The organism is Rubrobacter aplysinae, from assembly GCF_001029505.1.
GTDB classification, from domain to species: Bacteria; Actinomycetota; Rubrobacteria; order Rubrobacterales; family Rubrobacteraceae; genus Rubrobacter_A; species Rubrobacter_A aplysinae.
In genome coordinates this window covers 1-115343 of sequence record NZ_LEKH01000002.1, presented here as the reverse complement: position 1 = coordinate 115343, position 115343 = coordinate 1, and the positions used below count along the sequence as shown (strand labels likewise).

108 protein-coding genes, 2 tRNA genes and 3 pseudogenes (1 of these 113 running past the window's edge) are annotated in these 115343 nt (G+C 65.6%); 76 read left to right on the top strand and 37 right to left on the bottom strand.

Features of this window, described 5'->3' with window-relative positions:
* Positions 1-239, top strand: partial view of an ArgE/DapE family deacylase gene (locus ABD53_RS02945; protein ID WP_053057607.1) — the 3' portion only. The gene continues 1093 nt to the left of window position 1, outside the view; 239 of the gene's 1332 nt are visible here — the last part of the coding sequence; its start codon lies beyond the left edge, outside the window; it ends in the stop codon at positions 237-239.
* Between the two features lie 253 nt (positions 240-492).
* Here ABD53_RS02945 and ABD53_RS17880 read toward each other — a convergent pair.
* A pseudogene (locus tag ABD53_RS17880) lies at positions 493-846 on the bottom strand (3-hydroxyacyl-CoA dehydrogenase NAD-binding domain-containing protein); the annotation flags it as partial.
* Positions 847-856: 10 nt separating this feature from the next.
* Entirely contained in the window at positions 857-1873 is a 1017-nt protein-coding gene (locus tag ABD53_RS02935) for a 1-aminocyclopropane-1-carboxylate deaminase (RefSeq protein ID WP_047864265.1), read from the bottom strand.
* A 253-nt stretch (positions 1874-2126) separates the two neighbouring features.
* Here ABD53_RS02935 and ABD53_RS02930 point away from each other — a divergent pair, with 253 nt between their 5' ends.
* From ABD53_RS02930 to ABD53_RS02875, 12 genes are all read left to right on the top strand, one after another.
* The gene (locus ABD53_RS02930; protein ID WP_047864264.1) at positions 2127-2393 is read left to right on the top strand and encodes a transposase; all 267 of its coding nucleotides are present in this window, start codon (positions 2127-2129) and stop codon (positions 2391-2393) included.
* 684 nt (positions 2394-3077) lie between these two features.
* Positions 3078-4976, top strand: coding sequence for a 2-oxo-4-hydroxy-4-carboxy-5-ureidoimidazoline decarboxylase (gene uraD / locus ABD53_RS02925; protein WP_047864263.1), 1899 nt, complete (start codon positions 3078-3080; stop codon positions 4974-4976).
* A 56-nt stretch (positions 4977-5032) separates the two neighbouring features.
* Positions 5033-5590, top strand: coding sequence for a 2-oxo-4-hydroxy-4-carboxy-5-ureidoimidazoline decarboxylase (uraD, locus tag ABD53_RS02920; protein WP_047864262.1), 558 nt, complete (start codon positions 5033-5035; stop codon positions 5588-5590).
* The gene (gene pucL / locus ABD53_RS02915; protein WP_047864261.1) at positions 5587-6453 is read left to right on the top strand and encodes a factor-independent urate hydroxylase; all 867 of its coding nucleotides are present in this window, start codon (positions 5587-5589) and stop codon (positions 6451-6453) included. Before uraD (ABD53_RS02920) ends, pucL begins: the two co-directional genes overlap by 4 nt.
* The gene (uraH, locus tag ABD53_RS02910; RefSeq protein WP_047864260.1) at positions 6450-6824 is read left to right on the top strand and encodes a hydroxyisourate hydrolase; all 375 of its coding nucleotides are present in this window, start codon (positions 6450-6452) and stop codon (positions 6822-6824) included. Before pucL ends, uraH begins: the two co-directional genes overlap by 4 nt.
* Positions 6825-6828: 4 nt before the next feature.
* Positions 6829-7287, top strand: coding sequence for a peroxiredoxin (locus ABD53_RS02905; RefSeq protein ID WP_053057604.1), 459 nt, complete (start codon positions 6829-6831; stop codon positions 7285-7287).
* A 114-nt stretch (positions 7288-7401) separates the two neighbouring features.
* A complete protein-coding gene (locus tag ABD53_RS02900; protein ID WP_047864259.1) occupies positions 7402-8817 on the top strand; it encodes a YfcC family protein in 1416 nt (471 codons plus the stop codon).
* Positions 8818-8900: 83 nt separating this feature from the next.
* Positions 8901-10169, top strand: a complete 1269-nt coding sequence (locus ABD53_RS02895; protein WP_047864258.1) for an allantoate amidohydrolase — start codon at positions 8901-8903, stop codon at positions 10167-10169.
* 42 nt (positions 10170-10211) lie between these two features.
* A complete protein-coding gene (gene allB, locus ABD53_RS02890; RefSeq protein ID WP_047864257.1) occupies positions 10212-11591 on the top strand; it encodes an allantoinase AllB in 1380 nt (459 codons plus the stop codon).
* Positions 11592-11674: 83 nt separating this feature from the next.
* Positions 11675-12088 (top strand): DUF3830 family protein, encoded by a 414-nt coding sequence (locus ABD53_RS02885; protein ID WP_047864256.1) that lies wholly within the window; start codon positions 11675-11677, stop codon positions 12086-12088.
* Between the two features lie 136 nt (positions 12089-12224).
* The gene (locus tag ABD53_RS02880) at positions 12225-13022 is read left to right on the top strand and encodes an IclR family transcriptional regulator (RefSeq protein WP_047864255.1); all 798 of its coding nucleotides are present in this window, start codon (positions 12225-12227) and stop codon (positions 13020-13022) included.
* A 196-nt stretch (positions 13023-13218) separates the two neighbouring features.
* On the top strand, positions 13219-14016 hold the full coding sequence (locus ABD53_RS02875; RefSeq protein WP_084709224.1) for an ankyrin repeat domain-containing protein: 798 nt from the start codon (positions 13219-13221) through the stop codon (positions 14014-14016).
* Positions 14017-14036: 20 nt separating this feature from the next.
* Here the strand turns inward: ABD53_RS02875 and ABD53_RS02870 are convergent, their stop codons facing one another.
* Positions 14037-15176 (bottom strand): 5-(carboxyamino)imidazole ribonucleotide synthase, encoded by a 1140-nt coding sequence (locus ABD53_RS02870; RefSeq protein ID WP_047864253.1) that lies wholly within the window; start codon positions 15174-15176, stop codon positions 14037-14039.
* Positions 15173-15631: a 5-(carboxyamino)imidazole ribonucleotide mutase gene (purE, locus tag ABD53_RS02865; RefSeq protein ID WP_047864431.1), complete on the bottom strand. Its 459-nt coding sequence runs from the start codon at positions 15629-15631 to the stop codon at positions 15173-15175. Before purE ends, ABD53_RS02870 begins: the two co-directional genes overlap by 4 nt.
* 318 nt (positions 15632-15949) lie before the next feature.
* On the opposite strand from purE, the gene ABD53_RS02860 reads away from it, so the two are divergent.
* The 4 genes from ABD53_RS02860 to rocF all read left to right on the top strand — a co-directional run bounded on the left by ABD53_RS02860 (position 15950) and on the right by rocF (position 20628).
* Complete coding sequence (locus ABD53_RS02860) at positions 15950-16762, top strand: hydroxypyruvate isomerase family protein (protein WP_047864252.1); 813 nt, start codon at positions 15950-15952, stop codon at positions 16760-16762.
* 45 nt (positions 16763-16807) lie between these two features.
* Entirely contained in the window at positions 16808-17695 is an 888-nt protein-coding gene (locus ABD53_RS02855; RefSeq protein WP_047864251.1) for a 2-hydroxy-3-oxopropionate reductase, read from the top strand.
* Between the two features lie 42 nt (positions 17696-17737).
* Positions 17738-19507, top strand: a complete 1770-nt coding sequence (gene gcl / locus ABD53_RS02850) for a glyoxylate carboligase (protein WP_047864250.1) — start codon at positions 17738-17740, stop codon at positions 19505-19507.
* A 170-nt stretch (positions 19508-19677) separates the two neighbouring features.
* Positions 19678-20628: an arginase gene (gene rocF / locus ABD53_RS02845; protein ID WP_235401268.1), complete on the top strand. Its 951-nt coding sequence runs from the start codon at positions 19678-19680 to the stop codon at positions 20626-20628.
* A gap of 33 nt (positions 20629-20661) precedes the next feature.
* On the opposite strand, the gene gabT is transcribed toward rocF, so the two are convergent.
* From gabT to ABD53_RS02830, 3 genes are all read right to left on the bottom strand, one after another.
* Entirely contained in the window at positions 20662-22044 is a 1383-nt protein-coding gene (gene gabT, locus ABD53_RS02840; RefSeq protein ID WP_047864249.1) for a 4-aminobutyrate--2-oxoglutarate transaminase, read from the bottom strand.
* 52 nt (positions 22045-22096) lie between these two features.
* On the bottom strand, positions 22097-23827 hold the full coding sequence (gene metG / locus ABD53_RS02835) for a methionine--tRNA ligase (RefSeq protein WP_084709222.1): 1731 nt from the start codon (positions 23825-23827) through the stop codon (positions 22097-22099).
* 490 nt (positions 23828-24317) lie between these two features.
* Positions 24318-24527: a hypothetical protein gene (locus ABD53_RS02830; RefSeq protein WP_152670544.1), complete on the bottom strand. Its 210-nt coding sequence runs from the start codon at positions 24525-24527 to the stop codon at positions 24318-24320.
* Positions 24528-24676: 149 nt separating this feature from the next.
* Between ABD53_RS02830 and dut the strand changes: the two genes are divergently transcribed.
* From dut to ABD53_RS02815, 3 genes are read left to right on the top strand one after another with little or no spacing between them, the layout of a single operon-like run.
* The gene (gene dut, locus ABD53_RS02825) at positions 24677-25126 is read left to right on the top strand and encodes a dUTP diphosphatase (RefSeq protein ID WP_047864247.1); all 450 of its coding nucleotides are present in this window, start codon (positions 24677-24679) and stop codon (positions 25124-25126) included.
* Positions 25123-25614, top strand: coding sequence for a DUF5615 family PIN-like protein (locus tag ABD53_RS02820; RefSeq protein ID WP_047864246.1), 492 nt, complete (start codon positions 25123-25125; stop codon positions 25612-25614). The genes dut and ABD53_RS02820 overlap by 4 nt, the downstream gene beginning before the upstream one ends.
* Positions 25530-26243 carry a metal-dependent hydrolase gene (locus tag ABD53_RS02815; RefSeq protein ID WP_200900255.1) on the top strand — a complete coding sequence of 238 codons (714 nt, stop codon included), beginning with the start codon at positions 25530-25532 and terminating at the stop codon, positions 26241-26243. Before ABD53_RS02820 ends, ABD53_RS02815 begins: the two co-directional genes overlap by 85 nt.
* Here ABD53_RS02815 and yqeK read toward each other — a convergent pair.
* A complete protein-coding gene (yqeK, locus tag ABD53_RS02810; protein WP_047864245.1) occupies positions 26227-26838 on the bottom strand; it encodes a bis(5'-nucleosyl)-tetraphosphatase (symmetrical) YqeK in 612 nt (203 codons plus the stop codon). The two genes, ABD53_RS02815 and yqeK, sit on opposite strands and share 17 nt — an antisense overlap.
* A gap of 59 nt (positions 26839-26897) precedes the next feature.
* Here yqeK and ABD53_RS02805 point away from each other — a divergent pair, with 59 nt between their 5' ends.
* Together ABD53_RS02805 and ABD53_RS02800 are read left to right on the top strand one after the other, a co-directional pair.
* On the top strand, positions 26898-28148 hold the full coding sequence (locus ABD53_RS02805) for a competence/damage-inducible protein A (protein WP_047864244.1): 1251 nt from the start codon (positions 26898-26900) through the stop codon (positions 28146-28148).
* A 369-nt stretch (positions 28149-28517) separates the two neighbouring features.
* Positions 28518-28916 (top strand): tautomerase family protein, encoded by a 399-nt coding sequence (locus tag ABD53_RS02800; protein ID WP_047864243.1) that lies wholly within the window; start codon positions 28518-28520, stop codon positions 28914-28916.
* Positions 28917-28957: 41 nt separating this feature from the next.
* Here ABD53_RS02800 and ABD53_RS02795 read toward each other — a convergent pair whose 3' ends face one another.
* The 8 genes from ABD53_RS02795 to ABD53_RS02760 form a co-directional block, all read right to left on the bottom strand.
* A complete protein-coding gene (locus ABD53_RS02795; protein WP_047864242.1) occupies positions 28958-29722 on the bottom strand; it encodes a CPBP family intramembrane glutamic endopeptidase in 765 nt (254 codons plus the stop codon).
* Positions 29715-30233: an NUDIX domain-containing protein gene (locus ABD53_RS15600; RefSeq protein WP_053057600.1), complete on the bottom strand. Its 519-nt coding sequence runs from the start codon at positions 30231-30233 to the stop codon at positions 29715-29717. Before ABD53_RS15600 ends, ABD53_RS02795 begins: the two co-directional genes overlap by 8 nt.
* Positions 30234-30467: 234 nt before the next feature.
* Positions 30468-30905: a molybdenum cofactor biosynthesis protein MoaE gene (locus ABD53_RS02785; RefSeq protein ID WP_047864241.1), complete on the bottom strand. Its 438-nt coding sequence runs from the start codon at positions 30903-30905 to the stop codon at positions 30468-30470.
* A complete protein-coding gene (gene moaD, locus ABD53_RS02780) occupies positions 30906-31175 on the bottom strand; it encodes a molybdopterin converting factor subunit 1 (RefSeq protein ID WP_047864240.1) in 270 nt (89 codons plus the stop codon).
* Between the two features lie 29 nt (positions 31176-31204).
* Positions 31205-32134 (bottom strand): hypothetical protein, encoded by a 930-nt coding sequence (locus tag ABD53_RS02775; protein ID WP_047864239.1) that lies wholly within the window; start codon positions 32132-32134, stop codon positions 31205-31207.
* A 242-nt stretch (positions 32135-32376) separates the two neighbouring features.
* Positions 32377-33273: a diacylglycerol/lipid kinase family protein gene (locus ABD53_RS02770; RefSeq protein WP_160309606.1), complete on the bottom strand. Its 897-nt coding sequence runs from the start codon at positions 33271-33273 to the stop codon at positions 32377-32379.
* Positions 33274-33416: 143 nt separating this feature from the next.
* Complete coding sequence (locus tag ABD53_RS02765; RefSeq protein ID WP_047864237.1) at positions 33417-33647, bottom strand: putative signal transducing protein; 231 nt, start codon at positions 33645-33647, stop codon at positions 33417-33419.
* A gap of 49 nt (positions 33648-33696) precedes the next feature.
* A complete protein-coding gene (locus ABD53_RS02760; RefSeq protein WP_152670543.1) occupies positions 33697-34326 on the bottom strand; it encodes a hypothetical protein in 630 nt (209 codons plus the stop codon).
* A gap of 167 nt (positions 34327-34493) precedes the next feature.
* On the opposite strand from ABD53_RS02760, the gene ABD53_RS02755 reads away from it, so the two are divergent.
* From ABD53_RS02755 to ABD53_RS02720, 8 genes and pseudogenes are all read left to right on the top strand, one after another.
* Entirely contained in the window at positions 34494-35264 is a 771-nt protein-coding gene (locus ABD53_RS02755; protein ID WP_047864235.1) for a TenA family transcriptional regulator, read from the top strand.
* 8 nt (positions 35265-35272) lie between these two features.
* Positions 35273-36145 (top strand): bifunctional DNA-formamidopyrimidine glycosylase/DNA-(apurinic or apyrimidinic site) lyase, encoded by an 873-nt coding sequence (gene mutM, locus ABD53_RS02750; RefSeq protein ID WP_047864234.1) that lies wholly within the window; start codon positions 35273-35275, stop codon positions 36143-36145.
* Between the two features lie 60 nt (positions 36146-36205).
* On the top strand, positions 36206-37690 hold the full coding sequence (locus ABD53_RS02745) for a dihydrolipoyl dehydrogenase (protein WP_047864233.1): 1485 nt from the start codon (positions 36206-36208) through the stop codon (positions 37688-37690).
* 213 nt (positions 37691-37903) lie between these two features.
* A pseudogene (locus ABD53_RS16755) lies at positions 37904-38848 on the top strand (PIN domain-containing protein); the annotation flags it as partial.
* Positions 38849-38984: 136 nt separating this feature from the next.
* Positions 38985-40148, top strand: coding sequence for a DUF3179 domain-containing protein (locus ABD53_RS02735; RefSeq protein WP_047864231.1), 1164 nt, complete (start codon positions 38985-38987; stop codon positions 40146-40148).
* A 49-nt stretch (positions 40149-40197) separates the two neighbouring features.
* Positions 40198-40587, top strand: a complete 390-nt coding sequence (locus ABD53_RS02730) for a hypothetical protein (RefSeq protein ID WP_047864230.1) — start codon at positions 40198-40200, stop codon at positions 40585-40587.
* 9 nt (positions 40588-40596) lie between these two features.
* The gene (locus ABD53_RS02725) at positions 40597-40896 is read left to right on the top strand and encodes a TlpA family protein disulfide reductase (RefSeq protein ID WP_047864229.1); all 300 of its coding nucleotides are present in this window, start codon (positions 40597-40599) and stop codon (positions 40894-40896) included.
* On the top strand, positions 40893-41657 hold the full coding sequence (locus tag ABD53_RS02720) for a cytochrome c biogenesis CcdA family protein (protein ID WP_053057599.1): 765 nt from the start codon (positions 40893-40895) through the stop codon (positions 41655-41657). Before ABD53_RS02725 ends, ABD53_RS02720 begins: the two co-directional genes overlap by 4 nt.
* Positions 41658-41706: 49 nt before the next feature.
* Here the strand turns inward: ABD53_RS02720 and ABD53_RS02715 are convergent, their stop codons facing one another.
* Positions 41707-44076: an FUSC family protein gene (locus ABD53_RS02715; protein ID WP_152670541.1), complete on the bottom strand. Its 2370-nt coding sequence runs from the start codon at positions 44074-44076 to the stop codon at positions 41707-41709.
* A gap of 257 nt (positions 44077-44333) precedes the next feature.
* Between ABD53_RS02715 and lipA the strand changes: the two genes are divergently transcribed.
* The 3 genes from lipA (at position 44334) to ABD53_RS02700 (ending at position 46363) form a co-directional block, all read left to right on the top strand.
* Positions 44334-45230, top strand: coding sequence for a lipoyl synthase (gene lipA / locus ABD53_RS02710; RefSeq protein WP_047864425.1), 897 nt, complete (start codon positions 44334-44336; stop codon positions 45228-45230).
* 8 nt (positions 45231-45238) lie between these two features.
* Complete coding sequence (lipB, locus tag ABD53_RS02705; protein WP_047864227.1) at positions 45239-45922, top strand: lipoyl(octanoyl) transferase LipB; 684 nt, start codon at positions 45239-45241, stop codon at positions 45920-45922.
* 84 nt (positions 45923-46006) lie between these two features.
* Positions 46007-46363 (top strand): VOC family protein, encoded by a 357-nt coding sequence (locus tag ABD53_RS02700; protein ID WP_047864226.1) that lies wholly within the window; start codon positions 46007-46009, stop codon positions 46361-46363.
* A gap of 127 nt (positions 46364-46490) precedes the next feature.
* Here the strand turns inward: ABD53_RS02700 and ABD53_RS02695 are convergent, their stop codons facing one another.
* Positions 46491-46748 carry a GlsB/YeaQ/YmgE family stress response membrane protein gene (locus ABD53_RS02695; protein ID WP_047864225.1) on the bottom strand — a complete coding sequence of 86 codons (258 nt, stop codon included), beginning with the start codon at positions 46746-46748 and terminating at the stop codon, positions 46491-46493.
* A 242-nt stretch (positions 46749-46990) separates the two neighbouring features.
* Here ABD53_RS02695 and ABD53_RS02690 point away from each other — a divergent pair, with 242 nt between their 5' ends.
* From ABD53_RS02690 to ABD53_RS02675, 4 genes are all read left to right on the top strand, one after another.
* Entirely contained in the window at positions 46991-49990 is a 3000-nt protein-coding gene (locus ABD53_RS02690; protein ID WP_152670540.1) for an ABC transporter permease, read from the top strand.
* A 44-nt stretch (positions 49991-50034) separates the two neighbouring features.
* Positions 50035-50775, top strand: coding sequence for an ABC transporter ATP-binding protein (locus tag ABD53_RS02685; RefSeq protein WP_047864223.1), 741 nt, complete (start codon positions 50035-50037; stop codon positions 50773-50775).
* A 171-nt stretch (positions 50776-50946) separates the two neighbouring features.
* Complete coding sequence (locus ABD53_RS02680) at positions 50947-51639, top strand: AzlC family ABC transporter permease (RefSeq protein ID WP_047864424.1); 693 nt, start codon at positions 50947-50949, stop codon at positions 51637-51639.
* Positions 51636-51968 carry an AzlD domain-containing protein gene (locus tag ABD53_RS02675; RefSeq protein ID WP_047864222.1) on the top strand — a complete coding sequence of 111 codons (333 nt, stop codon included), beginning with the start codon at positions 51636-51638 and terminating at the stop codon, positions 51966-51968. The genes ABD53_RS02680 and ABD53_RS02675 overlap by 4 nt, the downstream gene beginning before the upstream one ends.
* A 13-nt stretch (positions 51969-51981) precedes the next feature.
* On the opposite strand, the gene ABD53_RS02670 is transcribed toward ABD53_RS02675, so the two are convergent.
* On the bottom strand, positions 51982-52878 hold the full coding sequence (locus ABD53_RS02670; protein ID WP_047864221.1) for a DMT family transporter: 897 nt from the start codon (positions 52876-52878) through the stop codon (positions 51982-51984).
* A 111-nt stretch (positions 52879-52989) separates the two neighbouring features.
* The gene (locus ABD53_RS02665; RefSeq protein WP_047864220.1) at positions 52990-55734 is read right to left on the bottom strand and encodes a bifunctional acetate--CoA ligase family protein/GNAT family N-acetyltransferase; all 2745 of its coding nucleotides are present in this window, start codon (positions 55732-55734) and stop codon (positions 52990-52992) included.
* Between the two features lie 486 nt (positions 55735-56220).
* On the opposite strand from ABD53_RS02665, the gene ABD53_RS02660 reads away from it, so the two are divergent.
* Together ABD53_RS02660 and ABD53_RS02655 are read left to right on the top strand one after the other, a co-directional pair.
* Positions 56221-57507: a VanW family protein gene (locus ABD53_RS02660; RefSeq protein ID WP_047864219.1), complete on the top strand. Its 1287-nt coding sequence runs from the start codon at positions 56221-56223 to the stop codon at positions 57505-57507.
* 45 nt (positions 57508-57552) lie between these two features.
* Positions 57553-58485 (top strand): nucleoside hydrolase, encoded by a 933-nt coding sequence (locus tag ABD53_RS02655; protein WP_047864218.1) that lies wholly within the window; start codon positions 57553-57555, stop codon positions 58483-58485.
* 35 nt (positions 58486-58520) lie between these two features.
* Here the strand turns inward: ABD53_RS02655 and ABD53_RS02650 are convergent, their stop codons facing one another.
* The 3 genes from ABD53_RS02650 to ABD53_RS02640 are packed head-to-tail and all read right to left on the bottom strand — an operon-like array spanning position 58521 to position 60348.
* Positions 58521-59354, bottom strand: a complete 834-nt coding sequence (locus ABD53_RS02650; protein WP_047864217.1) for a mechanosensitive ion channel family protein — start codon at positions 59352-59354, stop codon at positions 58521-58523.
* Between the two features lie 53 nt (positions 59355-59407).
* A complete protein-coding gene (locus ABD53_RS02645) occupies positions 59408-59737 on the bottom strand; it encodes an anti-sigma factor (protein ID WP_047864216.1) in 330 nt (109 codons plus the stop codon).
* Positions 59734-60348: an RNA polymerase sigma factor gene (locus tag ABD53_RS02640; protein ID WP_047864215.1), complete on the bottom strand. Its 615-nt coding sequence runs from the start codon at positions 60346-60348 to the stop codon at positions 59734-59736. The genes ABD53_RS02645 and ABD53_RS02640 overlap by 4 nt, the downstream gene beginning before the upstream one ends.
* A 297-nt stretch (positions 60349-60645) precedes the next feature.
* On the opposite strand from ABD53_RS02640, the gene ABD53_RS02635 reads away from it, so the two are divergent.
* A complete protein-coding gene (locus ABD53_RS02635; RefSeq protein ID WP_160309605.1) occupies positions 60646-60972 on the top strand; it encodes an STAS domain-containing protein in 327 nt (108 codons plus the stop codon).
* A gap of 117 nt (positions 60973-61089) precedes the next feature.
* Here the strand turns inward: ABD53_RS02635 and ABD53_RS02630 are convergent, their stop codons facing one another.
* A complete protein-coding gene (locus ABD53_RS02630; RefSeq protein WP_047864213.1) occupies positions 61090-62133 on the bottom strand; it encodes a class I fructose-bisphosphate aldolase in 1044 nt (347 codons plus the stop codon).
* A 162-nt stretch (positions 62134-62295) separates the two neighbouring features.
* Positions 62296-62664 (bottom strand): hypothetical protein, encoded by a 369-nt coding sequence (locus tag ABD53_RS02625; RefSeq protein ID WP_047864212.1) that lies wholly within the window; start codon positions 62662-62664, stop codon positions 62296-62298.
* Between the two features lie 223 nt (positions 62665-62887).
* On the opposite strand from ABD53_RS02625, the gene ABD53_RS02620 reads away from it, so the two are divergent.
* The 3 genes from ABD53_RS02620 to ABD53_RS02610 all read left to right on the top strand — a co-directional run bounded on the left by ABD53_RS02620 (position 62888) and on the right by ABD53_RS02610 (position 67013).
* Entirely contained in the window at positions 62888-64942 is a 2055-nt protein-coding gene (locus ABD53_RS02620) for a thioredoxin domain-containing protein (RefSeq protein ID WP_047864211.1), read from the top strand.
* 65 nt (positions 64943-65007) lie between these two features.
* Positions 65008-65877: a class I SAM-dependent methyltransferase gene (locus tag ABD53_RS15595; RefSeq protein ID WP_053057598.1), complete on the top strand. Its 870-nt coding sequence runs from the start codon at positions 65008-65010 to the stop codon at positions 65875-65877.
* Positions 65878-66122: 245 nt separating this feature from the next.
* Positions 66123-67013: a YihY/virulence factor BrkB family protein gene (locus ABD53_RS02610; RefSeq protein ID WP_084709215.1), complete on the top strand. Its 891-nt coding sequence runs from the start codon at positions 66123-66125 to the stop codon at positions 67011-67013.
* Positions 67014-67074: 61 nt separating this feature from the next.
* Here ABD53_RS02610 and ABD53_RS15590 read toward each other — a convergent pair whose 3' ends face one another.
* On the bottom strand, positions 67075-68169 hold the full coding sequence (locus tag ABD53_RS15590; RefSeq protein WP_053057597.1) for an NfeD family protein: 1095 nt from the start codon (positions 68167-68169) through the stop codon (positions 67075-67077).
* An 88-nt stretch (positions 68170-68257) separates the two neighbouring features.
* On the bottom strand, positions 68258-69496 hold the full coding sequence (locus ABD53_RS02600; RefSeq protein WP_053057596.1) for a trans-sulfuration enzyme family protein: 1239 nt from the start codon (positions 69494-69496) through the stop codon (positions 68258-68260).
* A gap of 507 nt (positions 69497-70003) precedes the next feature.
* Here ABD53_RS02600 and ABD53_RS02595 point away from each other — a divergent pair.
* From ABD53_RS02595 to ABD53_RS02575, 5 genes are all read left to right on the top strand, one after another.
* Positions 70004-72886 carry a 2-oxoglutarate dehydrogenase E1 component gene (locus tag ABD53_RS02595; RefSeq protein WP_152670538.1) on the top strand — a complete coding sequence of 961 codons (2883 nt, stop codon included), beginning with the start codon at positions 70004-70006 and terminating at the stop codon, positions 72884-72886.
* Between the two features lie 94 nt (positions 72887-72980).
* The gene (gene odhB, locus ABD53_RS02590) at positions 72981-74366 is read left to right on the top strand and encodes a 2-oxoglutarate dehydrogenase complex dihydrolipoyllysine-residue succinyltransferase (protein WP_047864210.1); all 1386 of its coding nucleotides are present in this window, start codon (positions 72981-72983) and stop codon (positions 74364-74366) included.
* A 464-nt stretch (positions 74367-74830) separates the two neighbouring features.
* Positions 74831-75172 carry a hypothetical protein gene (locus ABD53_RS02585; protein WP_047864209.1) on the top strand — a complete coding sequence of 114 codons (342 nt, stop codon included), beginning with the start codon at positions 74831-74833 and terminating at the stop codon, positions 75170-75172.
* A 140-nt stretch (positions 75173-75312) separates the two neighbouring features.
* Positions 75313-76587, top strand: a complete 1275-nt coding sequence (locus tag ABD53_RS02580; RefSeq protein WP_047864208.1) for an NAD(P)/FAD-dependent oxidoreductase — start codon at positions 75313-75315, stop codon at positions 76585-76587.
* A gap of 93 nt (positions 76588-76680) precedes the next feature.
* On the top strand, positions 76681-77733 hold the full coding sequence (locus ABD53_RS02575; protein WP_053057595.1) for an FUSC family protein: 1053 nt from the start codon (positions 76681-76683) through the stop codon (positions 77731-77733).
* A 144-nt stretch (positions 77734-77877) separates the two neighbouring features.
* Here the strand turns inward: ABD53_RS02575 and ABD53_RS02570 are convergent, their stop codons facing one another.
* Complete coding sequence (locus ABD53_RS02570; protein WP_047864207.1) at positions 77878-78492, bottom strand: trimeric intracellular cation channel family protein; 615 nt, start codon at positions 78490-78492, stop codon at positions 77878-77880.
* A gap of 142 nt (positions 78493-78634) precedes the next feature.
* Between ABD53_RS02570 and ABD53_RS02565 the strand changes: the two are divergent.
* A pseudogene (locus tag ABD53_RS02565) lies at positions 78635-79059 on the top strand (phosphosulfolactate synthase).
* Positions 79060-79408: 349 nt separating this feature from the next.
* On the opposite strand, the gene ABD53_RS02560 reads toward ABD53_RS02565, so the two are convergent.
* Positions 79409-79729 (bottom strand): hypothetical protein, encoded by a 321-nt coding sequence (locus tag ABD53_RS02560; protein ID WP_047864205.1) that lies wholly within the window; start codon positions 79727-79729, stop codon positions 79409-79411.
* A 116-nt stretch (positions 79730-79845) separates the two neighbouring features.
* Between ABD53_RS02560 and ABD53_RS02555 the strand changes: the two genes are divergently transcribed.
* From ABD53_RS02555 to ABD53_RS17150, 5 genes are all read left to right on the top strand, one after another.
* Entirely contained in the window at positions 79846-81420 is a 1575-nt protein-coding gene (locus ABD53_RS02555) for an acyl-CoA carboxylase subunit beta (RefSeq protein ID WP_047864204.1), read from the top strand.
* Between the two features lie 6 nt (positions 81421-81426).
* Complete coding sequence (locus tag ABD53_RS02550; RefSeq protein ID WP_047864203.1) at positions 81427-81654, top strand: hypothetical protein; 228 nt, start codon at positions 81427-81429, stop codon at positions 81652-81654.
* 40 nt (positions 81655-81694) lie between these two features.
* Positions 81695-83467, top strand: a complete 1773-nt coding sequence (locus ABD53_RS02545; protein WP_047864202.1) for an acetyl/propionyl/methylcrotonyl-CoA carboxylase subunit alpha — start codon at positions 81695-81697, stop codon at positions 83465-83467.
* Positions 83468-83476: 9 nt separating this feature from the next.
* Positions 83477-84574 (top strand): RtcB family protein, encoded by a 1098-nt coding sequence (locus tag ABD53_RS02540; RefSeq protein WP_047864201.1) that lies wholly within the window; start codon positions 83477-83479, stop codon positions 84572-84574.
* 76 nt (positions 84575-84650) lie between these two features.
* Positions 84651-84800, top strand: a complete 150-nt coding sequence (locus ABD53_RS17150; protein ID WP_160309604.1) for a hypothetical protein — start codon at positions 84651-84653, stop codon at positions 84798-84800.
* Positions 84801-84827: 27 nt separating this feature from the next.
* Here ABD53_RS17150 and ABD53_RS02535 read toward each other — a convergent pair whose 3' ends face one another.
* A complete protein-coding gene (locus tag ABD53_RS02535; protein WP_084709213.1) occupies positions 84828-85337 on the bottom strand; it encodes a bifunctional nuclease family protein in 510 nt (169 codons plus the stop codon).
* A 198-nt stretch (positions 85338-85535) separates the two neighbouring features.
* Between ABD53_RS02535 and ABD53_RS02530 the strand changes: the two genes are divergently transcribed.
* Positions 85536-85610, top strand: a tRNA-Ile gene (locus ABD53_RS02530).
* 30 nt (positions 85611-85640) lie between these two features.
* Here the strand turns inward: ABD53_RS02530 and ABD53_RS02525 are convergent.
* Together ABD53_RS02525 and ABD53_RS02520 are read right to left on the bottom strand one after the other, a co-directional pair.
* Positions 85641-86021 (bottom strand): DUF309 domain-containing protein, encoded by a 381-nt coding sequence (locus tag ABD53_RS02525; protein WP_047864200.1) that lies wholly within the window; start codon positions 86019-86021, stop codon positions 85641-85643.
* A 58-nt stretch (positions 86022-86079) separates the two neighbouring features.
* A complete protein-coding gene (locus ABD53_RS02520; RefSeq protein ID WP_053057594.1) occupies positions 86080-86322 on the bottom strand; it encodes an FmdB family zinc ribbon protein in 243 nt (80 codons plus the stop codon).
* 145 nt (positions 86323-86467) lie between these two features.
* Here ABD53_RS02520 and ABD53_RS02510 point away from each other — a divergent pair.
* The 18 genes from ABD53_RS02510 to ABD53_RS02425 all read left to right on the top strand — a co-directional run bounded on the left by ABD53_RS02510 (position 86468) and on the right by ABD53_RS02425 (position 104523).
* Positions 86468-86540: transfer RNA gene (locus ABD53_RS02510), tRNA-Ala, on the top strand.
* 716 nt (positions 86541-87256) lie between these two features.
* A complete protein-coding gene (locus ABD53_RS02505; RefSeq protein ID WP_047864199.1) occupies positions 87257-88276 on the top strand; it encodes a LacI family DNA-binding transcriptional regulator in 1020 nt (339 codons plus the stop codon).
* Complete coding sequence (locus tag ABD53_RS02500; protein ID WP_047864198.1) at positions 88273-89769, top strand: sugar ABC transporter ATP-binding protein; 1497 nt, start codon at positions 88273-88275, stop codon at positions 89767-89769. Before ABD53_RS02505 ends, ABD53_RS02500 begins: the two co-directional genes overlap by 4 nt.
* Entirely contained in the window at positions 89762-90709 is a 948-nt protein-coding gene (locus ABD53_RS02495; RefSeq protein ID WP_047864197.1) for an ABC transporter permease, read from the top strand. Before ABD53_RS02500 ends, ABD53_RS02495 begins: the two co-directional genes overlap by 8 nt.
* A gap of 52 nt (positions 90710-90761) precedes the next feature.
* Positions 90762-91745 carry a D-ribose ABC transporter substrate-binding protein gene (locus ABD53_RS02490; RefSeq protein WP_235401261.1) on the top strand — a complete coding sequence of 328 codons (984 nt, stop codon included), beginning with the start codon at positions 90762-90764 and terminating at the stop codon, positions 91743-91745.
* Positions 91746-91749: 4 nt separating this feature from the next.
* Positions 91750-92124: a PfkB family carbohydrate kinase gene (locus ABD53_RS02485; protein WP_053057593.1), complete on the top strand. Its 375-nt coding sequence runs from the start codon at positions 91750-91752 to the stop codon at positions 92122-92124.
* Positions 92121-92510 carry a D-ribose pyranase gene (gene rbsD / locus ABD53_RS02480; RefSeq protein WP_047864196.1) on the top strand — a complete coding sequence of 130 codons (390 nt, stop codon included), beginning with the start codon at positions 92121-92123 and terminating at the stop codon, positions 92508-92510. The genes ABD53_RS02485 and rbsD overlap by 4 nt, the downstream gene beginning before the upstream one ends.
* A gap of 101 nt (positions 92511-92611) precedes the next feature.
* Positions 92612-93358 carry a GntR family transcriptional regulator gene (locus tag ABD53_RS15585; RefSeq protein ID WP_053057592.1) on the top strand — a complete coding sequence of 249 codons (747 nt, stop codon included), beginning with the start codon at positions 92612-92614 and terminating at the stop codon, positions 93356-93358.
* A gap of 299 nt (positions 93359-93657) precedes the next feature.
* Entirely contained in the window at positions 93658-94497 is an 840-nt protein-coding gene (locus tag ABD53_RS02470) for a BtpA/SgcQ family protein (protein WP_047864195.1), read from the top strand.
* A complete protein-coding gene (locus tag ABD53_RS02465) occupies positions 94494-95396 on the top strand; it encodes a carbohydrate kinase family protein (protein ID WP_047864194.1) in 903 nt (300 codons plus the stop codon). Before ABD53_RS02470 ends, ABD53_RS02465 begins: the two co-directional genes overlap by 4 nt.
* Before the next feature lie 37 nt (positions 95397-95433).
* Entirely contained in the window at positions 95434-96456 is a 1023-nt protein-coding gene (locus ABD53_RS02460) for a substrate-binding domain-containing protein (RefSeq protein WP_053057591.1), read from the top strand.
* 2 nt (positions 96457-96458) lie between these two features.
* Positions 96459-97226, top strand: a complete 768-nt coding sequence (locus tag ABD53_RS02455) for an ATP-binding cassette domain-containing protein (protein ID WP_047864193.1) — start codon at positions 96459-96461, stop codon at positions 97224-97226.
* Positions 97223-98218 carry an ABC transporter permease gene (locus ABD53_RS02450; RefSeq protein ID WP_047864192.1) on the top strand — a complete coding sequence of 332 codons (996 nt, stop codon included), beginning with the start codon at positions 97223-97225 and terminating at the stop codon, positions 98216-98218. Before ABD53_RS02455 ends, ABD53_RS02450 begins: the two co-directional genes overlap by 4 nt.
* 12 nt (positions 98219-98230) lie before the next feature.
* Positions 98231-99268, top strand: a complete 1038-nt coding sequence (locus ABD53_RS02445) for a phosphotriesterase family protein (RefSeq protein WP_047864191.1) — start codon at positions 98231-98233, stop codon at positions 99266-99268.
* Positions 99269-99270: 2 nt separating this feature from the next.
* Entirely contained in the window at positions 99271-100014 is a 744-nt protein-coding gene (locus ABD53_RS02440; RefSeq protein WP_047864190.1) for a glutamine amidotransferase, read from the top strand.
* Positions 100015-100134: 120 nt separating this feature from the next.
* Positions 100135-101565, top strand: a complete 1431-nt coding sequence (locus ABD53_RS02435; protein WP_200900254.1) for an APC family permease — start codon at positions 100135-100137, stop codon at positions 101563-101565.
* A gap of 202 nt (positions 101566-101767) precedes the next feature.
* Positions 101768-102835, top strand: a complete 1068-nt coding sequence (locus ABD53_RS02430; protein ID WP_152670537.1) for a M42 family metallopeptidase — start codon at positions 101768-101770, stop codon at positions 102833-102835.
* Complete coding sequence (locus ABD53_RS02425; RefSeq protein WP_047864188.1) at positions 102832-104523, top strand: sodium:solute symporter family protein; 1692 nt, start codon at positions 102832-102834, stop codon at positions 104521-104523. Before ABD53_RS02430 ends, ABD53_RS02425 begins: the two co-directional genes overlap by 4 nt.
* A 389-nt stretch (positions 104524-104912) precedes the next feature.
* Here ABD53_RS02425 and ABD53_RS02420 read toward each other — a convergent pair whose 3' ends face one another.
* On the bottom strand, positions 104913-106901 hold the full coding sequence (locus tag ABD53_RS02420; RefSeq protein WP_047864187.1) for an aconitate hydratase: 1989 nt from the start codon (positions 106899-106901) through the stop codon (positions 104913-104915).
* Between the two features lie 571 nt (positions 106902-107472).
* Here ABD53_RS02420 and ABD53_RS02415 point away from each other — a divergent pair.
* Together ABD53_RS02415 and mutM (ABD53_RS02410) are read left to right on the top strand one after the other, a co-directional pair.
* A complete protein-coding gene (locus tag ABD53_RS02415; RefSeq protein ID WP_047864186.1) occupies positions 107473-108300 on the top strand; it encodes a Cof-type HAD-IIB family hydrolase in 828 nt (275 codons plus the stop codon).
* Positions 108300-109142 (top strand): bifunctional DNA-formamidopyrimidine glycosylase/DNA-(apurinic or apyrimidinic site) lyase, encoded by an 843-nt coding sequence (gene mutM / locus ABD53_RS02410; RefSeq protein WP_047864185.1) that lies wholly within the window; start codon positions 108300-108302, stop codon positions 109140-109142. The genes ABD53_RS02415 and mutM (ABD53_RS02410) overlap by 1 nt, the downstream gene beginning before the upstream one ends.
* Here mutM (ABD53_RS02410) and ABD53_RS02405 read toward each other — a convergent pair.
* On the bottom strand, positions 109139-109735 hold the full coding sequence (locus ABD53_RS02405) for a hypothetical protein (RefSeq protein WP_047864184.1): 597 nt from the start codon (positions 109733-109735) through the stop codon (positions 109139-109141). The two genes, mutM (ABD53_RS02410) and ABD53_RS02405, sit on opposite strands and share 4 nt — an antisense overlap.
* Positions 109736-109769: 34 nt before the next feature.
* Here ABD53_RS02405 and ABD53_RS02400 point away from each other — a divergent pair, with 34 nt between their 5' ends.
* Positions 109770-110375 (top strand): hypothetical protein, encoded by a 606-nt coding sequence (locus tag ABD53_RS02400; protein ID WP_152670536.1) that lies wholly within the window; start codon positions 109770-109772, stop codon positions 110373-110375.
* Here ABD53_RS02400 and ABD53_RS02395 read toward each other — a convergent pair.
* The 3 genes from ABD53_RS02395 to ABD53_RS02385 all read right to left on the bottom strand — a co-directional run.
* Positions 110368-110862, bottom strand: a complete 495-nt coding sequence (locus ABD53_RS02395; protein ID WP_047864182.1) for a hypothetical protein — start codon at positions 110860-110862, stop codon at positions 110368-110370. The two genes, ABD53_RS02400 and ABD53_RS02395, sit on opposite strands and share 8 nt — an antisense overlap.
* 183 nt (positions 110863-111045) lie before the next feature.
* Positions 111046-114219: an isoleucine--tRNA ligase gene (gene ileS, locus ABD53_RS02390; RefSeq protein ID WP_047864181.1), complete on the bottom strand. Its 3174-nt coding sequence runs from the start codon at positions 114217-114219 to the stop codon at positions 111046-111048.
* 400 nt (positions 114220-114619) lie between these two features.
* Positions 114620-115343 (bottom strand): LysR substrate-binding domain-containing protein (locus ABD53_RS02385; RefSeq protein WP_053057588.1); only part of this gene is annotated, 724 nt, incomplete at its 5' end.

The window sequence follows — 115343 nt, the reverse complement described above, 5'->3', positions numbered from 1 at the left end:
GCTCGCTGGGCCTGACTCCGAAGCTCCTGATCTCCGCCGGCAGCGACGATCAGCGGTTCGTAGTCCACAATGCCGGTATTACCAACAGCATTATCTACGGGCCGGGGCGCACCGGAGAGTCGCACACCTCGGATGAGAGCATCGACGTGGAAGAGCTAGTCACCACGGTCAAGGGCCTGGCGCTAACGCTGGCCGCCACGCTGACGCCGGATGCCGGCGCCGACCGGCCACAAGGGTAGACGAGGCGGCACCGGGATCATCCCGGATATATTATCTCGCGGGTGCCGGCGCACGGACTTTTGGCGTAATCTACCTGATGCCTATAGAGCTTCCGGCCCGTTCGGGTATGCTGAGTGCCTCGTGCGCCCGGCGTAGCAACTTTAGCCGCTCGTGCACCTCTCCCGCGAACGGGCCGGACCCCGGCCCGGAGGCGTCCGCGTTCATCAGCATGTACTCGCCGGTAGAGAGCAGCCGTTCATTATCCGCGTCGTACATGCCCTCCTCGCCTCCGGCCATGTGGAAGGTGAGGTTTACGCCCATCAGCGCCCACCTAAGGCCCGGACCGTAGACTATGGCGTTGTCTAGCTCCTCGGTGGTCGCCACGCTCTCCGCGGCCAGATGCAGGTTCTCGCGCCAGAGGGCCTCTTGCAGCCTGTCGGAGAGATAGCCTTCGATCTCCTGTTTTACGTGAAGCGGCCGCATGCCGATTCGCCGGTAGAAGCCGAGCGCCCGCTCGATAGCCTCTGTTGAGGTCCTTTCGCCGCCCACCACCTCGACCAGCGGTAGCAGGTAGACCGGGTTGAAGTGGTGCCCGCTCACGTGCCGCCCAAACTGCCTTGTCGAGGCTGTCCCCGCCTCAGGAGAACAGCGTACTATAGCCGTTCAGAGCCGGTTGTCCTCCAAGATGGGCGTACAGAACGTTGGAGTCGGAGGATATCTCGCCGCGGCTGACCAGGTCGATCATTGCCGCCATGGACTTCCCTTCGTATACGGGGTCCGTGATCATGCCCTCCGTGCGGGCCGCGAGGCGCATCGCCTCCACCGTCGTCTCGTCTGGTATGCCGTAGGTGCCCGCATGGTACCTGTCGTCGAGGATGACCTCGTCCGTCCCGGGCTCGTGCTCGACCCCGATCTTTCGGGCGGTATTCGCGGCGATGCGGGTTATCTGCTCCTTTGTCTGCAGGGGCTTTGCAGAGCCGTCGATGCCTATCACCCGGCGGCTGCGGCCTCCCGCCTCTCGTAGAGCGGCGAACCCGGCGACCATGCCCGCCTGCGTGCTGCCGGTCACCGAGCACACGATTATGGTGTCGAAGAAGACGCCCAGCTCCTCCTGAGCTTCGAGTTCGTAGGCCCAGTTGGCGAACCCCAGCCCGCCGAGCTCGTGATCCGAGGCCCCCGCCGGTATTGGGTAGGGCTTTCCGCCCGAGGCCTCGACCTCTGCCAGGGCCGCCTCCCAGCTCTCCTTGAACCCGATGCCGAACTCCGCCTTGATCAGCCGCACGTCGGCGCCGACCATCCGGCTGAGCAGGATGTTGCCAACCTTGTCGTAGACGGCGTCGGGCCACTCTACCCAGCTCTCCTGCACCAGCACGCAGTGCAGCCCCAATCGCGCCGCCACTGCGGCCACCTGGCGGGTGTGGTTGGACTGCACACCGCCGATGGAGACGAGCGTGTCACAGCCGCTGGAGAGTGCGTCGGCGGCCAGATACTCGAGCTTGCGCGTCTTGTTGCCGCCGTAAGCCAGCCCCGAGTTGCAGTCCTCGCGCTTCGCCCAGAGCCGGGCACCTCCAAGGTGGCCGGTTAGCCGCTCCAGAGGGTGTACGGGCGACGGTCCAAACAGAAGCGGGTAACGCTCAAACTCCTCGATGCTCACCGGATCTCCTCTACATTCGATGCACCACTACCTGGGCAGTAGACGCCACCGCGTACAGGATGGCTCGCCCACCGCAACGATACCAACGTAGCAGATGACCCGGCCAGAATAAGGCAAGCGCCCTGTCACCCTGGTACGCCCCCGCCGGCGGAGGTTCCCCAACCCTTTACGGGTAGTCTAGATAGCATGGGAGTCCAGACGCCCACAATAAGCGAAAGGGCTCCATACGGGAAAGGACCACAGCCCGCGTAAGATCATCCGACATTTACGGGAAGCGGAAGGCAAGTTGACCTCCGGATCGACCGTCCCGGAGGTGACCCGCCAGCTCGGCGTCTTCGAGACCGCTTTCCACTGCTGGAAAAGGCAGTACGGTGGCATGAGCCCCGAGGAAGCAAAGAGAATCAGAGAGCACGAAAAGGGCAACGCCCGCCCGAAGAAGATGCCCGCCGAGCAGGCGTTTGAACCACTAGATGTAGGCACGTTCAAGGAGATGAGCCAGGGAAACGGGCTTCACCCCTAATCCCGGCTCGGAGAAGGAAAGCTGCGGGACACTTGCTGAGCAGAAAGTGGTCCGGTTAACAAAACTCCGCCGGAGCCGCTTTAACGATGCAGAGAGATGGGTTATCTTCTACTCATAGCCCGGCGACTTCTCCTTTCCCTTTCCCCACCTATCATCCCAAAGGTTCGCCGGGCTCCCTTCCCCGCTTTCCCTACTGATCAGCGAAGAGTTGCCCGTGAAGCGCGTAGAAGTGTAGGGAAGTATGGTTTGGACTGAATCCAGCACCTTGGACGGAGCAGAGGGGTCGCCACTCACCGAAAACACGCACTCGTGCTTGTCCGCTCTGCTATCGCTTCACGCTGTACGGCACGGTGGCGGAAGGTAAGCCGCACTCGCTGCGCGGCCCCGCCAAAATAGACGAGTGTGAGCCCCCAGGGTTAGACTTATATGGCCCTTGGCGAGGCTCCTACGTGGCTGCTGCCCATACCCCAACCCCGCAAACCCGCCGAACTTTTCTCCTGGCGGCCTGTTGACATTGTCTTCTGCATTGTAGTACGTTGATGTCGCTTCGTGAAATATAGGTGGAATATGGGTGGCCCGAGGCGCTAAGGTGGAGCGGTTTTGGGGGAGCTCCGGCGATTACGTGGCCTATGTCCGGGAGAGTCGGGTGAAGGGCCGCACGAGGGTTAAGGGGAAAGGAGTGAGATGGCGGAGTCGGTAAACGAGGAGACACGCAACGACCAGAGGACGCATCCCGTAGACGAGGTGTTGCCCGCGGGGAAGATGGCGGCCTACGGGCTGCAGCACGTGCTGGCGATGTACGCGGGGATCGTCGCGGTGCCGCTCATCGTGGCGACGGCTCTGGATCTTCCGCAGGAGTCGCTCGTCTACATCATCAACATAAGCTTCTTCATGTGCGGGGTCGCGACCTTCATCCAGGCCATCGGCTTCTGGAAGTTCGGGGTCAGGCTCCCGATAGTGCAGGGGACGACCTTCGCCTCCGTGACGCCAATGATCCTCATTGGTCAAACGTACGGGCTGCAGGCGGTGTTCGGCTCGATCATCGTGGCCGGGCTCTTGACCGTTCTGGCCGCTCCGTTCTTCAGTCAGCTCCGCAGGCTCTTCCCGCCGGTGGTGAACGGCGCCGTTATAACGATTATCGGGGCCTCGCTGCTGCCCGTGGCCATAAACTGGGCCGGCGGCGGAGACCCCGAGGCGGATAGCTTCGGCAGCCTCTCGAACGTCGCGATCGCGTTCGGGGTGCTGATCCTGATACTCGCCATCACCCGTCTCTCAAGCGGCTACCTGGGCCGGATAGCGATCCTGATCGGGCTCGTTGCCGGGTTGGTAGTCACCGCCGTGCTCGGGGTGGCAAGCTTCGGCGGTGTGGCCGACTCGGCGTGGGTCGGGATACCCATCCCCTTCAACTTCGGGTTCCCGGAGTTCCGGCTGGTGCCTATAATTACGATGACGCTGGTTATGGTGACCGTAATGGTCGAGACAACCGCGGACATCCTGGCAATCGGTGAGATCACGGAACGGGAGACCGAGCCCGAGGACGTGGCGCGCGGGCTGAGGGCGGACGGGATCTCGTCGGCCGTCGCCGGGGTGTTCGGCGTCTTCCCCTTCAGTGCTTTCGCGCAGAACGTCGGTCTTGTAAGGTTCACCGGCGTCAAGAGCCGGTTCGTGGTCGCCGCGGGTGGCGGTATTCTCATACTGCTCGGGCTCCTGCCCAAGCTGGGCGCCATCGTGGCCTCCATCCCGCTGCCCGTGCTCGGCGGCGCCGGCATCGTGCTGTTCGGGACCGTCGCGGCGGCCGGTATCCAGACGCTCGGCAGGGTGGATCTCGCCGAGACCCGGAACCTGATCATCGTCGCCGTTAGCATCGCCTTCGGGCTCATACCCGCCGTCTCTCCGGAGTTCTACAGCGGCTTCCCCGAGCGGGCCAGGGTGTTCCTCGACAGCGGCATCATCGCTGCGAGCCTCGCCGCCATACTGCTAAACGTGGTGTTCAACCTCCTGGGCCGGCAGAGCCAGGACATGGGAGATTACGGCGAGAACTTCGCGGACTTTGAGGAGAGTCTGACGGTGATGGACGCCAACGGGCTCGACCGGGAGCAGTTCGCCGACAGGTTCGCCCCGCTATTCCAGGGCGTGCGCTGGGTCCCCGAAGGAGCCTACGACGAGGATCATCCCTTCTCAAACATCCACGACCTGCGCCACGCCTTCCAGATATCCGTGTACGGGGCCTCGGAAGAGGATCAGGTCGAGCTGCTGCGCTCCTACACGCCGCTCGGTGGCGATGAAGGCGGGCTGTCGAGCCTCTCGGTCCAGGAACGCCGCTGGGTCGGCCTGACCTCCATGACCGAGGAGGAGGAAGAGGAGTTCCGGAAGGCGAACGCGGCATACGAGGAGAAGTTCGGCTTCCCGCTCGTGGTAGCCATCCGGGACCACACCAAGGAGACCCTGCTCGACGACGCAAAGTCCAGGCTCAAGCACAGCAGGGGGCAGGAGATCACGATCTCCATAGTCGAGGTGATGGAGATAGCAGCCTACCGGCTGCAGGATATGATCACCGACCTCCGGATCGGATCGCGGAGCTAGCGAGACCAGGAGGGGCCTAGAAGCTAAAAAGAAGTCGGAAGTCGGACGGGAGCAGGATGGCGAAGATTACGCTAGACGAGGTAAACGGGATGGGCCGGGAGGAGTTCGTGGCGAGGTTCGGCTCTCTGTACGAGCACTCGCCCTGGGTCGCCGAGGCCGCCGCAGAGGAGCGGCCCTTCGGTAGCGCGGACGGGATGCACGAGGCATTCGAGAGCGCCGTCCAGAGTGCTCCGCAGGAGAGCCGGGTCGAGCTAATAAAAGCCCATCCGGATCTCGCCGGGAAGGCCGCGATGGCCGGGGGGCTTACGCCCGAGTCCGCCAGCGAGCAGTCCTCGGCCGGCCTGGACCGGCTAACGCCTGAGGAGTACGCGACGTTCAAGCAAATGAACGACGCATACCGGGAGAAGTTCGGGCTCCCGATGGTCGTCTTCGTCAGGGCGCACACGAAAGATTCGATCCTCGAAAGCGCCCGGTCGCGGCTGGATAACACTAAAGAAGAAGAGGTGGAGAGTGCGCTGCGAGAGATAGCCAAGATAACCCGGTTCAGGCTGGATAACGCGGTAGAGGACTCGATGGTTAAGGCGGAAGAGCCAGAGAAGGGAGAAGAGCAATGACTCAGGCAACCGGCACGAGGATAGTCCTCGGGCAGAACAACTACGGCAAGTCCGACGTGCGGCTCGTGAAGGTCAACCGAGATAACGAGCGGCACGAGATGTCCGAGGTCCGGGTAGACGTCGCGCTCTCGGGCGATTTCGACGCCGCCCACGTCGAAGGCAACAACACCGACCTCCTCTCGACCGACACGATGCGAAACACCGTGTACGCCCTCTCCAAAGACAGGTTCAAGGGTGAGATCGAGGAGTTCGGACTCGCGCTAATAGACCATTTCCTCGAAGCCGGTCCGAAGGTGACCGGGGTCCGGATAGACTTCACCGAGCACCTATGGGAGCGCATCAAGGTGGACGGCCGGGAGCACGATCACTCCTTCGTCCGGGCCGCCGGGGTCCGCACCGCGACCGTCGAGGGCGACGAGAGCGGCGCACGCCGCGTCAAGGCCGGAATAGACGACGTGGTGGTCTTAAAGACCACGCAGTCCGGCTGGGAAGGCTACCTGCACGAGCAGTTCACCACGCTCCCCGAGACCGACGACCGCATCCTCTCGACCGTCGTAACCGCAGAGTGGGAGTACAACACCACCAGCGCGAGCTTCGGGGATACCTGGAGCGGGGTCAAGGAGCAGATCCTCTCGACCTTCACCGACCACTACAGCCCCTCGATGCAGGGCACGCTCTACCTGATGGGCAAGGCCGTGCTGGAGAGGTTTCCGGAGATACAGCGCATCCACTTCTCGTTCCCGAACCGCCACCATCTCCTCTACAACCTGGAAAGGTTCGGGATCGAGAACGACAAGGAGGTCTTCCACGCCGACGCCGAGCCCTACGGCCTCATAGAAGGCTGGGTGGAGCGGGAGTCTTGAGCGGATTTCTGACCACCCACGTCCTCGACACGGCGAACGGTCTCCCCGCCGCCGCCCTGGAGATAGAGCTCGCCAGGCTGACGGAGAGTGGAGAGCGGAGCGTTATCAAGACGGTTCGCACCAACGGCGACGGCCGCACGGACGAGCCTCTCCTCTCCCAGACCGAGTTCGAGACCGGCGTGTACGAGATCGTGTTCTCCGTCGGCGGGTACTTCGCGGGGATTTCGGGCTCATCTGGGACCCCCGACCTCCCCGAGCCCCCCTTCCTGGACCGGGTACCGGTACGATTCGGCATCGCCGACGCGGAGGCTCACTACCACGTGCCACTCCTCGCCTCGCCATACTCCTACAGTACCTACAGGGGGAGCTGATCCCATGCCCGAGCTACCACAGAACCTGCCAAAAGAGGGACAGAAGCTACCCGATCTCCGGTTCACCACCGAGGACGACGGCGAGCTCGCCATCACCGATCTAGCCGGGACGACCGTCCTCTACTTCTATCCCAAGGACGACTCGCCCGGCTGCACCAAGGAGGCCTGCGCCTTCCGGGACCGGATGGAGGATTACCGGGGGCGGGGGATACAGGTCTACGGCGTCTCCACGGACTCGCCAGAGTCGCACCGGGAGTTCCGCGACAAGCACGGCCTGAACTTCCCGCTCCTGACCGACGAGAACGGCGAGGCCGCGGTGGAGCTCGGCGTGCTCAAGGAGGGTGGCGTCGCCCGACGCGTAACCTTCCTGCTCGGCGGAGCGAAGGTGGAGAAAGTCTACCCGGAGGTCTCGCCCGAGACGCACGCGGACGAGATCCTGGTGAATGTGAGCAGTCCTTATTAGACGAATTTACCGACAATGCCAGCGCAACATCTACCGAGAGAGCTAGCACAGTAGGGACAGAAGTGTATGTGCAGTAAATCAACTGCGTAAACCTACTGGGAGGATTAAACGAGTATGACAGAGGAAAGACGCGCAGAAAGAAGAAACTGGCAACTGCCGCACATCTACGTCATCTTATTCCTCCTGATGACGGTGGCTGCCATAGCCACCTACTTCGTGCCCGCCGGTACCTACGACAGGGTCCCTGGCCCAGAAGGCCGGGAAACCGTCGACCCGGAGTCCTACCAACGAGTCGAACAGAACCCTACTGGCATCCAGGATTACATACTTGCCATCCCTGAAGGCTTAATAGACGCTGCCGAGGTCGTTTTCTTCACCTTCATCATCGGCGGCATGTTTATGGTGCTCAGGAGGACGGGGATAATAGAGCTCGGCGTCGAGAAGCTGACCCGGGTATTCGCCGACAGGAGCATCATCCTGATCCCGGTCCTGGTAACCGTGTTCGCGGTAATAGCGACCCTCATAGGCACGCCGGAGTTGAGCCTCGTATACATCCCGGTACTACTGCCCCTGCTGATTGCCCTGGGGTACGATTCGATCACCGCGGCTGCCATAGCCCTTATAGGTACCGCCACCGGCTTTACCGCCGGGGTGCTGAACCCGATCAACACGGGACTGGCGCAGCAAATCTCCGGGCTCCCACTGTGGTCCGGGCTGTGGTTCCGGGCTATCGTATTCGTGGTTATCGTCTCTGCTGGATTTCTGTACATCATGCGCTACGCGAGAAGGCTCCAAGAAGATCCCGAAAACAGCCTCGTGTACGAAGAGGACCGGGAGAAAAGAGAGCTCTATCGGGGGTTGGATCAGGTCGGAGAAAGCCGGGCGACCACCCGGCAAAAGCTCGCCGCGCTAGCCACGCTCGCGTTCTTCGTAGTACTGGTATATGGTGTTCTCGGCCTCGGCTGGTTCTTTCTGGAGATGTCCGGCCTATTCATCATAATGGGAGCCGTGGTCGGCCTGATCGCCGGGCTAACTCTTACACAAATCTGCGACGGGTTTAACCAGGGGTTCCGGGACGTGCTCATGGGGGCGATCATCGTGGGCGTGGCGAGGTCAGTCGCCGTGGTGATGGAGGAAGGGCAGATCTTGGACACTGTCGTTAACGGCCTCGGGGCTGCCGTCGGCCTGCTCCCGGGGATACTAGGTATCGTCGGCATGTACTTCGCCCAGCTCGCCTTCAACCTGATCGTCCCTTCTGGAAGCGGTCAGGCCGTCGTTATAATGCCGATCATGGCGCCTCTATCCGACATTATCGGTGTCACCCGGCAATCGGCCATCCTAGCCTACCAACTGGGAGATGGGCTGTCGAACATCATCTACCCGACCTCTGGATACTTTATGGCCGCTCTGGTGATAGCCGGTGTCTCCTGGGAGAAATGGGTCCGGTTCTTCTGGCCGCTAATGCTGATTTGGATAGGTGTCTCTATCGTGCTGGTCGTCCTGGCTCAGGCCATACGACTCACGGGCTAACCACACCGGGGAGCCTCTACCCTGTACGTTAGAGCGCGTGACCCTGGCCGCTATGTCCTCAAGAACGGGGAGGGTGTAAAAGTATGAAAGACACGGCAACCACCGTCATGGAGCGTTGCGACCTGCTCGCGAACATCAGCGAGGAAGACGACGCCCTGACCCGGCCGTTCGGCTCGCAGTCCATGCGGGAGGTGAACAAGATCGTCTCCGGCTGGATGGAGGACGCCGGGATGAGCGTCCGCCAGGACGCCATCCGCAACCTCGTCGGTCGCTACGAGGGCGAGGGAGAGGGGACCCTGCTGCTCGGCTCCCACCTCGACACCGTGCGCGACGCCGGCAAGTACGACGGCCAGCTCGGCGTCCTGACCGCGATAGCCTGCGTCCAGCAGCTCCACAACCGCGGCGAGCGGCTGCCGTTCGCCATAGAGATACCGGCCTTCGCCGACGAGGAAGGGCTGCGCTTCGGGACCACGTTTCTCGGCAGTTCCGTCTACGCCGGAGCCTTCGACCGTCAGCGGCTGAAGCTGGAGGATCACGCCGGCACCAATCTCTGGGACGCCGTACGGGACTTCGGCGGCGAGCCGGAGTCGCTGGACAAGGATGGCCGGAGCACCGAGGACCTGCTCGGCTACTGCGAGCTCCACATAGAGCAGGGGCCGGTGCTGGAGCAGGAAGATCTGCCGGTCGGCGTGGTCACCGGGATACAGGGGCAGAGCCGCATCCGGGTCAGCTTCGCCGGGGAGGCCGGTCACGCCGGAACGGTCCCGATGTCGACGCGCCGGGACGCCCTGTGCGCGGCGGCAGAGTTCGTGCTGGAGGTCGAGACCGCCTGCAAGGTGCAGCCCGGAGCCGTCGCCACGGTCGGTGAGATCTCGGCTCTGCCCGGAGCGGTGAACGTCATACCGGGCGAGGCGGAGCTTTCGGTGGACCTGCGCCATGCCGACGACGCCGTGCGCGAGAGCCTGCGGGATCACTTCGAGCACCGGGCCGGGGAGATAGCCCGCTCACGGGGCTGCGACTTCGGCTGGCAGGTGCGCCAGGAGACCCCGGCGGTTCCGGCGGACCCGGAGCTGACCGACCTCCTCGGAAAGGCCGTCGAGCAGACGGGAGTCGCTGTGCGCTCGCTCCCGAGCGGGGCGGGACACGACGCGGCCCAGATGGCTACGATCACGCCGATCACCATGCTCTTTATCCAGTGCAAGGAGGGTATAAGCCACAACCCCGCGGAGTCCGTGAGAAAGAGGGACGTCGGCGTGGCCATAGAGGTTCTCGGCCGCTTCCTGAAGCTGATGGGCGAGCACCGCGCCGATGCTCACTCTAATGGTGTCCCGGCTGGAGCGGGGACCGAGTAGTGCGTCGTAAGAGATCAGTCTCGACAGGCGGGGGACGATAGCATGAGCAGCTATGACCTGATCATCCGCGGCGGCACCGCGGTAGAGCCCGGCGGAGAAAGGGCCGCCGACCTCGCCGTCGCCGACGGCAAGATAGCCGCCGTAGAGCCCGATATAGCGGACACGGCCTCCGAGGAGGTGGACGCCCGGGGCCTTCACGTCCTCCCGGGAGTCATAGACGCCCACGTCCACTTCAACGAGCCGGGGCGCACGGAGTGGGAGGGGCTAGAAACGGGGTCCAGCGCCCTGGCCGCCGGAGGCATGACCTCCTTTGTAGAGATGCCGCTAAACGCCTATCCGCCCACCAACGACGCGGAGGCTTTTGAGGAGAAGGTCGCGCTGGCGCGGGCATCCGCCGTTACGGACTTCGCCTTCTACGGCGGACTCATGCCCGGCAGCCTGGGAAATATGGAGGAGCTTGCGGAGAGAGGCGTGGCTGGATTCAAGGCCTTTATGTCGACCTCGGGTACGCTGGACTTCCAGACGGCCGACGATGTTACGCTATACGAGGGCATGCAGAAGGCCGCCGCGCTCGGGCTGCCGGTGCTCGTCCACGCGGAGAGCAAGCAGATCACGGACGAGCTCTCGGCGAGACGGGTCTCGACGCTCCGTACCACGATGCGCGACTACCTAGACTCCCGGCCCGTGGTCGCCGAGCTGGAGGCGATACAGCGCGCCATCCTCTTCGCCGGGGAGACGGGGTGCGCGCTGCACGTGGTCCACGTGAGCACCGGCCGCGGCGTGGCCCTGGTCGCGGAGGCCCGCGAGCGCGGGGTGGACGTAACCTGCGAGACCTGCGCCCACTACCTGGTCCTGACGGAGGAGGACGCCGAGGCGCTCGGGGCGGTCACGAAGTGCGCCCCGCCGCTGCGCCCGCAGGAGGAGGTGGAGTCTCTGTGGGTCCAGATCTCCGCCGGGAACGTCGAGTTCGTGACCTCGGATCACTCCCCGTGCCCGCCGCACATGAAGGCCGGGGACGACATGTTCCGGGCCTGGGGCGGCATCTCCGGCTGCCAGTCCCTGATGAACGTCATGCTCGATGAGGGTCACCACGGGCGCGGCGTCTCGCTACAGAAGATCTCCGGGCTGCTCTCCGGCGGGGTGGCGTCCCGGCTCGGGTTCCCGGAGAAAGGGGCGCTGGAGGCCGGCCTCGACGCCGACCTCGCTCTCGTGGATCTCGACGGGATCTCGACGCTGCATAAAGAGGACCTCTTGTACCGTCACAAGATGAGCCCGTACGTCGGGCGGGCCTTTACCGGAGAAGTGGTGCGCACGCTGGTGCGCGGCAACACGGTCTACAGGGAAGGGAGGGTGGTGTCGGATGCGATCGGTGAGCTAGTCAAGCCGGAGCGCCGTACAGCCAGAGCCGTCTCCGGCGAGTAGAGTTCGCGGAGAGATCCGAACGGAGAAGGCCGGAACCGGACAGGAACGAACAAGGCGAAAGAAAGTGAAAGGAGCCTAGCCGAATGAGCGACGTAAAGATTACCGCCGGACCGTACGAGTTTTTGGCCCGCTGGGAGCGGGAGAGATCACCCAAGACCTGCGAGGCGTTCGAGAAGCTGTTTCCCTACCGCCAGAAGCTGATCCATGTCCGCTGGAGCGGAGAGTCTTGCTGGATACCCCTGGGAGACTACGACCTCGGGGTTGGCGTGGAAGACGCGACCAGCGCGCCGCAGGCGGGTGAGATCCTGTTCTACCCCGGCGGTGTCTCCGAGACCGAGATCCTGTTCCCCTACTACGGCACCATCTTCGAGAGCAAGGCGGGACGCCTCGCGGGCAACCACCTGCTGACGCTCACCGAGGGCCACGAGAACCTGTACGCCCTCGGCCAGATGACGCTCTGGGAAGGGGCCCAGGATATAGTCTTCGACCACGCCTGAGCGCCGGGGAGTCTGGAGCGTAGCGCGGGCCGGGGAGGCTTTCTTACCTTTTATACGAGATCCCGGTTATAATCCCTCTCGCATATTCCGAGGTACGGAAGTGTGGTTCTAGAGTATCCAGGGAGAAAGGCTTAACTTGTCGGAGTCCACGGATAACGGCCTGTCCGAGCAGCGTCCGGGCGGGGTTCAGTCGCTGGAGCGGGCGCTGGACATACTGGAGGTTCTTGGCCGCTCGGACGAGGAGCTTGGTGTTAGCGAGATCGGCGAGGAGGCGGGGCTCGCCAACGGCACCGTACACAGGCTGTTGGCGACGCTCACCTACCGGGGATACGCCCGCCAGAACCCCCGGGGCCGCAAGTACACCCTGGGGGTGAAGACCCTGATCCTCGCCTCCTCGGCCCGCGAGCGGCTGGGGCCTTTCTCGCAGCCGTTCCTGAGAGAGCTCATGGAGGCGAGCGGCGAGTCCTCGAACCTCGCCACCCTGGACAAGACGAGCGTGATCTACCTCGAACAGGCGCCCTCCCCGCGCATGGTTCGGATGTTTACCGAGCCGGGCAACCGGGTCTCGCCCCACTCATCCGGCACCGGAAAGGTGCTCCTCGCCTACCAGCCCCCGCACGTGGTGGACTCGATCCTGCGCCAGACCGAGCTGCCGAGGTTTACCCGGTACACGATCACCGATCCCGCCACCCTCAAGGAAGAGCTGCACCTCATCCGGGAGCAGGGCTACGCCCTCGACTCCGAGGAGATGGAGGAGGGCGTGCGCTGCCTGGCCGCCCCAATCTTCGGCCCCGACGGCAGCATAGTCGCCGGCATAAGCCTCTCCGGCCCCGTCGGGCGTCTCGGCGACACCAGGCTAGAAGAGCTGATTCCGCTCATAAAGCGCATAGCCCGCGAGTTCTCCGAAAGTCTGAGCCAGACCCTGTCCACCTAGCCGCCCGGTCCCGTGGAAAGCTCTCCAGAAGACTCATGTCGGATGGTCCGCACGCCTTTGTATCGCGGCCCCGAGCCGCCGCCACGGACCGGAGCCGGACGTTTGGCGGCCGGAGCTGCGTAACCGGGGTAACCGCGGGGCGGGGCCCGAAAGCCCCCGCAGTGACACCGGGAGGGAGCCGCTCCGGGCGAAGCTGATGGTGGCCGTGGCTGTCGTGGCGGGGCTCGTGTTGTTGATCTCCGGTTGTGGCCCCGGCTCCACGGCGGGAGGTACGGGCGCGGACGGCACGACGGCTCCCGCTGCGGAGAGCCCGGAGGGTAGCGCCCGCACGGCCGGAGGCGGCGCGGGAGGAGCCGCGCCCGCCAGAGCGCCGGACAGTACTAGAGCGAGTGAGGAGTCTGATATGGATTTGATCTCCGCTGCGGGTAGCGGCGAGGGCCGCGAGGTACGGACCCTTCTGGAGGGTGGCGCGGACGTACACGCCCGTGACGAGAGCGGCGCAACCCCCCTCATAGCCGCCGCCTACGGAAACCACGTCGAGGTGGCAGAGATCCTAATAGACGCCGGTGCGGACGTGAACGTCAAGGACGAGACCCGTCAGAGCGCCTACCTCATCTCCACCTCCGAGGTCGGCGACGATCCCCGCTTGCTGGAGCTGACGCTGGCGAATGGCGCGGACGTACACAGCCTCGACAGCTACGACGGGACGGGTCTGATCCGCGCCGCCGAGCGCGGGTACACCGGGATCATCGAGCGGCTGCTAGAGACGGATACCAGGGTGGATCACGTCAACAACCTCGGCTGGACCGCCCTCCTCGAAGCCATAATCCTCGGGGACTGCGGACCGGCCCACATCGAGGTCGTGCGGCTCCTGATCGGGGCCGGAGCCGACGTGAGCCTCGCCGACGGCAACGGCGTTACCCCGCTACAGCACGCCGAGCAGCGAGATTGCGACGCCATCGCCGGGCTCCTGCGGGAGGCCGGCGTGCGGTAGGCTCTCTGCCGATCCCTGTGCTACGCGGAGGCGGTTAGCCTCTCGCGCGCCTCCCGGACCATATTCTCGGCCGCCTCCGCCGTGTCCGCGACGGCGGTGAGATGGCCCATCTTGCGTACCGGACGGGCCTCCGCCTTCCCGTACAGGTGCAGCTTCACCTCCGGCAGGGAGCACACGGCCTCCCAGTCCGGCTCGCCGCCGGACCAGAGGTCCCCGATCAGGTTCGCCATCGCTGCGGGCCGCGCCTGCCCAGTGCCCCCGAGCGGCAGCCCGCAGACCGCCCGGAGCTGCTGCTCGAACTGTGAGGTCACCGCGCCCTCGATGGTCCAGTGTCCCGAGTTGTGGGGGCGGGGCGCGATCTCGTTCACGAGCAGCTTCCCGCCGGGAGCCAGGAAGAACTCCACGCAAGCCGTCCCGACGAGATCCAACGCCTCGAAGATGCTCCGCGTTATCCCGACTGCCTCCCGCTCTACCTCCGGCGGCACGTCCGCCGGGGCGACGGTGACGTCCAGGATGTGCCGGTCGTGCGCGTTCTCCACCGCCCCGTGGTGGGCGAACGAGCCGTCCACCCCGCGAGCCGCGACCACCGAGATCTCCCGCTCGAAGTCCACCCGGGACTCCAGGATCGCCTCTCCCCCCACGGCCTCCCAGGCCTCATCCGCGTCCTCCGCGGCGTCGAGCCTCGCCTGCCCCTTGCCGTCGTAGCCGAACCCCGCCGTCTTGAGCACCGCCGGAGCCCCGATCTCCCGCAGCGCCCCTTCTAGCGCCGACCTCTCTGAAACCTCCCGGAAAGGTGCCGTAGGGTATCCACCGGCGTGCAGAAAGGTCTTCTCCCGCAGCCGGTTCTGCGCCGTGCGGAGCGCCTTCTGGCCGGGCCTCACCGGCACGGCGGACGAGACCTCCTCCACGGTCGCCGCCGGGACGTTCTCGAACTCCAGCGTCACCACGTCCACGCCACGGGCGAAAGTCGCCACGGAGCTCCGGTCGTCGTAGTCGGCGTTCCACTCCCGATCCGCCACCTGCCCCGCCGGGCTGTCCGAGCCCGGCGCGTACACGTGTACCCGGTAGCCCATCCGCCGGGCGACGAGCGCCAGCATGCGTCCGAGCTGACCGCTCCCGAGCACCCCTACCGTCGCGCCGGGCAACACTGGCCCGCTCACGAGAGCTCCGATTGCAGGGTTTCCCGCGCCTGCTCTTCCCGGAACTCCCGTAGCCTTTCGCGCAGCTCCGGGCGGCTGTTGGCGAGGATGGCGACGGCGAGCAGGGCGGCGTTGGTGGCCCCGGAGCGCCCGATGGCGAGCGTGCCTACCGGAACGCCGGCTGGCATCTGCACGATGGACAGGAGCGAGTCCTCGCCCGAGAGCGCCCGGCTTTCGACCGGCACGCCGAGCACGGGCACGGTAGTGTGGGCGGCGACCATGCCCGGCAGGTGGGCCGCACCCCCGGCACCGGCGATGATCGCCTCCAGCCCACGCCCCTCGGCCTCCTTTGCGTAGGACGCCATGAGATCCGGCGTCCGGTGCGCCGAGATCACCCGCCGCTCGTGCCCGACCCCGAACCGCTCCAGCGTATCCGCCGCGTGGCGCATCGTCTCCCAGTCGGATGCGCTGCCCATGATCACCCCGACGACGACACCGTCTCTGCTTCCCGCTGGCTCCAAGAACCCGCCCTTTCTCAACCCCTTTACCCGGCCAGAGCAGCCTCCCAGTATGCACAATACCCGCCAGCTCTGCGGCCCCTGATCCCGCCCGTCTGGCGTGCCGCTTGCAAGTACAGCCCGCAGAGGAGCACCCCACATATCTTTCAATATACGGAATAAATTTTCTGTCAAACGATACTTGACGCGGAGAGGCGCACGGATCTATACTAAATTCCGCAACAGAGATTGGTAATTTTGCTTTGTGGAATATGTTCGGCTCATGGGGGTGGGTAGATGAAGTTTTGTGTCAACGTTTCGATACTGTTTAAAGAGGCTCCGCTTCTGGAGCGTTTCGGGCGGGCTGCGGAGGCCGGTTTCTCTGCGGTCGAGTTCTGGTGGCCTTCAGGGGAGGATCTCGGCGAGGTCGAGCGTGCGATAAAGGATGCGGGGCTGGAGGTTGCGCTGTTCAACTTCGACGCCGGGGACATGCCGGGCGGAGAGCGGGGGCTCGTGAGCGACCCGTCGCGCAGGGAGCAGTTCCGGGATAACGTGCCGGTTGCGCTGGATCTCGCGGAGCGGCTCGGCAGCCGGAGGTTGAACGTCCTTGCTGGCCACGAGATACCGGGCATGGACCGCGCCGAGCAGCTCGCGCTGGCGCGGGAGAACGTACAGTTCGCCGCCGACGAGGCCGCCGGGCGCGGGCTCGAGGTCGTGGTCGAGGCGGTAAACACCTTCGAGAACGGGCCGTATCTTTTGTACACCACGGATCAGGCCTCCGAGTTCGTGCACAGCGTCGGGCGGGACAACGTGAAGCTGCAGTACGACGTGTATCACATGCAGCGGATGGAGGGGAACCTGGTTGCCACCATCCGGGAGCACATAGACGAGATAGCCCACATCCAGGTCGCGGACTCGCCGGGCCGGGGCGAGCCCGGGACGGGTGAGATCCGCTACCCCTACGTGCTCGAGCAGATCGAGGCCAGCGGCTACGACGGCTACGTGGGCCTGGAGTACAACCCGACCACGCAGACGACCGAGGAGAGCTTTGGCTGGCTGCCCGAGCGGGTTCGCTCCAAGGGCGGCGGCGTCGCGGATCTGAACCTGTAGCCCGCGCGCCGCGGGGCAACCGGAAAGCGTAAAGAGGAGGATTCGATGGCTGAGAAGATAGGGTTTATCGGGCTCGGGATCATGGGCGCTCCCATGGCCCGCAACCTGGTCGAGGCCGGGTACGACGTTACGGTCTACAACCGGAGCCGGGGCGCGGTGGACGAGCTGGAGAAGGCCGGCGCCACCGGCGCGTCGAGCCCGCGGGAGGTTGCCGGGGCGAGCGACGTAATCATCACCATGCTCCCCGACTCGCCGCAGGTAAGAGAGGTCGTGGAAGACGAGGGTGGCATTCTGGCGGGTATCGAGTCAGGCGCGCTCGTCGTGGATATGTCCACGATCTCACCCGTCGTTACCGAGGAGCTGGCCGCGAAGATACAGGAGGCCGGCGCTTCGATGCTCGACGCCCCCGTCTCCGGTGGCGACGTCGGCGCGCAGCAGGGGACGCTCTCCATCATGGTCGGCGGCTCCGAGTCCGACTTCGAGCGCGCGAAGCCGCTGTTCGACGTGATGGGCGGCACCGTGAACCACGTCGGCCCGACCGGGGCCGGACAGGTCGTGAAGGCCGCGAACCAGGTCGTCGTGGCGCTGACCATCGAGGCCGTGTCGGAGGCTCTCGTGCTCGGCTCCAAGGGCGGGGTCGCGCCGGAGAAGGTCCTGGACGTGCTCGGCGGCGGGCTCGCTGGTAACAAGGTGATGGAGGTCAAGCGCGAGAAGTTCCTCTCGCACGACTTCTCGCCCGGCTTCCGCTCCGAGCTTCATCACAAGGACCTCGGCATCGCGCTCGCGGCTGCGAGGGAGTACGGCATCTCGCTGCCGAACACGGCCGCCGTGGACCAGATGCTGCAGACGATGAAAAAGAAGGGCTGGGGCGGGGAGGACCACTCCGCGCTGCTGCGGGTCATAGAAGACCTCTCCGGCCACGAGGCCAGATAGCCGGAGCCGGATAGCAAACGGGGAAGGGAAAGGAGACGCCGCATGGCGACGATGAACGTTATGGACGCGGTCGTTAAGGTGATGGAGGACGAGGGGGTGGAGGTCGCCTTCGGGGTGCCGGGGGCGGCGATACTGCCGCTGTACAAGGCGATGAGCGCCTCCGGGGAGATACGGCACTACTCCGTCCGGCACGAGGAGGGCGGCACCCACGCCGCCGACGGCTACACCCGCGTGACGGGCAAGGTCGGCATCAACATTGGCACCTCGGGGCCCGCTGGTACGAACATGATCACGGGCCTCTACACCTGCCAGGCCGACTCCATACCCCAGATCTGCATTACCGGGCAGGCCCCGACGACCGTGCTGCACAAGGAAGCCTTCCAGGCCGTGGACATCGTGGAGATCGCAAAGCCCGTCACCAAGTGGGCCGTGCAGGTAAAGGAGCCCGCACAGCTAGTGTGGACCTTCCGCGAGGCGTTCCGCATCGCCCAGGAAGGCAGGCCGGGTCCTGTTCTCATAGACCTCCCGCTCGACGTGCAGAAGTCCGACATCGAGGTGGACTTCGACCCCGAGCGCGGCGGGCGGCTTAGCTTTCAGAAGCCCGCGGCGAACCCGAACGCGATCCGGCAGGCGCTGGAGATGATCCTCGCCGCAGAGCGTCCCATCCTGATGCCCGGCGGCGGCGTGAACATCTCGGACGCGGCGGATGATCTCGTGGAGCTCGCGGAGTATCTGCAGGTCCCCGTCTCGCCTACCTACATGGGTAAGGGTGTCATAAACGAGGATCATGCGCTGCACGTCGGCACCGTCGGCCTCCAGACCCAGCAGCGCTACGCCAACCAGGCCCTGCTAGAGAGCGACCTCGTGGTCGGCGTCGGGAACCGCTGGGCCGAGCGCCACACCGGCGACCTCGACGTGTATCGGGGCGAGCGGAAGTTCGTCCACATAGACATCGAGCCCCAGCAGATCGGGCGCGTCTTCCGCCCCGACCTCGGCATAGTCTCCGACGCGAAGTTCGCCCTGGAGTCCATGAACTCCCTGGTCAAGGACATGACCGACCAGCGGGAGCCCGGCGAGTGGGTCGAGCGCGTCGGCGAGCTGCGCTCCACGATGCTCAGGAAGATGGACTTCGACGACGTGCCGGTAAAGCCCCAGCGGGTGTTCAAGGAGATGAACGAGTTCTTCGACGAGGATACGACGTTCGTCACGGCTATAGGGCTGTACCAGATCTTCTCCGGCCAGTTCCAGAAGACCTACAAGCCCAAGCACTACCTCTGCTGCGGGCAGGCCGGCCCCTTGGGCTGGGAGGTGCCGGCCTGCATCGGGGCGAAGCTCGGCCGCCCCGAGAGCACGGTCGTCGCGGTGGTCGGCGACTACTCGTTCCAGTTTCTTATGGAGGAGTTGGCGGTCGCCTGCCAGTACAAGGTGCCATACGTAATCGTGATGATAAACAACGCCTACATGGGGCTCATCCGCCAGAGCGAGCTTAACTACGACATGAACTACGCCGTGGATATCGGCTACGAAGGCCCCGACAGCGAGTACGGCATAGACAACGTCAAGATCATGGAGGCGACGGGAGCCATCGGGCGGCGCGTGAAGAACCCGGACGAGATACAGGACGCGCTCGCCTGGGCCGTAGAGACCAGCGAGTCCGAGCAGGTTCCGGTGCTCGTCGAGGTGATGGCCGAGCGCGAGACCAACGCCGCGATGGGCCTCTCGATAGACAAGATCAACGAGTACGAGCCCATAATAGACGGCGTCAAGGAAGGGGCCGGCCACATCGTCGGCGGCGTACCCGAGAGAGACTAGTAGAGCCTGAAATACGTGAACCCAGGCGGGCCCTGCTTATGCGGGGCCCGTCCTCTACAATGCCACACCGGCGGTGATCTAACACAGAGACTCCGGGACGCACCGCGCAGACGCCCGGTCCGGTAGAGGCTACTCTTACTGCCTCACCGGAGGAGCAACGGCATTCGGAGGTGCTGATCGTGGGAGCGGGGCGTCCTGGCAAGCCGAAGGTAGAGGTCATAGGGGTGCCGATGGACCTCGGGCAGGACCGGCGCGGGGTGGACATGGGGCCGAGCGCCCTGCGCTACGCCCGCGCCACGGCCTGCCTGGAGGAGCTGGGCTACGAGGTGAACGACCGGGGCAACGTGCAGGTGCCCATCCCGGAGGTAGTCGAGCGTGGCGGCGGGCTGCCGCACCTGGACGTGATCCGGTCCACCTGCCAACGAACCGCCGAGGAGACGTCCGAAGTCGTCGCGGGGGGCGGGTTCCCGGTCTTTCTAGGGGGGGATCACTCGATCTCCATCGGCACGATCTCCGGCGTCGCCTCCGGTGCCGCTTCTGGCGCGGCGGGGAGGACGGGGGCGATCTGGGTGGACGCCCACGCGGACTTCAACACCCCGGAGACCTCTCCCTCGGGCAACGTTCACGGCATGCCGCTCGCGACCCTGACCGGCAGGGGCCACCCCGACCTTACCGCCGTCGGCGGCCCCGAGCCCGCCCTACGGCCCGAAGACATCGTGATAATCGGGTTGCGCTCGGTGGACCCGGTAGAGCGGGAGGCGCTGCTGGAAGCCGGGGTCAAGGTCTTCACCATGTCTGACATAGACGCCCACGGCATCCACGACACCGTACGCCGGGCCGCCGGCGAGCTTTCTCATCTGGACCGCGTCCACCTCTCCTTCGACCTGGACGTGATGGACCCGGACGTGGCCCCCGGTGTCGGCACCCCCGTGCGGGGCGGGCTAACCTACCGGGAGGCGCACCTGCTCGCCGAGCAGCTACACGCTTCGGCCCTGATCACCTCTCTGGACATAGTCGAGGTGAATCCGATGCTGGACGTGAAGAACGGTACCGCCGAGCTCGCCGTGGAGCTCCTGGAGAGCTTCATGGGACGCCGCATCCTGAGCCTGCCCGTCAGATAGCTCTCTTATAGCTCTTTTCGAGAACACGGAGCCCTACGTAGACCCCGCGACCGTGGGCTGTCTGCCGGTATGGGCCGGATGGGAGCCCCGGGCAACCTCTTCTATGCAGCCTTCGAGGACGTCTAGCGCCTCGTCTAGCTGGGAGTCGGTTATTACCAGCGGGCTCAGGAAGCGGAGGCAGTTGCCCTTCACGCCGGCCGGGGTTATGAGAACGCCGCGACCGGCGGCCAGGTCCAGGATCTCCTTGACCTCCTCCTTTGCTGGCTCCTTCGTTTCGCGGTCGCGGACGAACTCCACGGCGCTCATCGCCCCGAGACCGCGCACGTCCCCGATCATGTCCACCCGCTCGGCCAGAGCGGAGAGACGCTCCCGGATCTTCTCCCCGATCTCCCGCGACCGCCCGAGCAGGTCCTCCTGCTCGAACTTGTCCAGAACCGCCAGGGCGCTCGCTATCGCCACCGGGTTGCCGGGGTAGGTCCCGCCGAGCGAGCCCTCGACCGGCGCGTCCATTACCTCGGCCCGGCCAACGACCGCCGACAGCGGCATCCCTGCCGCCATGGACTTCGCGAGCGTTACGAGATCCGGCACAACCCCCGAGTGTTCGCAGGCGAACATCCTGCCCGTCCGGCCAAAGCCGCTCTGTACCTCGTCGGCGATGAGCAGGATGCCGTGCTCCTCGCACTTACGCTTGAGCGCCGGTAGATAATCGTCCGGCGGCACCACGAAGCCGCCTTCCCCGAGCACGGGCTCCACGATCACCGCCGCCACCTCCGTGGCCGGGACGTGCTTCTCGAACACCCCGTCCAGCATCCCGGCGCACGCCTCGCCGAAGGTCTGCCCCTCAAAAGGTTCGACCGGCGGCCGGTAGGGGTAGGCGTAGGGCAGCCGGTACACCTCCGGGGCGAGCGGCAGGAATCCCGTCTTGTACGGGGTGGTCTTGCTCGTCAGGGAGAGCGCCATCGAGGTGCGCCCGTGGAAGCCGCCCTCGAAGGAGATCATGGCCCGCCGCCCCGTGTACGCCCGGGCTATCTTTACCGCGTTCTCGACCGCCTCCGCGCCGGAGTTGAAGAACGCGGCCTTCTCCGCGCCCGGCACGAGGCCCGTAAGACGCTCCGCAAGCTCACTGTAGATGGAGTACGGAGCGACCGTGTAGTCGGTGTGGACCAGACGTTCGAGCTGCTCTCTGGCGGCGGCAAGCACCTCCGGGTCCGAGTGCCCGACGTTCATCGTGCCGACGCCGCCGGCCAGGTCTATAAAGGTGTTGCCGTCCACGTCGGTTAGTAGAGCCCCTTCGGCCCGCTCGATCGCGGCGGGAAACCCTAGAGACAGCGCCCGGGCCACGTGGCTCTCGTGGCGCTCGATCATCTCCCGGCTCTTCGGGCCGGGGACCTCTGTTACAAGCTCTATCTCTGACATCGGGGACCTCCTGCTATGCGAGTTCTCTGTTCTGCGTCTCTGTCCTGCGGTTTTACGCCCCTTCGCCGCCGGTCGCGGCGTTCGTCAGCCGGCTCTCCGCCGCGTTTACCTCATCGTCCTCGATGCGCCGGAAGAGCGGCCTTGCGCCGGAGACCCCGAACCTCTCCGGCAGCCCGCCCTGCTCGTCCGGCATCGGGACCGCCGGGCCGTCGAAGAATCCGCCCAGGGACTCCACCGCCTCCGGGACGTACGGCGCGGCGTGGAAGGCTATGGACTGCAACATGACCGCGCAGGCGTAGAGCGTGGCCCTGGTGCGCCCCATGTCCTCCTTGCGCATATTCCAGGGGGCCTCGGAGTCGAAGAACTGGTTCGCGCGGCGTCCGAGGGCCAGAAGCTCGGAGAGCGCCTCGCGCGGGCGCTCGTCGCGCATCCTGGCGTCGTAGCGGCGCTCTATCTCCCGGAAGTCCGCGAACGCCTGTAGCGCCTCGGGGTGGAGCTCGTCCGGGCGCTCCAGCACGCCGTCCGCGTACTTCTCGGTAAACGACAGCACGCGGTTTACGTAGTTGGCGAGGTTCCCGATGAGGTCGGAGTTGACCCTGGTCTGGAAGTCCCGCCACGAGAAGTTTACGTCCGCCGTCTCTGGCAGGGTGGAGGCGAGATAGAAACGCAGGGCATCGGCCGGGAAGCGGTCCAGCGCCTCGTGCAGCCACACCGCGAGGTTACGGCTGGTGGACATCTGCATGGCGCGTGGCTCGCCGTCCACCACGACTTCGAGGTTCATGAACTCGTTCGCGGGCACGTCGTAGGGGAGTACCCAGGGCTCTCCGCCGCCCTCTGCCGCGCCCATGAGCATCGCGGGCCAGACTACCGTGTGGAAGACGGTGTTGTCCTTGGCGATAAAGTGGATCATGCGCGTGTCCGGGTCCTGCCAGTACTCGCGCCAGCGGTCGGGCTCGCCTATCCTCTCGGCCCACTCCATCGTCGAGGAGATGTAGCCTATCGGGGCGTCGAACCACACGTAGAAACGCTTGTCCTCGAAACCCGGCTCGGGGACCGGCACGCCCCAGCTTATGTCGCGGGTAATAGGACGCTGCTCCAGACCGCTCTCGATCATGCCAAGGATGAAGTTCTTGACCGTGCCGCGCCAGTGCTGCTGGCTCCCTATCCACTCCTTCAGACGCTCTGAGAAGTCCGGCAGGTCAAGGTACAGGTGGGTCGTCTCGCGGGGCTCTGCCGGGCCGCCGGTGGTCTTCGAGTAGGGTTCTATTAGCTGGTACGCCTCATACCAGCGGCCGCAGTTGTCGCACTGATCCCCCCGGGCCTCACGGTAGCCGCAGTAGGGGCAGGTCCCCTCGACGTAGCGGTCGGGCAGGAAGCGGCCCTCGGTCGGGCTGTACATCTGCAGGCTCGCATCCTCGGAGATGTAGCCGCCCTCCTTGAGCCTGCGGTAGATCATCTGCGTGTTCTCCGCGTGCAGCTCGGTCGAGGTGCGCGAGAAGTTGTCGAAGCTGATCCCGAACCGGGCGAAGGTACCCTTCATGTGGGTCCACCAGTGGTCCACGACCTCCCGGGGCGTGGTGCCCTCGCGCTCGGCGGTCAGGGTTATGGGGACGCCGTGCTCGTCGGTGCCGCAGATGTATATGACGTCCTCGCCCCGGGCGCGGAGGTAGCGCACGAAGATGTCCGCGGGGAGGTATGCGCCCGCGATCTGACCCACGTGCAACGGGCCGTTCGCGTAGGGCAACGCCGAGGTGACCAGGTATCTAGAAATCTTCTCTGCCATGCTACAGAGGATAGCATTTGCCCGGTGAACCGGCCCGCGGGATGTCTGGCCTCCGGTGTCCCGCCAGACGTTGTCACCAGGCTGTCACCAAGCGGGAGAGCCGGGTCCAGAAGAAGTGCCTACCCTGTGCGGCCGCTGCGCAGCCGGGAGCTCGCTCCCGGCGCACCGAAGCCTCCTCGCCATAGCCCCGGACCCGGCTAGCGGCGCAGGCTCGGCCCGCCCATGGCAGCCGGATTTAAAGTTACAAGGTTGACCCGGCGTATGAGCTCACTAGTAGATGCGAGTAGATGCGAGGCTCTGAAACCCTACCCGCGTCCAATCGCCGGACTTGTGAAAGGTGGTTGCAACGACTCTATGACGTGCTCCGCGTGTCCTCGCAGGGGAACATGAGGAGGTAACATGGGGAGAATTCGGGCCCGGGAGCATCCCGGCTTATAAGCCTCTACCGCAAACCCCAGAGCCAACCTCGGTGGCCGTTACGGGCGACACTTTAGCTTTCGTACTGGCTCCTGGCGTAGTTCGGACGGGTGGTATCCCAGAAGAGGATCACGTTATCATTGGGGAGGCTGGATACCCCCATCAGATGCCAATCCTTGCGCTCACCCAGGTCGAGAGTCCTCTGTAACTGACCCCGGAGGTCCGCGTCAGCTTCCAGCTCTACTTCCTCGGCGTAGTAGCGGCTTTTATCTCCGACAGCCATGGCCATCCTTTCGGACATTTTGTGCCGTTGATAACTTTATACTCCAGACAGGGGGAGTCTTCAAGGCGGCCTTGTGATACAGATCCCGCTCCCCGGGGCGCGTGCTAACATACGGTGCCCATGAGTTGGATGCGCCTTACCAACACGCCTTGAAAGTCTCATTCCGACGCCTCTCCGGGAGGGCGGTTGCCCCCACGAAGGCCCATGAAGGGGATGCGGGCTACGATCTCGTCGGTGTAGAGAGTGCGACGCTCGCGCCGGGTGAGCGGGCGCCGGTCGGGACCGGGGTCGCGGTTGCGATCCCGGACGGATATGCGGGGCTCGTACTGCCGCGCAGCGGGCTGGCGGTGAGGCACGGGATCTCGCTGGTAAATGCGCCGGGCCTCATAGACTCGGGCTACCGGGGTGAGATCCGGGTCCCGCTCATAAACCACGACCGCCACGAGACCTTCGAGGTTGAGCCGGGCATGAGGATCGCGCAACTCCTGCTCGTGCGGGCCGCCGACGCTTCGTTCTTCGCGGTCGAGAGCCTGGAAGAGAGCGCCGACGGACGCGGCGAAGAGGGGTTCGGCTCCTCCGGGATCTCCGGGAGCGGGTGAGGTTCCTCTGCGACGCGATGCTCGGCGGGCTGGCGAAGTGGCTGCGGGCCGCCGGTCACGACGCCCTCTACGCCTCCGAGGACACCGGCGCCGACGACCGTGAGATCCTGCGGCTGGCGATAGAAGAGGGGCGGGTGCTGCTCACGGGCGACGGCGGTTTCCTGGAGCGCGAGCCCGTGCGGGACGGCGAGGTAGGCTTCCTGCTGGTGCCGCAAGCTCCGGTCGAGGAGCAACTCCGGATCGTCGCCAAACGGTTCGACCTGACCCGCCACGAGCCGCGGTGCATGAGGTGTAACGGTGAGCTGGAGGAGCTCTCCCGAGAGGAGGCCGGTCGGTGCGTACCGCCAAAGGTCGCCGAGCGGCAGGAGGAGTTCTTGCGGTGCCGGGGATGCGGGAGGCTGCTGTGGTACGGGACCCACTGGGAGAGGATCGGGGCGCGGGCTGGAGCGGGTCTTCGGGTAGCAGCCTCCGCGCCGGACGCCTGCTAGACTCCCCGCCCGTGAACGCGGTGACGCACGCTGTTTTCGGGGCCGGGGCCCTCGCCGGGGCCTCGCTGGTCCTCGGGGTGGAGCCTGCCCTTTACGCTTATCCGGTCGCCGGGGTCGCGGCGCTCGTCCCGGACCTCGACAACCCGCGCAGCAAGCTCGGCAACGGCCTGAGCCCGATGCGGAGCCCTCTCCTGAATGCGCTGACCAGGCCCCTGAGTTGGGCCCTGCGGGCCGTCTCCTTCGGGCTTTTCAAGACGGTCGGCCACCGGACGCTGACCCACTCTCTGCTGGGCCTCGCGGCGTTCGCGGCGCTGGCGTGGCTTTTGTGGCGGGCGGTGCCGGGGCCGGGATACGGGCTCTTCGTGGCGCTGGTTGCAGGGTACGCCTCGCATCTCGCCGCGGATTCGCTCAACACCCCCGGCGTGCCGCTGTTGTGGCCCGTGGGTGGCACGGCGCGGCTCTGGCCGGGCGGGATCAGGTCCGGCGGGGTGGCAGAGCTCGTGGTCGCGGTGATCGCGGTCGCGGTCGCCGGGTATCTGGCGTATCTGGTGCATCCTGTTCTACAGGATCAGGTAGACGGCGTCCTGTCGGCCGCCCTTTACCGGGAGAGCCTTACCCCGCCTCTCTAGCCTCCAGCCACGCGAGCATGCGGCGGCTGTCGGGGTGGGTGGGACGGCCCTGATCCTCGTTGTGGGACTCTGTGGCGCGCAGTATAGAAGTGGCCGCCTCGTAGAGATCCCGCGCCGCCAGCTCCCGCAGCTTCTCGACGCTCGGGTAGTCGCGGCCGGGCTCTATCTTGTCGGCGACGTATACGGCTAGGGCCACGGAGCCTATCTCCGGCGCGCCGGTGGTGTGTATCCTGATCGCTCCGAGAACCTCCGGGTCCTGTATCCCAAGCTCGCGGCGGGCCTCCTCGGCGGCTACCGGACCGTGCAGCATTATCGGGCTCTCCCTTGCGAACTCGTCTGGCTTGATCCCGTACCGTCCGGCGCTCTGTAGCAGCTCGTCCGGGCCGGACTCGCGCGAGACGTCGTGCAGGAGCGCGGCCAGTCGCGTCTTCTGCGGCGGGAGACCGTGGAGCTTCGCGAGCCGTTCGGCGGTGTCGGCGACGCCGAGCGTGTGGGTGTAACGTCTGTCCGAGAGCCGGGCGCGGGCGAGCCCGTCCGCCCTCTGGAGTAGTGCCGGTAGTGCTTTTTCGGTGTGGTTTTCGGTGTGGGAACCCATGCGGGGGATTGTAGAATAACCCGGTATTGCAAGCCTTCGCCAACCCTGATCGGAGACAGATGATAAGGACCGCCGAGGTCATCGCCATCGGCACGGAGATGCTGCTCGGCGAGCTCGTGGATACAAACAGCGCCTGGCTCGGTCAGCGGCTCGCCGCGCTCGGGGTCGGCGTGTACCGGCACACCACCGTCGGGGACAACCCCGAAAGAATCTCCGAGGCGATGCGGGAGGCGTCAGCCCGCTCCGACCTCGTGCTGACCACCGGCGGCCTCGGCCCGACCTCCGACGACCTCACCAACGACTGTCTGGCCGGGGTGGCGGAGCAGAAGATGGTCGAGTACCCTGAGGCTCGCCGCCACGTGGACGAGATGTTCGCCAGCTTCGGCCGCGAGCCGACCCCGTCGAACTACAAGCAGGTACTGTTCCCGGAAGGCACGGAGCTCATACCCAACCCGCGCGGCACCGCGATGGGGGCGATGCTGGAGGTGAATGGCGCGCTCTTCGCCACCTTCCCCGGCGTCCCGGTGGAGATGCGCGGCATGTTCGAGGACACCCTGGAGCCGCTGGTCCGGTCGCGCACCGAGGGCTCGATAGTGTCGCGCACGCTGTGGTTTACCGGCATCGGGGAGTCCGCGCTCGCGGAGGAGGTGCAGGATCTCCTGGACGCCCCCGACCCGACCGTCGCCCCGCTCGCCGGGCAGGGCAAGGTCCGCCTGCGCATCACCGCCCGCGGCGAGGACGAGAAGGAGGCTCACGGGAAGATAGATCCCGTCGCCGACGATATCCTCTCCCGGCTGGGCAAGTACTACTTCGGCGAGGACGACGAGACGCTCGAAAGCGCGGTCGGAAAGACGCTGGCCGAGCGCGGCGAGACGCTGGCCCTCGCCGAGAGCTGCACCGGCGGCCTCATAGCAAAGCGCATCACCGACGCCGCCGGCTCCTCCGCGTACTTCACCGAGGGCCTCGTAACCTACTCCGACGACGCAAAGCGCCGCCTGCTCGGAGTGCCGGAGGAGACGCTGCGGGAGCACGGAGCGGTATCCGAGGCGACGGCGCGGGCGATGGCCGAGGGCGCGCGGGAGCGGTCCGGCGCGGATCACGCGCTCTCCGTAACGGGTATCGCCGGCCCCGGTGGCGGCACCGAGGATAAGCCGGTCGGGACCGTGTGGTTCGGGCTAGCGGACGCTGGCGGCAGCGAGGCGCACAAGGTAGACCTCTCGGCCTGGTCGCGCTCGCGGGAGGCGATCCGGGAGCGCAGCGCGAACCTCGCCTTCGACCTGCTGCGCCGGCATCTCATGGATACCGACTAAGGCGGACCGGCGGTAGGTTGACGGCAAGTAGATCGCGGCAAACGAATTGTGCGAATTCTCTTGCCGGAGGATTGGAAGGGTAGTACACTCCGAAAAGTTGAAGGCACAGAGAGGAGGTGATCCAGTATCGACGCACCGAGTATGAGCAGCGGGTATCTTCTGGGAGAGGTGGCTCTGACCTAGAGTCTCACCGAAATCCCTGGCGGGATTCTGGGTTACTTCTCTCCGCCTCCCCTAAGTTGCAGGCGGATGTGCCCATTTGAAGATACCCGCTTTACTCGAAGGGTACGGCTCCCTGGCGCGGGCTTGACGGGCGCGCCAGGGAAGCCGTTTTTTAATGCCCGAAAACCTTGAGCGGGAGGGGCGTAGGTGGCCCAGATCAAGATCTATGGGCTCCGGGAATACCTGGATCCGATCAAGCCCAAGCTTTCGGACGTGATCCACTCCTGCGTCGTCGAGGCGCTCTCCTACCCGCCCGAGAAGCGTTTCCACAGATTCTTTCCGCTGGACGCGCAGGACTTCTACTACCCTGCGGACAGGTCGCCGCGCTACACCATTGTCGAGATCGGCATGTTCGAAGGCCGCTCGGCCGAGGCGAAGAAGCGGCTATTCAGGCTGCTCTTCGAGAGAGTCGGCGAGGAGCTTGGGCTGGAGCCGGAGGATCTGGAGATAACGGTTACGGAGACCCCCAGGCACGACTGGGGCATTCGCGGCCGGCCCGGCGACGAGCTCGGGCTCGGCTACGAGGTGGAAGCCAGAAAAACCTAACGGCTGGCGCTGCGGGCCTCTCCGGCTCTCTCTACGCCTCGCTACACCTGCGTCGGGATCAGGTCCAGGCCAGTCAGGATCAGGGCTATCACGGCGAAGGAGTTGAAGGTGGCGTGGGCCACGAACGGCGCGAGCAAGCTGCCGGAGCGCCGGTACGTCTCGCAGAGGGCGAGGGCCAGCACGAAGAGCGCGACCACCAGCACCGGTGAGAAGTGCAGCGAGGCAAAGAGGACCGAGGAGAGGACCGCGGCCGACACCAGCGCGAACCTGCCGGCCCACGGCGAGCTCCGCGGTTGCTCATCGTGGGCCAGCTGGCTTCTCATTCCGCGCTCGGTGACGAGCCTGAACAGCCGGTACAGCCCCCCGAATATGGCTCCCCGGAACACCAGCTCCTCCACGGCCGGTCCCAGGAGCACGACGGCGAACACGGCGAGCGGTATCGCCAGGCCCGGGCTCTCGCGCACCCAGCTCGTTATGCCGTCCATCAGCGGAGCCTGGGCGCTATTGTCCGCCGGGAGGCCGAGCCGGTCGAGGACGAGCGAGCTAGCCGCGTTCAGGACGGTGCTGAGCAGCAGCGCCCCGAACCCGATCAGGACGCCGACGAATACGGCGGCCAGATATCCGCCCCGGGGCCTGCGAAAACCCAGGGGCCCGAGGCCGTAGCCGGAGACGCCCTTGCCGCGCAGGGCACGCAGCACGAAGGTGCCCGCCCAGAACACGCCCACGGTAACGATGAAGAAAAGGACGTTCTGTAGCACGACGGAGATTATGAGGAGCTCGGGGTTCTGAGAGATCACCTCAGTCACGGTTACCCTCCAGATACACGGGGCCATCGGGCCATCCGCGAGACGCGTCCCCGGCGAGGCGGTCCCGGATCCAGGCCGGACGCAGGTCCAGCTCCCCGAGCTCCGCGGGCGTGACCCAGGCGAGCTGCACGAGTGTCGGGGCCTCGCCCTCGATCACCTCCGGATCGCTACCGAGCGCGGCCCCGGTGTCCGTCTCAGCCTCCAGCCTGGCGGTGATGTCTACCGTGTGGCGGCTCTCGCGCAGGAACTCGCTGACGTAGAGCACCCCGGAGAACTTCCCGGCCAGCCCGGTCTCCTCGGCAAGCTCGCGCTCGGCGCACTCGGGCACCGTCTCCCCGGGCTCCAGCCTGCCGCCCGGGAGCACCCAGTAACGGCCCTCGCCCGGCTTTTCGTGACCGGCCACCAGGATACCCCCGTCACGCTCCACGACCACGCCGACCCGGATGCCGAAGTCCACGCCCCCGGTCTCGTTAGCCCCTGCGTTCCCTGCGTTATCTCTAGACTTACCCACGGGGCCTGAGTATACATCCGGGCGGCTGGCTCCTGGGGAGTACGCTTACAGAGTTACAAAGCCCCGGCCTCCACGCTCACTCCGACGGGTATGGCGGGTAAAGCCGGGGTTTCATCTCTCCGGGGTGGTTATCGTAGCTGGCCCGCCGGACGAGGTCGTGGCCCGTTGCGGCACATCCGCTACGGTCTCCGTACATCCGGCTACCCGGCACAGACCACGATCGGTACCCGAGACCTACGAGGGCCGGGTACCGACCTGACTCCCGACCCATACGTATCCGTCGGACCACACCTCGCGTTTCCAGATGGGTACGATCTCTTTTATGCGCTCGATGGCGTGGCGGCTGGCCTCGAAGGCCGGGCCCCGGCGCGGGGAGGAGACGGCGATGACCACGCTCGGCTCCGCCGGGTCCACCCGACCGGTGCGGTGTATGATCTCGACCGCCCCGAGCTCCCAGCTTGTGTGGAGCTCGGCCTCGATCTCCTCCAGCTTGCGCCGGGCCATCGCGTGATACGCCTCGTACTCCAGGTACTCGACGCGGGCTCCGTCCGGGCCGCCCGCCTCGTCAACCCGCGTCGTCCCGATAAACGTGGAGATCGCGCCGCAGTCCGAGCGCGTGACGCCGGAGATAACCTCGCCGACGGGTATCGGGTCGGCGGTAAGGCGCGCCATCTAGCCCCCGGAGACCGGCGGCAGCACCGCGACCTCGTCGCCGGGGGAGACGGCGGCCTCCTTCGTTGCATACTCGCCGTTCACCGCAAAGGCCAGCGTCTCCCGCATGGGGGAGAGGTTCGGGTAGCGCCCGGCGAGCGATTCCCAGAGCGACTCAAGGCTGCCGGACTCCGGCGGATCCAACTCGGCCTCCCGCACGCCGGCCCGGTCCGCCGCCGCGCCGAAAAAGAGCACCTTTACCGCCCTCTGCGTGTTTTCCGGTCTATCCATAACCAGGATGCTAGCACGGTAGAGAAACTCTATTCCTTTTTAGTAGGCCCTCTTGATTGGTTCCGATCTGTTAGCCTGATGTCGAGGCCGCCTATCGTGGTAGGTGCGATCCTCGTCTGGCCGTGAGCATCTTCATCGAGCATCCTCTCACTTCGGAGCAGCCCCTGGGCCTGCACCAAAGAAGAAACCCTGAGTACCAGAGTTCTTAGTCTGCTCTCACCACTTGGATCTAGCCTTAGAGCCGGTCCACCTTCCGGCTGCCAGAGCCCGGTCTCGACCTCCGGCGCCGGCTCGAAGAATCTCCTCCACTGACTGCGGGCTACCTCTATGTCTCTCGTACCTACGATGACTTCCTGGATTCCCTGGACGCCCAAAGAGCCGCCACACGCCTCTTGCAGTGCCCTGTGCCCTTCTACTCTTCCCCGCGTCGGATCGTAAAATCCAGGGTCATACTCTGTGAGGAAGACGAGCCCATGACCTACTAGGTCGTTCATTGAGTCCATACGCTCTTCGTGTATCGGGCGTATCTCTTCGCCTCGACTCGCTTTCTGGACCATACGGTTCATCTGCCTCTGCTGTAGACCACCGAACAGTCTCCCGATAAAGAACGCGGCTCTCGCCCGCCGGGTGTGCTCCAACAAGCCCACGGAGAGGTTCGTCCACATTCTGCTACTCCCGCCAGCCATGTCCGGCATCTCGAACACCTGTGGAGAAAGCCTTGGGAGGTCCCTTCTATCGAGTTCCCGGCGGCTCTCTTCTAGCGAGTGCGCCGGCTCGAAGGCGATACCCCACAACCGGGCCGGGGCCTCTTCCTCGGGAGTCTCGGGTGGTTCGCCGAAGCGGATCAGCTCAACCGTGGTGTCCCCGAAACCGACGATGGCACTCGTAAACATCCCGAGGTGGGTCGTCGGGGGCTGGATAGCCGGGAGCCTCAGGGGGCCGGTCAGGAGGTCGAACAACGGGCGAGGATCTTTGGTCCGGACCATAACGTGGTCCACCCGGGAAACGATGGGCTGTACGGCGGTCACGGCGCTCACTGCATCGTGCTTTCTATTCTTGCTTGCTGGATGGCAGTATCTTACAGATCCTTTTCAAAGAGTCTAGTCTTGTTTCTGCATCTTCGGCAAAGTAGGCGAAACACCGCTTCGTGGGTACGTGGCTTCCTAAGATAGGGGTGCCGAACCAGAGCGTTTCTTACGCTCTATCCGGGCTCCGGCTCATACCCTGCGCCCACGATCACTTCAAGCGATCCCGGGAGGGCAGAGAAGCTCGCGGGCTCGTCCCCGATCACCTCTCCGTCGGCGGTGAACCGCAGGCTGCCGGGCTCGGAGCCGATCTGTATCTCCTTTGCGCGGGCGTGGAAAACGCCCTCCTTGTCCAGGTAGTCCGAGCGTGCCAGCGCGGCGGGGGCGAGATCGAGCACTCCGGATATCCCAGCCTCTTCTATGACCACGATATCCAGGAGACCGTCCTCGGGGTTCGCCCCGGGGGCGGCGGGCCAGCCTCCGCCGGCGTACCGGCAGTTGGCGACGGCCAGGTTTACCGCCTTCACGCGATGCTCCTCACCGTCGAGGGTTATAGGGAACTCCTGCGTGTCGAAGCCACGGGCGGCTTCGAGGGAGGCCCGGAGGTAGGCGAGCTTGCCCCAGCGGCTCTTGGTCTCCTTGTCGGTGACGCCCGAGATCTCGGCCCCGATGCCGCCGGTGGCCACGTTGATGAAGTACCGCTCACCGATGCCGGCGGAGTCTATCCTGGCGGCGTCGAGGGTACGGACCCGCATGCCGCGCAGGGTCTCGACGGCCCGCTCCCGGTCCTCGGGTATGGCGAGTGTGGCGGCGAGGTCGTTGCCGGTCCCGGTCGGCAGGATGCCGAGCGTCACTCCGGGCGGAAAGCCCGCCAGCCCGAGCCCGTTTACCGCCTCGTTCACGGTGCCGTCGCCGCCGACGACCAGCAGCAGCCCCTCGCGCCACGAACGTGCGGCCTCCCGGGCGTCGCCGCGTTTTTCGGTGGTTATCCATTCGAGGTCGAAGTCCTCCAGAGCCTCACCCACCTCGTCCGGGCTGTAGTCTCCGCCGCCGGAGGATGGGTTGCAGATCACCCGCGTCTTCAACGTCCGTTGCCGGGGATGTGGTGGCCGTGGATCAAATGCAGCTCCTCTCCGCTCTCCGGGCGCGATGCGCGGGATGACGGGCGCAATATAACAACCGCATGGCCGGTTCGGAGCTCAGGGTCTCCGGGGCTTCAGGTGCCCCAGGAGCCTAGGCCGGTGGTGTCCTCCAGGATCTGGCGGGCCTCCGCGTGCTCGGGCTCGGGGACCATGATCTCCCGCGGGCCGGCGGCGAGGAACTCGGGGGCGTCGAACCCTCTGGCTCGTTGCACGAGCACCGGGATGCCGGTCTCACGCAAAAGCCCCTCCATCATTACGGCCACGGTCTCGTTCGGGGCCGAGGCCACTTTCTTCCAGCTCTCCACTAAGTATCGTCTCTACCGTCTATACCGGCTCGGATGGGCTCTGACGGTCTCAGGAGGCCCGGGGGAGCCCGGCTCCGGCCGTCGCGCCCGCCCCGGACACATCTTCTGTACCCGCCACGGCCGCGTCGTTAAGGTCGTAGAGTCGCGAGACCCTGACGGCCGGGAGCCACACCTCCTCGCCGGGGCGGCCGAATCGGTCATCCAGGGCGACTACGGCGCTGTGGCCGTCCGAGGAGACGTAGCGCACCTCGCCGGGTCCGTCGGGGGTGCGTACCCGCTCCCCGACGGAGAGCTCCCGCAGGAAGGCTTCCCGCAGGGCGCCGACGTAGGCCAGGGCGAGCGAGCGGTCCGAGTTTGCGCCCTCGTCCCGGCGGTCGGCGACGAGGATACCGGCTATGCGGTAGAGGTTCGCCCGGCTAACCTGCGAGATCAGGCACGCCCGCACCTCCTGCCCCACCAGCTCTCGCTCGAACTCGGAGTACCGCTCGCCGCTGCGCTCCAGTATCCCCATGATCCGGGGCAGCGCCCGGCGAGCGGCCTCCCCTACCGTGAGGCCGTTAACGCCGCGCTCGTACACGTGTGGGTCCAGCCTCTCCGCCTCCCGGCGGCGCGGGACGCTCAACCAGCCGTCGCCGGGGGAGCCCCCTGTTCTTTTCGCTGTATCATCGTATCTTCTCATGTGCTAATTATACCCCGTATCCGTACAAATTCCCCGGTAAAGTGGGGTTTCGGGGCGGTTTCGCAGGGGTTCGCGAAACGCTCGCGGGGTGCGGGGCGGCGGGTGGCGTTAGACTAGGGACATCAGGGATATAAATAGCCGAGTGGGCTAAGAGTGAGCCAGAAGAGATGAAGAAAGAGACGAAAGGTCGGCGGGAGGTTACCGAGATGGAGTCTGGCGAGTTTCTCGAAAGGTTGAAGCGGGACGTGATCGGGCACCCGGCGCTTACGCACCCGTTTCTCACGCGGTTTGGCGACGGAGACGTGACGGAGGAGGGCGTCAGGACCTTCGCGGTGCAGTACTACCGTCACGTGCGGGTGAGCCGGCTGTACCTGGCGGCGCTTATAGCCAACTGCGCCGACGACGAGCCGCTGCAGCTCGCGCTCGCGGAGATACTCTTCGATGAGTACGGCCATCTGAACCCGGACGAGACCCACCCGGCGCTGTACCGGCGCTTTCTCCTCGCGCTCGGTCTTGCCGAGGAGGAGTGGGAGGCCCCGGAGACGCTGCCGGAGATACAGCTGTACGTAAGCGCCCACCGCGAGCTCTCCTCGAGCCCGGACATCCGGCTCGGGCTCGGGGCGCTCGGCCCGGCGAGCGAGTGGCCGGTGCCCCCGATCTACGCCCGCCTCGGCGAAGGCATCAAACGCGCCACCGACCTCACCGACTCCGACATCGAGATCTTCAACAGCCACGTTACGATGGACGTGGAGCACGCCCGCATAATGATGGAGGCTATCGCCCCCTACGCCGCCGACGAGGGGGGCCGGCGCCGGGTGCGTGAGGGGACCATGCGCTCCCTGGACGCCCGCTCCGTCATGCTCGACGGCCTGTACCGCGCCGTCTACGGCGAGCCCGCGCCCCTCTCACGCCCCGGCACCCTGCAGGCCGGAGGCTAGCCACCACCGTGCCCGAGCTCCCGGAGGTTGAGACCATAAAGGAAGACCTGCGCGCGCTGGTTACCGGCTCCCGCATCGAGCGGGCGGAGGTCCCGGACGAGAGGCTGGTCGAGGGGGAGACTGCGGCAGAGTTCGCGCAGGGCCTCTCGGGCAGGACCATCGAGGAGGCTCATCGCCGGGGCAAGCATCTCGTGCTGGAGCTGGACGACGGGAGGCGGGCCGTAATGCAGCTCAAGATCGGCGGCCAGCTGCTCCTCGTCCCTCCCGTAGAGGAGCCCGCGAGCGCCGTGATGCTCGTCCTGTACCTCGAAGACGAGCGGCGGCTGTTCCTGCGCGACGAGACCGGGTACACGCGGGCGCAGCTATACACTGGGGAGGCCTTGCGAGAGCGGCTCTCCACACTCGGCCCCGAGCCTCTAGGGGACGAATTCAGTGTAGAATACCTGCGGAGAGTTGCGGGCGACCGGAGGGCCCAGATAAAGCCCCTGATCCTGGACCAGAGCATAGCCGCCGGCGTGGGCAACATCTACGCGGACGAGGCGCTGCACGACGCCCGCCTGCACCCTCGCCGCAAAGCCTCTTCGCTCTCCGAAGAGGAGTGGGAAAACCTACACCGGGCGATACGGGAGAACCTCGCGGCCGGCATCGAGTACCGGGGCACCACGTTCAGCCTGTACCGGGACGTGCTCGGGCGCGAGGGCGCGCACCAGCATCACTTGAAGGTGTTTCTCAGAGAAGAGGAGCCGTGCCCGGCTTGCGGCGGCAAGGTGGTCCGGGAGCAGGTCGGCGGCCGGGCCACGTTCGTGTGCCCGGCGTGCCAGCCGGAGAGGCCCGCGAAAGCCGGCGACGGCGACGGATTACAGCTAGAGTTGGGACTGTGAGAGCGGCTCCGGGGAATCGTCGAGGAGCCGTTGGGACTGTGAGAGCGGAAGGAGCGCAGGGTGGCTGAGAAGTTCGATCTCGTAATAATCGGTAGCGGGAACGCGGGGTACATACCCGCCATAAGGGCGGGGCAGCTGGGCATGAGCGTGGCACTCGTCGAAAGGGAGGAGAACCTCGGCGGCACCTGCCTGAACTGGGGCTGCATCCCCACGAAGGCCCTGCTCCACACGGCTGAGAAGCTCGATGACATCCGCCACGGCGAGGACCTCGGCATCAGCGCCAGCTTCGAGTTCGACTACTCCAAGACCGCCGAGCGGCGCGACGGGATCGTGAACCAGCTCCGCCAGGGCGTGAGCGGCCTGATGAAGAAGAACAAGGTCAAGGTCCACACCGGCACCGCCAGCTTCCTGGAGCCGAAGAAGATTCAGGTAAAGGCGGATAATGGCGAGACCTCCGAGCTAGAGGCCGAGAACGTGCTAATAGCCGTGGGGAGCTCCGTGAGCAGCCTGCCCGGCCTTGAGTTCGACGGCGGCGAGCGGGTGATCTCCTCCGACGACGTCGTGACCGGGCAGGACGCCCCTCCCGAGTCCATTATCATCCTCGGCTCCGGAGCGGTCGGCACGGAGTTCGCCAGCATGTACAACGACTTCGGCACCGAGGTCACGCTGGTCGAAGTGCTGGATCGCATCGTGCCGCTGGAGGACCCCGAGATCAGCGAGCAGCTGCAGAAGTCCTTCAAGGGCCGGGGCATAAACGTCATGACCCAGACCAAGGCCGACCCGCAGAGTCTGGAGAAGACCGACGGTGGCGTGAGGCTCAAGATCGAGAGCGCCGCCTCCGGCGAGCAGAGCGAGAGCTCCGGCGAGGGCGGCTCCTACGGCGGCGAGGATGCGCCGGTCGGGGAGGCAGACGGGGGCCAGTCCCTGGAGGCGGAGAAGATCCTGGTCGCCGTGGGCCGCAAGACCAACGTCGAAGGCCTGGGCCTCGAGAACACGAAGGTCCAGACCACCGACCGCGGCATCGTGCAGGTGGACGGCCACTACCAGACCGACGAGCCCGGCGTGTACGCCGCCGGGGACGTGGTCGGCGGCTACTGGCTCGCCCACGCCGCCGGACACGAGGGCATCACGGCGGTCGAGCACATGGCCGGCGAGGACCCGATGGAGCTGGATCAGGACCTCGTCCCGCGCGTAACCTTCTGCCGCCCAGAGGTCGCCTCGTTCGGTCTCTCGAAGGACCAGGCCGAGGAGCAGGGCTACGAGGTCAAGGAGTCCAAGTTCCCGTTCCGGGCTATCGGCAAGGCGCTTATCGAGGGCGAGCCGAACGGCTTCTTCAAGATCGTGGCCGACGCCGACACCGACCTCATCCTAGGCATGCACGCCATCGGCCCAAGCGTGACGGACCTCATCAGCGAGGGAGTCTTCGCCAAGCTCGTCGAGGGCACGCCGCAGGAGATCGGGATGGCCATACACCCCCACCCCGCGCTCTCCGAGGTCGTCGGCGAGTCCGCGATGGCCGTGGACGGCCACGCCATCCACTACTAACATCCACTACTGAGTATCTGTTCTGAGACCGGGCTGGGCCGTGGCAGGAGAATATTCCTGTCGCGGCCTTTTCTCGCTACACTCCTAATCGAAGCTAATATGGGGAGAGATAAATGAACGTTTTTATAGATACAAACGTCTTTTTGTCCTTCTACCATCTCACTAAAGATGATCTAGAAGAGCTAGAATAAAGATGATCTAGAAGAGCTAGAAAAGCTCGAAGTACTCCTAGACAATGATGAGGTTACTCTTTGGTTGCCCGCGCAAGTACAAGACGAGCTTCTAAGGAATCGGGAATCCAAAATAAACGAAGGTCTTTCTCTACTTAGGAATCATGAGTTACCTAAATCGTACCCAGCAATGTGCAAGAACCTCGATGAATATGAGCGGCTTCGACAGTATGAGAAAGATTTCAAGAAAGAGCACAGTATTTTAGTTCAAAAGTTGGAAGAAGCCACTAGACATAAGACTCTCAAAGCTGATATTACAATAGAGCGTTTGTTGAAGAGAGCTCAAAATATTCCTAGCGAAAAAGGCCTACTAGACAGAGCAAGATTTCGACATGAAATTCGAAATCCTCCCGGAAAGAAGACTGACAGGCTAGGTGATGCAGTAAACTGGGAAACGTTATTAGATAAGGTTCCCGAGGGCGAAACGCTGTACTTTATCGGCGATGACGGTGACTATTACTCACCGATTGATAGGCAAGCATTTAACGAGTTCTTGTTAAAGGAATGGACATCCAGAAAAGGTTCGGACCTTGTACCCTATAGGAGCCTCTCTGAATTCTTTAAGGAGCACTTCCCGAATATCAAGCTCGCCGCAGAGCTCGAAAAAGAACTTCTCGTTCGAGACTTTACAGCGAGTTCAAGCTTCGGCCAAACTCACACTCTCATACGAAGGTTGGAAATATACACAGAATTCACCTCTGCTCAAGCCAACGATCTGGCGCAAGCCGCAATATATAATAGTCAGATCAGCTTCATACTTGAAGACTCAGACGTCAAAGCATTTCTGAAGCGCCTGATTGAGGCACATCCCGAGGATATTGGTCGACGAGAGCTTAAGCTTCTAAGGCGGCAGCTAAACATTGAAGATGACATAGAAGACGACTCTGAGGAGTATGAGGAGATGTATATGCCTTGGCCCAACAATTAGATAAGCTCATCAGTCTGGCGAAATGGAGGCTCTGAGACCGGAGCTGAAGGCCAACGAAATTGTCAGCAGAAGTCTCACAATGCCCCACGGTAGCAAACTCGCTATAAGCTCCCTACTGTAGAATACGGATGTGGGTATGCGTTTCAGGATCGGCTGGTTGTTCGTTCTCCCGCTCGTCTTGCTGCTCTTTGGTTGTGGATCTTCGGGAGACGAGGAGGCGGCCGGGGGGTCTTCCGACGGCGGCTCTACGGTTGAAGCTCCGGCCGGGGCGGAGGGGGAGTTCGAGACTGATTTCAGCGAGCATGACGTTTCGTACGAGGAGATCAGCTCCGGCGGGCCGCCGAAGGACGGCATACCGGCGATAGACGAGCCGGAGTTTGTCGGGGTGGATGAGGCTGGAGAGTGGCTCGCGCCGGAGGAGCCGGTGATCCTGGTCGAGTCCGGGGGCGAGGCTCGGGCGTATCCTTTGCAGGTCATCACGTGGCATGAGATCGTGAACGACCGCATTGGCGGCAGGCCCGTAACCGTTACGTTCTGCCCCTTGTGCAACACGGCGATCGCGTTCGAGGGCGAGCTGGATGGGCGTGAGCTGGACTTCGGGACGACGGGGCGGCTGCGGTTCTCCAACCTCATCATGTACGACCGCCAGACCGAGAGCTGGTGGCAGCAGGCCACGGGAGAGGCCATAGCCGGAGAGCTTACCGGTACGGAGCTTGAGACCATCCCGGCCCCTATCGTCTCCTGGGAGGATTTCCGCTCCTCGCATCCGGAGGGAAAGGTGCTTTCGCGGGAGACTGGATACAACAAAAACTACGGCGAGAATCCCTACGCCGGGTACGACGACGTGGACTCATCGCCGTTTATGTACGACGGGCCACGGACCCCCGGAGAGCTACCGCCGATGGCGCGGGTGATCACGGTCGACGCGGAGGAGCCCGTCGCCTATCCGTACGTGATCCTGAAGGAAGCCAGAGCCGTAAACGATAGTGTGGGCGAAGAGCCGGTAACCGTATTGTGGCAGAGAGGCACCGCCTCCGCGCTGGACAAGAGCGAGATAGACGCCGGGCGCGACGTGGGCTCGGCGGCCGTCTACTACAGGGAGCTGGATGGAGACACGCTGACGTTCCGATCCAAGAACGGCGACATCGTGGACGAGCAGACCGGCAGCGAGTGGAACGTGCTCGGGGAGGCCGTCGCCGGGGAGCTGCGGGGAGAGAGCCTAGAACAGGTGCAGAGCATAGATCACTTCTGGTTCTCCTGGGCGGCGTTCCGGCCCGATACGCGAGTCTACGAATCATAGGACGTTGGAGAGCAGCCGAGAGCGGTAGAGAGGAGATGATGAAGAGGTCGTGAAGAGGCTACCGATATTCGCGGCGCTACTGGCTATGATATTCCTGCTCGCCGCCTGTGGAGGGGGACAGTCCGGCCAAACTCCAGAGGCACCAGAGGCACCAGAGGCACCAGAGGCTTCAGAAGCTGGGCAGAGCCAGCCGGAACCGACCGCCGAAAAGAGTACGTCTGAGGGCTCTACACGGTCGGAACCCACCACGAGCAGCGCCCCTTCTAACAGCTCGGAGCCGGAGCAAGCGGACCGGCAAGATAGTCAAGATAGTCAAGATAGTCAAGAGAGCCAAGACAACCAGCAGGAGGGCTACGGCGTCACGACGCTGGACGGGGAGCGGGTCAGCATCGGTTCGGGAGACGACGTAACGGCGCTCTTTTTCATGGCCGGGTGGTGACCGCGTTGTATGGAGGAGGCTCGGACCTGGTCCGAGACCCTCCCGGCCTACGAGGATCGTGGGCTAGAGATGGTAATGGTCTCCATAGACCCGAACGAGACAGAGCAGTCAATAGAGACGTTCAACCAGCGGGCCGGGGTGACCGAGCCGCTGCCGACCGTCTTGGACGGCGGCGACGTTGCCCGGGAGTTCGGGGCGAGCGCGTTGGAGACGACCGTGATCCTGGACCAGAACGGCGAGGAAGTGTACCGGGACGTCACCATCACCGACGCCGCGACCATGAGACGAGAGCTAGATAGACTACTGTGAACGCCCTCCAGGAGCTCGCGACCCAGTGGCTCACGAGCCTGGGCGCATTATTGCCGCTCGGGTTCGCATTCGGGGCGGGGATAGTGTCCGCCGTCAACCCTTGCGGGTTCGCGATGCTCCCGGCCTACCTCTCGCTGTACCTCGGGAGTCAGGACGCCGGATTCGAGAAGCGTCCGGTGCTCGGACGGGCGTTGCGGGCCGTCCTGGTAGGGCTCGTGGTCTCTCTGGGTTTCGTGCTGCTCTTCGGAGCCGCCGGTCTGATCGTGTCCGCCGGGGGTGGCGTCATACTGGGCGCGATGCCCTGGATCGGGGTGGTCATAGGGGCTGCGCTTATCCTCATGGGGGTCTGGATGCTACTCGGAAAGAGCCTCTATGCTGGTGCCTTCGAGCGTCTCGCGGAGCGGGTGGGGGACCCGAAGTCCATGAACGTCCGGGGCTTCTTCCTGTTCGGCCTCGCCTACGGTCTGGCCTCTCTGAGCTGTACGCTGCCGGTATTCCTCGCTGTGATGGGCAGCAGCCTCGCAGCCGGGGGCTTCGCCGCGAGCGCGGGGCAGTTCGCGGGCTACGGCCTGGGGATGACCTCGGTGCTCGTCGCGCTCACGCTGGCGCTGGCGCTGTTCAAGGGCGGCGTGGTGTCGCGGCTGCGGGGCGTCACGCCCTACGTGCAGCCGATCTCCGCCCTGCTCCTGTTACTCGCCGGCGGATACATAATCTATTACTGGTGGCCGGTGCTGGCGGGCGGCGCGGGCCCCCTCGGTTAGCTGTAGGCAGGGTCGGCGCTTACGCCGCGGGGTTCTCCCGGTCTGGCGGTTAGCGTGTGGGACCCGGGAAGCTCGCCCGGCTTTTCTTTCTGCCGCCTCCGACTGTGGGTGCGGCGGAGAGCTCGCCGAGGGTGCGGTTGATACGCCGCAGGTAATGCAGCGCGTCGAGCGGGCTCGTCCCCGTGTGCCCGTCATCCGGGTGTCCTTTTACTCGCTGGTCTTGCATGAGGCGGTTCTCCAGCTGCTGCATGAGGCCCTCTACGTCCCGGATGTCGCACTCCTCGCCCTGGGAGATCGCCCGCCGCAGGGAGCCGATGTTGGCCGAGATCCTATCCCCGGCCTCGCGTAGCAGCGCGCTCTGGTCGGTTCCCCCGTCCAGGCGTTGGCTGCGGCCTATCGGGCCGGCCAGATGACGGGCGTAGTAGTCCAGGGCCAGCAGGCCGGTCATCCAGTGGTTGAGCGCGGTGCGGGAGCGCCCGAAAACCCCGGCCTGCCGGCGGGTCGTGGCGGCGTTGCGGGTCACAGCCCCGATCTTGCCCTCCACCTCGCGGGCCTGCTCTACCGGGTGCCGGTCCGGCTCGCCGCCCGAGAGACGTTTTATCTGATCCCCGACGTAGTCCTGCAGGGAATCCAGAAAGTCGGCGGTGAGGCCCCTGAACTCGTCGGAGGGTCTGGTGGGAAAGACCAGCGCGGCGACCGCGAGCCCTATAGCGCTCCCGAGCAGCGTGTCGAAGAACCTGAGGGCCAGGATTCCGCCCTCGCCCAGCCGGCCAATAATGTCGAAGGCGAGCGCCAGCAGGACCGTGATCCAGAACATCATCAAGGTCTGCGAGAGGGAGAAAAGGTAGAAGGCGAGAAAGATGCAGGCCACGATCAGGGCCCCCTCCAGATACCGATCCCCGGAGACGAGGCCCGCCAGCAAGAACCCGGCGACCGCGCCGGCCAGCGTGCCGACCGTACGCTGTACGCCCCGGCTCAGGGTGTCGCCAAGCGTCCCGGAGCCCACGAACACGATGAAGGCGACGATCACGACCCAGTATGGTCGGCTGGAGGAGAATACCTCCCCGGCCGCGAGTGCGAGGCCGACGGCCACGGTTGCCTGGATACCCTGGATCGTGGTCGGCCGCAGCCTGCCGGCTATGCCGCTCCGGCGAGGCTCCCGCTCCTCCCCGGCTCCATCTCGCCCGTCTTCCTGCTCTTCCTCTCCTTCCGGTTCTTCCTTTGTATCCTCTTCGCCGCTCTCCGGGGCCTCTACGGAGGCAGGGCCCCTCTCCTCCTCTTCTCCGGCTCCCTCGGAGAGCTGGCGGATTGCGGCGTCCGCGCGGCGCACCTGGAAGGACCAGTGGGCGTCCCGGTCCTGTGTGGCGGCCTCCGCCCTGGCGGATTCGAGATCCCGCAGCGCCTGCGGGGCCTCGCGGGATCCGGTCCCCTCCAGCCGTAGCGTGGCGCACAGCTCGTACAGGGCGCGTAGCAGAGGGTCCCGGACCTCCTGCGGGAAGGTGTTCTCGTTATCCCCGGAGCCGGCGTCGCTCCAGACCGCGTCGTTCCACACTATCTCCCAGAGCGTGTGCGTGGACATCTCCGTGTCGAAGAGGTAGAGGCGCAGCTGGTCGGACTCCTCGCGGGATACCTCCGACTCCTCGGCCAGGAGCTGGCCCTCGGCGGCGGCGGCTCGCTCGCGCAGGCGGCCGGACTCGCGCCGGAGCCGTTTGTCGCGGTCTCCGTCGTGCCGGCGGTCGGATAGCGTCCGGGTGATCGCTTCGAGGGTGATCCCGAGCTGTACGTCGAAGGCGGCGAGGCTCTGGCGGAGGACGCTGCGGGGGTTGTCCGGGAGCAGGTAGAACCGGACCCCGTACACGCAGACCAAGCCGACCGCTATCGCGGCGAATATCCAGGGTAGCTGGCCGTCCGGTAAGCCCAGGAGCGAAGAGATGATGGCCGAGACGAAAAACGGTATCGCCGCCATGAAGCCTATCGCTACCCAGCGCGGGCCGAAGCGCCGCAGGTAGAAGGCGGAGAAGACCACGACCGACAGCGCCAGCCACTGCGCCCACAGCGCGGAGGACAAGATGGCGGCCGCCGCCACCGAGGCCGAGGCCGGGAAGAACAGCAGCAGGGTCGTGACCTTGCGCTCCCGAATCGTGGCATCCCGTACGGCGTTCGTCGCCATGAGCGCCACGACCGCGCCGAAGAGCGGGGAGAGGGCGAAGCCGCCGGCGAGCACTACCACCAGGAGGTAGGAGACGAGGGCCGCCGCCACCGTCGAGAGCGTAACCCGGGACGCGGTGCGCAGGCGCTGAAGGCCCGGGTCCGAGGCCAGCGCCAGGTCCACGAGCCGCCGCAGCCGCGCCCGCAGCCGTGAAGCCGGGGACCTTAGTGACCGTCGTCCGGGGTCCGCTTTCCGGGTCGTCTGGGTCATGCTCGGATCATGCTGTTTGGGTCATGCTCTCCGGTAGCCTCTCCGCGCTCGGGTGGGCCGCCCGGCAATAACAAACACGGTGACCGGCCTCTGAGATAGTATATAGTCCTGGGGAACCCGAAAAGAGGAGAGCCGTGGTTAAGAGGAGGAAGGTAGATCTCAACGTCCTCGATGACGGTACCAAGACCTTTCAGATAAGGCATCGCTGGGAGGATAGGCCCGTCGAGGCCCCGCCCGACGGCACGCCGACGGAGTACCTGGCGTTCAAGCAGGAGAAGGGCAAGCACGGGCGTCCCTCATGGCTAAAGGCCCGCGCACCGGAGGGCGAGGGGTACCGCGAGATCAAGGAGACCATGCGTGGTCTCTCGCTGCACACGGTGTGCGAGGAGGCCCAGTGCCCGAACATCGGCGAGTGCTGGAACAATCGCACGGCGACGTTCATGATCCTGGGCAACGTCTGTACCCGTAGCTGCGGCTTCTGCGCCGTACAGACCGGAAAACCCCCCGAGCTCGACTACGGCGAGCCCCGACGCGTGGCAAACGCCGCGATGCAGATGGACCTCCAGCACGTGGTAATAACCAGCGTGAACCGCGACGAGCTGGCCGACGGCGGATCGGGCATCTTCGCCGACACGATACGCCAGATCCACGACCGCAACCCGGGCTGCGCCGTGGAGGTGCTCACCCCCGACTTCAAGGGCAACCGCGAGGCCATACAGACGGTCATAGACGCCCGGCCCGAGACCTTCAACCACAACATCGAGACGGTGCCTAGGCTGTACCCGGCAGTGAGGCCGCAGGCGAAGTACGAACGGACGCTCGAGGTGTTGCGCTACGCCAAGGAACTGAACCCGGACGGGCTCACGAAGAGCGGCATCATGGTCGGGCTTGGTGAGGTCGAGGAGGAGATCAAGCAGACCATGCGCGACCTGCGCGAGCACGACGTGGACATCCTGACCATCGGCCAGTACCTGCGGCCTTCCGAGAACCACCTGCCGATGTCCCGCTACTACGAGCCACGCGAGTTCGCCCTACTCCGCCGCTACGGGCTGGACGAGCTCGGGTTCAAGCACGTCGAGAGCGGGCCGCTGGTTCGCAGCTCCTACCACGCCCACGAGCAGACCGCGGGCGCCCGTCAGGGCGTCGGCGTCTAGGGCGGTTCATGCAGGTACAAGGGGCCGCCCGGGACAGCGGCTCCGTCGAGGTCCGACGTCTGCCGGGTCTGATGGACTACGCCGGGTGCTGGGAGCTACAGAAGGAGATGGTCCGCCAGCGCAAGAGGGAAGAGATCGGGGACACCCTGCTACTGGTCGAGCACCCGCCCGTATACACCCTCGGACGCTCGGCGAAGGATGACTCCAACCTCGGCGTGGGAGAGGATTACCTGCGCTCGCTGGGGGCGGAGGTCTTCAGGATAGACCGGGGCGGGGACGTAACGTTTCACGGTCCGGGTCAGATCGTGGGCTATCCTATACTTCGCCTCAAGAGCCGCGACACGCACCGTTATCTGCGGGACCTCGAAGAAGTGCTAATAGAGGTGCTCGCGGAGTACGGGCTCGAAGGCTGGCATCACCCGGAGTACACCGGGGTGTGGGTCGGGGAGCGTAAGATCGCGGCCATCGGGGTAAAGTTCTCGTCGGGCTGGATCACGTCCCACGGCTTCGCGCTGAACGTGGGCACGGACCTCGCCTGGTTCGACCGGGTTACTCCTTGTGGTATCCGAGAGTTCGGCGTGACCAGCCTTGCTCGGGAGCTCGGCGCGGAGGGCGCGGAGGTGCAGCAGGAAGAGGTGGAGCAGAGAATCGTCGGGCGCTTCATGGAGCGCTTCGCGGGGCGTTCCGGCTAGTATGGCTCGTAGGTTGTAAAGTAGGCTCGCCGTACTCGCCGTAAACACGGTAGACACAGTAAGCATCGTAATAGGAGGAAAGACTTGATACAGGGTGTATCCAACATCTGGATGCCGGTCGAGGACATAGACCGGGCCGTGGACTTCTACCAGAACAAGCTGAACCTGCCGATGGTCAAGCAGGACGGGAACTGGGCCGAGTTCGAGGCCGATGGACTCAGGATCGGGCTGAACGGCCGCGAGCCGCAAGGCGCGCGCATCGGTGGTGGTCCCGTGCTCACCTTCAACCCCGACGAGGGCCTGGAGTCCGCCGTGGACAAGTTCTCGAATCAGGGCATAGACTTCGCCGCCGGGATCTCCGAGCATCCCTGGGGCCGGGTCGCCACCTTCCAGGACTCCGAGGGCAACGACCTCCAGCTCTACGAGCCGCCGCGCAGCTAAAGCACGCAAGGCGACAGGCCCCGGAGGAGGGGTACGGAGCACCAACGCAGTGTAGATAGAGTATAGAAGAGGCCCCGGCGATTTGTTCCGGGGCCTCTTCTATTACGTGCGGGAAGTTGTCCCGGCGCTACGAGCGCCCGATTATGAGGCGGTAGATGCCGAGTATGATCAGGGCCCCGATTATGGCCACGATCAGGCTCCCGACGCTGAACTGCATGTAGCTGGAGCCGCCCAGGAAGGTCGAGTACAGGAACCCGCCCAAAAAAGCGCCCACGATGCCGATCAACATGGTGACTATGCAGCCACCCGGGTCGTCGCCCGGCATTATGAGCTTTGCGAGAGCGCCCGCGATCAGGCCGAAGATTATCCAGGTTAGTATTCCCAACTCGCCTCCCGTACTTTTCTTGCTCAAGGGTCTCTACTACGTCACCCTACTTACCGCATTCTAGCGTCTCTCAATCCTAACGGCCGTTTGGCGGCCGTTACCAGAGGCGTGTGAGAGCGCACGCAACCTCCCGGCAACTACGGCGTAGTATCTGTCTACGGTCTGGTGATCTTCCGGACCGCCTCAATGACCCGGTGACCGGCTGGAGGTAGCCTCTGCAACCCCTGGAGATAGCGCTTCTCGTGGCAGCAGGACTCGTGATCCTGCTCGTCGGCCTGTCCATGCTACGCCAGCCCGCGCTCAGACGGATCGGTATAAGAAATTTCTCCCGCCGGCGGTGGAACGCGGCCCTCGTCGTCGTGGGCTCGATGGTCGGCACCGCGCTAATCTCCGGCTCGCTGGTTTTGAACGACAGCACGGGCCGCTTCCAGGAGACCGAGGCCCGCGAGCGGCTCGGCGAGATAGACGAGGTCGTGCAGCAGTCGGGTCAGCGGCTACCGGGCGACCGGCGTCCCGCACCACTCTTCGGGGAAGATGTGATCTCCAGCATCTCACCGGAGAGCGTCCGCCAGGCCGTCGACGACTCTGAAGACCCGGAGGCCGCCGAGGTGGATGGTGTACTCCCCGCGCTGGTCGAGGAGCTGCCGGTCGAGGCTAAGGGCACTGACGAGGCCAGCCCGGCGGCGACGGTTGTCGGGGTGGGGTGGGAGGAACTCGGGGAGTTCGGCTCCGCGTCTCCCGGCGTCGCCTCCCGACCCGCGCCGGAGGAGGGAGAGGCGTACGTCTCGTCCGGGCTCGCCGGGTCGCTCGGAGTAGAAGAGGGAGACACGCTCGTGGTTGGCGGGCGGGAGAGCGAGCAGGAGGTGGAGGTCGCGGCCGTCGTGCCCGAGCGCGGCATCTCGGGCTACCGGGCGCAGTTCTCAAGCTCCGACGGGACGCTGCTCGTCTCCGGGTCCGATGCGCGGGCGCTGCTGGACGCGAGCGGGGACGAGGCGAACACGGTCTTCGTCAGTAACGAGGGGGGTGTGATCTCGGGTCTCGAAGGCTCCGGCGCGGTCGCGGGCGCGTTGCGCGGAATACTCTCCGATTCCGGCCCGGAGGATACTCAGTTCCAGGTCACTGAGTCCAAGCAGGAGACCATAGAGCAGGGCGGGTTCCAGATCGGGGATATATTCCTCATGATCAGCTCCTTCGCCATCCTGGCCGGGATACTGCTCATAGTGAACATCTACGTGATGCTGGCCGAGGAGCGCAAGGGCGAGCTCGGCATCCTGCGGGCCGTCGCCTTAAAACGCGCCGGGCTCGTGCGGGTCTTTACCTACGAGGGCTTCGCCTACAGCCTCATAGCCTCCGTCGTCGGGGCGATCGCCGGTCTCGGGATCGCGGCCCTACTGGTGCAGGGCATCAACCGGGCGGGATCCAACTTCGAGGACCTCCTCGGCCAGGACCTCTCCATCCCCTTCTACTTCGAGCCCGCCACGCCGTTCATAGCGGCCTCCGCCGGTCTTCTAATAACCTTCTTCGCCGTCTTCGGGACGAGCCTGCGCGTGAGCAACCTGAACATCGTGGCTGCCATACGGAGCCTCCCGGAGGAACGCTCCCGGGGCAGGCGCGGCAGACTCCTTATACAGCTCGCGCTGCTCGCGGCTGGCCTGGCCACGACAGTCTGGGGCTTCTCGGTCCAGAGCGGGTACGCGATGCTCGTCGGGCCGGTGATCGCGGTGGCCGGGCTCGGCTTCCTGCTGGGTTCTTCGCCGTTGCCGCCGCGTCCGGTGTGGAGCGTGGTGGGGGGCGGGGTGCTCCTCTACGCATACTTCGCGAACGAGCTGGAGGCTGTCACCCGGGCGAACGAGACTGAGCCCGCCATGTTCTTCATAAGCGGGGTGTGCATGGTGATCGGGGCCGTCGTGCTCGTGACCTTCAACCTGGGTGTGATCTACTCCGTCCTCGGGCTCGTGGCCCGCGTCGTGTCGCCGCTCGCCCCGATCCTGCGCATCGCCGTCGCCCACCCGGCATCGAGCCGCGCCCGCACCGGGTTTACCCTGGCGATGTTCGCGCTCGTGGTGTACGTGGTGACCCTGAGCGCCGTGTTCTCCGAGACCCAGAGCCGGGCGACCGAGTCCCAGCGTGACTCCCAGCTATCGGGCTACGACGGCGGCGTACAGTCCGGCCCGCTCGGCGGGATCGAGGACTTCGGGGGCCAGGTCGAGAACAACTCCACCCTGGACGGCGCAATCGCGGGCACCGCCCGCATCTCCGCAACCCTGGTAACCTTGCCCGAGTACGACGCCGAAGAGTACCAGACCGAGTTCGGTCCCTCGACCGGCCAGCCGACCCCCGGTGCGGGCGTCTCGGAGTACCTGACCTTCGTGCCCGACGAGTTTCTCCGTAACACCACCGACGAGCTATCCAGCCGCGCCCCGCGCTTCGAGACCGACCGCGAGGCGTGGCGGGCGCTCTCCGAGAACCCGGACCTCGTGATGCTCACCTTCCCCTACGACGGCTCGGGAGACTTCCAGGCCCGCCCGGAGCTCGGTGCGGGGGATGAGATCACGCTCCAGGACCCCGTCACCGGCGAGGAGACCACCAAGACCGTCGCCGGGCGCATAGAGAGCCCGCCGAGCGGGTTCTCCCTCGGCGTCATAAACGGCGTCATAGCCAGCCGTGAGGTGGCGGACCAGTTCGAGGGTCCGGCCACCCAGGAGACGTACCTACTCCGGCTCTCCGACGGCGCGACCCTGGACGGGGTGACGGATGCTCTGGAGAACCAGTTCGCCGACGAGGGGGCACAGACGTTCCTGGTGGACGATTTGCTCGGGCGCGGGCAGGCGTTTCTGGACACGTTTATCCGCATCGTGCAGGCGTTTCTGGCCTTCGGCCTGATCGTGGGCGTCGCCGGGCTCGCGGTGGTCAGCGCCCGCGCGGTACACGAGCGCCGCCGCGACATCGGCACGCTGCGGGCGGTCGGGTTCAAGCGCCGCACGGTCGGCTGGCAGTTCGTGGTCGAGAACTCGCTGGTCTCGCTCGTCGGGCTAGTGATCGGGATGGCGGTCGGCGCGCTCGGCGGCTACAACCTGTTCGAGTTCGTCATAGACGACCCGAACGTGGAGTACGTCTTCCCCTGGGTCCAGATGGCGTTTATCGGGGGCGGGATCTGGCTAGCCTCGCTGGTCGCGACCATAGTCCCGGCCTTCCGCGCCTCCCGGGTGCCGCCGGTCGAGGCGCTCAGGTATCAGGGGTAATAGGTAATGAGCGGTAGTATCGGAGAGAGGCGTGAGGAGAGCTCTTGAGTGACTCGGACAACGGTAAAAACGGTATCCAGAACTCGGTCGAGGCCCGGGAGGTCTCCAAGACCTACCGCATAGAGGAGATGACCGTCCGGGCCCTGGATGGGGTATCTCTGGAGGTGGAGCGCGGCGGCCTCGTGGCCGTGATGGGGCCGTCGGGCTGCGGCAAGACGACGCTACTCAACACGCTCTCGGGCCTGGACTCCATAGACTCGGGCGAGGTGTTTATCGGCGGCGAGCCGTTGCACGAGATGCGCGACTCCCGGCGCACCGAGTACCGGGCGCGGCACATGGGCTTTATCTTCCAGGGCTACAACCTGATGCCCGTCCTCTCCGCCGTCGAGAATGTCGAGCTGCCGCTTCTGGTCTCCGGCGTGAAGCCCACAGCGGCCCGCAAGCGGGCGCTGGAGTCGCTGGCGGAGGTTAGCCTGACCGACCGGGCCCAGAACCGCCCCAACCAGCTCTCCGGCGGCCAGCAGCAGCGGGTCGCCATCGCCCGGGCGCTCGTGAACGAGCCCGACATCGTGTGGGCCGACGAGCCGACCGGGAACCTGGACTCCGAGACCTCCCGAGAGGTCCTGGATCTCATCCAGCGCCTCAACCAGGACAACGGCCAGACCTTCGTAATCGTGACCCACGACCCCGGCGTCGGCGCCCTGGCGGACTACATAATCCAGATGCGCGACGGCAGGATAGTCGGCGTCGGGGAGGACCCCGAGGCGGCGATCAAGGGCGCGTAGCCCCACGATGTTCCCGAGACGACCGCCACGAACGGGGCGGCGGCGAGCCGGAAGCTCCCGGTTGCACTAGAATCCGCCCCCATGTCCGAGAGAAGAGCATCCGGTGAGCGTAGAAAGCCTCCCGTGGCCAGCGGGGAGTTCTGGGCCGAGGCTCTGAGGGGGCTCAGGGCCATGCTGCCGGTCATGGCGGGGATGGCGCCTTTCGCCCTGATCGCCGGCGCCGCCCCGATCCAGGAGGGTGTCTCTGCGGCGGGCACGATAGGGCTGTCGGTGGTCGTCTTCGCCGGTGCCGCGCAGCTCGCCGCCGCCCAGCTTATCGGCTCCGGGGCCGCGCCCGTGCTGGTGGTGCTTACCGTCGCGGTCATAAACCTCCGGTTCGTGATGTACAGCGCCTCCCTGGCCCCGTACCTCGGGAGCCCGCCGGCGCGCTGGAAGGCGCTGGTCTCTTATCTGCTGACGGATCAGGCGTATGCCGTGGCGGTGACCCGCTTCTCCAGCCCGGAGGCGAGGGAGGCCGAAGGGAATGAAAGGGCCGCCACGGGGGTCGCCGGGCGCAGGGTCGGCTATTTCGTCGGCGCGGCTCTCCCGCTGTGGGCGGTGTGGCAGGTCGGCACCGTCGCCGGGGTGATACTGGGCGCAAGGGTGCCGGAGGCTCTGGAGCTCGACTTCGCTATTCCGCTCGTGTTCCTCGCCCTGCTGTTCCCCGCGCTGACCGACCGCGCGAGCGTGGTCGCGGCACTCGGGGCCGGGACGGTCGCCCTGCTCGGGGCCGGGCTGCCGCTGAACCTGGGTCTGATCGCCGCGATCCTCGCCGGAATCCTGGCCGGTCTGGCCTGGCCTTTTCCCGGTAGGGGCGGACGATGAGCGGCCCGACGCTGTGGCTGGTGATCCTCGCCGCCGGGATCATAACGTTCTCGCTCAGGAGTTCCTTCATCGCGCTCGCGGGAAAGGTCGAGCTCGGGACGCTCCCGAGGCGCGCCCTGAGGCTGCTCCCGGCGGCCGCCCTGTGCGCGCTGGTTACCCCGGCGATCTTCTACCAGCAGGGCACGCTCGACCTTTCCCTGGGCAACGAGCGTCTGCTGGCCGGGGCGGTCGCCGCGCTGGTCGCCTGGCGCACCAGGAGCCCCCTGCTCACGGTGGCCTGTGGCATGGCGGCGCTGTACCTGTTCCGGTATCTCACCGGCCTGCTCTGAACATCGCCCTGAGTCATTCCTCCCGGGAGGCGGCGAACAGCCCGCCCAGGAGTAGCGTCGCGCCGACCAACGCGACGGGCGGCAGCCGCTCTCCCAGCAGCAAGAATCCGAGCGCGCCGGCGGTGAGCGGCTCGGCGAGCGAGAGCGTCGCGGCGGTTGCGACCGGCAGTCCCGAGAGGCCCCTGGCGAAGAGCAGATAGGCCACGGCCGTCGCGATCAGACCCAGGTGCAGCGCCGCGGCCACGCCGGAGGGCTCCACGAGCCAGCCGAGGTCCACGAAGAACAACGCCGGTACCAGCAGCGCGCCCCCGAGCCCGAAGGCGGCGGCCATGACCGAGGACTGCGGCACGCCGCGGTCCAGGAGCACCTTGCTTGCCGTGGCGTAGGAGCCGTAGCAGAGCCCGGCGCCCAGTGCGCACAGCACCCCCGTCACAGATACCTCTACCGGACCGCCGGAGCCCAACAAGAGCCCGCAGCCCGCCACTGCCAGAACGGTCGCCACCGCCCACAGTCCTCCGGGACGCTCTCCGAGTGCCGCGAAGCCGACGAGCCCGGCCATGACCGGTGCGCTGCCGATTGCGACCACCGTCCCGACGGAGACCCCGGAGAGGGCGACCCCGGCGAAGAACAGCGGCTGATACAGCGCGACGCCCAGCGCGGCGGCGGCTACCGCCCCGGGGGCCCACGCGGCGCCTGCCTTGACCGGTGACCCGCCGCGCGAGAGGAGCCCGCCGAGCAGCGCGAAGGTCACCAGCGCGGCCCCGCCTATCAGCACCCTCACCGCGCCGACCGCCACCGGGTTTGCACCGGCGGGCGCGAGCGCCTGGGCGGTCCCGGTGGTGCCCCACAGAGAGGCCGCCGCGACCACGAGCAGGGCGTACGCCGGACGCTGCGGGGGGCTAACGGCCATCGGGCCTACGGCCGGGCACTCCGGGAGCTGGCTTTATGTGGACGGCCGGCGGCATTGCCGGGGATCATAGCCCGACGGGAGCCGGGACGCTGGCTACGCCGGCTACGTCGGCTACGCCGCCGGCTGTAACAGGTCGAGCTCCGCCTTGAAGACGCCTTCCTCGGTGTCGCGGCGGAGCTTGAAGCCCACCTTGCGGGAGATGCCCTGCATGGCGCGGTTGTCGTACAGGATCTCGGCGGTTATCTTCTTCAGGCCTTCTTCCCGCCCGACCTCCAGCAGCCGCTCCAAAAGGAGCGTGCCGAGGCCCCGGCGCTGGAAGGCGTCGCTGATGAGGATGGAGTACTCGGCCTCCTCCGGGGAGCCGCCCTGCCGTGAGAGACGGCCCACGCCCATGATCTCGCGCTCCCCAGTTTCGGGGTTGCGGCGCTCGGCCACCAGCGCCATCTCGCGGTCGTAGTCTATAAAGCAGATGCGGGTCAGGCGGTCGTGGGCCGTGCGCTGGTCGAGGTTCATCATGTGGAAGTAGCGCATGTAGATGCTGCGCTCCGAGAGCGACTCGTGGAACTTGACCATCAGCGGCTCGTCTTCGGGCCGGATCGGGCGCACCGTCGCGCGCTCTCCGTCCGCCAGCTCCACCTCCTGCACGTACTGCACCGGATAAGGGCGTACCGCGGGCTTTGGCAGGTTCTCTTCTTCCGCGTCGGGCTCGTGTAATACCACCCGGGCGTCCAGAGCCAGGAGCCCTTCACCCGAGGCGAGCAGCGGGTTTATGTCTATCTCCTTTATCCGGGGCTGCTCGACGACGAGCTGCGAGAAGCGCACCAGCAGCCCTTCGAGTGCGGCCTCGTCCACCGGCTCCTGGCCGCGCACGCCCTTCAGGGCCTCGCTGATGCGGGTGCCCTCCATCATGCGGCGGGCGAGGGTGGTGTTGAGCGGCGGCAGGGCCAGCGCCCGGTCGCGGTACACCTCCACCAGCGAGCCGCCGCTTCCGAAGAGCACGACGGGCCCGAACTGCGGGTCGAGGCTTGAGCCCAGGATCAGCTCGTAGCCCCGGGTCGAGACCATGGGCTGCACGGTGACGCCGTCGAAGCCGTCCTCGGTAACGGCGCCGCGTATCCGCTCGAAGGCGGCGCTCACGGCTCCGGCGTCGGCGAGGTTCAGCTCCACGCCGCCGACGTCGGTCTTGTGGGTGATCGTCTCCGAGTGCAGCTTCAGCACCACCGGATAGCCCATCCTCCCGGCCTGCTCGACGGCCTCGTCGGCGCTCGTGGCTACGCGGGTCTCGGTGGTCGGGATGCTGTAGGAGCCCAGCAGGCTCTTGGACTCGGCCTCGGTAAGCAGCGTGCGGCCCGCGTCCCGGGCGTCATCGATCATGCGCCGGGCCATCTCGCGGCCCACGTCCTCCTCGACGGCGAGTGAGGGTGTCTCGTAGATACCGCGCAGGTTGTAGGTGTAGCGCCACATGTTGTCGAAGGCGCGGGCGGCGGTGTCCGGGTAGTCGAAGGTCGGGATGCCGGCCTGGTTCAGTATCTCCTTGCCCTCGGCGACGTTTGGGCCGCCCATCCAGCTCGCGATCACGGGCTTTTTAGAGGAGCGGGCGTAGGGGGCGAGCTTTTCGGCGGTCCCGGTGGGGTCGGTCATGTCCTGGGGCGTCAGGATTACGAGCATCCCGTCGCTGTCCGGGTCGTCCGAGGCGGTCTCCAGAGCCTGGGCGTAGCGGTCGGGGTTTGCGTCCCCGAGCACGTCTATGGGGTTGCCGTGGCTCCAGGGGGCCGGGAGGAAGCCGTTTAGCTCCTCCATCGTGCCGTCGGAGATGCGGGCAAGCTCGCCGCCGCCCTCGACCAGCGCGTCCGTAGCCAGAACGCCGGGGCCGCCGGCGTTCGTGAGTACCGTGAGCCGCGGACCCTTGGGGCGCGGCTGCTTGGAGAGCACCTCTGCCATGTCGAAGAGCTCGGAGATGGACTCCACCCGCAACACGCCGCTGCGGCGGAAGGCGGCGTCGAGCACCTCGTCAGAGCCCGCGAGCGCGCCGGTATGGGAGGCGGCGGCCTCTCCGGCGGCCTCGGTGCGGCCGGCCTTTATAACTATGATCGGCTTGGTGAGGGCGACCTCGCGGGCGGCGGAGAGGAACGATCGGGCGTCCTGTATGGACTCCATGTACACGACGATGGATTTGGTCTTCGGGTCGTCGCCGAGGTAGTAGATTAGATCTCCCCAGCCAACGTCCATCATCGAGCCGACGCTGACGAACGCCGAGAACCCGACGTTCTCCGCGAAGCTGCGGTCCAAAATGGAGGTCAGGAGTGCCCCGCTCTGGCTGAGCACGCCGACGCTGCCGGGGTTCGCCATCGCCCCGGCGAAGGTCGCGTTCATGCCCAGGATGGGGTTCATCAGGCCGAGGCAGTTCGGCCCCACGACGCGCATGTCGCCGCGCCGGGCCTCTTGCATGACCCGGCGCTCTAGCTCCGCGCCCTCCTCGCCGACCTCGCGGAACCCGGCGGAGATGACGATTGCGCCGGATACCCCGGCGTCGACGCACTCGGAGATGATGCCGGGCACGCTCGGGGCGGGGGAGACTATTACGGCGAGGTCCACCCGCTCGGGCACCTCGCCGATGCTCGGGTAGGCCCGGATGCCCATCACGTTCTGCCGCTTGGGGTTTACGGGATACACCGTGCCGCCGAAGGGGTTCGAGATCAGATTCCACATCAGCGTCCGCCCGACGCTGCCCTCGCGCTCTGAAGCCCCGATCACGGCGACCGTCTCGGGCTTGAAGATGGCGTCGAGCGGCTGCCGCTCGTAGCCGAGTACGTCGTGCGCCGGGTCGGTGTTCTTGGAACCTCTGGTCTGTACCATCAAACTCTCCTGTAAATACTCCTGTCGAGAGCCCCGGCCCGGTGGCCGCGCCGGAGATTCCCGTGTTGCCTCGGGCAGGCTCTGCGCCCAACTATATTCATAACACACATAATGGGGTTTCGGGTGTAATGATCTACACTACAGAGGGGCTGGAGAGGGCGGCATGGGGAGGTTTCGGGGAGTTCTGGGGAGGCACTGGAGAGGCATTTTGCGGCGATCGTGCGGATGTGCGGCGTCGGCTGCTCTGGCAGACTCGCCGGGTCGGTTTTAATATGTGTCTCTGTAGAGAGCGCAAAGAGGGAACGCGCGGGGCCGGGCCTACCTTGACCGGTGCTCCGTGGTCCGTTCCCCGGGAGGCACATCATCGAAGAGCGAGGCTGAGTGTCCTATAGAGGCAAAGATACGTCCCGAATGAAAAAGGCCCGCTGGGGGGATCTGCTCCGGCGGTATTCAGGGACCTCGGGATTCCGGCGGCGGAGGCGGATAATGGGGCTGGTGCTGCTCGCGCTGCTGCTCGTGCTGATCATGCTGGTGGCGCTCGGGTTCGCCGGGAACGACGGGGGTATCAGGCGCGGCGTCGAGGTCGGGGGCGTGGACGTGGGCGGCATGAGCAAGGCCGAGGCCCGCGAGGCGCTACAGAGCAAGGCCTCCGAGAACCTCGGGCGGATAAGCCTTAAGGGCCCGGACGGCGGGGACGCCGGGGTGGTCTCTGCAGAGGACCTCGGGGTAAACCTCGACGCCGGAAAGAGCGTCGAGAAAGCCTACGCCGTCGGCCGTGACGGTGGGTTTCTGGAGCGTAACTTCCAGGCCTTGCGGGGCTCCTCCGCCGGGGTCTCGATACCGGCGGTCGTCTCCTACGACCGGGGAGCCGCGGAGGAGGCCATCTCCGGCTTCTCTAGCGAGGTGTCCCAGCAACCGGAGGACGCCAGCTACGACACCTCGGGCTCGGGCGAGATGGAGGTGCTGGAAGGCCAGGAGGGTCAGGAGCTAGCCCCCCGGCAGACGCTCGAGAACCTGGACGAGGCGTTGCCGGAGCTCGAAGGGCAGGTAACGCTCGCCACGAAGAGCGTCGCGCCGGACGAGACCGCCTCGGAGCTCGAAGGCCGGGCCCCGGACACGAAGCTCGGGGAGTTCGAGACGGACTACCGTTACTCCGACTCGGAGGCCCGCAAGAAGAACCTCGAGATCTCGTCGGGCGCCGTGAACGGTACGGTTCTGGAGCCTGGCGAGGTGTTCTCCATGAACGATCACATCGCGGGCCTCGACTACAAAAAGGCTAAGGTGTTCGCCGACGGCGGGGAGACCTCGGCCCTCGGAGGCGGGCTGTGCCAGGTCACCTCGACCGTGTACATGGCCGCGCAGCACGCCGGGCTGGACATCGTGGAGCGTAACGCCCACTACACGGTGCTGCCGTACATAAGGCCCGGCTTCGACGCGACGGTGTGGTTCGGCGGGGCCGGCATCCCGGAGCTCGACATGAAGTTCGAGAACACCACGGACTCGAACATCTTGATCCGGGAGTACATAACGGACAAGGGCATCCTGAAGGCCGAGATCTGGGGCCAGCCTAACGGCAAAGAAGTGGAGATGCGCTCGGAGCAGGACTTCAAGGACACGGACCGTGGGATCAAGTGGAGCACCTACAAGACGGTCAAGGAAGACGGTGAGGTGCTCCGCGAGGGCCTGCTGTATGAGGACCTGTACAGCTACCCGCCGCCAGAGGCGAGCACCAAGGGCTACAACGATGTCCGTGTCGGCGGCTGGTCCGAGTAACAGCCCCCGGTACGGTCCCCGGGCGGGCCGCTCCGGCGTAGACGCGTGACGCCCCCGGTAATAATAGACGCCGACCCCGGCAGGGATGACGCGGTGGCGCTCATGCTCGCCTGTGGCGCGGGCCAGAAGAGCATCGAGGTGCGGGCGGTGACCACCGTCGCCGGCAATGTCCCGGTAGACAAGACCACCCGCAACGCCCTCAGGGTGCTGGCCCTGATCGGGCGTTCTGATATACCCGTCGCCGCCGGGGCTGCGGGGCCGCTGTGCCGGAGCCTGGTGACCGCGGAGCACGTCCACGGCGAGAGCGGTCTGGAGGTATCCGGCGGCCTCGAGATGCCGGAGCCGGTCTCCGGGGCCGCTCCTGAAGACGCGGTTGCCCTGATGGAGGAGGTTATAGAGGCTTCCCCGGAGCCCGTGACCCTGATCCCCATAGGGCCGCTCACCAACGTCGCGGCCCTCGTACGGCGGAATCCGGGGTTGGGGGAGAAGGTACGGCGGGTGATCCTGATGGGCGGGAGCGTCGGGCCCGGGAACACGACGGCCGCCGCGGAGTTCAACGTCTACGTGGACCCGGAGGCCGCGGCCGTCGTCTTTGGCAGCGGGCTCCCGATCACGATGGTCGGCCTGGATGTTACCCGCCGGGCGCTCGTCGGGGAGGAGCATCTGCGGCGGCTGCGCTCGCTGGGAGACGTCGGGGCCGTGGCGGCGGACCTGCTCGTCGAGCCGGAGTGGAGCCCGAAGAGCGGCGAGCCGAGCCCGGTACACGACGCCGTCGCGGTTGCGGCGGCCATCGAGCCCGGCGTGCTCACCACGCGCCCGATGCGGGTAGAGGTGGAGTGCGCCGGGGAGCATACTACCGGCGAGACCGTCTGTGACGTGGACGGCGTATCCGGTAAGCCCCCGAACGCGGACGTCGCCGTGGACCTCGACGCCGATAGGATCATGGAGCTCCTGCTGGAGTCGGTCGGCAGGCTCTAGGCGTTATCTGCTACCCGGGCCGGTTCCCGGATGATCTATCCTTCGCGGCTCCCTTCTCGACCTTCCCGCTCGTCCTCGGGGGCGCGCTTGCGGACCACGCTCTCAAGGAGCATGCGGTTCGGAAGGCGGTAGAGGTAGCCGTCCTCCGAGCGCAGGGTAACCGAGGAGTGGCCCAGCTCATAGATCGCGCCCTCCACGCCTTCGACCCGGATCTCGTCGCCCACCGACAGGTCCTCCTGCACGTAGCGTCCGGCGGCTATGTTGCCCGAGAGCGGGACGAGGCCCGGCCCGAGGGCCAGCGCGGTGGTGAGTCCCAGGGAGGCGAGGACGACCGCCGCTATCAGGAGCAAGATCGCGGTGTCGAGCCCTAGCTGACCGGCGGCCAGAAGCCCCGCGACCGCCAGCACCGAGACGAACACGCCCCGGCGGAAAAGCTCCTGTCCCCGTAGACCGGCGCGGCCCGCCTGCCGGGATACGAGCTCCGAGAGCCAGCCCGCGGTCATGGCACCGGCTATGAGGATTGCTATCGCTATCAGTATCTCCCCCGAGAGGCTGACGAGCCGGTCCATGGTCTGCTGCAGGGAGGGGATACCGAGCATGCTCACGGCCCCCGCCGCCCCGGCCAGGACGACTCCCCAGAACGCCGCTACCGAGAGCAGCCGGGACGGTCCGCCGCCGTAGCCCAGGCGCCACAGCGAGCCCGAGGCCCCCGTGCGCTCGGCCAGGTCGTCGAGGCCGGCGCGTTCGAGGAGCCGCAGCAGGAGATTCTGCAACAGCCGGGCCCCGAGCAGGGCGACGGCTAGCACCACCACGGCCCCCAGCATTCGGGGCAGGAGATCGCCGGACAGACTCCCGATGTTATTCGTCAAAACCATCCTCCTCGGTAACCACTGGTAGTTCCCGTTAGCTTCTGTTAGCTCTCTTATCCGTTGCCGCGCAGGCCGAGATAGTAGATGAGCGCCGACGCGTACGACCTCCCGAGGCCGCCCAGGAGGGCCTCCGCTTGCCGGAAGAAGGCGGAGACGTAGGCGCGGCGGATGGCGTGGCTCATAACCTCCTCCGGCGCCCCCGGCGCCTCCTGTCCGATCACGGACAGCAGCGTCAGCATCCGCACGTATGCCTGGGCCAGCTCCTGATGATCCGTGCTCCCGGTGATGAGCCGCTCCACCTCACGGGCCTCCGCGCCTTCGAGCTCTCCGGCGGCGTAGGCCCCGATCATCTCCAGCGCCTCCCAGCGCTCTTCGGGGATCATGATTCACCCCCTCGTCCGTTCGCGAACCCGCTCTGGGTTCCATCGGTCGCGCCGTCTCCGCCGTTCTGGGAGAGCATCACGAACATGGCCGTCCGCCCCCGCGAGACCCAGCCCTTGGCCGTGCCCTCCGGCACCTCCAGAACGTCCGAGATCTCGGCGTAGCTCAGCCCCTCCAGATGACGCAGCACGAGCGCGGCCCGGTGATCCGGGCGCAGCTCCTGGAGGTACCGGATCGCCTCTTCCTGACGCTCCCGGCCGAGCGCGGCGGCTTCGGGGTCGCCCGCGCCGTCCGGATCCTGCAGGTGGGAGAGGATCTCGCGGTGCTCCTCCTCGCGCTCGGTACGGCCCCGCTCACGCCGCAGTTCCGAGAGGCAGGTGTTGACCGTGACCTTGTACAGCCAGGTGCTGAAGGCGCTATCCGCCCGGAAGTCCTCGAGGGCCTTCCACACCCGCACCCAGACCTCCTGGCTGGCGTCCTTCGCCGTCTCGGGCCCCAGGATGCGCAGCGCCACCCGGTACACCAAGTCCGAGTGCTGGCGTACCAGCTGGGTGAACGCCTCGACGTTGCCCCGGGAGGCGCGGTGTATCAGGCCGTACTCCTCCACGCTCATCCGGGGGAGCCGTCGGGGCCGGTTCTCCGGCTCTCCGTGTTGTGAGAAGCGCCGTTCACCAGCGCAAAATAACAGAAGTCGCGTCTTTTGGAGCAGCCCGACACGCTCGACGGGGGCGGCTGGATCACCCCGCAGCGGGCTCGGAGGAGGAAATTTGAGAAAAATTTCCCCCGAAACCGCCATAGCCTGTAACCCGAAGGGCCCGGAACTCGTCTTAGAGAGTGGCAGGAGAAATAACGGCAAACATCGGTACCGAAAGCCCTAGGGGGACGCGTCATGCCTTTGTATGAGATCAACTTGAGCCAGAGAGGCGGCGTGCGGGTGATCGAGCTCTACGGCGAGTTCGACATCGACAGCCTGCGTGATCTGTCCGACGTGCTCCGGCGGGAAGCGGCAAGCGGCCGCGCCGTGTCGGTAGACCTCTCCGGGGTTGCCTTCGCCGACGTCCGCACGATGCGCGAGCTCTCCGAGGCCCTCCTTTCGTATCCCAGGCTCTCGCTCTGCTCCCCGTCCTGGCAGGTGATGGCTAGCGTCCACTCCTGCGGGCTCGAGGACCGCATGAGCTTCGAGCCCGCCGTCTCCGGTGCCTCCGGTATTACCGGTATCACCCGCAAGGCCTCCTGAGCGGAGACCCCGCCTACCGCGGACGTTAAAGGGGCGGCCGGAAGGCCGCCCCTTTAACCCGGATTCAACCCGGCTGCGCCGGGAGCATTTACCCCGCGTAGCCCGTCCTACGTTGCCCTACGCGGCGCTCTCTTCCAGGTTCTCGTCGTACTCTCCGGCGTGGGCGAGGCTGTTCATCTTCGCCCGGTGCAGGAAGATACGCTGGGCCTCGGAGGCGTTCGAGTCGTCGCCCTTCCAGGTCCGCATCGGCAGGTCCTGCAGGGCGCGGGCGTAGGAGAAGGTAACCTCCCACGGCAGGCCGCCCATCTCCGCCGCCTGACGGTTCATCGAGTCGAGGTGCGCCGTCGCCTCGCGGTCGGACTGTCCGCCCGAGAGGAACGCGATGCCCGGCACCGCCGCCGGCACCGTGCGCAAGAGGCACTCCAGCGTGTAGCGGGCCACGGTGTCCACGTCGGCGCGGTTAGAGGCGTCCTTGCCCGAGATCACCATGTTCGGCTTGAGGATCAGGCCACGCGGCTCGACGTTCTGCTTGTGGATCTCGTCGAAGGTCGAGTGGAGCGTGGCGAGGGTTGCCTCGTAGCAGTCGTCTATGGAGTGGGTGCCGTCTATCAGCACCTCGGGCTCCACTATGGGGACCATCCCGGCCTCCTGCACGAGCGCGGCGTAGCGGGCCAGGACGTGGGCGTTGGCGTCTATGCAGCGCCGGGTGGGGATGCCGTCGTCTATGGTGATGACGGCGCGCCACTTGGTGAAGCGGGCGCCCATATCGACGTACTCGGCCAGGCGCTCGCGCAGCCCGTCCAGACCCTCGGTCAGCTTCTCACCGGGGGAGAGAGCCATGTCCTTCGCGCCCTGATCCACCTTGATGCCGGGCAGGACGCCCTGCTCCTCCAGGACCTTCGCAAACGGGCGACCGTCGGAGGACTTCTGACGAATGGTCTCGTCGAACATGATCACACCCGACAGGTAATTCCCGACGCCGTCTGCGGTAAACAGCATCTCGCGGTACGCCCGGCGGTTGTCCTCGGAGTCCTCGATGCCGACGGCGGTGAACCGCTTGTTTATGGTGCCGTAGCTCTCGTCGGCGGCGAGTATGCCCTTCCTGGGCGCGACCATCTCCCGGGCCGTGCCTTCTAGCCGGCTCACGTCCTTCGCTTCCATGCTTACTCCTCTCTTTTTATAGGTCTCTATAGGTCTCACAGGGTGGCCGTTCCGGACGACCTCTAAGGGCCAAAGATACCAGAGGCCGCACCCCGTGTCGCCCGGATTCCGGCAAACTCCGGCCTATACGACGCGTGGAGGGGACACGGCCCCAGCGGCCGGTTAGCCGGCGTCTGAGATGGAGGATCCCTCACGGTCCAGGAGCCCGGCGAGGCTTTCGAGCCTGTCGGGGACGTTACCGGCGCCGGCGCCGGCGAGGTCGCCGGAGGCCACCTCGCGGGTCTGCCCGGCCAGGGTCCGCATCATGCGCCCGATCGCCGGGCCGTCGAGCGGGTCCATCGAGAGCTGGGTCTCGAGCGCGGCCAGGTTGTCCGAGATGGGGATCAGCTGCTGCTCGCCGGAGTCCTGGAGCGTCTGCCGCCACCCTGCGACCTCCCCGCGCGCCTTGTCCAGCGCCACCTGCATCGCGCCCTCTTTGAGGGCCGAGATCGTGGACTCTATCCTGCCGGTCGTCGCGCCGTTCTCCGTCACTTCTTACCTCCGCTAGCTCGCGTATACGGTGTATAACGTCGTGTGTACGGGCGGAGGGTTACCCGCCGCCCGGGGCCACGGAAACCAGTATACGTCTCTTACACGGCTCTTTCGCCTCTCTTTGCCCGTTTCACCGGAGGGCCGTTTCACCGGAGGGCCCGTGTGGTACGTTGACCCGGAGACGCTAAGAGGACATTAACCCTTACACGGAGGTTTCCTGGTCATGGCGAACCGGCTGGCGCGGGAGACGAGCCCCTATCTCCTGCAGCACGCGGACAACCCGGTGGACTGGTACCCGTGGGGTGAGGAGGCGCTCGCCCGCGCGCGCGACGAGGATAAGCCAATCCTGCTCTCCGTCGGATACTCGGCCTGCCACTGGTGCCACGTCATGGAGCGGGAGTCCTTCGAGGACGAGGCGACCGCCGCCCTGATGAACGAGCACTTCGTAAACGTCAAGGTGGACCGCGAGGAGCGCCCGGACATAGACTCGCTGTACATGCAGGCCGTCCAGGCCCTTACCCGCAGCGGCGGCTGGCCGATGACCGTCTTTCTCACCCCGGACGGCACGCCGTTCTACGGCGGCACCTACTTCCCGCCGCGCCAGTACGGCAACATGCCGGCCTTTACGCAGCTCTTGCAGTCCATCGCGAGCGCCTACGAGACCCGCCGCGACGAGGTGGACGCCAGCGCAGGCCAGGTTCGCGACTTCCTGCGCTCCGCCGCCGAGGCCGCGATGCCCGAGGCCGACGAGAGCGGGGAGCGGCTCTTCGAGAGCGCCGCAAAGAGCCTCCTGTCCGAGGCCGACCTCAAGCTCGGCGGCTTCGGCGGCGCGCCCAAGTTTCCGCAGCCGATGAACCTCGAGGTGCTGCTCCGCCACCACCGGCGCACCGGTGACGAGGACGCGCTAAGGGCGGTAGAGACCACGCTTACTGCCATGTCTCGCGGCGGCATCTACGATCAGCTCGGCGGCGGCTTCGCCCGCTACTCCACCGACGCGCAGTGGCTCGTGCCCCACTTCGAGAAGATGCTCTACGACAACGCCCTGCTCGCCCGGCTATACCTGGAGGCCTACCAGGCGACCGGAAAAGAGCCGTACCGCCGCACCGCCACCGAGACCCTGGACTACCTCCTGCGCGACATGCGCTCCCCCGAGGGCGGCCTCTACTCCGCCGAGGACGCCGACTCCGAGGGCGTGGAAGGCAAGTTCTACGTGTGGACGCCGCAGGAGCTGCAGGAGGCGCTCGGCGCGGAGGACGCCCGTGTCGCCGCTACTTACTGGGGCGTCTCCGAAAGGGGCAACTTCGAGGGCAAGAACATACTCTACCTCCAGCGGTCGGCCGAGGCCGTCGCCGCCGAGCTTGGGTTGGATCCGGCCGAGCTAGAGGAGCGTATCTCCAGCATAAGGGGCACGCTGCTTTCAGAGCGGGGGGAGCGGGTACGCCCGGCCCGCGACGAGAAGGTGCTGGCCTCCTGGAATGGCCTCGCCCTGCGGGCGCTGGCGCTGGCCGCCGGGGTTACGGGCGAGGAGCGATATCGGCGGGCCGCCACGGAGCTCGGAGAATTCCTGCTGCAGAAGATGATGGACGACGGCAGGCTGCGCCGCTCCTACAAGGATGGCGAGGCCCGGATAGACGCCTACCTCGAGGACTACGCCGCCGTCGCGGACGGCCTCGCGGCGCTGTATGAGGCTACCTCCGAGCTGCGGTGGCTGGCCGCGGCCCGGGATCTCGCGGACCGGATGCTGAAGCTTTTCTGGGACGCCGGGCGCGGCGCGTTCTACGACACGCCGGTGGATCACGAGGAGCTCCTCACCCGTCCCCGGGACCTGTACGACACCGCCGCGCCCTCCGGCAACTCGCTGGCCACGGAGACGCTGCTGCGGCTGTCACTGCTGCTGGACCGGGACGACTACCGTGAGGTCTCCGAACGGGTGCTCTCGGACCTCGCCGGCGGCATGGAGAAGGTGCCGGCGGGCTTCGGACGCCTGCTCTGCGCCCTGGACTTCTCCGTCTCGCGCACGGCCGAGGTGGCGCTGGTGGGCGAGCCGGATGCCGGTGAGACCCGGGCGCTCGCGGACGTCGTGTACGGACGCTACCTGCCGAACTCCGTGGTGGCCGGATGCGCGCCGGAGGACGACGAGGCCCCGGCCCTGGTGCCGCTGCTCGCCGGGCGTGAGACGCGGGACGGTAGGGCCACCGTCTACGTGTGCGAGGGCTACGTCTGCCAGAGCCCGACCACCGAGCCGGAAGAGCTCGCCCGCCAGCTCGACGAGATCTAGCAGCATCCGGCGAGCCCCAGAGGTAAAGGCTTCCACCGGGAGCGTGGAGAGCCCGTGAGGAGTTCGTGAAAAGCGGAGACCCCCGGCGCGGTATAGCGGGCATCCCGGACTATCGGGATCTCGACGTTAGCGGCGAGGCTCTCGCCGCCGCGCGCCGCATGGAGGACCGCGCCGAGGCCCCGGCCTCGGCGGCGTTGTTCGAGGAGTTGGTCGCGCCGCTTCTCGAGCCCGCGCCGGAGCGGGTGCTGGAGGTTGGCTGCGGCACCGCCGCCCTCTCGCGCCGCGTCGCCCGCCGGCTGCCGGGCTCGGCGGTGTACGCCGCGGACAAGAGCGCCGGGATGCTCTCCTACGCCGCGTACACCACAGAGCGGGCCGGAGACCTGGAGAACCTGCGCCTCGGGAGGTGGGACGCGACCGTGCCGGGGGAGTTCCCGTTCGAGGGGGACGGGCCTTTTGGCCTGATCCTCTCCTCGGTGCTGGTGCCGTACCTGGACGATACGCAGACCGCCGCGCTCGTGCACGACCTCGCTTCGCGGCTGGCTCCGGGCGGGGTACTGGCGTTCGTCGAGCAGGATCTCAGCAGCGACTCGGTGAGCTTCCCGCGTCACGACCTCTTCCAACGGATCTACGCCAAGGACGCCCGCGACCTCGACACGACGATGGCCCTCGGCCTGCGGCCGCTCTTGCGGGACGCCGGGCTTACGCTCATCCCCCGCAGGTCGTTTCTGTGGACCGACGAGGAGTATCTGCCCTACACCCGGGGCCTAGTGGCCGGGCTCGCCGACGCCGCTCTGCACGACGGGCGCATCACCCCCGAGGAGCGCGCCGAGTGGGAGGAGACCCTGGAGCGCCAGGCTGCGACCGGGGACTTTTACTACGGTCTCGTCTATCATCGGTTAGCCGGACGCAGCGGAGGCCGGACCATCACGCCATAGCGTGCTATCCGGCCTCTCTTTCGCCGGGAGAGGTTTTATCCGGGAGCTTAAGAGGTAGGGATGGGAGAGTTGCGATCAAAGATGTAATGGCGGTGCCTCGCCGCGAGGAAACCGCGGGAAAGCCCTCCGGCCGAGCCCGCCGGACGAGAGGCGCCGGAAAGCCATAAGGTCATAATGGCGCGGAGCGCAGAGATGTAGAGAGATGTAGAGAGATACAAAAGACGGGGAGTGGGGTGGCATAACACATGAGCACTGCGGACAGCACGAGTGGCACCAACGTTTCGGAAAAGCCGAAGAGCAGGTCGGCGTGGCACGTTCTCGTGCGCTCCGTGAAGGAGTTCAGCGCGGACGACATGCTTACCTACGCGGCGGCCGTCGCGTATCAGGTGTTCTTCTCGTTGTTCCCGTTTATCATCTTCTTGTTGTCGCTCTTGGGGATGTTGAGGATACCCGGGCTCTTCGACACCTTGCTCCAGCAGGCCGAAACCGTGATGCCGGGCACGGCTTTCAGCCTGATCGAGGGCATAGTAAGCCAGGTCAGGAGTCAGGCCGCGGGCAGTGTCCTCTCCTTCGGGGCCATAATCGCGCTGTGGTCCGCGTCTTCGGCGGTCAGGATGACGATGCACGCGATGAACGTCGCCTACGACGTGGAGGCCGAGCGGCCGGCGTGGAAGAAGTTTCCGCTCTCGCTCCTGTACACCCTGCTGCTCGCGGTGATGATAATAGCCGCGGTCGGCCTGATACTCGTCGGCGGCTCGGCGGTGCAGTGGGTCTCTCAGCAGATAGGCTTCGGCGGCGGCACGCTCGTCACCCTGTGGACCTGGGCGCGCATACCGTTGGCGGTGGTCCTGATCATCACGATACTCGCCCTCGTGTACGGCCTGTTCCCGTACTTCGACCACCCGTTTAGGCTCATAACCCCCGGCGCGATAGTAGCCGTGCTCGTGTGGATAGCGGCCTCTCTGGGGTTCTCGTTCTACGTGAGCAACTTCTCCAGCTACAGCGCGACCTACGGCTCTATAGCGGCCGTGATAATCCTGTTGCTCTACTTCTTTATCTCGGCGGCGGTGGTGTTGTTCGGTGCGGAGATAAACGCCGAGGTATACCGCGAGGTGGACGACACGCAGGACACCTGAGGCGTGGAAGGAGAGTAGGGGAGCAGGGGGAATAGGCCGGCGTTCGCGCCCGGGTTCGCGCCTAGCCGGAGGCTGACTCGTCTGAGCCCCGGACGGCGATACCGCCCCGCCGAAACTCGACGATCTCGGCCTCCGCGCCGACCTGCAGCGGCGGCGAGTCCTTGCTCTCCGTAAACGCCTTCCAGCGTTCACCGTGGACGAAGACGATGCCGGGCGAGCCGGGGGCGACCGGCGAGCGGACGTCCCCGATCTCCCCGATCATGCTCTCCGTCCCGACCGTGACCTTCTGGCGGCTGGAGCGCACCGCCGCGTACACCGTGCCGACGAGCCCCAGAACCCCCAGCACCCCCGGCACGATGACGAACCACTTCGAGAATCCGAAGCGCTCCGAGAAGGTCAGGGACTGCTGCACGATCTCGGCGTCGGCGGTGTCCAGCGTGATCCCCTTCGGCTCGACCGTCTCGCCGTCGGCGGCTTCCAGTACCCCCCGTAGACCCGGCTCGACGTACTCGACGATGTTCATGTCCAGCGCCTCCTCGGAGTTGACCGAGGCCGCCTCGCGCACCGCCTTCTCTGCCCACTCCTCGTTGCGGTCGTGGGCCGAGGCGAGGCCCGTTATGAGGGAGACCGCGTCGTTGGTGGTCTTCTTGCCGAGGTCCCCGGTTATGTCCGCGCCGGTCGAGCGGATCGGGGTGGCCGAGCCGGTACGGCTCTGGGGGCCCATAGCCGCCACGTCCGACGCCATGAGGAGGAAGGTTCCGGCGCTGACCGCCCGCGCGTTCGGCGGCACGTAGACGAAGACCGGCGTATCCTCCGCGCCGCTCATGGCGTTCACCATCTCCTCTGTAAGATCTACCCGGCCGCCGAGGGTGTTTAGCTCCACGGCGACGGCGGCGTCCGCATCCTGGGCGTCGGAGATCACACGCTCCAGATAGTCCACGCTGTCTCCGGTGAGCTGGTCCCCGCGCCCCGTGGTCTGGGATATGTCCGCGACGTAGACCTCATCCGCGCCGCCGTCCTGGGCGTATGCTTCGTCCGTCACGCCGAAAGCCAGCGCGAGCGAATACAGGATCAGGGCCGCCAGGAAACCTCCGAGAATCGCGGAAATTCCCGCTCTCGCCGGGCGTCCGCCGGGTCTGGCCGTTGCGTATTTCATACCAGTGGGATTCTACTACCCGCCGTCCGGAGCCAACGGGTGAGGGATCACCGCCGTGGACGTTGCTCCGCCGGTTGCCGACTCGCCGCTATACTTTTTGTAACGCCTGCTCTATGTCCTCGGCGATGTCCCCGGGGTGCTCGATGCCGGCGGAGACCCTTATGAGGCCCTCCTTCACCCCGAGGCGCTCGCGGCGGGAGGCGGGCAGCTCGCGGTGGGAGGAGGTGGCCGGGTGTGTGATCAGGGTGTACACGTCCCCGAGGCTCGGGGCGCGGACGCAGAGCTGTAGCGCGTTCAGGAAGCGGAACGCGGCCTCCCGGCCACCCTCCAGCTCGAACGAAAGGAGGCCGCCGGTGTCGGAGAGCATCTCCGGCGCAAGCTCCGCGTCCGGGTGGCCTTTGAGCGCGGGGTGATTGACCCGGACGATACCGGGCACCGCCGTGAGACGGTTCGAGATCTCCCGCGCGTTCTCGCACTGGCGCTGCATGCGCAGGGGCAGAGTCTTCATGCCGCGCAGGGTGAGCCACGCCTCGAACGGCCCGAGGATGCCGCCGGTGAGCTTGCGGACCCCTTCCACGGCCCCCGCGTACGGGGGCACGGCGGCCGCCGCCCCGGCGGAGACGTCCCCGTGCCCGGCGAGGTACTTGGTGGCCGAGTGGACCACGATGTCCGCGCCGAGCGCGAGCGGCCGCTGCAGGTACGGCGTGCCGAAGGTGTTGTCCACGATCAGGGCCGCCCCGCCTGCGTGGGCCGCCTCCGCCAGCCGCGGCACGTCGGCGACGCGCAGCAGCGGGTTCGAGATGGACTCTATAACCAGCGCGCGCGGGGAGTGCTCGGCGACCGCTCTCTCCACGGCCTCCACGTCGTAGACGTCCACGAACTTCGTATCCACGCCCGAGGCCCCGAATATCTGCAAGAGGAGGGTGGCGGTCGAGCCGTAGAGCTGCTCGGCGGCGAGCACCGTCGCCCCGGAGCCGACCTCGGCGGCGGTCAGGGCGGTGTGCATCGCCGCCATCCCGGAGGAGAACGCGAAGGCGGCGGTCTCGCGCTCCTCTTCCGGATCTTCCAGGGTGCGGAGCGCCTCTTCCAGGGCGGCGACCGTCGGGTTGTCGTAGCGGGCGTAGCTATAGCCCGCCTCCTCGCCGCCGAGTATGCGGTCGGTCTGCTCCATGTCGTGGTGAGAGAAGGTCGTCGAGGCGTAGATTGGGGTCGAGATCGGGGCAAAGTCTCCCCGGCCCCCGGCCTCGCCATCTGCGGCCTCGCCGTCCGCGGCGTGCCCGATCCTGTGCTCCCCGGCGTGTACCGCCCGGGTCTCGAAACGTGCCAAAATCCCTCCGCTCTCTAACCGCTCCGTGATAGCTCCGTTACTCCCCGGCTCCGGCCGGACGGGTCCATAAGGCCCATATACTAACCTAGAGTAACCCGGAGGTAAGGTACCGTTAGAGAGGTCAGAGAGGCAAAAGCCCGTGTGGGATGCCGAGCCCCCGCGCATTAGTACACATAGTATGTTTCGACGAGACGCTGGCGGATGGATGCGGAGCCCTGTGAGCGCCTTGCGGTGGGCTTTACGGGCGGTCTCTATGAGGCCCGGCCGGAGCTTGGCCCGAGCCGCGTCATATGCGTTATGATGCAGGGGAACAGGAGGTTTTACGGGTCCTGGAGAAGAGCATAAAGAGCTTGAAGACCGTCGGCGCAACCCGGCCCAGCGTCATCGGAAGAGCCGCTTCCGGTCCGCACGGCTCACAGAGGATGCCAAAGACGACATCGTGCTCAAGAAGACCAGAAAGACCAAAGAGAAAACAACGAGAACAGCGACGTGAGGGTGTGATCCGGTGTGGAAAACCTGAGTGAGAGCCAGTTCTACGGGCCAAACCTTGGGTATGTATTAGAGCTTTATGACAACTATCTCAGCGACCCGGACTCCGTGGACGAGGCGACCCGGAAGTTCTTCGAGGGCTGGAGCCCGCCCCGGGAGATTCAGGGGCCGTCTCTATCCAACGGTCACGGCAACGGGTACGCCGGGGCTGCGGCCGAGGTCTCGGAGGTAGAGGCCGACAAGGTGGTCGGCGCGGCGAAGTACATCCGCTCGCTGCGGGACTTCGGGCACTCCGCCGCCAGGCTGGATCCGCTGGGCTCCGAGCCCGTGGGCGACCCGGCGCTCGACCCGGCGTTTCACGAGATCTCCGAGGACGACCTGTACTCGATGCCGTCGAGTATCGTCGGGGTTCCGCTCTCCCAGAGGACCTCTACAGCCGGAGAGGCCGTGCAGGAATTAAAGCGGATCTACACCAGCACCACCGGCTACGACTTCGGGCACATCCACATCCCCGCCGAGAGGTTCTGGCTGCGGGACGCCGTGGAGAGCGAGCGGTTCCACCGCAGGCTGGACGGCGACGAGGCCCGGAGCCTCTTGAAGCGCCTCACCCGGGTAGACACCTTCGAGAAGTTCCTGCACCGTACGTTCCTCGGCCAGAAGCGGTTCTCCATCGAAGGCGTGGACATGACCGTCCCGATGCTCAACCTCCTGGCCCGGTCCGCGACGGACCGTGAGATCCCGGAGATGGTGCTCGGCATGGCCCACCGCGGCAGGCTGAACGTGCTCGCCCACGTCCTGGACAAGCCGTACGCCAGGATCTTCGGCGAGTTCCAGCAGCCGGACAAGGGCGAGGACTCCTCCGCCGCGGAAAGCACCGGCGACGCCTGGGTCGGGGACGTGAAGTACCACCTCGGCGTCCGGGGCTTCCACCTGCAGGAAGGCCAACAGGACTCGAGCGTACTCGTGAACCTCGCTCCGAACCCGAGCCACCTGGAGCACGTCAACCCGGTGGTCGAGGGCATGGCCCGGGCCGCCCAGGAGGATCGCTCGGAGAAGGGTGCGCCCGCGCAGGACGGCGACGCCTCGCTCGCGGTGCTAATACACGGCGACGCCGCCTTCCCCGGCGAAGGCGTATCGGCCGAGACGCTGAACCTTTCACGCCTGCCCGGGTACCACACCGGCGGCACGATCCACGTTATCACCAACAACCAGATCGGGTTTACCACCGAGCACAAGGACGCCCGCTCGACCACTTACGCCAGCGACCTCGCCAAGGGGTACGAGATACCGGTCGTCCACGTCAACGCCGACGACCCCGAGGCGTGCCTCGCCGCCGCCCGGATGGCCTTCGCCTACCGCGAGGAGTTCGGCAAGGACTTCCTGATAGACCTCGTTGGCTACCGCAGGTTCGGCCACAACGAGGGTGACGAGCCGAACTACACCCAGCCCAGGATGTACGAGATCATAAGCAATCACCCGAGCGTGCGAGAGCGTTGGGCGGATACGCTGCTGGAGCGCGGTATCCTGGAAGAAGGAGAGCCCGAGCAGTTCGTCGAGGAGATATCCTCGCGGATGGAGGAGATCCGCAACGACCCCTCCGACGTGGACGAGGAGCCGGTCTTCGACCGTCAGCTCCACACCCCGCTGACGGGGATACCGGATACCGGCGTGGAGTCCGGGCGGCTGCTGGAGGCTAACGAGGCGCTGCTGGAGCTGCCGGAGGGCTTTACGCCAAACAGCAAGCTCTACCGCCTGCTCTCCAAGAACCGTGGCGGGCTGGACGAGAACGGCAAGGTGGACTGGGCCCACGCCGAGTCGCTCGCCTTCGCGTCTCTGCTGCAGGACGGCTACCCGATAAGGCTCACCGGCCAGGACACCGCACGCGGCACCTTCTCCCAGCGCCACGCCACCCTGTGGGACGTGGAGACCGGCGCGGCGCACACGCCGCTCCAGACCCTGCCGGGGGCGGAGGCCTCGTTCGCCGTCCACAACAGCCCGCTGTCGGAGATAGCGGCGATGGGCTTCGAGTACGGTTACTCAGTAAACTCCGAGGACGCGTTCGTGCTGTGGGAGGCCCAGTACGGCGACTTCGCCAACGTCGCGCAGCCCATGATCGACCAGTTCGTCGTGAGCGGGCAGGCGAAGTGGGGCCAGATGTCCAACCTCACCCTGCTCCTGCCGCACGGCTACGAGGGTCAAGGCCCCGAGCATTCGAGCGCCAGGCTGGAGAGGTTCCTGCAGCTGGCGGCCCACGAGAACATTCGGGTCGCGAACCTCACCACGGCGGCCCAGTACTTCCACCTGCTAAGGGCCCAGGCGAGCCTCACGGAGAACCAGCGGCCGCTCGTGGTGATGAGCCCCAAGAGCCTCCTGAGGCACCCGCTCGCGGCCTCGCCGCTCACCGAGCTTACGGATGGAGGCTTCCACCCCGTCTTCGACGACGGCACGCGCCACGGCGCGGAGTCGGTGGAGCGCCTGATCCTGTGTAGCGGCAAGATCTACACCGAGCTCGCCGGCAGCGACGCCTACGACGAGGCGGAGAACGTGGCCGTAGGGCGCGTAGAGCTTCTGTATCCTTTCCCGGAGGAGAGGCTGCGGAAGGTAATAGAGGGCTACCCGAACCTGCGGGAGATCGCGTGGGTCCAGGAAGAGCCCCAGAACATGGGAGCCTGGTTCTTCGCCGAGCCCCGGCTGCGGGCGTTGCTCGAAGACGCCGGTTACGAGCTGCCGGTGCGCTACGTCGGCAAGCCCGCCCGCCCGAGCCCGGCACAGGGCTCGGCCCGGTTCCACAAGGAGGAGCACGCCGCTATAGTGCGGGAGGCTTTCCAGGTAGACGGCCCGGACGGCGGCAAGGTCGGCGCGCAGAAGGTCAGAGAGCGCGCGCCCACCCCGAGCGAGTAGGCCGCGTTAGCCGTACCATTGGCCGGGCCACGAGATCGAGACGGGTTCCAGAGCAGGGTGTCTGGAGTAAATTACATACAAGGAGAGGTGAGACGTGCCTGAAATCCACGTACCGGAGCTCGGGGAGTCGGTAACCGAGGCGACGGTCGGGCAGTGGATGAAACAGGAGGGCGAGGCGGTAAGCGCCGGCGAGACCCTCGTGGAGCTCGAGACCGACAAGATCAACTTCGAGGTCGAGGCCGAAGAGGACGGGGTGCTGGAGAAGATCTCCCACCCCGAAGGTGACGAGGTGACCGTCGGCGAGGCGCTCGGTACCATCGGCGAGGGCTCCGGCCAATCCTCGGGCGAGTCCGGCGGGGGAGACGCCCAGTCCGAAAAAGACGAACAAGCCGAATCGTCCGGCGGCTCCGGGGAGCCCGAGCAGGGCGCCCAAGAGAGCCAGCAGAGCTCCTCCGCGGCAACCGCCGGTACAACCGGAGAGACCGGTGCGGCCGGGACGGAGGGCTCCGAGGCCAACGGCCACCGCGAGCCAGAGGAGGTGAGCGGCAGGGCATCTCCGGCGGTGCGGAAGCTGGCCGAGGAATACGGGATAGACCTCGCCAGCACCTCCGGCTCCGGCACGGGCGGCCGCATCACCAAGGAGGACGTGGAGCGCCTGATCCGGTCGCAGTCCGGTGGCGGGCAGGCTGCCCAGGAGGCTCCGGCGTCCGCGCCAGCTTCTACGCAGCCCTCGGGCGACGGCCAGTCGGCGGCCCCCGCGCCATCGGAGGATGGCCGGGCTCACCTTGAGGAGCGCGTCAGGCTCTCGCGCCGGCGGCAGACCATCGCCCAGCGGCTCGTGGAGGCGCAGCAGAACGCGGCGATGCTCACCACCTTCAACGAGGTGGACATGTCGGCGGTTATGGAGCTTAGGAAGCGCCGCAAGGACGATTTCCAGGAGCGCACCGGAGTGAAGCTCGGCTTCATGAGCTTCTTCACCAAGGCGTCCATCGGGGCGCTCAAGTCGTTCCCCGAGATCAACGCCGAGCTCCAGGGCACCGAGCTCGTGTACAAGAACTACTACGACATCGGCATGGCGGTGAACACCGAAGAGGGCCTCGTGGTCCCGGTCGTCCGCGACGCGGATAACCTGAGCTTCGCCGGGATAGAGCAGGAGATCGGGGACCTCGCAACGAAGGCCCGGGACGGCAAGCTCGGGCTCCAGGATCTCCAGGGTGGCACGTTCACCATTACCAACGGCGGCATCTTCGGCTCCCTGATCTCGACCCCTATCCTGAACGCGCCCCAGTCCGCGATACTCGGGATGCACAAGATCCAGGAGCGCCCGGTCGCCGTGGACGGGCAGGTCGAGATACGCCCGATGATGTACCTTGCCCTCTCCTACGACCACCGCGTTGTGGACGGCCGCGGAGCCGTGAGCTTCCTCGTACGCATCAAAGAGCTCATCGAAGACCCGGAGTCGCTGCTGCTCGAAGGTTAGTCCCAGAGAAAAACAGAGCAAAAACATAGAGAAAACTTCGTGGGAACGGCCCGAAAGCCGTTCCCACGAAGTTTTCTCGACTTCCGTACATAATGCTCCGGGGAAAAGGGTAGCCTCACGACAGTAGGGGGGCGGTCTCCGTGTAGTGCTCTAGGCCGTGGATCAGCCCGCCCAACGTATCGTCCGGGGCACCCGCCCGCACGCCCCAGCCACTACCCCGTGCCTCGAATACTCCGGTACATTCTCGCCATGATTGCCTGCCGCGTAACACCTCAGCCCCCGCTGTCACACCGATACGCTGGCTCCGTCGCGACCCGCAGTTTGCTCGTGATGTCCCTCTACCGTCCTTGACGCCTACGTCGTCGCGCGGGGCTCCTCTTTAAAATTCATACTGTGTGTATGTTATTATCGAGGCTGCGATTACAGGAGTTGTGGCAGTGAGTCCGGAGTGTAGGAGGAGATCCATGTCTCGGCTGACGTTAGGGTTTGGCGTAGTCCTGGTTTTGACCGGGGTGATCTCTTACTTCGCCATGGGTCGGCAGAGTGTGACGGCTTTGATCCCGGCGTTCATCGGGGTCCCGCTATCGTTGGCCGGGCTGGTGTCGATGCAGCCGAGATGGCGTTCCTACGGGCTGTATGCCGCAGCCGGCCTAGGGTTGTTGCTGTCGCTCGGTGCGCTGCGCGGCGTCTTCGGCCTCCTCGGCGGGGCGTTTTCGTTCGCGGCGGTGGTCAACACCATACTGTTCGTTGCGAGTGTTGGGTTTCTGGCGTTGTGGGTCCGGAATATGTGGAGTCCCGGTAAATAGCTTATGTGCAAAGTAGGAGGACGCATGGTTTTTTGGTGTAAAAGCGTTTGGCGGCTTCCGTCCGGTGCGCGGATGAACGGCCGGCCGGGAGAAGACACGGTGGCGCGGACCACTTTTAGGGATTTTGAGGGTAGTCTGTGATGGCTGCTTCTGCGCGGCCTGAGCACGTCGCGGTTATCGGAGCCGGGATGCCGGGGCTGGCCACCGCCTGGTTTCTGCAGGAGCGGGGCGTGCAGGTCACGGTTCTTGAGCGGGATCACGTCGCCGCCGGGTCCTCCTGGGGTAATGCGGGCTGGCTTACCCCCGCTCTGACTACCCCGCTGCCGGAGCCTTCGGTGCTCCGCTACGGCCTACGGGCCATGCTGGACTCATCGTCGCCGGTTTATGTCCCTCCCCGGGCGGACCCGCGTCTTTGGCGGTTTCTTCTCGGGTTTGCCCGGCACTGCACCAGCCGCAAGTGGCGGCTGGCGATGAGTGCCTACGCCGCCGTAAACCGCCGGTCTCTGGACGCCTTCGACGCCCTCACCACGGGCGGGGTTGCCGAGGAAGTCCACGAGGCGGAATCGTTTCTGGGATGCCACGTGTCGGTGGAAGACCAGAAAGCCCTGGCGCAAGAGCTGCACCATGTCCGGGCCGCCGGCCAGGATGTGGAGTACGAGATGCTAAACGGGGACGAGGCCCGCGAGATAGAGTCGGCGCTCTCGGATGAGGTAAAGGCCGCGGTCAGGGTCCGAGGCCAGCGGTTCATCGACCCCGTTCGTTACATGCAGGCCCTGGCCGACGCCGTCCGCGGCCGCGGCGCAGATCTCAAAGAAGGCGTGGGCGTGCACGAGGTCCGGGAAGAAGGCGCCGGGGTTGCCGTGCAAACCTCGGACGGTGAGACGCAAGAGACGCGAAAGTACGACGCCGTGGTGCTGGCCAACGGTGCGTGGCTGAACCCGCTCGCCCGCAAGTTCGGGGTCAGGTCCGTCGTGCAGGCCGGACGAGGCTACAGCTTCAGCGTACCTGCCGAGAGCCTGGGCGCCGGCATGCCCTCCGGTCCTCTGTACTTCTCGGCCCAGCGTACGACCTGCACGCCTCTCGGGGACCGGCTGCGGGTGGCGGGCATGATGGAGTTCCGGGCGCCGGAGGAGTCGCTCGACCCGCGCCGCGTAAACGCGATCATCGAAACCCTCCGGCCCCTGCTACGTGGCGTGGACTTCGAGCAGCGCACGGACGAGTGGGTGGGGTCCCGGCCCTGCACCTCCGACGGCTTGCCGCTCATAGGCCCGACCAACTCGTCGCGGGTGTTCGTCGCGGGCGGACACGGTATGTGGGGCATAGTCCTGGGACCGCTCACCGGAGAGCTGATGGCCGAGACGATCACCACCGGCCGCACCCCCGCCGAGCTCACCCCGTTCCACCCCCTCCGCTGAAAAGCGCGGTATTCTGGATGCGGCGACGAAGATGATATAAATGATATTATTGAACTGGAAGGTTAGGTAGCGCGGAAGGGGGGAGGCGGGATCATGAGGGCCACGGACCCGCTACCGGAGGTGGGCCGGTATCTTTCCTCGGGGACCGGGCGGCTCGCGGCCAACCTCTGGCCCATACTCCAGACCTCGGTTGCCGCGAGCCTCTCCTACTTTCTCGCAGCCGTGGTGCTGGGCAACGCGCAGCCCTTCTTCGCTCCCATAGCGACTGTCGTCACGATCGGGTTGGCCCCCGGCCAGCGGGGTAGACGCGCGGTCGAGGTGGCTATCGGTGTCGCTTTGGGGCTCGCGATAGCCGATGTCATCGCGCGGATTATCGGCGTTGGCGCGGTTCAGCTAGGAGTCGTGGCCGCGCTTGCCATGGTGGCCGCCGTATTCTTCGGTGGGAGGAGCCTGCTGGTAAACCAGGCTGCGATCTCGGCGATACTGGTGATCGCCCTGCTACCTCCGGACTCGGGCTTTACCCCCGACCGCTTCTTCAACGCCCTGGTGGGCGGCGGGGTTGCCCTGGCGGTAAGCTATCTTTTTCCCATGAACCCGGTGCGATTGGTCGAGAAGGCCGCCGAGCCTATCTTTCGGAAACTGGTCGCCGTACTCGAAGAGATAGCCGAGGCTCTCGAAGAGGAGGACTTGGATCATTCCGAGGCAGCCCTGAAAAAAGCCCGGAAGCTCGACCACCGGGTGAGAGACTTCGACGAGGCGCTCTCTGACGGCTACGAGATCTCCCGTCTCTCTCCGACCCGGCGCAGGTCCATAAAGCACCTGGAACTCTACGCCGGCGCGAGCATAAGGATAGAGCTGGCCGTGATCAACACCCGGGTCCTGGCCCGCGGTGCTGCCAACGCCATAAGGCGCGGGGCTCCGGTCCCGTCTTCGATGCCAGAGGCCATCCTGGACCTCTCGCGGGCGGTGCGGGCGCTGGCCGATTACCTGGAGGACCGGGAGGGGCGGAGGAGGCGCAGCGGTTCGCGTTGGAGGCGGCGCGGGGTGCGACGAAGGCTCTCGAAGGCCGTCACGACCTCGCCGTCAGCATCCTCGTGGGCCAGGTCCGCTCGGCGGCCGTGGACCTGCTCCGTAGCACCGGCATGAACCAGGCTCAGGCCCTCTCCGCCCTGGAGGAAGCGTCGTCCCGGAACCCAGACGGTGCCTGAGTGAGGAAGGCTCGCTCCGTCGTCGGGCGTTTCAAACTACAGCGTTAACCTGCAACGTCAACTTCGTCGGCAGCATCGGCGGTTATTTCCCGCGCCTCGGAGAAAACGATGGTATGTGGACGTCGAACCGGATGGCGACGAGCCGCAGTATAAAGACTATGGCCACGGGGATAATCGTGGCGCCGGGATTTCCGGGGAACAGCTGGATCAGGAGAATGTAGACTACGCCGCCGGCTATGGAGGCGGTGGCGTAGATCTCGCGCCGTAGGATCAGCGGCACCTCCGCGCACAGCACGTCGCGCATGACCCCGCCAACCACGCCCGTGATGGTCCCCATGATGACGACTATCGGTACGGGTACCGCGGCCTGCGCCGCGGCCTGTGCCCCTATCACCGTGAAGACCGCCAGCCCGAAGGCGTCGGCCGTGAGGAGTGCGCCGCGAGGCGGTTCTCTGAAATGGCCGTACGCCACGGTAATCACTGCAGCCAAGAGTATTACCGACAGATAAGTGACGTCGGAGATCCAGAAGATCGGCTGTTTCCCCAGCAAGACGTCCCGCACCGTGCCGCCACCGATCGCCGTGATTACCGCGATCACCAGCACGCCGAAGAGATCCATCTGCTTCTGTCCGGCTCTCAGCGCGCCGCTCACCGCGAAAACGGCCACCCCGAACAGATCCAGCAGATAAAGCGTCATGTACAGAAGACTACCAACAAGCTGGCTCCGCCTGCTCCAGACATTCTTCCAAACTGTACAGCTCGAAGACCACCCGTAACCCACTCCAGCTAATTCAACCAATGCTAACGAGACGAGCGAGACGGCTTTCAGGTTCTTGCGGATGAACGAGCGTGAAGAGAAGCTCCGTCAGCACGGGCTCACCGAGATCCGGGGCCCGTACTACTCGGTCGTGGGCAAGCGTTACCTGTCCGACGTGCTGGAGACGATGGGTCCTTACGTGGACTCTCTGAAGTTCGCCGGCGGGGCTTTCACCCTGATGCCGGAGGATGCGCTAAAGGAGATAACCGAGAGCGTACAGAACTGGCGCACGGACGTGCCGGCCGAGGTCATAAACTCCCTGGGCCTCAAGAAAGTAATGTTCGAGGCCGCGGACCCCGAGGTCTTTGAGTGGTACGTAAAGAACTACGGCCCGGAGGTGAGCCTCTTCGTGGACCACTCCCGGATCATCGAGCTAGAGGCCCCGAGACGCGGCATCAGGGCACCAAGAGCCTGTGGGGCCGGGTGCTCACCTACAAGCGCTCGTAAGATGATAGAGAAGACGGCGAATAACCAGGTAAGCACCGGGCGCATCCACGAAGAGGACCGGGGCTCGGGCGGTGGACGCATCCTGCTTGTCGGAGGCGAGGGGCGTACCAAAACAGGAGGCCGGCCTATCCGAGTGGAGGAAGGAGCTTGACTCGAGCATCGCCTTGCGCAGGTGGTTCGGCCACGCTCCGTCACCGCGGGACGAGTTCCCGGAGCACCACCGCGGGGAGCCAGAGAAATTAAAGGTCTATGGTAATCGTCGCCTCGCTAATGCCGTGGTTGCCTCCGTGAGCCCAGACGGGCCCTGGGTCAGGAGGCAGCGGGGCGGCGGTCCGCCACTACCTCGCCACTACCGCTGCTCCAGCCCCAGCCGCCGGGCGAAATCTGCTAGATCCTCATAGCCGTCCGAGGAGCCGGAGCCCTCGCTCTCCGGCTCCTCTCCCTCTGGCTGATGGCCCCGTTTTCCGCGCCGCTCCTCGCGGAGCTTGTCCAGCAGATCCATGCGCAGGCTCCGGATCTCGGTGACCAACTGCGGTATCGCCGCCTCGTACGTCTCCAGTAACTCCCGGACGCCATCAGGTAGCTCGTCCCGGTCCCAGTCCAGCCGGGTCAGGCTCTCCAGATTTTTTAGAGCTTCCTCGCTGGCCCAGGTTTTTTGTTGCTTATCCATCTACTCTCCTCATTGATACTACTTCCCGAACGTCTACCCGAGTGTATCCGGCCGTGAGCCGTTTGAGACTACCACCCGTATAAAACCAGCCCCGCACAGTGCTAGAATTCTGGACCATGCAGAATGAGAGACTAGGGGAAGGCACTACGGCAGGAAAGATCGAGGGTCTGGAGAGCCTCCGGGAGACCGCGGCGCATCCATCCTCCGGGAAGGCGGTCGAACGCCAGCACGAGAAGGGTAAGCTCACCGCCCGCGAGCGCATCGAGCTTCTGCTAGACGAGGGCACGTTCGTAGAGCTCGACCGCTACCGGGTGCATCGTTCGTACAACTTCGGCTTGGAGGAGAACCGGCCGCTCGGAGACGGGGTGGTTACCGGGTACGGCGAGATCGATGGTCGCAAGGTCTGCGTGTTTAGTCAGGACTTTACGGTTTTCGGCGGCTCGTTGGGTGAGATCTACGCGCAAAAAATCTGCAAGGTGATGGACCTCGCGATCTCCACCGGATGCCCGGTCGTCGGGATCAACGACTCCGGCGGCGCTCGCATCCAGGAGGGTGTCGTCTCGCTCGCCGGCTACGCCGACATCTTCCACCGCAACGTGCAGGCCTCGGGTGTGATACCGCAAATAAGCGTGGTCATGGGGCCGTGCGCCGGCGGCGCGGTCTACTCCCCGGCGATGACGGACTTCATCTATATGGTCGAGGAGACCAGCCACATGTTCATCACGGGACCGGACGTAATAAAGAGCGTCACCGGTGAGGACGTGACGCAGGAAGAGCTCGGAGGAGCCACGACCCACAACACAGAGTCTGGCGTCGCCCACTTCGCCTCGCCCGACGAGGAGACCTGCCTGGAAGACGTGCGTTACCTGATGTCTTTCCTGCCCGAGAACAACCTCGAAGGCGCGCCGTACTATATCCCATCAGACGACCCCGAGCGCCGCGAAGAAGGGCTCGCGGAGCTGGTGCCGGACTCGGCCCAGAAGCCCTACGACATCCGCACCGCCATCGAGCTCACGGTGGACGACGGCGACTTCTACGAGGTTGCCGAGGGCCACGCCCAGAATATCGTCGTGGGGTTCGCGCGGCTTGACGGTCACGCCGTAGGGGTGGTCGGGAATCAGCCGATGGTGCTCGCCGGGACGCTGGACATAGACGCCAGCGTGAAGGCGGCTAGGTTCGTGAGGTTCTGCGACGCGTTCAACATCCCGCTCATAACCTTCGTGGACGTGCCGGGCTTCATGCCGGGTACGGATCAGGAGTGGGGCGGCATCATCCGCCACGGCGCGAAGCTACTCTACGCCTACTCCGAGGCTACGGTGCCGAAGGTCACGGTCATCACACGCAAGGCGTACGGCGGGGCGTACGACGTGATGTGCTCCAAGCACATCGGGGCCGACGTGAACGTGGCGTGGCCGACGGGTGAGATCGCGGTGATGGGAGCTAGTGCTGCGGTCGGGATCATCTTCCGGCGCCAGATAGCCGAGGCAGAGGATCCCGATGCCGAGCGAGAGCGGCTCATACAGGACTACGAGGAGCGGTTCAACAACCCGATGGTCGCCGCCGAGATGGGCTACCTCGACGACGTTATAGACCCGCGCGAGACGCGGCCCTACCTCATAGCGGCGCTGCAGATGATCCGCACCAAGCGCCCCGAGCGTCCGTCGCGCAAGCACGGAAACATCCCGCTCTAGGTACTATTGAGACCCGAGATAGAGCCCGCGCCCACGCCCGAGGAGGCCGTCGCCATAGTGGCGGCCATCGAGTCGCTGAGAGGCGGAGGAGGAGCGTTAGGTGCGCCGGAGCAGACGAGGCGCAGCCGGTGGGAGGTGGCGGGCCGGTTGGGTCGTCCGCTGCCGGGAGATATGCGGATCGAGGGGTCGCTGTGGCCCCTCCTTGACACGGCTAACTGGGGGAGGGCGTTGTAGTTGGTCGGAGCGGCTATAATACGGGCGGAGGCGGTAAGCGATGTTTTCTAAGGTTCTGGTCGCAAACCGGGGTGAGATCGCGGTCCGCATCATCCGCGCCCTGCGCGAGATGGGCGTCGCCAGCGTCGCCGTGTACTCCGACTCCGACCGTGAGGCCCTTCATACCGTGTTGGCCGACGAGGCGTACCACGTCGGCCCGACACCGGCTGCCGAGAGCTACCTGAATATAGACAAGCTTTTAGAAGTGGCATCGCGGAGCGGTGCGGAGGCGGTGCATCCGGGCTACGGATTCCTGGCCGAGAGCGCGCCCTTTGCGCGGGCGGTATCCGAGGCGGGGATGACCTGGGTCGGCCCTCACCCGGAGGCGATAGACTCGATGGGCTCGAAGGTTGAGTCCCGGCGCATAATGTCCGCCGCCGGGGTCCCTACCATACCCGGCACCGCAGATCCCGCGGAGTCCTCCAAGGAGGTCATCGCGTTCGGCGAGGAGCACGGCTACCCGGTGGCGGTCAAGGCCAGCGCGGGTGGTGGAGGCAAGGGATTCGCCGTGGCGAACGACTCCTCCGAGGCCGAGATCGCGTTCGAGCGGGCGAGCCGGGAGGGTGAGGCGTATTTCGGCGATGGCGCGGTGTACATCGAGCGATACCTGCCCGCGCCGAGGCACATCGAGATCCAGGTCTTGCGCGACAAGCACGGCAACGCCGTCCACCTCGGCGAGCGCGACTGCTCCATCCAGCGCCGCCACCAGAAGCTCCTGGAGGAGTGTCCCTCACCGGCGCTCACGCCCGAGATGCGAGAGAAGATGGGCAAAGCGGCGGTCGGCGCGGCGGAAGCCGTCGACTACGACTCGCTCGGTACGGTCGAGTTTCTCTTGCAGGATGAGGAGTTCTACTTCCTGGAGATGAACACCCGGGTTCAGGTCGAGCATCCCGTGACCGAGGAGGTTACCGGGGTGGACATCGTCGAGACCGGCCTGCGAATAGCCGCCGGTGAGCCCTTGCCATTCGCGCAGGAGGACGTGGTGCACCGGGGTCACGCCATCGAGGTGCGGCTCAACGCCGAGGACGCGGCGGCGGGATTCATCCCGAGCCCCGGTCCGGTGAGCGTGTACGAGGAACCGTCGGGGCCGGGTATCCGGGTTGACTCCTCGCTGCGCGGTCCCGGCGAGGTATCGGAGTCCTACGATCCGCTGTTCGCGAAGCTGATCGTGCGCGGCGCGGATAGAAAAGGCGCTCTGGGTCGTCTGCGGCGGGCTATAGCCGAGTTCCGGGTGGAGGGGATCTCGACCACTCTGCCGTTCTTCACGGCGTTGCTGGACGACGAGGTCTTCGTCTCGGGCGAGTACACCACCCGCTACGTCGAGGAGAGGATGGAGCACCTCTCCATGGAGCCAGCGCCTGACTCTGCCGCCTCCCCGGATAAAGACGAAAAGAGCGTGCGCGAGGTAGACGCCGAGGTGAACGGCCGACTCTTCAAGGTGAAGCTCTACGCCGATAACCCAGACGACTTCGGCGCTCCGGCGGGTAACGGGGCGGGGGCCGGCGCCGGGCCGCCCAGGCGCCGGGGCTCGGGCGGGTCGGGTCGTTCCATCGCCACCTCGGAAGGGGCCGTCACGGCTCCGATGCAGGGCACGATCCTGCGTGTGCTGGTCGAGGAGGGGCAGGAGGTCTCAGCCGACGATCCCGTATGCGTGCTGGAGGCGATGAAGATGGAGTCCGAGGTCCGGGCGGGCCGCGGCGGTACGGTCTCCGCGGTCAACGTCGCCGCCGGGCAGACCGTGGGCTCGGGTGAGCCCCTGGTCGTCCTGGAGTAGCCCGTACCCGTGGCCGAGAGGAGCGGCGACTACGAGTGGCGCATCGAGGGCGAGGAGGCAGAGGGCCTTCTCTACGGCCCGGACGAGTCGGTACTTTCCTATCCTCGCCTGCGCTCCGGGATCGAAGCCGCCACCCGGCTGCCGGGGGTCGAGGGGCCGGTCTACGCAGCCGCCTCGCCCCACGGCGGCGGCTGGTCCGTATCCTCTAGCTCCCATGTAGCCCCCGGCCTTGTCTCCGCGCCCCGCGCCGGGGTGCTGCTCGTCGCCTCCTCGCCGGTAGAAAAGCTCGGGCTCACGCCGGATGGGCTCTCCCGGCTGCTAGAGCGGCGCCTCGCCGAGATCCCGATACCGGCCCTCGACGACGCCGCAGTCTACGCGGCGTGCGAGTCCGGGGGCCGCTGGGCCGCCGAAGAGGGTTTCATAGAAGAAGAGGATCTCGACCTTCTCGGAAGCCCCGTCGTCTGGGGCGAGCCCGACGCGCTAGGGGGCCGGGCCGTCTCCGCCGGAGGACGGGAGTGGAATCCGAGAGGCGGTGATCCGGTGCGGGCTATGGTGGTCGGGGAAGTGTTCGACTCCGAGGCGGCGGAGGAGACGGGAGTCTACAAGGGGGCGCTTGTCTTCTCGGCGTCGGTGGGCTCCTCCGAGCTCGGGAGGATCGCCCTGGAGGGTCACCGGCAGCGGATACTGTCGCGGGATTTCGGAGACTCCGAGCGGCTCGTCGCCGCGCCCGCCGGAACCGGAGAGGCGGCAGACCTCACTGCGGCCGTCGGGGCCGCCACGAACTATGCTATAGCCCGCCTCTCGCTCCTGGTCTACGCGCTGCGCCGGGCGATGAGGGAGGTGGCGGGAGGTCTGATCCCGGCTGCTCAGTGGATCATCGGGGGCATCGAGGAGTGCGACGGTGCGATGGTACACCGCAACGCACTGGCCCGGCTGGGGCCGGGAGAGCCGCTGGTGTGCGGAGACGCGCTCGCCTGTGGTACCGGCGCGATGCTCCAGAGCGCCCCGCCCTTCTCCCCCGGAGCCGGAGACCGCTGGCCGTGGGAAGAGGCCGGGACGCTCAAAAGGATCACCCGACTCCGGCCACCCGGAGACCTCGGGGAGTAGAGGCGAGTTCCCGGGAAGGCCGCTTGAGCCGGAAGACGCCGGACAACACGGCGTGTACGCCGCCGGGGAGCTCTGTATGGCCGCTACCCTCGGCATGGAGCGCCGCGTTACAGGTCTCATTGGGGCGTCGTCGCCTGGAGCGAGGGCCCTGGTTACCATTGGTCTTGAAAGGCTCGGCAGGTTCAACAGGTTCAACGAGCGGCTGGAGCGTGAGGAAGAGGGGTAGGCTGGATACTGCCTACCCCGGTCTGGCCTACCTGCCCTGCTGGAAATCGTCCGGCGTGATCCGGTCCATCCAGTCCTTGAACTTGTCCACGACCTCGTCCTCTGGCGTCTCTTCCATCGCCTCCTCGAACTCGACGGCGGCCTCCTCTATGACCTCGTCGGCGGCGAAGATCTCGGCCCCCGAGCGGACGGCCAGTGCCATGGCGTCCGACGGGCGGGAGTCCACGTCTACGAAGCGTCCCCCGATCTCCAGCCTTATATTGGCGAAGAAGGTGGAGTCTTTGAGCTGGGTGACGGTCACGCTTTCGAGCGTCCCGCCCAGCTCCGAGACCAGGGTGACCGCGAGGTCGTGGGTCAGGGGCCGGGAGAACTCCTGACTCTGGAGCTTCATGAGAATCGAACGCGCCTCCGGCTGGCCGATCCAGATCGGCAGATAACGGTTCTCCTCCTCGACCTTGAGGATCACGATCGGGCTAGAGCTGAAAAGATCCAAGTTTATGCCGTAGATTGACATCCGGGTGAAGCCGTTGGCGCTCACTAACTGTAATCTCCTCTCAAACCGAGCGGGGCGTCATCTCGTACGCCCCCACCGTAACCGGTCTCCGGTATCGGGACGATTGTACTTCCCCGACCTGGAGCCTTCAATTTGGCTGGTCCCCGCCCGGCGCTTGTCACGTGCGGCCTCGTGTTGTAAATTTACCCGGCGGACGGGCCCATATGGCTTGGCCGTGTCTAAGGGCCTGTAGCTCAGTTCGGTTAGAGCGCCACTCTGATAAAGTGGAGGTCCCTGGTTCAAATCCAGGCAGGCCCACCCTCCGAGCACCCGCATCACGGTTCTCCTCTATCTCCGTGAGACGCGCTCTACCATTGGTATGAGCGAGCGGTCGAACTCGGATACCTTTTCGCGGCCGAGGCTTTCGATCTCCGCCAGACAACGCTCCGACGCCCGGCGGAGCTCCGCTACGTCTATGCCCGAGGTTTCGGGCTCGAACTCCTCCAGACGCGCGATACCGCTGCGTAGCAGCCCGGTCGCACCCTTCCAGTTGCCGTTCTGCTGATGGTAGAAGCCGACCCCCACCTGCAAGATGCCCTGGTAGAGGTAACGTATCCTGCCCGATTCCTCCCTCCAGGCGTCCTCAAGGTACTCGTGACACTCGAAGAACCGGCCCCGGTTGAACTCCTCTATTCCTCGCAGCGCGAGATCCGGCAGGGGTTGGCTCAAGGCTTTGCCTGAGGGCCCGGCGTACCGGCGGCGAGACGTGGCGGAGTGCTGCGAGATGCTACGAGCAGCAAGAGCCTCCGCAACAGCCACCGCCGCCACCGGAGGCTACCCGGGCGTCCATCACGGGGTTGCTGGAGAGCGCCGAATCGCCGGGCGTGACCGAGGCGAAGCTGGAGACCAGCCGCCGCGCCTCCGAGGCCCCGCACTCCGGGCACTCGGCAGGCTCGTCAGCGGACCCCATCGAGCGCATGAGATCGAACTTGCCTTCACAGCTTCCGCACTTGTACTCGTATAGCGCCACCTGTCCACCTCTCCTCGACGGATTTAAACTCCCAACAAACTCACAAACCGTATTGTATCCGCTACCCCGGCCCGTGCGAAGCGATGGGAAGTTGAACCCAAAGCTCTGGGCGCGTAGACTCTGGGCTTGGCTTTAGCCCCCTTTCGGGGCCGTAGCTCAGTTGGGAGAGCGCCGCCTTTGCACGGCGGAGGTCACGGGTTCGAGTCCCGTCGGCTCCACTTTACAAACGTTCATAGATACGCTAAATACTCCGATTGGAAAAGAAACTTGATAACCTAACCGAGGCTGTCTGACGACAACGCGCTCAGTCTCCACCATGCTTCCTCCAAAGTCTTGACGTAAATACTTTTGCGCTTCGGACCAGGGATTGTGTCGACTACATAATGGGCCTCCCACCTGCCATCCTTACGCTTGGTGGTTGTGCCATCTCTGTTACTACGATTTCGAGATGAACTACTCCACCTCCCTCTCACAATTTACTCGAGAACTTTGTAAAGATGATGCTCGTTTAGATTGGCCCGTGTGAGAGAAGAGTCATTTTCTGGAGTGTAAGCGCTTGCGTCACTTTCACAATAGTAATGTTCTAGTGTTAATAATGGTGTTGAGCAGGTATAGGGTTTGGACGTATTTGGGGTACGGAATAGACTGGCTCAGTAATACAAGGTGGATTACCTAACGACTGCTACTCGTGCTATCTGCGGGTAGCGCCTCTCACGCACGAGATGGCCTAGCGCTGGGACGGCATAGGCCCCATGGCAGCCAGCCTCGAGTGCGCCGTGCTCGTAGCGAGTCTTCAGCACGTGGTGCCCAGTCTTTTGTGCGGTCCGCACGGCGGCAAGCGCCAGACTCAGTTTGAGGTTATACGAAAAATCTTCTTTTGTAATCGTTTACGTAAACCATTACACTACGCGCTGGGATAGGAGGTGAGTGCTCAGTGACGACCATCAAAGACGTAGCCCGAGAGGCTGGCGTATCCACCGCGACCGTCTCGCGCGTTATGAGCGGCCGTAACCCGGTTAGCGAGGAGATGCGCGAGCGGGTGCTGGGGGTCGCCGGGAGACTGGACTACAGGCCCAACGCCCTTGCGAAGTCCCTCCGGGTAGAGAGTACGGGCACCCTGGGGCTCGTGGTCTCGAACATCGTGAACCCGTTTTTCACCTCCGTGGCGCGGGCCGTGGAGGACGCGGCGGCCGAGCGAGGCTACAGCGTGATCATCGGCAACGCCGACGAGGACCCGGAGAAGGAGGAGCGATACATTGACGCGCTTCTACAAAAGCGGGTGGATGGCTTTATCGTCAGCCCGGCCCGGGGAGAGTCACCGCTGCTCGCCGAGGTCTCCGTCTCGGAGACTCCGCTCGTCTTCGTGGACCGCTCCATCGAGGGTTTGGAGGCGCCGGTCGTGCGCGCCGACGGCAGGCGGGCGATCGGGCGGCTCGTGGAGCAGCTGGCGGGTCTCGGGCACACTAGGCTCGCGATCATCTCGGGTCCCGGGAGCGTCGTGTCCGGGAGCGAGCGGCTAGAGGCCTTTGTCGAGGCTGCGACCGCGGCAGGCGTTCCGGTGGGAGAAGAGTACACAAGGGCTGGTAGCTTCCGGCGCGAGAGCGGGGCCCTCGCCATGCGCGAGCTGCTGGACCTGCCGGAGCCGCCGACCGCGGTGTTCGCCGCGAATAACCTCATGGCGCTAGGAGCCCTGCAGAGCCTCAGGGAGTCCGGCCTATCCATGCCCGAGGACATTTCCGTAGCCAGCTTCGACGACGTTAGCTGGTTCGAGCTTCTGGACCCGCCGCTTACGGCCATCGTCCAGCCCACGCGGGAGATCGGCGCGGAGGCGGCGAGGATGCTGCTACAGATGGTAGAGGGTGGAGCGAGACCCGACTCCTACATAGCCACAGCCGAGCTAATGGTGCGGGGCTCGTGCGCGGCCCCGAAGGGAGCGGAGAGGAGGAGGGCATGAGCTCGCTGCTCGAGATGAGGGCTATTACCAAGCGATTCCCGGGCGTGCTCGCGCTCGACAGCGTGGATTTCGAGCTAGAGCGCGGCGAGGTTCACGTACTTTTGGGGGAGAACGGGGCGGGTAAGAGCACGCTCATTAAGATGCTCTCCGGCGCATACAGGCCGGACGGGGGTGAGATCACGCTCGACGGAGAGCCCGTGGGCATAACCTCAGCCTCCTATGCACAGGAGCTCGGGATCTCCACGATCTACCAGGAGTTCAACCTGGTCCCGGAGATGACTGTGGCGGAGAACGTTTTTCTCGGACGCCAGCCGCGGCGGCTCGGCTTCTTGCGCCGAAAGAAGCTTTACGCGGACTGCCGAGAGGTACTGGAGAGGATAGGCCTCGACATCCGGCCCGAGACGCGGGTCTCAGAACTCGGGGTCGCCCAGCGCCAGATGGTCGAGATAGCCAAGGCGCTGTCCACTGAAGCACGGGTCCTCATCATGGACGAGCCCACGGCCGTACTCTCCGGTAACGAGGTCGAGCGCCTGTTCGGGATCGTCCGCGGACTCAGAGACGAAGGTGTCGGCATAGTGTTCATCTCCCACCACCTGGAGGAGATCTCCGAGCTCGGAGACCGGGCGACGGTCATGCGAGACGGGGCCGTGGTGGAGACCGTGCCCGCGAGTACCTCCGCGGACGAGCTCGTGAGGCTTATGGTCGGCCGCTCTATAGAGGACCAGTTCCCGCGCCGCAGGCCGGAGCGTGGAGACGCCATTCTCGAGGTCCGGGGTCTGAGCCGCGAGGGTATCCTCGAGGACGTCTCCCTCGAGCTCTACTCTGGAGAGGTTCTCGGGATCGCCGGCCTGGTGGGCGCCGGGCGTACCGAGCTTGCGCGGGCGATCTTCGGGGCCGACCCCGTGGACGTCGGGGAGGTTCGCGCCCTCGGTGAGCCCTTGCGGCGGGCCGACCCCTCCGAGGCGAAGCGCCGGGGGCTGGGGCTAATCTCCGAGGATCGGCGGGGGCAGGGTATAGTGCCGCCACTCTCAGTCGCGGAGAACCTCGGGCTCGCGACACTCGGAGAGGGAGCCCGGCTCGGGTTCGTAGACCGTCGGGGCCAGAGGCGGAAGGCAGAGGGCATGATCGAGGACCTCGGCGTGCGCACCCCGAGCCCCGAGCAGGAGATCCGCTACCTCTCCGGCGGCAACCAGCAGAAGGTGGTCATCGGGAAGTGGCTGCTGGCAGAGTCCGAGGTCCTAATCATGGACGAGCCGACCCGGGGCGTGGACGTGGGGGCCAAGGTGGAGATCTACGAGCTGATGAACGAGCTAACCGAGCGCGGCGCGGGGATACTCATGATCTCCAGCGAACTCCCAGAGGTGCTGGGGATGAGCGACCGCATATTGGTAATGAGCGGGGGCAGGATAAGCGGCGAGCTAACGCCGGAGGAGGCGACGCAGGAGCGGGTGATGAGCCTGGCTACCGCGCAGGAGGAGAGCGCCGTTGAGTAGGGAGAGGCTGAGGGGGCTGCTCTCCAGGGGCGGGCCTCTGGGCGGGCTAATCATTCTCTGCATCGTCATGGCGAGCCTCTCGCCGGTGTTCTTGACGTTCAACAACCTGTTCAATGTCGGCACCCAGATCGCGGTCATCGCCATCCTCGCCTTCGGCGTAACGTTCGTCATTATCTCGGGTGGCATAGACCTTTCGGTCGGCAGCGTGCTCGCGCTCTCGGGAATCGTCTTCGCCTGGTCTTCTGTCGAGGCCTCAATGCCGTGGCCGGTGGCTGTGGCCGCCGGTCTCGGGGCCGGTGGGGCAGCCGGGCTCGTGAACGGTCTCCTCATAGCCTACGGGCGGCTACCCCCGTTCATAGCCACGCTCGCAATGCTGAGCGTCGCCCGGGGGCTCGCGCTCGTGATCTCTGGCGGCACCCCGATCAACCCGATACCCGAGGCTATTCAGACCCTCGGCGCCGGGGATCTGTTCGGCTTCATCCCGTTGCCGGTAATCGTGCTGCTGTTCATGTTCGCCCTCACGGCCGTGATACTGCGCAGCACGTACCCGGGACGTTGTATGTACGCGATCGGCGGCAACGAGGAGGCTTCCGGGCTCTCGGGGATAAACGTCATCCGCCAGAAGCTGTTCGTGTACACGCTCTCCGGGCTCTTCGCAGGAGTGGCCGGGGTGCTCTCCACCGGGCGGCTTGCCTCCGGCCAGCCACAGGCCGGGTTCACGTTCGAGCTGGATGCCATTGCCGCCGTGGTCATAGGCGGGGCGAGCCTTGCGGGCGGTGTAGGCTCGGCCTCCGGGACATTCGTTGGGGCGCTCATCCTGGGCGTACTCCGGAACGGGCTTAATCTGCTAAACGTCTCCTCTTTCTGGCAGCAGGTGATTATAGGTACGGTGATAGCCCTGGCGGTCATGACGGATACCCTGCGCCGGCGCCGGAAATAGGAGCCGGGAGAAGTGAAGGCATCTAAAGATGTAAAGACGGAAAGGAGCAAGGTTGACTATAGCGTGGAGCTTAAAGCGGATACTGGGAGCGGTGGCGGCGCTATTGCTCGTGCTGGGCGTGGCTGCGGGCTGCGGTAGCGGATCGGGCGACAGCAACGGAGGGGGCTCGGGAGGCGGTGGCGGACAGATCGCGCTCTCGGTATCCACCCTGGATAATCCTTTCTTCGTCGACCTGCGTGATGGAGCCCAGGCAGCCGCCGATGATTCGGACTACGAGCTCGTTGTCGGCAATGCGCAGGACAACGCTTCCCAGCAGCAGAACGACATACAGAACTTCGTCACCCAGCAGGTGGACGCAATACTGGTTAACCCCGTGGATGCTGAGGCCATAGTCCCCGCTATAGAGCAGGCGGATAACGCCGATATACCCGTCCTGGCTCTCGATCGGGAGCCCGCGGGCGGAGAGCTCGTCACGACCATCTCCTCTGACAACGTCGCGGGCGGGCGCCAGGCTGGCGAGGAGCTTATTCAGGTAGTCGAGTCCGGTCCGGTAGCCCAGCTGGAGGGAACGCCCGGAACCTCCTCGACCCGCGAGCGTGGCAAGGGGTTTGAGCAGGCGATCTCGGACCAGGACGCAGTCGAGGTCGTGGCGAGCCAGTCCGCTGATTATGACCGGGACGAAGGTCTTAACGTCATGCAGAACATTATCCAGGCTAACCCGGACCTCAAGGGCGTCTTCGCCCAGAACGACGAGATGGCTCTTGGCGCGGTCCGGGCGCTCGGGGACCGGGCCGGCGACGAGGTCACGGTCGTAGGATTCGACGCCACCGATGATGGGTTGCAGGCCATTCAGGATGGCGACATGCACGCCAGCGTGGCCCAGAATCCCCGCCGCATCGGCGAGCTCGGCGTCGAGAACGCGGTCTCCGCTATCGACGGTGAGAGTGTGGAGAGCGAGATCCCCGTAGATGTGGAGCTTGTCACCGAAGAGAACGTCGAGGAGTATCTCGACTCGGGCTCCACGAGCGGCGGCTGATCCTTTGGCCGACGTACTCGTCGTGGGCTCTATAAACCAGGACTTCGTGCTCCGGGTGGCCCGCCGCCCGGAGCCCGGGGAGACCATCACGGGCGCCGGACTCGGCCTGGGTCCGCGGTCGGTGGTTCTAACTCTTGGAGACTCTGGGGCCTTGCTCGCGCAGAGCGACCTCATAGAGCATGCGCCGACCCCGACGGTCCCCGTGATCGACACGACCGCCGCGGGCGACACCTCCGTCGGGGCGCCCGCCTGTACACTGGCCTCGGCCTGCGATCTACCACAAAGCGTTCGCTGCGCGGCCCGGGCGGGAGCGCTGGCGATCACCAGAGCCGGGGCCCGGGACTCGTTGCCTACGGCCGAGGAGGTCGAGAGCCTGTGAAGCGAGGCGGAATTATAAACGCACAGCTCTCCGGGGCTCTTGCCCGTCTCGGACACACTGACGGGCTGCTGATATGCGACGCAGGCCTGCCGCTTCCGAGCGGTCCCGAGGTGGTGGATCTGGCTTTCGAGTTCGGGACGCCCACTTTTAAGACGGTACTCGACGGCATACTCCGGGAGCTCATCGTGGAGCGCGCGACCGCGGCCATGGAGGCCGCCGAAGGCGGGTACGCAACTCACCAGCTTCTGGTAGATAGGCTGCCTGTACTCGATATCGTGCCGCATGAGGAGCTCAAGCGCCGGGGCCGAGGAGCGAAGCTCGTGGTCCGAACCGGGGCGGACATCCCCTACTCAAACGTCATCCTGTATTGTGGAGTTCCCTTCTGAGCTCTGCGTCACCGCCGTAAGCTAGAACCCCATACCGGAAAACAACGCAAGGCTTGCGTACCTTGCGCATTACCTGTTATAACAGTACATACGGAAAGGAGATGCTACTGACTGAGATTCAGCCAAATCGGGCGATGCCACTGTACCGGCAGATCGCCGAGGTGCTCCAGCTCCGAATCCATGACGGGGTGGTTACCGAGGGGAGGCACCTGGGCTCGGAGGCCGGGCTGGGCACGGAGTTCGGCGTCAGCCGCATAACGATCCGGCAGGCGCTCTCGGAGCTCGAGCAAAAGGCGCTCGTAGAGCGTGTGCCTGGCAAGGGCACGTACGTTCGCCAACGAGAGCCCAAGGTCGAGAGGATAACCAGGCTTTCAGGCTTTGGAGAGAATATGTCAGCCCTCGGCCTGAGTGCCGAGTACCGAACCCTAGAGGCAAAGGAGACGTTCGCTCCGCCCGAGGTGTCCGATAGGCTCGGGGTGGCGGGGCGCAGGGCCTTTCTACTAGAGCGCGTGCTGCTCGCTGATGGGTCTCCCGTGGGTATGCACGTATCGTATCTGCCAAGCTGGCTGGTTAGTAATGCTCCGGAGCGCTTCACGCGTGGTGCGCTGGAATCAGGGTCTCTGTATACAGCGGTCCAGGCCGCCGGGTGCTCGCTGGCGAGGGCTGAGGAGATTGTGGAGCCCGTAATGCTCGATGCTTCTCAGGCTGGCAAGCTCGATACACACGAAGTCGCCCTGGCACTCCAGGTTCGGCGCACGGTCTACGAGTCGGACGAACGGCCTGTCGAGTACGCGACGATCATCTACAGGACGGATGCCTATACCTTCCGCTTGGAACTCGGGGTATAGGAAGTCATGGTCAGGCTGTCCGAGGAGACCGCCCGGGGCCTAACCGAAAGCCGTGCATGCCCAGCGGGTACGAAGAGACACGCCTGCATAGCCGAACGGCCCGCGAGACGGCTGCGAAACCCGGGGTTCGATACTGAGCGCCGGGAGCTTGGCCGCTCGGTATGGAGCCCTGAGGGTAGCTCTATTCCGCAGGTTCACTTGGCCGAAGACAAGTATGAGGAGAGCAAGCTAAACAATGCACTGGAGATGGCGCGGAGCACGGGCGACATCCTCTAGCATGTAACGGATGAGGGGGTTAGGTGAGCGTATTCCCGCAGAAGGAAGATGCCCTACACGGGCTGTTCGGCACCGATGGCGCTAAGAAGATCATCGGGGTGATACACAGCAAGGCTCTCCCGGGCGCGCCCGGCTACCGGGGTGAGAGCCTGGATGATATTTACCGGTTCGCCGTTGAGGAAGGTCTGCGCTACCGGGATGGCGGGGTCCAAGGGCTCGTAGTCGAGAACCACTGGGATCTGCCGTTCGCCAAGCCCGGGGACATCGGGTTAGAGACCGCGGCGGCGATGTCGGCCATGAGCCTCAGGGTGCGCGAGGAGGTGGCGCTGCCCGTGGGGATCAACGTGCTCGCCAACGGAACGGAGTGCGCGCTGGCTGTGGCCAAGGCCGCCGGGGCGACCTTCGTAAGGGCTAACCAGTGGGTGAACGCGTACGTCGCGAATGAAGGGTTCATCGAGGGCGCCGCGCCGCAGGCGACACGCTACCGTTCGATGCTCCGGGCCGAGGACGACATCAAGTTCTTCACCGACGTCCACGTAAAGCACGGCAGCCACGCGATAGTAGCGGACCGCACCCTGGAGGAGCAGGTCCGCGACGCCGAGTTCTTTGACTCGGACGTGCTTATAGCGACCGGAGAGCGCACGGGCGGGGCCGCCGAACTCGGCGAGTTGTCGGCTATCAAGGAGGCGGCGAGCTTGCCGGTAATCGTGGGAAGCGGCATCTCCCTGGAAAACGTTTCGGAGATCATGGAGATCGCGGACGGGGCGATAGTGGCGAGCTCTCTGAAAGAGACCGGCAAGTGGTGGAGCCCGGTCTCCGTCGAGCGTGTCAAGCGGCTGATGGACAGGGTGGGGAGTCTGTGAGGCCCCTGCTGCTCGCCGCCGGCTACGTCAACGTGGACGTAACGGCGGAGCTCGGGCGGATACCGGGCTTCGGGGAACGCGTGACCGCCGGGAGGATCTCGCGCTCTCCGGGAGGCATGACGGCGAACATGGCTTGCGCGGCCTCCAGGCTCGGCATGGAGGTCCGCTTCTTCGGTGGCGTGGGACCGGATACGGGCGGGGAAGAGGCGGTCGCGGAGCTGGCCAGATTCGGGGTGGACACGAGCGCAATGACCGCCTCCGAAGGTTCCACGACGACCTCCCTGATACTCCTCGGTCCGGAGGGTGACAGGGCGATAGTGAGCGAGCCCCTGGCTTTCGACTACCAACCTCTACGCGCCGCGTTGGTTGAGAGTCCCGAGCGGCGGAAGTGTCTGCACGTCGACGGCTACCGGCTCGCGGACGGGCTTTCGGTTCTCCGTCAGGCGCGCCGGGCCGGGTTCGTAACCTCCGCGGATCTCGACGGCATAGAGCCCGGCGAGCTTGCGGCGAAGCTGCCCGAGATCGCTGAGGCCCTGGACGTCGCTTTCTTGAATGCGGGCCTGGCGGAGGCTCTGGCGGAGGACCCGGAAGAAGCCGCTGACCAGATTACCGGCCAGGGCGTTACGGCGGCTGCCGTGACCCTCGGAGGAGCGGGCGCGGTCGTGGCCGACGGCAGCGGCTGCTGGAGAGTCTCGACTCCGGAGGTCGAGGTGGTGGACGCCACCGGGGCTGGCGACGTGTTCGCCGCGGCGTTCCTCGCGGAGTGGGTGGAGGGTGGGGACACGGAGAGAGCCGGTAGGTTCGCGGCGGCCGCAGCCGCGATCTCCGTGGGCGCGGCGGGAGCAAGAGGACAGGTGCCGTACAGAGGAGAGGTGGTGGGCTTGATCGAGGCGAGCTAGTCCGGAGCCGGGAAGCCACGAGAGGGAAAGGGGAAGCATGACCAGGACGATGAAGCTGTGGACGCTGGTGGCGGTAGCCGCGCTCTTCGCGGCGGTGGTGGGCGCCGGGTGCGCCGCGCCGCCGGAGAGCCAGGACGAAGGCGGATCAGGTGGCGGAGATCAGGCTAGCCAAGAAGGCGATGAGGAGCAGAGAGTACAAGGCGACGGGCCGGAGATTGCCATGGTGACCATTAACCTTGAGGCCCTGTTCTTCACCGAAATGGTTGCAGGGGCCGAGCAAGCTGCTGAGGAGGCGAATGCGTCTCTCACGGTATTTAACGCCAATGACGAGCCTGCCGCTCAGAATAATGCCATACAGAACTACGTAGAGCAGGGCGTGGACGCAATCACGGTGGTAGCCATAGATACCGAAGGTATCCAGCCGGCTATAGAGGACGCTGAGGAGGCCGGCATTCCAGTAGTCGCCATAGACGCCGTCGTCGACAACCCGGCGGTAGATGCTCAGATCGGTGTCGATAACTCGGATGCCGCCGCCCAGATGGGCTCGTACTTTAACGACTGGGCCGAAGAGCAGGATATAGAGTCTGCACAGATCGGTCTCGTTAGCGCGCTGAACTCGACCATACAAATCACGCGCGAGGATGCGTTCGAGGAGACCGTCCAGGAGGCCGGACACGAGATCGTGCAGGTGGTTGACGGCGAGAATCAGCAGGAGCAGGCTCAACAGGCTGCGGAGAACCTGTTCACCGCGAATCCGAACATGGACGCCGTGTACTCCACCGGCGAGCCCGCACTTATCGGCACGGTCGCCGCGGCCCGATCACAGGATGCCACGGGTATTCCCCAGTTCGGCTGGGACCTGAGCGCCCAGGCGATACGCGGTATTGACGATGGCTTCGTCGAGGCCGTCGTGCAGCAGGACCCGCGGGCCGAAGGCGAGACCGCCGTACAGTTCTCTGTGGACCTCGTACAGGGCAACGAGGTCCCAGAGACGGAGAACATCCCGATCACGATAGCAACGGACGAGAACGTCGACCAGTTCAGGAGCTTGTTCGAGTAGCCATGGATACTGCCGCAGATAACACGCTATCCCGCATAGAGCTGCGGGACATAAAGAAGAGCTTCGGCGCCGTCCAGGCCCTACAGGGGGTGAACATCTCCTTGGCGCCCGGGGAGGTACTCGGCCTGGTCGGTGACAACGGAGCCGGCAAGAGCACGCTGATGAAGATCCTGTCGGGGGCTCAGGCCCCCGACTCGGGTTCGATACTGCTGGACGGAAAGGAGGTGAGGTTCTCCCACCCCAGGGACGCCCGGGCAGAGCACATAGAGATGGTCTACCAGGATCTCTCGCTGTGCGAGGAGCTCGACGTGGCCGGCAACCTGTTCCTTGGCCGGGAGCCCAGATGGGGAGGCTTGTGGGGGTTTGTCGACCGGCGCAAGATGCACCGGGAGGCCGCCGAGGCGCTGGACTCGTTGGGCATCAGGATCCAGTACACCGACGTGCCCGTAGCTAACCTCTCCGGCGGCCAGCGTCAGTCCGTGGCGATAGGCCGGGCGCTCTCGTTTAACCCCCGGGTGCTGATCCTGGACGAGCCCACGGCCGCGCTCGCGGTCAAGGAGGTCGAGCAGGTTCTAGAACTCACACAGGAGGTTGCGAGTACGGGTGTCTCCGTGATCCTCATAACCCACCGACTCCAGGACCTTTTCAAGGTCTGCGACAGGATCGCGGTCATGTACGAGGGAACGAATGTCGCCGATCTCGACACCTCCTCCACGAGCATGGAGCAACTCGTGCAGGCGATAGTCGGCGGCGGAGCGGAGGCCGCATGATAGCCGCTGAGAGAGAATCCGGTAAGGGCGAGCGCCGGGAGCGGGTAAAGGCCCTGCTCTTAAAGAACGCCCAGATCCTTAGTGTTTTAGCGATGCTCGGGATCTTGATTGTCGTGTTCTCCGTAACCACTGACGCCTTCTTTACCACGGGCAACGCGCTGAATATTCTCCGGCAGTACGCGCCGACCCTCATACTCGCCGTGGCCATGACTTTCGTCATAACAAGCTCGGGGATAGATCTCTCCGTCGGCTCGCTCGTGGCCCTTACCGGGGCGCTCTCGGCCTCGATGCTCGCGTTCGGGAACCCGACCTGGCTCACGATAATCGCTATGCTCGGCCTCGGGATCGGCGCGGGCGTCATCCACGGCTGGTTCACCGCCTACCAGGGGATACCAGCTCTGATCGTCACCCTCGCGGGGCTCACCGCTTGGCGCGGGGTCGCCCAGCTTCTCACGCAAGGGTACTCGATCTCTATAGACTCCAGCAAACTCTTCGTCGTGCTTGGCCAGGGGCAGGTCGGGCCTATTCCGGTCCCGGCGATCATAGCCGCCGTGGTCGTCCTCGTGGGTTGGGTGCTGATGAACCGCACCAAGTACGGTCAGTACATCACCGGGATAGGTTCGAACGAGGAGGCCGTGCGAAGAGCCGGGGTGAACACGAGGCTCGTGAAGCTCTCGGCTTTCATGCTCACCGGGGCGGCCGCCGCCCTCGGCGGCATGATCTTCGCCGCCCGGCTGACCTCGGGCTCGGCGAACGCCGCCGTCGCCCTGGAGCTCGAGGTCATCGCGGCCGTCGTTTTGGGAGGTACCTCGATCTTCGGTGGACGTGGCACGGTGATAGGCGCGGTACTCGGAGCGCTCACGATAGCGGTCATAAGCAACGGCCTGATCCTCATGCGCGTCTCGCCGTTCGCCGTGCCCGTTGCCCAGGGCGTCGTGCTGCTGCTCGCCATCTGGGCCAACACGAAGATCTTCAGCCGCCTAGGCAGATGAGGGAGGTATAGGATGTCGCAGGTAGCAGAGGTAAATACGGTGCTCGGGCCGGTGGACTCCGCCGAGCTCGGCGTAACGCTGACTCACGAGCATCTCATGGTCGACGCCACACCGTGGTTCGAGGAGCCGGAAGAGGCCTCGCGGCGCGCACTCGCACGCCGTCCGGTCTCTATGGACATGCTGGGTACGCTAAAGAACGAGCCCTTCCTTTGCCGGGATAACTGCCAGCTTTTGGACGAAGACGCGGCCGTGGAGGAGATCTCGCGCTTCCGGCTGGCCGGCGGCGGTACGGTCGTCGACCCCACCTGCCGGGGCATAGGAAGAGACCCCGAGGCCCTCAAACGCATCTCGCGCGCCACGGGTCTGCACATCGTCATGGGCGCGGGCTACTATCTGGAGCAGTCGCACCCTAAGTGGGTCGCCACTATGTCAGCGGGGGACGTTGCGGACGAGATCGAGCGCGACATCCAGGAGGGCGTGCGCGGTGTTAAGGCCGGCATCATCGGCGAGATCGGGATCTCCGCCGACTTCACCGCCGAGGAGGAGAAAGTTCTCCGTGGGGCCGCCCGAGCCCAGAGTCGTACGGGCGCGCCCCTGGAGGTACACCTCCCGGGCTGGGAGCGTCTCGCCGGCCGCGTGCTGGATACCGTTGAGGAAGAGGGCGGTGATCTTACGAACACTATCCTGTGCCACATGAACCCGAGCGGCGGCGACCCTGAGTACCAGATCAACCTCGCAGGCCGGGGAGCCTGGCTTGAGTACGACATGATCGGTATGGACTTCTTTTACGCCGACCAGCAGGCCCAGTCGCCTTCGGATGGGGAGAACGCGCGGGCGCTCGCGGGTCTCAAGGAGGCCGGGTTCTTTGGCAGCATCCTGCTCTCACAGGACGTGTTCGTCAAGATACAGCTCGTCCGCTACGGTGGTACCGGCTACGCCCACGTACTCGAAAACTTCCTGCCTCGGCTAAGACGGCACGGCTTCACGGAGCGGGAGCTGGCCCTGCTGGTAACCGAAAACCCTAGAAAAGCTCTTACCGGAGGTAGATAAAGATGAGCCGAGTGATGGTCGTCGGAGAATCCTGGATCACCAATCGTACCCACTACAAGGGGTTCGATAACTTTACCGACGCGATGATCGAGACCGGCATAGGACCTTTGAGAGATGCGCTGCAGAATGCCGGTCACGAGGTCGTCTGGATGCCGGCCCACGAGGCGCAGGAAGGGTTCCCGCTCGAAAGAGAGGGTCTTTCCGGGGTGGACGTGCTCGTCCTCTCGGACATCGGGGCCAACACCTTGCTCCTGCACCCGGATACGTTTTTGCGTGGAAAGCCGACAGCTAACAGGCTGAAGATGGTCCAGGACTGGACCTACGACGGCGGCGCGCTCGTCATGTGCGGCGGCTACTACTCTTTCCAGGGTATCAACGCCGGCGCATTCTATTATCGTACTCCGATTGAAGAGGCGCTCCCGGTATCCATCTCCCCCTACGACGACCGGGTGGAGACCCCCGAGGGCGTGGTGGCGGACGTGCGTCAGCCGGATCACCAGATACTCGAGGGCGTAGAGGGCGAGTGGCCCGTGCTGCTCGGCTACAACCGGGTAGAGGCCAAGCCCGGGGCTTCGGTGTTGGCCGAGGTAGGCGGGGATCCCCTGCTGGTGTGCGGCGAGTACGGCGGTGGCAGGACGCTCGCATGGACCTCTGACATAGCACCGCACTGGTGCCCCGACCCGTTCACCTCATGGGAGGGGTATGGCAGGATCTGGGACCAGGCCGTGAGATGGCTGGATGCTTGAGTCCTGTGGTTCCGGATGCTCGCGTCGTCCCTGCGCGTCCCTACGCTTATCGTCAGACTGGGGAGTCTAGGGTAGTGCCCGGGTAAGCGTCGGTAAGCGTCGTACGGGAAGGAGATTATCGTGGCCACGAACGATCTAAGAAAGAGCCTCGGTCCGCTAACGCTGATTGCGCTCGGGGCCGCCGGGGTGATCGGAACGAGCTGGATCTACACGAACGGCATCTTCTTCTCCGACTACGGCGCGGGCGGGATGATCTTCGGCCTGGCGCTCGGCGCGATCCTGGCCGGGCTCGTCGCCCTCTCCTACGCGGAGCTCGCCGCCAAGTTCCCCCGGGCCGGCGGGGAGGTCGTCTACGGTTATCTCGGGTTCAACCGCAGGGTTGCCTTCATCGTCGGCTGGCTGCTCATAGGTGCCTACGTTAGCTCTCTGGCTTTCTACGTCACCGCCAGCGGGTTCCTGCTTGCGGACCTCTTCCCATTCCTGACCACGATACCGCTGTACACGATAGCCGACACCACCGTGTACCTCCCGGTACTCGCCGTAGGAGTTCTACTTGCGGCTTCCGTGTGCGGGATCAACGCGTACGGCATGCGCCTCGGGGGCAACACCCAGCTACTGCTGTTCGGAGTCATCCTGTTCATCGGGGCGATTCTCGCCGTCGTCGGCTTCTCATCCGGCAGCCCCTCGAACTTCTGGCCGCCGTACGCCCAGGATGGCTCTCCGGTGCCGCAGACCCTGCGCTTCGTGCTGCCGGCCATGACCTTTCTTACAGGGTTCTCCCTGGTAGCGATCCTGGCCGAGGACGCCAATCTCCGGCCCCGGAACATCGGCCGTGTGGTGGTCGCGACCATTGTGGTGGCCGGCACGTTCTACTGCTTGGTCCTGCTAGCCTCCGCCTGGGTGATCCCCTGGCAGAGGACCGCCCAGCTCGAGCAGGGGACCATAGATGCCTACCGGATCGCCGGTTTCCCGGCTCTCGGTTGGGGGGCTTACGCGATCTCCGTTCTCGGACTCGTCACCAGCTTCCTCGCGCTCTTCGTAGCCACCTCGCGGATAATGGTCGCCCTCGCCCGCGCCGGTCTCTTCCCCGCGATGTTCGCCACGATAAACGAGCGGCGCGGCACCCCTGTGAACGCCCTGATCTTCACTCTGTCACTGGCTCTTGGGCTGGGCTGGCTCGGGCAGGGGGCCATAACCTGGTTCCTGGACACGGGCGGCGTGTATATAGGGCTCGCCTGGTTTATGGCGGTACTGTGCATGTACCGGGTGCGCCGGCGCTATCCGGACGTGGATAGCCCCTACCACGTACGCCTCTCGTGGCTACCGCTGATCGGAGGCGTCGCGGCCGTTCTAATCATCGTGTTTACCCTGATACCCGGCACCGGGATGTCCCTGATCTGGCCCCAGGAGTACGCGATACTCGCCGTGTGGGTGCTGCTCGGCACCGGGATATACGCGCTCGCACCAAAGGAGGGCCGGGATAGACAGGCTGTAAGAACCCTCATGGGCGATGAATACCATAAGGTCGAGGGTTCCAGGCGGGTCAGATAGCGTTTCATTGAGTGCTCCACCGAACCGCCTGCGGTCTACGGACCATGTTCCCAGATAGGGATTTGTGATGGGGAGGAGCGAGGGTCTGGTTGCCTGGCGTAGGCCCCCAGGGGACCTGTATGTTGTACGAGCAAGCTGAGTACACGGGCCAACGCGGAGAGACGTGGCCCGTTCTGACCGCGGAGGGGGAGCATTGGAGAATATGGACGAGTTGTTGATCGACCGTCTCGGAGATCTCTGCGGCGCCCACGCCGTCTCCGGCTACGAGGGGACGCTGGCGGCGGAGGTGCGCCGTGAGGCCGAGGGCTATACGCCCGAGGTCCGAACGGATACTCTGGGGAACGTGATCGCCCACGTACCCGGCGATGGTCCGAGGGTCATGGTAGCGGCCCACCTGGACGAGATCGGTCTCATGGTCAGTCACATAGACGAGCGGGGCTTTCTCTTCTTCGCGCCGGTCGGGGGTCACCGACCACAGAACCTCTTCGCCCGGGCCTGCACGGTAAAGACCGATGACGGTAGCCTGGTGCCCGGACTCATAAATCACATGAAGCCCGGACGGCCCCAGGCTATAGAGACCCTCCCGGAGATAGACGAGTTCTTTATAGACGTCGGGGCCTCTACCAAGCAAGAGGCTGAAGAGATGGGGCTCGAGATCGGAAACACGGTCTCAATCGACTACGAGTTCCGCAGGCTCGGCCGTCACAGACTCATGGCCAAGGCGCTGGACGACCGGGCGCTCGTGCTGATCCAGCTTGAGGCCATGCGCAGGATCTCGGAGAGCGGGCCTGAGGCCGCCGCCCTGCCCGACCTGTACTTCGCTTTCACCACCCAGGAGGAGGTCGGCCTCCGCGGGGCGAGGACCGCGGCCTACTCCATAGACCCCGACTACGCCGTGGCCCTCGATATAACGGTCGCAAACGACCTGCCGGGGTCCGAGACGCGCGAGGCGATAACCACCCTGGACGCGGGCCCCGGGATAAAGATGATGGACCGGCTTTCGGGCTCCCATATAGGGATCATTTCCGATCCCGAGGTTGCGCGCGGCATGAAGAGCGTCGCCCGGGAGCATGATATTCCCTTTCAGCCGGAGGTATTCATGGCCGGCTCCACGGACGCGGCGGCGATACAGCTCGAGCGTGCCGGGACCGCCGCGGGGGCTCTCTTGTTGCCGACACGGTACGTGCACGCCCACGAGGTGGTCTCGATGCGCGACGTTGCGGCGATGACCGAGCTCCTGCTCCGCTATCTCGAAAGCCTCGCCCAATGAGCCAGGCCGGTGTAAGCTCCTCCTTGCTTTTGATACCGGTCGTGTACCTGATCCTGCTGCTCGGCGTGGGCTTCGTGCTCGCCCGCCGGCAGCAGAGCAAGTCGGATTTCTACGTGGCGTCCTCTAGCATGGGTGGAGCCGTGCTCTTTGCCACCATATTCTCCACGGTGGTCGGGGCTAACACGTACATGGGGTTCTCGGGCCAGATCTACTCGGGAGGGTTCTCCACCATCTGGCTCCTGGCCGCGGCGGGCTCTGCTTATTTCTTGCTGTTCTTCATCTCGGGCAAGATACGCAAGATAGCTTCGGAGCACAGGGTGTTCACCCTGCCGGACATGATAGAGCTCCGCTACAACCGGCCCGCCGCCTTCGTCGTTACCTTCTTCTCCCTGATCGCACTCGTGGGCGGTGCGGGCGGCAGCATCTTGGGTATAGGACTGATCGTCAACACCCTGCTCGGCATCAACACGACGCTCGCGGTAGTCATCACCTCGGTCGTAACCATCGTCTATACGGCCTTCGGCGGTTTGTGGGGCGTTGCGATAACCGACTGGGTGCAGACGATCATCATGGTCGCCGGCCTCGCGCTCGTCGTGGCCTTCGGCTTTCCGGCCCTGGCGCCGGAGGCCGGGTTCCTCTCGTCATTCTCTGCGGGAACTTCCGAGATATCGAGCCGCCTGGGGGCGGATACGCTAAGCCTCACCCAGGGCGTTACCCTCCTGGTGGTGATCGTCTGGGCGATAACATTCATGCCGCTGAACACGATCTCACAGACCCAGATACAGCGAGTCTACGCCGCCCGGAGCGCCGCTCTCATAAGGCGTATAAGCCTCTTGATGGTCCTGTTCGTCGGGCTCTTCGCCGCGTTCTCGCTAGCCATGGTAGGGACGCTTGGAGCCGCCCTGAGGCCGGGCCTCGAGAACCCGGAAACGGTGTTCCCGGTGATGGCCCTAGAGGTAATAAATCCGGTGGTGGGAATGATCGTCGTGACCGGCATCCTCGGCGCCGCGATGTCCACCGTTGACTCGAACCTGCTCGGCGCGGGTATCCACGTCTCCCGGGACATCGTCGAGAGAGGGCAGCGCGACTCATACACCGCCGCAGACGAGGGAGGTGAGGGAGAGGGGATCTCGGAATCCAGAGGCCTTGGCATTACCCGCTGGAGCATAGTGGTTATAGGGACGGCGAGCACGGTAGCCGCGCTCGTGACCCCTTCCATACTTGAGCTACTACTCACCACGCAGCAGATCTTTGCCGGGGCCACCTTCGTCCCGATACTGGCCGGGCTCTACTGGAGGCGGGCGAACTCCTCCGGAGCCCTGACTGCGATGATCCTCGGCGGGGGCTCCACGATAATATGTGAGGCCTTCGGGTTGGTCTCGGAGCCCCTGCTCGTTGGCATAGTGTTCTCCATTATCGGCCTTGTAGCGGGGACTCTCCTGACCCGGCGCGAGAGTTCTGCGGTAGACGTCAGCCGCCTGAGACTGAACCTGAAGCCTGATCTGCCCTGGCTAGCCCTGGCGGTTACGTTCTGCGTGGCGTTCTTCTTTGCCATAGGCAGGCCTGGCATGTGGCCCTACGTCGTCGGTCTCTCCGTCGTGGCCCTCTGCGTTAGCGTGGTGCTGCTGCTCGTCTACTTTGTAAGAGACCTCTACTCCAGTGTCCCGGGGAAGGCCGGTGATGAATAGTCATGAATAGTTCGGGCTCTTTCGGCTCGGGGCTCGGCCACCCACGGGCAGAGCCCGTCCGGCCCCAACACCGACTACCGGAGCGTAGCCTGGCCTACGCATACTTGGGCTGACCGGACGGTGTGCGCGTTCTCGGTGACGGGAACCCACCCTGCCCTGCACGGAGAAGCGGCTGCTGTTCGTGCTCGGCGGCGAGCTCGTGGGCGAGGGGCTCGCCGCCAGCGGTTTCTACGACTACCTGAGCCGCGTACAGGCGCGACCCGGGTCGCCGGTTACTTCGTGAAGCGCCGGAGAAAGAGCCCGATCTGACGGCCGTCACGTATATCCATTGGGCCGGCGACTGCGAGGGTGGGTAGGTACTGGACATTACCCCTGGTGGGCTACTCGTCCTACTCGCCGACCTCGTCACGCCCGGTGGAGCTGCCCGCAGTTTCCTGGGTACTTTGGGTACCGCCTTCGCGGAGCTTGCGCAGCACGCCGCCGGCGAGCAGGATGTCGCGCTCGCGCCGAGAGAGCTCTGCAAGCAGCGTCACCTCTTCGCCGCCGGAGCGCAACGGCAGCTCCCGGACGTCGCCTTCAAGTCGCTCGCGGAGGCCGGAGAGCGTCCAGCTCTGGCCCTGCTCGAAGCGGTCGTAGTCGGACTCGTCGGCGAAGACGAGCGGCAGGATGCCCTGGGAGATCAGGTTCCGGCGGTGGATCCTGGCGAAGCTCTTTGCGAGCACGGCCCGCACGCCGAGCTGTAGCGGGGCGAGGGCGGCGTGCTCGCGGCTGCTACCCTGACCGTAGTTGTGCCCGCCGACGATGTAGCCGGGGGCCATCTCCCGCGCCTTGGCCGGATAGTCGGGGTCGAAGCGGCGGAGGGTGTACTCGGCTATCTCCGGCACGTTGGAGCGGAAGCTCATCACCTCCACCCCGTCGGGGGCGAGGTCGCCGGTGGAGACGTCGTCGTCGACCACGATGGTCACGGTTGCCGTAAGCTCCTCGGGAAGCTCAGACGCCTCGGGCGGGGGCTTTATGTTCGGTCCGCGCGGAATCTCGATGCCCGAAGCCTCCTCCAGCGGGGCCGGGGCCAGGATCTGGGCGTCGTCCACCGCGGGCTCAGCCGGCGGGGTGGGCAGCTCCGGGTACTCGCCGAGATCCCGGGGGTCTGTAATTACTCCTTTCAGCGCGGTGGCGACAGCCGTGGGCGGGCTGGAGAGGCATACCTGGTCCGTGATGGTGCCGGACCTCCCGGGGAAGTTGCGGTTGAAGGTCCTGACGCTCACGGAGTCGCTCGGCGGGGCCTGACCCATCCCGACGCACGGGCCGCACACGGGCTCCAGCATCCGGGCTCCGGCGACCACGAGGTCCGAGTACACGCCGGTGCGGGTGAGGGCGTCCAGGATCTGACGCGACCCCGGTGTCACGGTCATCACCAGGCCCGGATGCACTCTTTCGCCCCGCAGCACGGCGGCGGCTATCGCCAGATCCTCGAAGCCGGAGTTCACGGAGCTGCCGATGCACACCTGGGCCACCTCTCTGCCGGCGACCTCCCGCACAGGTACGACGTTGCCGGGCGAGTGGGGCATGGCTATCAGGGGCTCGAGCTCGTCAAGGGCGATGTGCTCGTGCTCGTCGTACTCGGCCCCCTCCTCGGCGGCGAGCTCCACGAAGTCCTCGGGACGTTGCTGGGCGGTCAGCCACTCGCGGGTGCGCTCGTCGGAAGGGAAGATGCCGGTGGTAGCGCCGAGCTCGGCGATCATGTTGCAGATGGTCGTCCGGCCCGTGACGTCTATCGTCTCCACGCCCTCGCCGTAGAACTCGAAGATGTAGCCCTTGCCGCCGCGCACCCCGCGCCGCCGCAACAGCTCCAGGATCACGTCCTTCGGCGTCACCCAGTCGGATAGCCGCCCCGTGAGCTCTACGCCCACGACCTGCGGCACCGGCAGCTCGAAGGGCTGTCCGGCCATCACCAGCGCCACGTCTATACCCCCCGCGCCGATGGCTATGGAGCCCAGAGCGCCGGAGGAAGTGGTGTGAGAATCCGCGCCCACCAGGGTCGCGCCGGGCCGGGCGGCCCGCTCGACGTGCAGGTAGTGGCAGATACCGTTTCCGGGCCGGCTGTAATGCACGCCGTACTTCGCGGCGAAAGCCTGCAGAAAGAGGTGATCGTCGGGATTCTTGAAGTCTAGCTGAATCACGTTGTGGTCTACGTACTGCACGGCATACGGAACCTGTACCCGGTCGACGCCCATCCGCTCGAACTGTAGCGCGGCCATCGTGCCCGTAGCGTCCTGGAGGAGCGCCTGATCTATACCCAGCCCCACCTCCTCGCCGGGCTCGAAGCTGCCGCTACGGAGGTGATCCTTGAAGATCTTGGCTACGAGGCTGTCCGTCATGGCTCACCCTTTCCTTTGGTTAGCCTGCGCCCTATTTATAGCGCCTTTGTTGTGTTTTTGCATACTTTTGTACGCTTTGTGGGTGTGCCGGACTACCTCGCACGAATTGCCGCAACCGCTCCGTCTCTACCTCGTGGAGCCGGGTTTCTGTGCCCTTGTATCAGAGGATGGCGAGGCTTTTCGGCCAGCCTTCCTGCTTTAGTGAACCGTCCCCTACGTGGTCAGGCTCATTTTCATCGTTCCTCCCGCTTACGTCCCATACGATGAGAGAGGGCGGCGAATAGGAGACCCAGGTCCGGATCAAGTTTGCTTTCGCACGGTAGAGGTCACGGGTTCGAGTACCGTCTGCTCCACTCGGGTAACGGGGTCAGGGCCGCCGGACTCGGCTACAGGTTTGCCAGCGGTATCGAGCTTCTGTGGATTCCTGTGAACTCCCGCCTTTACCTGCAATAATGTTCCCCGGTCTCCACACAGTCAAGGCACAGTCAAGGCGCAGACAAGGAATCCGGTAATGTCCGAAAGCCCAATTGAGTATCGTAGAAAGGCGGGTAACGGCCGGTCTCCTTTTGGCGTGGTTGCGTTTGATCTCGACGGCACTCTCCTGAGCCGGGAGCTAGAGATCACCGCCTCTTCCGTCAAGGCTTTGCGCAGGCTGCGGGAGCGCGGCTCGCGGCTCGTGGTCGCCACCGGCAGGCGATTCGAGACCGCCCGCGAGCACGCAGAGCGGCTCGGGTTCCGGAATGAGGAGCCCGTGATCTGCTACGGGGGCTCGATGGTCCGCCGGTTGGATGGCCGGACGCTGCTGCGCCGGGCGCTGGATCCCGGTCTCGCCTCAGAGATGCTCCGTTGGGCCGAGAGCCGCGGGGTCCACGCCCGGATTCTGACGGACGGTGAGATCCTGCTTCCCCCCGAATCCGCCGGGCGGCCGACCGTCCTGGAGAGGCTGAGGTCCGAGGACGAGCCCGGGGTGCGGATCGTGGACGACCTTTCGGGGTGGCTGGAATACTCCGGGGAGAGCCCGATCAGGGTCGTGCTGGTGGACAGCCCGGACCGGGTCGAGAAGTGGCTGGACGAGGCCCGGGAGGCGTTCTCCGGGCGCGCCTTCGTGACCCGGAGCCTGCCGCACTACGTCGAGGTCGGGGCGCTGGAGGGCACGAAGTCTCGCTCCCTGTCGTTCCTGTGCGGGGAGTGGGGGATAGACCCCGCCCGCACCGCGGCCTTCGGTGACGCCGACAACGACGCGGACATGCTCCGGTTCGCCGGGCTCGGGGTGGCCGTCGGCGGTACGGAGGAAGTCCGGCTCGCCGCCGACGCCGTCGCGCCACCGGTCGAAGAGGACGGCGTGGCCCGCTTTCTGGAGGATGTTCTGGACGGTTGCGGCACAGGGTTGGAGACGTAGTGCCGGAGCTACCGGAGGTTACCGTGATCTCGCGCGACGTCGCCTCGCTGGCGGCGGGACGCCGGGTGGTGTGCGCCGGCATCTCGGACGACGACGTGTCGAACGCCGGGGTCGAAGGATTCCCGGCGAAGCTCGTCGGCCAGACTCTGCGGGGGACTTCAAGGCGGGGCAAGATCATCGTTCTCGACTTCGGCGAGGTGGTGGGGGTCGTGCATCTCGTGATCTCGGGCCGCGTCCTAGGCTTTCCCGTCTGGCAAGAGCCGGACCGGATGAACACGGTGATGCTGGAGTTCGAAGGTGGTGTGGTTCTGGGCTTTACCCGGCTCTGGCTCGGCTACTTCGACCTGTACGAGCCCGCCGGGGTGGACGGGCACCCCCTGATCTCCCGTCTCGGCCCGGACCCTTTCTCGCCGGAGTTCACGGCCGGCTATCTGACGGCGGCTTTCTCTGGTCGCCGGGCCGCGATCAAGGGCCTCCTGCTCGACCAGTCGCTCGTCGCCGGGCTCGGGAACATTTACGTGGACGAGGTTCTCTTCGCCGCCGGGGTACACCCGGCGCGCAAGGCGGACACGCTCACGCCGCGGGAGACGGAGACGCTCCACGCCGCCATTCTCGACATCCTGGGGCGCGCCATCGAGGCCCGGGGCACGACCTTCGACTCCTACCACGACGCCTTCGGGGAGACGGGAAAGTACCAGCACCAGCTACGCGTCTTCGACCGGGAGGGCGACCCCTGTCCGGCCTGCGGCGCGGAGATCGTGAAGCTCAAGGTGGCCGGCCGCGGGACGCACGTCTGTCCCGCGTGCCAGCCGCTAACGTCTCCGGACGCTCCAGACGCCTAGCTTCCGGTAGAGCCGCCACTCCCGGGGGCGGTGATCTCCGGGCTGGAGCCCGCTATCTCCGCCGCCTCCTGGTAGCCGTTCTCGGCCTCCGTGTACGCCTGACGCGCCTCGTCCAGCAGCTCCGTCGCCCGGTCGCGGTTGTCCTCCAGGCTCGGATCTTCTGCCAGGATCTCGTAGAAGGAGATCTCCCGCTCCTCGGCCCTCATCTGCGCGGAGATGGCACCTTCCAGCGTGCGCGAGTAACGCATGAGACTATCCGAGACCTCCAGCTCCTGGATGCCCGAGATCTCCTCCCGGCCCTCCTGTAGCCGGCCGCGGGCGTCCTGTAGCTTGTTACGCGCCTCGGAGGCTCCCCGCGCCGCCGGGCTTTCAGATCCGGTACTTTCCCGTGTTTCCCCGGAGCCCTCGGAATCGTTTCCATCGCCGCTACCATCCCGGACCGCCTGCCGGGATTCGGAGTAGGAGCCACGGGCCTCGTCGAAGAGCTCGTCGTGGGCCGAGATGTCCTCGTTCGCCCGTTCGACGGCGTCGTTTGCCTCCACCCGCGGGTCCGAAGAGCACCCTGCGGCGAAGGTCAGTGAGAGCAGGATCACAAAGAACACTCTTGTGCGGTTTAATATGGGTCTCATGAGCGAGGGGAGCCTACCACCTTTCAAGTATCTTGATCCCCGGCGTTACCCGGCGAGACTCCGGGGCGCCGTCGGGCGTCTGATCTCACGTTTCCGCCGGGGTCCGAACCAGGGCGGACCCGTGCGGAAAGAGCCGGGAGTCTCGAAAGACGCCGCGGAGCGTTCCGCAACAGACTCCGGGGACTCGGAAAGCATTACGTACTCGACAGAGCGTGGGATCAACCCGGAGCTAGACGGGGAGGCCGCACATCGTCCTCCCGTCGAGAGCGTCGGCGCCGGGGTAGGCGAGGCCGAACGGGAACGGGCCGTGGCCGCGCTCCGGGAGTTCCTGGAGCAGAACGCGACCAGCGTGGAGCGGGCGGCCCGCAAAAGAGACCAGGCGGAGCGCCTGGAGATACAGGGCATACCGAGCGACAGCGCCAGAAACAGGGCCGGGCGCGCCAGAGAGGAGATCGTAGACGGTCTCCTCCGTCTACGGCGCTCCCTGGTCGCCTCGGACGAGGCGGGCGCGGCCCGGGCGCTGGATCTAGAGGTGGGGAAGATATACCCCCCGGTAAGCCCCGAAGAGATACGGCCCTCTAGCTCTTCTAGCCCCCCTAGTTAGAGCTGACCGCCTGGTAGATGTCCTTGGTTATGCGGCGGGCCTCCGGGCCGGTGCGCGGGTTGATCATCAAGAACGCGACGATCGCCGAGATCACCAGGAACACCTTGCCGAAGTTTCCGCCCTTGTCCGGGTTCTGGCCGCGGACCCTCTTCGAGCCCTGCTGCGCGGCCTCCGCCGCCGACTCTACCTGGGTGCGGAGCTTGTCGTCGTCCCAGAGACGGGCCACAATCTGTGACGGCTTCTCGTCCGAGAGCTCGTCCAGGATCTTCTGCGCCGACTCCAGGAAGGTGCGGATGTTATCCCTCAGCTCGTCGTCGTACAGCAGCCTCTCGGCGACCGGCTTGCTACCGGCGAGCAGGGCGCTGACCGAGGCACCCGAGAGCGCCGACTCCGCGTTCTTGCCCTTCTTCTTCGCCTCCGCCTTTAGCTTCTTCGCCCGGCCCTTGGCCTGTGCCTTGATCCGAGCCTTGGTCTTCTTGTCCGGCAAGTTGCTACCTCCCTCTGTGTCGGGCCACAAGCTCTGAAGCGCCGCTCGTAGCTCTCTGCTCTGCGCTGCTTTCCGCCGCTCCTGGCTTGCTCGAAGGCTACATCATACCCGCTTTGGATGGTCAGTACCCTAAAACGCCTAATACCCCGGGTACGATCCGGCTCCTCCGCTCCAGGTTTCTTTCTACGCTACCCGCGAGAGGCTCACCCTCACCGGCTCACCCTCTATCTCCAGCTCGTGCGTAACGACGGAGGGAGTCTCTCGTTCGCCGTCGAGGCTCAGCTCGCGGGCGAGCACCTCTCCCTTGAAGTACTCTCCCCAGCCGCCGGACTCATCGGAGAGCAGCCCGGTCATCCGCTCGCTGCCCGACAGCCTGACCGATATAGACTCCTCGATCTCGAACCCCCGGTCGCGCCGCAGATTCTGTACACCGTGTACCAGCTCCCGCACGAGCCCTTCGTCCACCAGCCTCTCGTCCATCCGGGTGTCGAGCGCAACCGTCAGGCTCCCCTCGCGCTCCAGGGCGTAGCCCTCGCGCTCTGTCGGCTCTACCAGCAGCTCCTCCGGCGTGAGCGTAACCGTCCCTCCGTCAGCGGTTATCGTAACCGGCTCCCCGGCGGCGGCCCGTGCGCCTTCTTCCGGCGGCGCGTCGGCGAGCGATGACCGGATCGCGGGCGCCAGCTTCCCGTACTTCGGCCCGACGACCGAGAGGTTCGGCTTCAGCGCGTACGCCGTAACGTCTCCGGTCTCGCCGAAGGAGATGCGCTTGACGTTCAGCTCGTCGGTCGCGATCTCGGCCAGGCTCTCCACGCCCTCCTGGAAGCCCTCCGGCTCCCGCTCGCCGGGTACGACCACGACCTCCGGCAGGGGCTGACGGGTCTTTATGGCGGTCGCGTTGCGCGCCGCCCGCCCGAGCGCAACCACCCGGCGGGTGTGACCCATCCGCCCGGAGAGCTCCCGGTCCACGAGGCCCTCGTCCAACCGGGGCCAGTCGGCCATGTGCACGCTCTCTGGCGCGCCGCTCTCCGCGTTCACCACCAGGTTCTGATACAGCGCTTCGGCGACGAACGGGGTGAAAGGCGCGGTCAGCTTGGTAACGGCGACCAGGCACTCGTACAGCGTCGAGTGGGCGGCTTTTTTATCCGTGTCGTCCTCGCCCTTCCAGAAACGGCGGCGGCTGCGGCGGACGTACCAGTTGGAGAGCTCGTCCACGAACTCGCCTATCGCCCGGCCGGCGGCGGTAACGTCGTACTCTTCCATGCGTTCGGTGACGCGCTCTATGGTGAGCTGCAATTCCGAGAGCGCCCAGCGGTCCATGAGGCTGCGCTCGGCGGGCTGGATGTAGTCTTTCTCCGGCTCGAAGCCGTCTATGCGGGCGTAGGTGACGAAGAAGGAGTACGTGTTCCACAGGGTCAGGAGGTACTTGCGGGTCGCCTCCTCGACCTGATCCTGGCTGAACCTCCGCGGGTTTCCGGGGCTCGTCGCGGTGTACAGCGCCCACCGCAGCGCGTCGGCCCCGTGACGCTCGAAGACCTCCCACGGGTCCACCACGTTGCCCCGGCTCTTGGACATCTTCTTGCCCTCGGGGTCCAGGACGTGGCCGAGCACCAGGCAGTTCCTGTACGAGCTCTCTCCAAATAGCATCGTCGAGCACGCCAGCAGCGAGTAGAACCAGCCCCGCGTCTGATCCACGGCCTCGCAGATGTAGTCCGCCGGGAAGCTGCGGGCAAGCTCCTCCTCGGAGCCTTCCTCGTTGGGGTAGCCCCACTGGGCATAGGGCATACTGCCGGAGTCGAACCAGGCGTCGAGGACCTCGGGCACCCGGTGCGCCTCCTCGCCGGTCTCGGGGTGCCTGATGCGCACGTCGTCTATGTACGGGCGGTGCAGGTCGTCCGGCACCGGGTCTATGGCCAGCTCCCGCAGCTCCCCGGCGCTACCGACTACCACGATCGCACCGGACTCGGTGCGCCACACCGGCAAGGGCGTGCCCCAGTACCGCTCCCGTGACAGTGCCCAGTCCACGTTGTTCCTGAGCCAGTCCCCGAAGCGGCCCCACTTCACGTTCTCCGGGACCCAGCCGATCTTCTCGTTCTCTTCCAGCAGCGTGTCGAGCACGGCGGTGGTGCGGGCGTACCAGGCCTTCTTTGCGTAGTAGAGCAGGGGCGTGCCGCAGCGCCAGCAGTGAGGGTAGGCGTGCTCGTAGTCCTCTGCGCGGTACAGCACACCCTTCTCGCGCAGCTCCTCGGTGAGGCCGGGGTCGGCGTCCTTGACGAATATCCCGGTAAACTCTCCGACGCGCCCGTCGAAGGTGCCGTCGCTCTCTACCGGGTGCAGGGTGGGTAGGCCGTAGACGCGGCCCATCCTGGCGTCGTCCTCGCCGTAGGCCGGGGCCGTGTGGACGAGCCCGGTGCCCTCTGCGGTGGTGACGTGCGGACCGAGCACCACGGTAAACAGGTTTTCCGAGTCCTCTACGGGCAGGTAGTCGAACGGGCGGCGGTACTTCTTGCCCGCGAGCTCCTCGCCGGTGTGCTCTTCGAGCACCTCGTAATTACCTTCTCCGATAACCGCGTCCAGCAGGTCACGGGCGAGGATGAGCTTCTCTCCGTTGGCCCGGACGGTTGCGTACTCGATACCGGGGTGAGCAGCGGCGGCCGTGTTGGAGACCAGCGTCCACGGCGTCGTGGTCCAGATTAGGAGGCTCGTGTCGGGGTCGTCTTCGAGCGGTAGCCGGACGTAGACGCTGGGGTCGGTTACGTCCTCGTAGCCCATCGCGACCTCGGCGGAGGAGAGTGAGGTCTGGTCCCTCGGGCAGTGCGCGGTGACCTTGTAGCCCTCGTACAGGAGGTCGTGCTCGTACAGGCGCTTGAGCGACCACCACACGCTCTCCATGTAGGAGTTTTCCAGCGTCCAGTAGGCGTCGTCCATGTTGGCCCAGAAGCCGAGCCGGTCGCTCATGCGGCGCCACTCGCCGACGTAGCGAAACACGGAGTCTCTGCAGAGCTTGTTGAACTCCTCGACGCCGTAGCCCTCGATCTCGTCCTTACCGGAGAGCCCGAGCTCCTTCTCTACCTCTAGCTCGACGGGCAGGCCGTGGCAGTCCCAGCCGCCCTTGCGCTCCACGCGGTAGCCCTGCATGGTCTTGTAGCGGGGGATCAGGTCCTTGAAGGCCCGCGCCAGCGCGTGGTGGAATCCGGGGCGGCCGTTGGCGGTCGGCGGCCCCTCGTAGAACACGAACGGGTTGTCCTTTGGGCGGTTCTCGACGGACTTCTCGAAAGCCCCTATACGATTCCAGAGCCCGAGCATCTCCTGCTCGAGCTCCGGGAAGTCCACCTGCGCCCGTACCTTCTCGAAAGTCATCGTGGTCCTCCGTTCGAGTGCGTCGAATATGTACGTCGAATGTGTAAAAGCCCCCGCCTCCGCGGGGAGCCGAACTGCGCTCCGCCGCAGGGACGGGGGCTACGCCCTCGCGGTACCACCCTGCTTGCCCGGCTCTGCCGGGCCTCTTTCGGGCGCGCCGGACGCCCGTCCGCCGTAACGTGGCGCTTACGTCCAGACCTACTCTACGTCTGATACAGGCACAGGAGCTGCGCCTCGTCTCCGCTTTCGGTCCGGCGGCTCGGGGAGGATCTTCGGGCGGGGTCCGCGCCGGGCTTTCCACCGCCCCCGGCTCGCTGGTTCGGACTACCGCCGCCCTACTCGTTCCCGTCTTCGCTTTTTTGTTCTACCGTACGGGAGATTATAAGCTCTCGGAGAGAGGTTAGAAAGGCCCGGTCTGTCCCGTACCCTGGCCGAGGCCGGAGCGTAGCTCCATCGTCTCCAGAAACGACTCGGCCAGGGGAGAGGGCGGGTGTCCCGGGGAGCGGACGAGATCCAGCGAACGCCGCAGGTCCAACCCCGCGGCCTCGGGCGAGGCTAGCTCTCCCCGCGAGAGCTCGTCCCGGATAACGTAGCCGGAGAGCAGGGCGTAGCCGTGGCCGGCGGCGAGCGTCCGCTTTATGGAGCTTGTGCTCGCGAGCTCCATCGCGGGCTCGGGCGGTGCGAGCCCGGCCTTCTGGAAGGCATGCTCGGCGACGACTCGCGTGCCGGACCCGGACTCGCGCGAGATAAATGGCTCCTCCAGAAGCTCTCTTGCCTCCACGCTTTCGCGTTTTGCCCAGCGGTGATGCGGGGCGACGGCGAGCAGGAGCCTGTCCCAGGCCACCGGCGTCCGCTCCAGCTCCGGTCCCCCGTCGCGGTCGTCTGCGGCGTGCCCGCTCTCTATGAAGCACAGACCTGCCCCGCCGGAGGTGAACTCGCCGAGCACGGCCTCGGAGTTACCGACCACGAGCTCGGTAACCACCTCGGGCATCCGGTGCTGGAAGGCGTCGATCCAGCCGGGAAGCAGATACTCCCCGATGGTGTAGCTGGCCGAGATCCTGAGCCTCCGCTCGCCGCTCGAAGACAGCCCCGACACCTCTGCCCCGAACCTCTCCGCCTCCGCC

What these genes read in the sequence shown, in the direction of transcription:
- ABD53_RS02440 (WP_047864190.1), top strand. Translation starts at nt 99,271, where the DNA reads ATGAGCCGAGTGATGGTCGTCGGAGAATCCTGGATCACCAATCGTACC.
- ABD53_RS02735 (WP_047864231.1), top strand. Translation starts at nt 38,985, where the DNA reads ATGCGTTTCAGGATCGGCTGGTTGTTCGTTCTCCCGCTCGTCTTGCTG.
- allB (WP_047864257.1), top strand. Translation starts at nt 10,212, where the DNA reads ATGAGCAGCTATGACCTGATCATCCGCGGCGGCACCGCGGTAGAGCCC.
- ABD53_RS02670 (WP_047864221.1), bottom strand. Translation starts at nt 52,878, where the DNA reads ATGGCCGTTAGCCCCCCGCAGCGTCCGGCGTACGCCCTGCTCGTGGTC.
- ABD53_RS02905 (WP_053057604.1), top strand. Translation starts at nt 6,829, where the DNA reads ATGCCCGAGCTACCACAGAACCTGCCAAAAGAGGGACAGAAGCTACCC.
- ABD53_RS02420 (WP_047864187.1), bottom strand. Translation starts at nt 106,901, where the DNA reads ATGACGGACAGCCTCGTAGCCAAGATCTTCAAGGATCACCTCCGTAGC.
- ABD53_RS02460 (WP_053057591.1), top strand. Translation starts at nt 95,434, where the DNA reads ATGACCAGGACGATGAAGCTGTGGACGCTGGTGGCGGTAGCCGCGCTC.
- ABD53_RS02455 (WP_047864193.1), top strand. Translation starts at nt 96,459, where the DNA reads ATGGATACTGCCGCAGATAACACGCTATCCCGCATAGAGCTGCGGGAC.
- ABD53_RS02425 (WP_047864188.1), top strand. Translation starts at nt 102,832, where the DNA reads ATGAGCCAGGCCGGTGTAAGCTCCTCCTTGCTTTTGATACCGGTCGTG.
- ABD53_RS02680 (WP_047864424.1), top strand. Translation starts at nt 50,947, where the DNA reads ATGCTGCCGGTCATGGCGGGGATGGCGCCTTTCGCCCTGATCGCCGGC.
- ABD53_RS02860 (WP_047864252.1), top strand. Translation starts at nt 15,950, where the DNA reads ATGAAGTTTTGTGTCAACGTTTCGATACTGTTTAAAGAGGCTCCGCTT.
- ABD53_RS02675 (WP_047864222.1), top strand. Translation starts at nt 51,636, where the DNA reads ATGAGCGGCCCGACGCTGTGGCTGGTGATCCTCGCCGCCGGGATCATA.
- ABD53_RS02785 (WP_047864241.1), bottom strand. Translation starts at nt 30,905, where the DNA reads ATGGCGCGCCTTACCGCCGACCCGATACCCGTCGGCGAGGTTATCTCC.
- ABD53_RS02760 (WP_152670543.1), bottom strand. Translation starts at nt 34,326, where the DNA reads ATGAGAAGATACGATGATACAGCGAAAAGAACAGGGGGCTCCCCCGGC.
- ABD53_RS02585 (WP_047864209.1), top strand. Translation starts at nt 74,831, where the DNA reads ATGTCTCGGCTGACGTTAGGGTTTGGCGTAGTCCTGGTTTTGACCGGG.
- ABD53_RS02895 (WP_047864258.1), top strand. Translation starts at nt 8,901, where the DNA reads ATGAAAGACACGGCAACCACCGTCATGGAGCGTTGCGACCTGCTCGCG.
- ABD53_RS02725 (WP_047864229.1), top strand. Translation starts at nt 40,597, where the DNA reads ATGGAGGAGGCTCGGACCTGGTCCGAGACCCTCCCGGCCTACGAGGAT.
- ABD53_RS02640 (WP_047864215.1), bottom strand. Translation starts at nt 60,348, where the DNA reads ATGAGCGTGGAGGAGTACGGCCTGATACACCGCGCCTCCCGGGGCAAC.
- ABD53_RS02580 (WP_047864208.1), top strand. Translation starts at nt 75,313, where the DNA reads ATGGCTGCTTCTGCGCGGCCTGAGCACGTCGCGGTTATCGGAGCCGGG.
- ABD53_RS02660 (WP_047864219.1), top strand. Translation starts at nt 56,221, where the DNA reads ATGGGGCTGGTGCTGCTCGCGCTGCTGCTCGTGCTGATCATGCTGGTG.
- pucL (WP_047864261.1), top strand. Translation starts at nt 5,587, where the DNA reads ATGACTCAGGCAACCGGCACGAGGATAGTCCTCGGGCAGAACAACTAC.
- ileS (WP_047864181.1), bottom strand. Translation starts at nt 114,219, where the DNA reads ATGACTTTCGAGAAGGTACGGGCGCAGGTGGACTTCCCGGAGCTCGAG.
- ABD53_RS02755 (WP_047864235.1), top strand. Translation starts at nt 34,494, where the DNA reads ATGAAGAAAGAGACGAAAGGTCGGCGGGAGGTTACCGAGATGGAGTCT.
- ABD53_RS02560 (WP_047864205.1), bottom strand. Translation starts at nt 79,729, where the DNA reads ATGGATAAGCAACAAAAAACCTGGGCCAGCGAGGAAGCTCTAAAAAAT.
- ABD53_RS02630 (WP_047864213.1), bottom strand. Translation starts at nt 62,133, where the DNA reads ATGGAAGCGAAGGACGTGAGCCGGCTAGAAGGCACGGCCCGGGAGATG.
- ABD53_RS02575 (WP_053057595.1), top strand. Translation starts at nt 76,681, where the DNA reads ATGAGGGCCACGGACCCGCTACCGGAGGTGGGCCGGTATCTTTCCTCG.
- ABD53_RS02620 (WP_047864211.1), top strand. Translation starts at nt 62,888, where the DNA reads ATGGCGAACCGGCTGGCGCGGGAGACGAGCCCCTATCTCCTGCAGCAC.
- metG (WP_084709222.1), bottom strand. Translation starts at nt 23,827, where the DNA reads ATGGCAGAGAAGATTTCTAGATACCTGGTCACCTCGGCGTTGCCCTAC.
- ABD53_RS02445 (WP_047864191.1), top strand. Translation starts at nt 98,231, where the DNA reads ATGTCGCAGGTAGCAGAGGTAAATACGGTGCTCGGGCCGGTGGACTCC.
- gabT (WP_047864249.1), bottom strand. Translation starts at nt 22,044, where the DNA reads ATGTCAGAGATAGAGCTTGTAACAGAGGTCCCCGGCCCGAAGAGCCGG.
- ABD53_RS02555 (WP_047864204.1), top strand. Translation starts at nt 79,846, where the DNA reads ATGCAGAATGAGAGACTAGGGGAAGGCACTACGGCAGGAAAGATCGAG.
- ABD53_RS02450 (WP_047864192.1), top strand. Translation starts at nt 97,223, where the DNA reads ATGATAGCCGCTGAGAGAGAATCCGGTAAGGGCGAGCGCCGGGAGCGG.
- ABD53_RS15585 (WP_053057592.1), top strand. Translation starts at nt 92,612, where the DNA reads ATGCTACTGACTGAGATTCAGCCAAATCGGGCGATGCCACTGTACCGG.
- ABD53_RS02430 (WP_152670537.1), top strand. Translation starts at nt 101,768, where the DNA reads ATGGACGAGTTGTTGATCGACCGTCTCGGAGATCTCTGCGGCGCCCAC.
- purE (WP_047864431.1), bottom strand. Translation starts at nt 15,631, where the DNA reads ATGGGCAGCGCATCCGACTGGGAGACGATGCGCCACGCGGCGGATACG.
- ABD53_RS02570 (WP_047864207.1), bottom strand. Translation starts at nt 78,492, where the DNA reads ATGACGCTTTATCTGCTGGATCTGTTCGGGGTGGCCGTTTTCGCGGTG.
- ABD53_RS02665 (WP_047864220.1), bottom strand. Translation starts at nt 55,734, where the DNA reads ATGGTACAGACCAGAGGTTCCAAGAACACCGACCCGGCGCACGACGTA.
- ABD53_RS02400 (WP_152670536.1), top strand. Translation starts at nt 109,770, where the DNA reads ATGAGCGAGGGGAGCCTACCACCTTTCAAGTATCTTGATCCCCGGCGT.
- ABD53_RS02855 (WP_047864251.1), top strand. Translation starts at nt 16,808, where the DNA reads ATGGCTGAGAAGATAGGGTTTATCGGGCTCGGGATCATGGGCGCTCCC.
- ABD53_RS15590 (WP_053057597.1), bottom strand. Translation starts at nt 68,169, where the DNA reads ATGAAATACGCAACGGCCAGACCCGGCGGACGCCCGGCGAGAGCGGGA.
- ABD53_RS02900 (WP_047864259.1), top strand. Translation starts at nt 7,402, where the DNA reads ATGACAGAGGAAAGACGCGCAGAAAGAAGAAACTGGCAACTGCCGCAC.
- ABD53_RS02830 (WP_152670544.1), bottom strand. Translation starts at nt 24,527, where the DNA reads ATGGCTGTCGGAGATAAAAGCCGCTACTACGCCGAGGAAGTAGAGCTG.
- yqeK (WP_047864245.1), bottom strand. Translation starts at nt 26,838, where the DNA reads ATGGGTTCCCACACCGAAAACCACACCGAAAAAGCACTACCGGCACTA.
- ABD53_RS02805 (WP_047864244.1), top strand. Translation starts at nt 26,898, where the DNA reads ATGATAAGGACCGCCGAGGTCATCGCCATCGGCACGGAGATGCTGCTC.
- ABD53_RS02500 (WP_047864198.1), top strand. Translation starts at nt 88,273, where the DNA reads ATGAGCTCGCTGCTCGAGATGAGGGCTATTACCAAGCGATTCCCGGGC.
- lipB (WP_047864227.1), top strand. Translation starts at nt 45,239, where the DNA reads ATGCAGGTACAAGGGGCCGCCCGGGACAGCGGCTCCGTCGAGGTCCGA.
- ABD53_RS02715 (WP_152670541.1), bottom strand. Translation starts at nt 44,076, where the DNA reads ATGACCCAGACGACCCGGAAAGCGGACCCCGGACGACGGTCACTAAGG.
- uraD (WP_047864262.1), top strand. Translation starts at nt 5,033, where the DNA reads ATGGCGAAGATTACGCTAGACGAGGTAAACGGGATGGGCCGGGAGGAG.
- moaD (WP_047864240.1), bottom strand. Translation starts at nt 31,175, where the DNA reads ATGGATAGACCGGAAAACACGCAGAGGGCGGTAAAGGTGCTCTTTTTC.
- ABD53_RS02545 (WP_047864202.1), top strand. Translation starts at nt 81,695, where the DNA reads ATGTTTTCTAAGGTTCTGGTCGCAAACCGGGGTGAGATCGCGGTCCGC.
- ABD53_RS02610 (WP_084709215.1), top strand. Translation starts at nt 66,123, where the DNA reads ATGAGCACTGCGGACAGCACGAGTGGCACCAACGTTTCGGAAAAGCCG.
- ABD53_RS02645 (WP_047864216.1), bottom strand. Translation starts at nt 59,737, where the DNA reads ATGATCCCCGAAGAGCGCTGGGAGGCGCTGGAGATGATCGGGGCCTAC.
- gcl (WP_047864250.1), top strand. Translation starts at nt 17,738, where the DNA reads ATGGCGACGATGAACGTTATGGACGCGGTCGTTAAGGTGATGGAGGAC.
- uraD (WP_047864263.1), top strand. Translation starts at nt 3,078, where the DNA reads ATGGCGGAGTCGGTAAACGAGGAGACACGCAACGACCAGAGGACGCAT.
- ABD53_RS02885 (WP_047864256.1), top strand. Translation starts at nt 11,675, where the DNA reads ATGAGCGACGTAAAGATTACCGCCGGACCGTACGAGTTTTTGGCCCGC.
- ABD53_RS17150 (WP_160309604.1), top strand. Translation starts at nt 84,651, where the DNA reads ATGGCCGCTACCCTCGGCATGGAGCGCCGCGTTACAGGTCTCATTGGG.
- ABD53_RS02875 (WP_084709224.1), top strand. Translation starts at nt 13,219, where the DNA reads ATGGTGGCCGTGGCTGTCGTGGCGGGGCTCGTGTTGTTGATCTCCGGT.